Consider the following 98041-nt stretch of genomic DNA (forward strand, 5'->3'; position numbering starts at 1 on the left):
GCAGATATCGGCGCACTGACCTACCGCAAGAGCGTGTGTTCATTGGATCACTTGTTGCAAGCCAGCGTGTCGATGTTCCAGGAGCGTTTGAATACCCGGTACCTGCGCGTCGAATTGGACTTGCCATCTCAACCGCTGGAGCTGTTCGCCGACGCCAATCGCTTGCAGCAATTGTTTTCCAACCTGTTGGAGAACGCCGTGCGCTACACCGATCCGGGGGGGGTCATACACATCCGCGCCTCTCAGGATCGCGCCGAGGTGTGCCTCGAGCTCCTCGACTCCGGCCCTGGTGTTTCGGCCGAGCAACTGCCGCGCCTGTTCGAGCGCTTCTATCGTGGCGAATCGTCGCGCAACCGCAGCAGTGGCGGGGCCGGCCTGGGGCTGGCGATTTGTCACAGCATCGCCCTCGCCCACGGCGGTAGCCTTGACGCCGCGCACTCCCCGCTTGGGGGGCTTTGGCTGACCCTGCGCCTGCCAAGGAACATCTGACTCATGAACGACGAAAGCCCGATCCTGATTGTCGAAGACGAACCGAAGCTGGCCGCATTGATGCAGGATTATGTGGTTGCGGCAGGCTACCCGACCCTGTGCCTGGACAACGGCTTGCAGGTGGTGCCGACCGTGCGCGCCCACACGCCGCGCCTGATCTTGCTCGACCTGATGCTGCCCGGCCGTGACGGTATGCAAGTTTGCCAGGACCTGCGTGTGTTCAGTGCCGTGCCCATCATCATGATCACCGCCCGCGTCGAAGAGGTGGACCGCCTGCTGGGGCTGGACCTGGGCGCCGACGACTACATCTGCAAGCCTTTCAGCCCGCGCGAAGTGGTTGCCCGGATCAAGGCCATCCTGCGCCGCGGTCCCCAACTGCTGAGCAGCGCCCCACCGCGCCTGCTGATCGACGAAACGCAGTACCGCGCCTCCCTCGACGGTATCGCGCTGGACCTCACCCCCCTTGAGCTGCGACTGCTCAGCACCTTTGCACGCTCCGCCGGGCGGGTGTTTTCCCGCGACCAACTGCTGGACAAGATCTACTCCGACCACCGCGTGGTCACCGACCGTACGGTGGACAGCCATATCCGCAACCTGCGACGCAAGCTGGAGCAGGCGTGCCCTGGAGAAACGCCCATCGAGTCATTGTATGGCGTGGGCTATCGGTTTCAGCTTGCCGACGCCTGAGGTCCTGTCGAGGTGACGGCCTTGGCGTGAATGCGATGTCTGGGCAAGCCCCTCGGTGCGTCCATTTCGGATCGCGCGCCCACGATTTAATCTTCGACATTTTCAACGCATAGGGCTTCGAGCAATACCGGCTCCAAGACGTCAAAGAAGCATCTGATTTCCCCGGCTATCGCCGTTTACCTGGGTATTTATCTTTCTCGTCTTATGGCTGTGCGCGCAGGCGAGGCCGGGCGCCGCAGGCCCTCAGATACTCAGGAGTTCGGCCAGCGGAAAACGCTGCGTGGTCTTCATTTCTCGCAGCGACAGGTTCGAGCGGATACTCAAAACGCCCGGGAGCTTTCGCAGCACCTTTTCGACGAATCTGCTGTAACTGTCCAAATCCCTGGCGACGACTTGAAGTAAAAAATCCGCCTCGCCCGTTGTGTTGTGGCAACTGAGTACCTGAGGCGCCGAGGCGATGATTTTTTCAAACTTTTCCGTGGCCTCTTCACTGTGATCACTGCAGGAAATCTGAACAAAAGCCATCACCCCCAGGCCCAGCTTTCTGCGATTCAGGATGGCTTGATACCCCTCAATCACCCCGCATTCCTCAAGGCGCTTTTGTTTACGCCAACAGGATGCTTCGCTGAGGGAAAGTTGCTCCGCCAATTTGACATTCGACAGTCGCCCATCTCGCTGCAATCGCTCTGATATTGCAATGTCCACCTTATCCAAACGCTCGAGCATGGTTGATCCTTTCAATTATGTGCCAGCTCACGAAGATTAATTTCATTCGGCGCAAACTATCAATCGCAATCTGAAAAGCAATTTCACCCCATTTGCACATAATGGATCACCGCTGATTCGAGCAGCCCCGAATAAGAAAGCCATCGAATACAGCGCCGCGTTTATCCAGGCAGAGGTTACTTTCATGAAAGCAGTTGTCTACGAAGCCTTTTCCAAACCGCCGCGCTTGATGGACGTCGAAGACCCGACGCCGGAGCGTCACGGTGTGGTGATACAGGTGAGGGGCACGGGGGTTTGCCGCAGCGACTGGCACGGCTGGAAGGGCCATGATCCGGACATCCAGTTGCCGCATGTTCCCGGGCATGAGCTTGCCGGCATCGTGGCCGAGGTTGGCCGCGACATTACCCGGTGGAAGGTCGGCGACCGTGTGACGGTGCCCTTCGTAGGCGGGTGTGGCGCGTGTCCCGAGTGCAACAGCGGTAACCAGCAGGTCTGCAACACACAGTTTCAACCGGGCTTCACCCACTGGGGTTCGTTTGCTGAATACGTCGGTATCCATCAGGCCGACCTGAACGTCGTGGCACTCCCTGAGAGCATGGACTTTGCCACCGCTGCAAGCCTGGGTTGTCGCTTCGCCACTTCATTCCGCGCCGTCGTTGACCAAGGCAAAGTCAGCGCCGGACAGTGGGTTGCGGTGCACGGCTGCGGAGGCGTCGGCCTGTCCGCAGTGATGATCGCCAACGCCCTCGGCGCGAACGTCATCGCCATCGATATTTCCCAGGAAAAACTAGAGCTGGCGCGCTCGCTCGGTGCCGTTGCAACCGTGAACGCACAAGCCGTTGCGGACGTCACCGAAGCCGTGCTGGAAATCACCCAGGGTGGCGCCCACGTCTCACTGGATGCACTGGGCCATCCCACCACGTGCTTCAACTCCATCAACAACCTGCGCCGTCGAGGCAAACACGTCCAGGTAGGCCTGATGCTCGCCGACCACGCCACACCGGCGATCCCCATGAGCAAAGTCATCGCGCACGAGCTTGAGATCTACGGAAGCCACGGCATGCAAGCGCATCGTTATGACGCCATGGTCCAGATGATCACCGGCGGAAAACTCGCCCCGGAAAAACTCGTGGGTAAAACCATCAGCCTGGAGCAGTCCATCGACGCGCTGATGAACATGGATCGCTTCGAGACGGCCGGCGTAACGGTTGTGACCGAGTTCTAGCTCAGGCAGGACGCAACAGTACCCAGGCCACAATACCCATTAAGTATTGGTCACCACCTCCTGGGGTATTTGACCTCTCCCAAACAAAGCAACACCATCCAGTTCATCAGGACCCCATCGGCACGCAGCTCAAGGAATGACCGCCTCCATGCACCCCATCTCTATTGAACGGGTCGAAGCTCACCTCGTCGAGCTGCCGACCCTTAGGCCACACCGGCTGGCGATGCATACCATCGAAACCCAAACTACCGTGATCCTGCGGATACGCTGTAGCGACGGCATCGACGAAAACACCAGGGAGCGACGCTCAAACTGGGCAGCGCCGACTGGTTCGGCCTGGACGACCCAGCCCTGCATGCCGAAGTCGAGCAACGCCTGGGCGCTCATCCGGGGCGAGCGTTCTTCGAGCCATTGAGCCCCATGGACCTGAGCCTGCTTGAGCTGGGCGCCAGCGCTCGGGAAAACCTCGGACAGCAGGCGCGCCAATGCTGACACCGGAGCCGCCCGTAACCCAGACCGGGGCCAGACGCTGGGTATGCCTGGTGATCCTGCTGGTGGATCGTTCCTGCCGCCCCTGGATTACTTCATCGTCAATATCGCCCTGCCCTTTATCAAGGCCGACCTGAAAGCCAGCGATGGCCTGATGCAGGCGTCGGTGTCGATCTACGCCGCAGCCTTTGCGCTGTTCCTGATCCTCGGCGGGCGTTTAAGGGACAGGTACGGGCCACGGCGGATTTTCATGCTTGGCATGCTTGGCTTTGCCGCCGCCTCGGTGGCTTGCGGCATCGCCGGCAGCGATCTGGGACTACGGCCTGGGGTTGTCGGCGACCATCCCGGTGCTTATCTCCACTCCCGGGCATCCGATGCAGAAAAGCATGGGCCTGATAGGCCTGGGCGAAACGATTTTTTCCTGGCCGATCTTGCTCACAGCTCTGGTGGTGTTGGTGACGTTGCCTCTGCTCAATGCAGCCCTGCCCCCCCGGCAGGGGGAACAGGTGACCGAGATCGACGCCAGCCAGTACATCGCCAAGGATGAAAGCGGCCAGGGCGTGGACGGGCTGTTCGCCGACAACACCGTGGCCACTCGGCTCAACAACAGTAGGCTGCTGAGCCTGGCGGTGGGCCTGTTGGGTCTGGGCTACGTCGCCGTGAGTTTTTTGCGCGGAGCCAACCTCGATCTGAACAAGGTCAACTTTCTGATCCTGTTCCTCGGCATCCTGCTGCTGCGCACCCCGGCCCAGTACATAGCCAAGCTCAATGAGGGCATCAAGACCATTACCGGGATCATTCTCCAGTACCCCTTCTACGCCGGGATCATGGCGATCATGGCCGGTTCGGGCCTGGTGGACAGTGTCTCCAGGGTCTTTGTCGACGTGGCCAACCAGCAGACCTTGCCCTTCTGGGGCTTGATCAGCTCGTTCCTGATCAACTTCTTCGCCCCTTCCGGCGGCGGCCACTGGGCGATTCAGGGCCCTTTCATGATCGAAGCTGCCCGTGCCCTGAACAGCTCACTGGCCCAGACCTCCATGGCGGTGATGCTGGGCAACGCCTGGAACGACCTGGTGCAGCCGTTCTGGATCCTCCCGGCCCTCGCCCTGTCACGGCTGAAACTCAAGGATGTGATGGGCTACACCGTGATCTGCATGTTCTGGGTCGGTGCCATCTACATTTGCACCGTCCTGCTGTGGGGATACCTGGGCCACCCGTGAGTCCCGATTCATCATTTTCAGGAGTCTGCGTATGCCATTTGTAATCGAAACATGGGACAAGCCTGGCAGCCAGGCGGTCCGCAGCCGCCACCGGCCCAGCCACCTGGCGTACCTGGAGCGCCACGCGGCGCTGTTGATCGCGTGTGGAGCCAAGTTGCATGACGATGCCAGCGACCTGGGCGGTGGGTTCTACATCGTCGAACTGGATACCCGCGAACAGGCACAGGCGTTTATCGAGGGCGACCCGTTCTACCAGGCAGGGCTGTTTCTCAACGTACAGATCACTCGTTGGCGAAAAAGCTACGTGCTCGGCAAAAACCTGCTGACCGAGTGACCACGGCACCATCAGGTGCCCCTGGACAGTGCTTGGCCAGGCACGACAAATAGCGGGCCAAGCGCCGACGTATGCGTAAATCCCAGGCAAAAAAAAGCCACTCGTTAGAGTGGCTTTTTCTTTGTGTTTGGAGCGGGAAACGAGACTCGCATCTGGCGTCCGACCCATTGAAATCTAAGGGGTTTATTTTCTTGCCGAGGCAGGAAAAGACTCAATTCTGGACTTGTTTTTTGGGTATTTCAAGAGCAAATTTGGACGGTAACTGCGTAGGATCGTCAGTAGGTGAATCATCGAGACACACCTAAATCCCGCGCTACCGGCTTTGTGCATTAAACGTCAGTTCCCTACGTCAACGCTTACGCGGATACGTAAGGTGAACGCCCAGATCCGGCCATTAACGTTAGACATGCTGGCCACCGTTAACGTGAATCTCTGCGCCGTTTACATAAGAAGCGCCACTGGTGCAAAGGAAGTAGACGAGCGAAGCAACTTCCTCAGGTTTGCCCAGCCGGTTCATCGGCACTAACCGTTCAACGATTTCCGCAGTGCCTGCGGACAGTATTGAGGTTTCGATTTCTCCAGGTGCGATAGCGTTGACCCTTACGCCATGTCGGCCAAAATCAAAAGCCATTTCCCGAGTCAGGGCGGAGAGCGCAGCTTTGGATGTGGAATAAGCGACACCTGCGAACGGGTGCACCTTGGATCCTGCAATAGAGGTAACGTTGATGATGCTGCCTTTTGCAGCTTTCAATTCATCAAACAGCCCCCGCGCAAGGAGGGCCGTAGAAAACAGATTGACATTGAAGACCTTGATCCAGGTTGCTAGTAAGACTTAACGCCATTACGAGGCTAAAGAACTTGGTAGTTCGGGCTGATTTCCAGCAGTCATTCTAGTAAGGTGATTGGGGAACTTACATCTTCTTTGCGCGAGTACTTAGTTAGACGACCCACGTTTACGGTTGTTGAGGCGACGTTAAAAGTATGAGAGACAAAACCCTCATTTCAATCGCACTAGTGATCAGCTCGGCCTTGAACCGATGTATCTATCGATAAGCACATGATCAATGCATGAAGTAATAATTTAAAAGATGAGCTAATCCAATTTATGGTTTCCGTATAAAGAGGCTTGAATCAATGAGCGTTTTGTTGACTCGCCGTAAGGTGATTTCAGGTATGGGACTTCTAGGTATCGGCATCCTGGCAGGCTGCGATACCCGAGGTGAGCTATCGCCCACAGGCAGCGAGATGATCACCATTTCTTCTGATACGCGTCTTGGTACTGCTTTTACGGAAACTAAAGCCGGCAGGATCGCAGGTGGTTGATCCCGGTACCGGTTTCTGATCCAGCATACTGAGGTGCACTGAATACCATCCACCGCCCTACTGTAGTCCGTGAGAAATCGCTATTCGCGAGCGCTCACACACCCGGTGCGAATGGGGGCCCGATTAGTTTTTTAGGCTGAAACTACCGTCCTAGATCCCAGGAAAAATGTTTTTGCCCCCCCAAACGCGGAATTTTCTCAATACGCCGCTCTGAGTGACCTATTCTGGCGCCTTTTAAAATGTGCGCCGCCAAGCTGAGATTCCCCACATTGGCTCAGGGTACCTCTAGCGGCGCTAATCGCCCCAACCTAGCGGACTTAGCTACACGGTGGCGACGTAATCGACTTGATGCCGCGCAATCCGACAGTCCCCCAACTCCCGCTTCACCCGCAAATGCTCCGGGTGCGTTGCATAGGCTGCCAAGGCCTCCTGCGAGTCGAACTCGCTGTACAACACAACATCACAGGCATAGTCGATGCGACTGAAATCCACCCCCACCTCGATTTTCAACAACCCGGGTATCCGCCCTGCCAGCCCTTCGAATTGCTCCTTGAGAAACAGACACGCCTGTTGGTTGCGCTCCGGCGTGTCGCCGGCCAGGTTCCACATCACAATGTGCTTGATCATCGTTGTCCCCTGCCGTTGTCTTCCTTGGGCGACATATCAACCTCTGGTCTTTTGATAAACATCCACGAACACGGCCGCCAACAGCACCGCCCCCTTGATCATCTGCTGGTAGTCGATGCCGATCCCCATGATGGACATGCCGTTGTTCAGCACGCCCATGATGAATGCACCGATCACCACGCCCACCACTTTGCCGACGCCACCGGAGGCTGACGCTCCGCCGATGAACACCGCGGCGATCACGTCCAGCTCGAAACCGGTGCCGCCTCGCGGGGTGGCACTGTTCAGGCGGGCCACGAAGATCAGCCCGGCCACCGCCGCCAGCACACCCATGTTGACGAAGGCAAAGAAGGTCACTCGCGCCGTATTGATGCCCGACAGCCGCGCAGCCTTGAGGTTGCCGCCCACCGCGTATACCCAACGGCCGATCACCGTGCGGTTCATGATGAACGTGTATACCCCGATCAAAATGCTCATGATCACCAGCACTGTGGGGATGCCACGGTAGGTGGACAGCAGGTAGCAGAAGTACACGATCAGCGCGGTGACCACGCCGTTTTTCAGGGCGAACACCACCATGGGCACGACGCTGCCACCGCTTTTCAGGGTGCGCAGGCGGCTGCGGTATTCAATCACCCAGAAGGCTATAGCGACGGCGATGCCCAACAACAGCGATGTGATACGCAGGTGTTCGTTGCTGAACAGGTCAGGCACAAAACCGGAGCTGATGGCCGAGAACGCCGGCGGGAACGGTCCAATGGACTGCCCTTGGGAGATAGCAATGGTGGCGCCGCGGAAAATCAGCATGCCGGCCAGGGTCACGATGAACGACGGCATGCCCCACACCGCCACCCAATAGCCCTGGGCCGCGCCGATCAAGGCACCCGCCAGCAGGCAGATCAGGGTCACGGTGAAGAAGTCCAGACGGTACTGCACCATCAGCACCGCGGCGATCGAGCCGACCACGCCCACCACCGAACCGACCGACAGGTCGATATGGCCGCAGACAATGACCATCAACATGCCCAGGGCCATCACCACGATGTAACTGTTCTGCAGCAGCAGGTTGGTGAGGTTGAGCGGTTGCATCAGCGCCCCGCCGGTGGCCACCTGGAAAAACACCATGATGACGATCAGCGACACCAGCAGGCCGTATTCGCGCGCACCGCGCTTGAATAACGTCAGGTGGCCGGGTTTGGAAGAGAGAGGCAGGCTGGCTTCGCTCATTGGATCACCTCATTTTTCATGATTGCGTGCATGATTTTTTCCTGGGACGCCTCGGCGATAGCAAACTCGCCCACGAAGCGGCCTTCGTTCATCACATAGATGCGGTCACAGGTACCCAGCAGCTCGGGCATTTCCGAGGAGATCATGACCACCCCGCGCCCTTCGCTGACCACCTGGTTGACCACGCCGTAGATCTCGTACTTGGCGCCCACGTCGATACCGCGAGTGGGTTCGTCGAGGATCAGCACCTTGGGGTTGGAGAACAGCCATTTGCCCAGCACGACTTTCTGCTGGTTGCCACCCGAGAGCTTCTCCACCGACTGGGTCACGTCCGGGCTGCGAATGCGCAGCCGCGCGCGGAAGCCGTCGGCCACGGCGGTCTCGCCCAGCTCGTTCATCACCCAGCGTTTGGACACCGCGCCCAGGTTGGCCATGGAGGTGTTGTGGGTAATGCTGTCACCCAGCACCAGGCCGGCGCCCTTGCGGTCTTCGGTGGCATAGGCCAGGCCCTGCTTGATCGCCTTGCGCACGGTACCCAGGTCCACGACCTGGCCTTCCAGGTGCGCGGTGCCGCGCACATTGACGCCGTAGGAACGGCCAAACATGCTCATGGCGAACTCGGTACGGCCGGCGCCCATCAACCCGGCGATGCCCACCACTTCACCGCGGCGCACGTGAAAGTTGAGGTTGCGCACCCGGTCGCGGTCCGGCCGCTCGGGGTCACCCACCGACCAGTCGCGCACCTCGAACAAGGTCTCGCCAATGTTGGGCACCCGCGCGGGGTAACGGTCGGACAGCTCGCGGCCGACCATGGAACGCACAACCCGGCCCTCATCAATGCCGTCGGCGCGGCAGTCGATGACGTCAACCGTGCTGCCGTCGCGAATTACCGTGATCTCATCGGCCACCCGGCCAATTTCGTTGAGCTTATGGGAGATGATGATCGAGGTAATGCCCCGCCCCTTGAGCTCCAGCATCAGCTTGAGCAGGGTGTCGCTGTCCCTTTCGTTGAGGCTGGCGGTGGGCTCGTCGAGAATCAGCAGGCGCACGTCCTTGGCCAGCGCCTTGGCGATCTCGACCATCTGCTGCTGGCCAACACCCAGGTTGCCCACCAGCGTCTGCGGGCGGGCATCGAGGCCGACGCGGGCCAGCAGTTCACGGGCACGCAAGTGCGCCTGATCCCAGTCGATCACCCCGTGGCGGGCGATCTCGTTGCCCAGGAAAAGGTTTTCGGTGATCGACAGCATCGGCACGAGTGCCAGTTCCTGGTGAATGATGCAGATGCCCAGCGCCTCGCTGTCACGCAGGTTATGGAAGGTGCGCGGCGCGCCGTCGAACTGGATCTCGCCCTCGAAGCTGCCATGGGGGTAGACGCCGCTGAGGATCTTCATCAGCGTCGACTTGCCCGCACCGTTTTCCCCGCAGATGGCATGAATCTCACCATCGCCCACCTTGAGGTTGACGCCGCTCAGCGCCTTGACCGGGCCAAACGCCTTGCGGATGTCGCGCATGTCGAGAATCGTTTTTGTCATTTTTTCTCTCCCGTGCAAGGGGCCGCCACCGGGGCGGCGGCCACGCCGCGTCGGCTATTGTTGCAACTGCGCCTGGGTGTAGAACTTGGTGTCGTCGACCAGCACTTTCTGCCAGTTCTTGCCGTCGACCAGCTGCGGGGTGAGCAGTTGGGTAGGCACCACCATCGAACCGTTATCGTAGGACGTGGTGTCGTTGACGCTGACTGCCTTGCCGGTCAGTTCGGCGTCCATCATCTGGGCGGCCGCACCGGCCAGCGCACGGGTGTCCTTGAAGATGGTGGACGACTGGTCACCGCGGATAATCGACTTGACGCTGGAGACCTCGGCGTCCTGGCCGGTCACGATCGGCATCGCCGACTTGCCGCTGCCGTAACCCACGCCCTTGAGCGACGACACCGCGCCGTTGGCAATCTGGTCATTCATGGCCAACACAGCGTCCAGGTGGGTGGTGCTGTAGAACGCGCTGAGCAGGTTGTCCATGCGCGCCTGGGCCTGGGCACCGTCCCAGTTCGGGGTGGCAACCTTGTCCATGGCCACCTGGCCGCTGCGCACCACCAGCTTGCCGTTGTCAATGTAAGGCTTGATCTGCGACATCACGCCCGAGTACACCACGTGGGCATTGTTGTCATCGGTGGAGCCGGCGAAGATCTCCAGGTTGAACGGGCCCTTGCCATCCTTGAGGTCCAGCGCATCGACGATGGACTGGCCCTGCAGTACGCCGGTGCGATAGTTGTCGAAGGTGACGTAGTAATCGAAGTCCTTGGAATTGCGGATCAGTCGGTCATAGGAGATGACCTTGATGCCCTTCTCTTTCGCCTGTTTGAGCACATCGGCCATGGTGGTGCCGTCGATCGGCGCCACGATCAGGCCCTTGATGCCTTTGACCATCATGTTCTCGATCTGCGAGAGCTGGGTGGGTGCCTCGTACTGGGCATATTGCAGGTCGGTGTCGTAACCCATTTTCTTCAGCGAGTCGACGATATTGGCACCGTCCGAAACCCAGCGCGCCTCGGTCTTGGAGGGCATGGCGACGCCGATGGTGCCCTTGCTGCTGGTCTCGCTTTTGCCGCAGGCGCTCAGGGCGATGCCCAGTGCGAGTGCGGCGGCAATCTTGATGATCGTGTGCATAATGTCCTCTGCCTTGTTGTTTTTGTGTTTTAACAGGGACGCAAAGGCCCATCCGGCTCGACAACGGTCGAGCCGACGGGGTGTTTCGCGTACCGGGACTGTGGTGCGGGTTAGAACGCCAGGACTGTTTCCTGGCCGTTGGCATCAGCGGACTCGAACAGCGCTTCGAGGATCACGTTGATGTCGTGGGCCTGGGTGGCCGGCACGTTGGAAGGCGCGCCGGTGTATAGCGAGTGCGTGAATGCGGCGGCCTCGCGGTCGAAGTACACCGGGTTGCCGATTTCGGCGATTTCCGGGGAGTAGACGGTTTTGCGCACCGCCCAGATCTCTGGAAAGCTGTTCTCGTTCCAGTGCGTCCAGCCCTGCTGGTGGCCGTTGTTGCCATCGTGGTACAGCTTGTACGACGCTGGCATGGGCGTTGAATGCATTACGCCATGGGTACCGTAGGCGGTAATGTCCCAGCTCTCGGTCCAGGGCATCGGGTCCCAGGACATGAAGTCGATGGTCACCAGTTTGTCGTCGTAGTTGAGCACCGCGCCCACTGCGTCCTCGCGGGCCGAATCGCTCATCTGCCCGGCGAACTTGGTGATGCGCGCGTTCACCGACTTCGGCTTGCCGAAGTGCAGCAGAATGCGGTCGATGGTGTGGCAGCCAATCACGTAGAACGCGCCGCCACGGTCGCCCGGCTGTTTCATGTGGTTGGTGTCGGCCTCATCATGGGAGCAGCCGGCGTGGGCACGTACTTGCAGAACCTTGCCGATATCGCCGCTTTGCAGCACCTGCTGCATTTTTACCACCGATGGCGCGTAGCGCCAGCAGTAACCGACCTGGAACAGGCCACCGGTGCGCTCCACCGCGTCGACAATGCGCTGGGTGTCCTGGGTGCCACGCCCTGCCGGCTTCTCGCACAGCACGGCCTTGCCGGCTTCCAGCGCTTCGATGGCCCAGTCGGCCATCAGGTAGCTCTTGGGGTGCACCAGTACCACGTGCACGTTCGGGTCGGCGAGGATCTCTTCCTTGCTGCGCGGTTGCAACTCCATGGCGTCGCAGAACGGCTGAAGCAGCGGGCTGTCATCGAAGGCACCCTGAAACTGCACATTGGCCAGGCGTTTGAAGGCCTTGACCCGGCCCGAGGTATGCGGGTGGGTAATACCCAGGCAGGCGACGCCAATGGGGGTACCGCGCTCACGCTGATAAGACATGTGATTCTCCTTGGGGCGGCGACTCAGAGCTTGATGGTACGGCCGGTGGCTACCGATTCCACGGCGGCATCGGCCAGTTTCAGGGCCTTGAGGCCATCCTGCACGGTGGTCGGCAGCGGCTTTTTGTTTACCAGGGCGTCGATGTAGGCATCCAGTTCCGACTTGTAGGCTTGCTGGTAGCGTTCCAGGAAGAAGTTCAGCAGAGGCTCGCGGGCGTCGGTGACGTCCTGGCTCCAGCGGCGAATGGTGGTGGGACGCAGGTTGTCCATCTGCAGCATGCCTTTGGAGCCGAACACTTCAATGCGCTGGTCGTAGCCGTACACCGCGTTGCGGCAGTTGTTGATGTGGCACTGCTTGCCGGAAGCGGTCTGCATCTGCACCATCGCGGTGTCGTAGTCGTCGTACTTTTCCATCATCGCCGGGTCGATCAGGCGGCTGCCGATGGCGTTGATTTCCACCGGCTCCTCACCCAGCAGCCAGCGACCGATGTCCAGGTCGTGAATGGTCATGTCGCGGAAAATGCCGCCCGAGTGTTGGATGTAGTCCTCCGGGGCCAGGCCCGGGTCGCGGCTGGTGATGATCACCTGGCGCACGTCACCGATGTCGCCGGCTTCGATGGCCGCACGCATTTCGGCGAAAGTGCTTTCAAAGCGGCGGTTGAACGCCAGCATCACGCGGCCATTCAGGCGCTCCACTTCTTCCACCGCTGCCAGGCTCTTGGCCATGTCCAGGTCGATGGGTTTTTCACACAGCACCGCCTTGCCCTGGCGCACGGCGCGCAGCATCAGATTGATGTGGGTGTGGGTCGGGGTGCCGATGACGATGGCATCGACGTCGGGGCGGTCAATGGCCGCCTCGCAGTCGGTCATGGATTCGGCGCCCAGTTCGTCGGCCAGGCGCGAGGCGGCTTCGGCAAAGGGGTCGGCGACTACCACCAGGGTGGCGAACTTGCTGGCTGCCACGTTGGCGGCGTGAATTTTGCCGATGCGACCGGCGCCAAGCACTGCGATACCTACCATTTTTGTCTCTCCGCAAATGTTGTTGTTCGTTGTTGTGGCAAAGGTTGTCGCCATTTAGAAACGGATGTTTTCGAACTGGGCCATGGTGGTGTCGAAGGCGCGCTTGGCCGCCACGTCCAGGGGTAACTTGCGCAGCTCGGCGCTGATCAGTTCCACGCCCCACGGGCCGCGGTAGCCGACATTGACCACCTGCTGAATGAACTCCGGCACGTCCAGCTGCCCTTCGCCGCACAGCTTGCGATGGTGGGTGGAGTCGTTGAAGAACGACTCGACCACTGCATGGTTGGCGTCGTCCAGCTCGATGGACTTGATCAGCTCAAGCGGGATCTTGCTGATTTCATCAAAGCTCATGCCGCCGCGGGCCACGTGCCAGGTGTCCACCAGCAGACCACCATTGGGGCGCACGCCGTCGGTGACGGCGATGGCGCGGTCGATGGTGTTGACGCTGGAAAACGGCAGGAACTCAATCACCACGTTGGTGCCGTAGGGCGCGGCGCGGTCGCACAGGATGGCGAAGGCATCACGCATGCGCGCCACGTCCGGCGGACCTTCTTCAAACAGGCCGCCAGCCACCTTCAGGTTGCGGGCGCCCAGTTCACCGGCGATTTCCAGCAGCTCGTCGCGAATCACGTGGGACGCGGCCAGCAGGTCGCCCTCCAGGTGCCAGTCGGTGAGGAACTCGACTTCCACGTGCTTGATGCCATTGTCCTTGAGGATATTGCGCACGGTGGAAATACCCAGCTTGGCGACGTTGTGCACCAGGTCCGCGTGCACCAGGCCCATGCCGCGCCAGCCGGCCTTGGCCGCAGCCTCTGCCCGCGCCTGCAGGGAAAACGGACTGATCTCGCTGGCCGCGCCGGGGTAGGTGTCACCGGCCAGGGTCCAGTAGGCTGCAAGCAGTTCAACATTTTTATCGGGCATGTCGATCACTTTTGTTTGTCGTTGAAAATCGGGTCGGTCAGTCAGGCCGGGGTCAGGACAAAGTCCCAGTTCACGGCCAGGTAAGGCACTTGCAGGTCGTAGCGCCGGGCGGTGGCCGCATCGGTCTGCGTGGTGAATTCGGCAATCAGTTCTTTCTTCACCCCAAACACCGTGTCCTCGTGCAGGTACGGGCAGTCGGGCGTGAAGATGTGGGTAATGACCTGGTCATAGCCGGGGGCGGTGACGATGAAATGCAAGTGCGCGGCGCGGTTAGGGTGACGCCCCAACTGGCCCAGCAGCTTGCCCACCGGGCCGTCGGCCGGGATCGGGTAGTGGCGGGGCTTGACCGTGCGGAAGGCGTAGCAGCCGTCGGCATCGGTAGTGAACAGGCCGCGCAGGTTGTATTCGGGCTGCAGGCCTTTTTGCTGCACGTCGTAGAAGCCGTCGTCGTTGGTCTGCCAGATGTCCAGGGTGGCGCCGACAATGGGGTTTCCGTCGGTGTCCAGCACGCGGCCGCTGACCAGGGTGGGCTCGCCCTTGCCGTCCAGGCAAATGTTGGCGCCGTTCTTGTAGCGCGGGGCATCGGCCACATAGAACGGACCGAGGATAGTGTTGGGCGTGGCGCCGCTGGGGCGACGGTGGTTGATGGCATCCACCAGCATGGTCACGCCCAGCACGTCAGACAGCAGGATGTATTCCTGGCGCCAGTCGGTGCACATGTGCCCGGTCCTGGTCAGGAACTCGATGGCCGTGAACCACTCTTCGTGGGTAGGCTCGATCTCCTTGACAGCTGCGTGCAGGTGACGGGTCAGCACCGACATCACGTCGCGCAGGCGCGGGCTGGCGGCGTCGGTGATGCGGGCGTTGACGATCTCGGCGGAACGTTCTTCCTCGAACAGTCCCCCAACCGGGCTCTCGGTGTTCAGGTGCGCAGTCATGGATTGATGTCCTTGATCATTATTGTGGAAGGCCGGCGGCTGTCATCAGCAGGCATTGGCTTGGGCAGTACGCCATTTGCGGCCGCCCAGGCGCTGCTGCATGAATTGTTCGATCTCTTCCAGGGTCATGCCCTTGGTCTCTGGCAGCCACAGGGTGCAGAACACGATCGAACCGATGTTGATCACAGCGAACAGGAAGAACGTCATGCCACCCATCACGCTGAGCATCACCGGGAAGGCAAAGGCGACGATGGCGTTGAAAATCCAGAACACGCCGACGCTGATGCCATTCATCAGGCCCCGCACGTGAGTGGGAAACAGCTCGGACATCAGCAGCCAGTAGATGGGGCCGATGCACATCTGCATGAAGAACAGAAACACCAGCACGCCGCCCAGGGCCAGGTAGCTTTGCAGCGGCGAGTGGGGCATGAAGTTCATGACCACGCCGAGGAAAATCTGCGCCAGCACCACCACGGTCAGGCCCATGAGCAGAATCGTGCGCCGGCCCATGCGATTGATCAACCACATGCCGATCAGTGTCGCGACCACGGCCACCACGCCATTGCCAATGGTGGCAATCAGGGCTGCGCTGGTGCCCAGGCCGGTTTCCTTCAGGATCATGGGGGTGTAGTACATGAAGGCATTGACGCCGGTGAACTGGATGACGAAGCCCAGGGCGATGCCGATGCCCAGCAGCTTGAGCAACCAGGGTTCGTTGAGCTTGGACAGGGAGCTACCATGGCGGCGCTCCACTTCACATTGGGCGATGATTTCCTTGAGCTCGCGGTCCACCTCACGCTGAGTGTCACGGATGCCGAGCAGCGTGGCCTTGGCCTCGTCAATGCGGCCCTTGCTGACCAGCCAGCGCGGCGAGGACGGTACGAAGTGCATGCCTACATATAGCAGTGCCGCCGGAATCAGCGCGATGGCCAGCATATAGCGCCACACCAACGGGCTTTCGAACAGGTGCACCAGGCCGGCACTGGCTATGTAGGCCAGACACTGGCCGGACACGATCATCAATTCGCTCTGGCACACCAGCCGTCCGCGATGCTTGGGCGCTGCCAATTCGGCGATCAGAACCGGCACTGCCGATGAGGCGCCGCCCACGGCGATGCCCAGCACGAAACGGGTGGCGACCATGGTCCACAGGGTTGGCGACAGGGCGGTGCCCAGCGCGCCCAGGGCGAACAGCACGGCCAGGGCCTTGAGCACGCCGAGGCGGCCATAACGGTCGGACAGTTGGCCGGCGAACAGCGCGCCAAATGCGCCGCCGAAGATCAGGGCCGAGGCCACCAGGCCTTCAGACACGGGCGTCAGGCCCAGGCCGCCCTGGCTTGGGGCCAGTGACATGAATGGCAATGCGCCGGAGATGACCCCGGTGTCGTAACCGAACCCCAACGAGCCCATGGTAGTGATGGCGGCGATGCGCCAGAGGATTTTCGCGGACGCGCCAACAGCGGCGGTTTGGTTACTGGACATGAGGTCAACCTTTATTGAATTTATGTGTACGCTCAGTGGGGCAAAGAGTACTGCGATTGAATTGGAATAAACATGCCGGTATGGCAAATGTGTTTTCCAGCTAGTGGAAAACTGCGCCGCCCTCCTCCGACGGCGCGAATCGCATCGCAAGCGCTCTAGAACCGGGCTTGCACCTTAAGGCCGGCAATCAGTGCGGCGTCCACCTCACGCACGCCCCCCGGGTTTTTCACGTATTGCAGGTTCGGCCGCACGGTGAGCCAGTTGGTCACGTGCACGCCGTAGTAGATCTCGCTGCTGGTCTCGTTGTGCTGCAGCGGGATATAGCCCGGATCGTCGTAATCGCTGACGCCGTTGGCCTGGTTCTGCAGGCGTGCGCGCTCGCGGTAATCGGCGTTGGTGTGTACCTGTGCGATACCGATGCCCAGGTCATCCAGGGGGCGGCTGTCTAACAGCCCCTTGTAGACGATACCGGCCTGAATGAAGTGGTCGACCTGGCTGGTGGCCTTGTCGTGGTGGGTAAAGTTGGCGAACACCGACAGGCCGCGGCTGCTGTCGCCGTCACGCGCGGTCAACTGCTGCTGCACCACCAGCCAGTAGCCATGGCGGCTGCCGTGCTCCTGGAAGGCATCCCCGGTCAGCGGCTGTGGATTGCCATTGCGGTCATCCAGCACGTCGTTGGCGTTGGCGCTGCTCTTGTAATAACCCAGTCGGTATTCGCCCGGCAGGCCGTTGAATTTCGGGCTCCACACCAGCTCGACCGGAATCAGCGCGCCTTGGGTGCCGCTGCCACTGAGCTTGAAGCCATTGCCCACTTCCAGGTTGGACGGGTTCTGCTCAAACACACCGATTTGCGCATACCACTCAGGGGCAAACTGATAGCGGGTCCGAATGGCCCACTGGCTGACCGGCCAGTTGTACCAGATGTCGCCAATCCAGTTGGCCGCCTGCGCGCCGCAAAATGGCGTGCTCTGGAAGTCGCACGGGAAGCTGTTGAAGTCCGAACCTTCGTCGAAGCGACCGGCCTTGATGTCGAGCGCCCCGTCGAACCAGGCCTTGCTCATCCACATCTCGGTCAGGCGCCAGGTCTGGCCGCGTCCGTACACTTCCTGAGACGAGGAATACCCGCCGACGCGGGGGTCAGCCACGCGGTCATTGGTGAGATTGCGGCCGTCGCGTTCGGTGATGGTCAACTGAAAGCGGGTATTGTCCCAGCCCAGCAGCTTTTGCAGGTCGGTCTTGAGGCCCACGGCGTATTGCTCGGTCCAGCGTGCGGTGTGGTCCTTGTCGTAACCGCCGTGTGCGTTGGCGGCCATCTCCCCGGTGTAATTGAGCTGGACGTCCACCCCCTGTTCCAGCCAGTTGCTGCGTGCCCCGCCCCAGTCACCGGTCATCCAGTGGGAGTCGGCAGCGAATGGTTGATTATCGGCACAGGCCAGCCCGGGAATCAGCAGGCAAAGGCTGGCCGCAACCGTGCTCTTGGCAAAGTTTTTCATGCGTGACGTTTCCTTGTTGTTGGTTTTGTTGTTCAACGTGCAGGCGAAACAATGCCGGGCCCGGCAGCCAGGGCCTGCCCGGCCTTGGCGCCACGGATCATAGGGGGGTGACGTGCAGGTGAATACCCGGCGAAAACTCAAATCTGAATTCCGCCAAGCGGAAAACTGTCTATCTAGTCCAATAGCGCTCGTATTCGTGTTTATTAAAATCGGACAACAGGAATTCGATGAACACCCGCAACTTCGCCGGCATGTAACGCCGGCTCTGGAACGCCATGTTGATGGTAAGCCTTGGCAAATCCCAATCGTCCAGCACCGGGATCAACCGCCCCGCCACCAGGTCGGCGTTGATGATGTACTTGGGCTGCACCAATATGCCGCCCCCGGCCAGCGCCGCGGCGCGCACAATCTGGCCGTCGTTGGTTTCCAGAATCGGCTCGGTCTTGAACGCCGCCTCTTCCTTGCCACGGGTGAAGCGCATGGTGCGCGGCTGGTTCGCGTGGCTGTAGATCAGCAGGTCGTGGCCGGCCAGGTCTTCGATGCTCTTGGGTGTACCCATGCGCTGCAGATAGCCGGGTGACGCCGCCAGTACCCGACGGGTCTCGGCCAGGCGGCGAATGGTGATATTGGAGTCCGGCTCGTATTCCTTGGTACGGATGGCCAGGTCGATCTCGCTGTCGATGATGTCAAAGTAGCGGTTCTCTCCCAGCAGCTTCACCGTGATGTGCGGGTAAAGCTTGCGGAACGCCGGGATCAGCGGCGCGATGTGCAACATGCAAAAGGAGATGGATGAGGTGATCGTCAGTGTACCCACCGGCTGCACCAGCGATTCAGTGAGCGACGCTTCGGCTTCCTTCAACTCACCCAGCAGGCTTTTGCAACTGGCATAAAACTGGTGGCCGGAATTGGTCAGCGCCAGGCGTCGGGTGTTGCGGTCGATCAGGCGGGTATTCAGGCGCTGCTCAAGCGCCACCAGGTGACGGCTGGCCGCGGCGTTGGACAAGCCCAGTATTTCCGCCGCCTTGCTCAGGGTTCCCACTTCCGCGGTCAGTACGAACAGCTCCAGTTCGGTAAGACGATCCACTGTGTGCTTCCTTTTTATTTTTTCACAGGTGAAATAAAGAATTCCGCAAGCGGCCTTTTCTTACATCCTGCGGAACTATAACGTGCGGCGCAACAGGCTGAGAAGTGTGTCGCCCCTGAAGATGATGGTGGCGCCATCGCCACGACCGTTCTGGAGTGACCATGCGCAATTTGGACGAAATGACCATTACCCAGGCAGTGCTGGCCTATAACCGCGGTGCCAGCGATGCCCGACTGTACGATGTGATGACCAGTCTGGTGCAGCACCTGCACGCGTTCGCCCGGGACATCAAGCTTACCGAGGGTGAGTGGCGCCAGGGCATGGCCTTCCTCGGCGACGTGGGCCAGGTGGCACCGGCCAGTGAAGAATTCGCGCTACTGTCCAACGTGCTGGGCCTGTCTACCCTGGTGCTGGTACAGAACGAGCGCAAGCCGGCCGTCTGTACCCAGGCCACGGCCTTTTACACGGCCCCCGGGCCGAACGCCGAATTGCGCGACTTGGGCGCCGACATCAACCCACAGCTTGGCGGACCCAAGGGCTACGTACAGGGCGTGGTGCGCGACGAAAAGGGCGGGCCGGTGCCCAATGCCCAGCTGCACCTGCGTGTGGCCGGGGTCGAGGCCTTGTTGCAGGCCGATGACCAGGGCCGCTACCACTTCAGCACGTCGTTGCCGGGCAGCCACCAGGTGCGTCATGACGGCCCGGTGAAGCAGCTGCTGGCCGTGCTCAACCGTCATGCATGGCGCCCGGCCCACCTGGCGTTTTCGGTGAGCGCCGCGGGTCATCAGCCGCTGACCACCCATGTGTATCGAGAAGGCGACCCCTACCTCGACTCCGACGCCCTGTTTGCCGTGCGGCCATCCCTGATTACCCAGTGGCAATGCCAACCGGCAGGCGCCACGCCCGATGGCGGGCACAGTGACGAGGTGTTCTACACCCTGACGTTCGATTTTGTCCTGGCTAAACAACCGCTCGGTTGATCACCGCCGCCCTGCCCGTCGAGGATCCCATGCACGACGACCACACCGTTATCGCCGCTCTGGAAGACGAGCGCTACCAGGCCATGCGCTTGGGCGACCTGGAGGCATTTGCCCGCCTTGCCCATGGCGATCTTGTCTACGTCCATTCCAATGGCGTCAAGGACAGCCTGGCCAGTTACCTGGAAAAATGCCGCCAGGGCCTTTACCTCTATCACCGCATCGATCACCAGGTGCACGAGGTGCGTCGATCAGGCGACACCGCCCTGGCGTTTGGTGAAATGCGCGCCGACATCACCTCCCATGGTGTCGCCAAGACCCTGCACAACCGCACGCTGAGCGTCTGGCTCAAGACGGGCGAACGCTGGGGGCTGGTTGCCTATCAACCGACCCCTGTCGCTGCGCGCCCGGCCCCGGCACCTGTTGCCTCTACTCAAGGAGACCTGCCCCATGTCCACGCCCCCATTCGTCTATAACGGCCAGCCGTCGCGCGTCATTTTCGGCCAGGGTTCGCTGCAACAGCTGGAGGCGGAGATCGATCGCCTGGGCGCCAAGCGCGCGCTGGTGCTGTGCACCCCCGAACAGCGTGCCCAGGCCGAACACATTGCCCGGCTGCTAGGCGAGCGCGCCGCCGACATCTTCGACAAGGCGGTGATGCACGTGCCCATCGAGACCGCCCGTGAGGCGCGGGAAGTGGCGCGCAAGCTGGGTGCCGACTGCGCCGTGGCCATTGGCGGTGGCTCCACCACCGGCCTGGGCAAGGCCATCGCCATGGACTCGGGGCTGCCGATATTGGCCATTCCCACCACCTATGCCGGCTCGGAAATGACCCCGGTATACGGCATCACCGAAAACGGTCTCAAGCGCACCGGCAAGGACCCCCGCGTGCTGCCCAAAACCGTGATCTACGACCCGGAGCTGACGGTCAGCCTGCCCGTGGACATGTCCATCACCAGCGGCATGAACGCCATCGCCCACGCCGCCGAAGGGCTCTACGCCCAGGATGGCAATCCGGTGATGTCGCTGATGGCCGAGGAAGGCATCCGCGCCCTGGCCGAAGGGATGAAGAGCATTTACAAAGACCCGGCCGACCTGGCCGCGCGTGGCGATTGCCTGTATGGCGCCTGGCTGTGCGGCACCGTGCTGGGCAATGTCGGCATGGCGTTGCACCACAAGCTGTGCCATACCCTGGGCGGCAGCTTCAACCTGCCCCATGCACAGACCCACACCATCGTGCTGCCTCATGCCATCGCCTATAACCAGTCGGCGGCACCGGCGCTGTCGCGCATCAGCCGCGCACTGGGGGTGGACAGCAGCCCGGCGGCGGCGCTGTTCGACTTGGCCAGTTCGCTGGGCGCCCCTACCCGCCTCAAAGACCTGGGGCTGACCGAGTCCGACCTGGACCGCGCCACCGACATCGCCCTCTCCAACCCCTACTGGAACCCGCGCCCTATCGAGGCCACGGCCATTCGCCAACTACTGCAGGACGCCTATGACGGCGTGCGCCCGCAGTAAGTCGGCGCATCAGTAAGGCATATTGAACGGGGTCACGATCTGCACCTGCGAGGGTGCGATCGGCCCCGTTTTCCATACCCGGTGGTACTGCAAAATGTGCAGGAACACATGGCGCGCATCCACCTGCAAGTTGTGGTCGATGATCGCGGCCATTTTCTCCTCTTGCAGCAGTTGGCGGTTTTCCTCGTCCAGGTCATGGCCGATGAACACGTCCAGCGGCCGGCCGGATTCGGCAAACGCATCGACGATCGCCTGATTTCCCCCACCCACGCTGTACACCGCGCGCAGCGCGGGGTGTTGCTTGAGTGCTGCACTGACCTTCTCGCGCGTGCGCTCGTAGACCCCATAGCCACCGCTGACATCCACCACACGCACATGCGTGGCATGCCCGCGCAGCCACATGCGAAAGCCCATCTCGCGTTCCTCCTCGCCGCGGAACAGTTCGCTGCCGATGACCACCGCCACCTCCTGGGCCTGCCGTGGCAACCAGCGCGACAGCAGATAGGCCGCCGTCTGCCCCGCCATGCGGTTGTCCATGCCGACGTAGCCAAGGCGCTCGCTATGGGGCAGGTCCGTCACCAAGGTCACCACGGGAATACCGGCAGCCATGAGCTGATTGACCGCCTGGTTCACCGCAGGCTCGTCGGCCGCCTTGAGCACCACGCCCTGGCTGCCGGTGTGCAGGCAGCGCAGCAATTGGTCATGCATGGCTTGGGGTTCGATTTCCTCGAACAGGTGGAAGCGCGGCGCGATGCGAAATGGCGCCAGGCTGCCCAACTGCTGGGTGATGGCCGCCTGCACGGCGGCGCTGAAGCGCTGGGGAGTGTGCATGATCACGTCGACATGGAAGGTGCGGCCCACGGCCAGGCCGCTCTGCTCCTGTGCCTCCAGTTCGCCCAGCGCCTGCTCGATGCGCCGCTGGGTCTGGTAATGCACGCTGCCGCGCTGGTGCAGCACGCGGTCGACGGTGGCCTTGCTGACACCGGCCTGGGCGGACAGTTGCTTGATGGAGAAGTGTCTGGCGCGTTGGAGGAGGCTCATGGCGTGAGGTTTTCTTGAGGTCTTTTTGGGCATTGGAGAGGTTGTCGCAATGCTAGTCTCAGTTTCGCCGGGCGTCGAGCCACTGCACTCACAACAACAAAAACCAGGAGAACACCCCCATGCCAGAAGCTGACCTCAACCGCCCTTTCCAAGGCCAATATTTCGTGGTCACCGGCAGCACCCAAGGCCTGGGCGCTGCCGTGGCGCACACCCTGGCCAAGCGTGGCGCCGCCGGCTTGATCATCTGCGGCCGTCGCCAGGCCGAAGGCCAGGCCCAGGTGCAGGCGCTGGCCGCGCTCGATTGCCAGGCCCACTTCGTCCAGGCCGACCTGGAACGGGTGGAGGACTGCCGCGCCATCATCGAGGCGGCGCGCACCCACTTCGGCACGCTGCACGGGCTGGTCAACTGCGCCGGCATGTCCGACCGCGGCACCATCCTCGACACCTCCCCCGAACTGTTCGATCGCCTGTACGCGGTCAACGTGCGCGCGCCCTTCTTCCTCATCCAGGAGGCGATCACGCTGATGATCAGCCGGGGCGTGGCGGGCTCCATCGTCAATATCCAGAGCATCGTCGGCCACGGTGGCCCGGCCTACCTGTGCCCTTACTCCATTTCCAAGGGCGCGCTGGCGGTGCTGACCAAGAACGTGGCGTACAGCGCCTTGCGCAACCGCATCCGGGTCAATGGCCTGAACATCGGCTGGATGGACACGCCCCACGAGGACGAAATCCAGCGCCGCTACCACGGCGCCCAGGACGGCTGGCTGGAAAAGGCCGAACAGGCACTGCCCTTTGGCCGCCTGCTCAAGCCCGAGGAAGTGGCCCGCAGCGTGGCGTACCTGCTGTCTGCCGAGTCAGGGATGATGACCGGCACCGTGCTGGATCTGGAGCAGGGCGTGGTCGGCTGCGGTGACGATACCGCGCCGCGCCCCCAGGCTGCGCTGACCTTGCCGGGGGGTGCCTGATGAACAGTCCCTCTGCCTTTGTGCGCGCCGATGCCGTGCACCTGCCGGACTTCAGCCGCCTGTGCGAACAACAGGCACTGCCCGAGCACTACCCACTGTGCGCCGAGGTGCAGGCCAACGTGCCGATTTACCACGCGCAGACCCTGCGCGACGCCGATCGCGGTGCTGCGCTCAACGAGCTGCACCAGCTGTTCAGCGCAGGCCCCGGGGTGATGGTGGTGCGCCAGGGTTACACCGACCTGGACGTGGTGGATCGCCACAGCCAGGTGTTCGAGGCGATCTTCGCCCAGGAGGCAGCCCAAGGCGCGGGGGCCGATCACTTTGCCAAGGCCGGCAGCAATGGACGCATCTGGAACGCTTTGCAAAAGGCCGCCCTGCATACACCGGCTTCATTTATCGAGTATTACGCCAATCCGCTGCTGGGGCTGATCGCCGAGGCGTGGCTGGGCCCGGACTTCCAAGTCACGGCGCAGGTCAACGTGGTGCGCCCCGGCGGCCAGGCGCAGCAACCGCACCGCGACTATCACCTGGGCTTTCAGGTGGAGGAGATGGTGGAGCGCTTCCCGCTGCCATTGCATGTGCTGTCCCAGTACCTGACGCTGCAAGGCGCCGTTGCCCATTCGGACATGCCGCTGGAAAGCGGGCCGACCCAGTTGCTGCCCTTCTCTCACCAGTATCCGCTGGGCTACCTGGCGTGGCGTCGCCCCCAGTTCATCGAGTACTTCCAGGTGCACGCCGTGCAGTTGCCCCTGAACAAAGGCGATCTGCTGTTCTTCAACCCGGCGTTGTTCCACGCCGCCGGCACCAACCGCACCGCCGACCACCAACGCATGGCCAACCTGCTGCAGATTTCCTCAGCCTTCGGCAAACCCATGGAGAGCCTGGACCGCGAGCGCATGATGCTGGCGCTGTACCCGGGCCTGCTCGAGCGCGTCAACGACCAGGTACTGAACGCCGAACAGGTGGCTGCCGTGGTGGCCTGCACCGCCGACGGCTATTCCTTCCCCACCAACCTGGACACCGACCCACCGCTGCACGGCCTGGCACCGCAAACCGGGCAGCAGCTGATGCTGGCGGCGCTGGCCGAGCGTTGCAGCGTTGCTGCCTTTGCCGAACGGGTTGAACAGTTTCGCCGCAAACGTCAGGCCTGAAAGGCTGGCCAGATCACACCAACAATAATGACAAACGGATCGACACCATGAAAAAGCAACTGCTCACCTTGCTGTTCAGTGTTTTGTTGTCCCCCCTGGCCCTGGCCGATGTGCGCATCGGCGTCAGCATCGCCCAGGTGGACGATGTGTTCCTGGCGCAGATGCGCGATTACATGGCGGCCCATGCCAAGCAGTTGGAAGGGGTCACGCTGCAGTTCGAGGACGCCCAGGGCGACGTGGTGCGCCAGCTTAACCAGGTGCTCAACTTCACCTCCCAGGGCGTGGACGCGATCATCATCAACCCGGTGGACACCGCCGCCACCGCCAAGATCACCGATGACGCGCAAAACGCCCATATCCCGCTGGTATACGTCAACCGTCGGGGAAGCACAGCGCCTTTGGCAATCACAGTGAAAGTGACGTGCAACGTAGCCGCAGGCAGTGGGGTGACGTACGCCGCCAAAACCGTGGGATGCGTCGCCCTACCCTCACTAGACTCGGTACGCTGCTTAGCCATGGACAATGCCATGGATCTCATCCAGTGCGGCAGCAATCACCTGTTCAGGCGCCGATGCCAACAGGTCCTGGGGCCGTTTGCCGCCCAGAAAGCTGTTATCTGAACGGAACCAGTAAGCCATACCCCAGCCGTCCTTGTGGCCAGCGAAAGCCTCAATGACTTTGGCTAATGCCTTGAACGGCCGATAGCCCGCGTCCGGATCCAAGCCATAGCCAGGGAAATAGTCGACCCCACCGTGATTGATGGCAAAGATCTGCCCCTGCTTTTTCCATTTGTTGGGCTGGGCACTCGGGTTGCGGGTACTCAACTGGGCCACCTGTGCAATATCTGCGGCGGTCAGCCAGTCACCACTTTCCAAGATTGCTTTGCGGGCTTGGACCAGCATTGCCGCTTCCTTGAGCAGGCGAGGCGAAGGCGGCTTACGCGTCACAAACACCTCAGCCAGGCGCTCTAACGACTTCGGGTCCTGACGCTCCTGCAGCATCTCATACATCGAGGAGGCCACATTGGCGAAGTTTTCCGCCAATACTTCAAAAACACTGAGGTTGACCTGATCGAAAGACACGACCAGCACTCGGTCCGCATGCGAGCGGCTTAAGCTGGCCCTAGCTTCCTTAGGCGTACCGACCAAAGTGGAGACGCCCGATTGCTCTGTAACGCTCATGGAAAATCCCCCACCAGTTATCTACATTATCTAATCCTAACATAGTCTTGATAACCCTAGCTCTAGCCTAAACTCCATTCATCTGGATGCATAGGTAGGTTTGAGGGGAGCACGCCATGCCGTCGATCAGCGCGGTGACTCTGGGACGAAAAGTCTAAGGGTACGATCTTGGCTTTCAGGTGTGCGAGCGAGTTAAGGACCAGCGATGGTGGACCGAAAGAGTTGGCATAACCCCAGTTCAGCACTGCTTGAATTCCCTAGCAGTCCCTCCCTCCTAAGGGCCGAAGATCTGCATCACATCAACCTAAGAAGGTGTTCTCTCGGTCAACAGTTTGGCATTGTGCTCAAGCCGTCGCTGATCGCGGGGATCGATACCCGCGTATCAATGCCCCTGGCGGCCTGTGCCTGCGCGACATCACGCAACGTGCGAGCATTTCGCAAGCTAACTTCAGGATAGGTACCGAAAGAAATACGGGGTTGCTTTTCCGCCCTGGAAAAGCAGAAGTGCCAGCACTTGCCGCCTTTCGTATTCACGAAAAGAGCGAGGCCGTCGTAATCAGCTAGGGTGGAGTTGAGTGACGTAAAGCCATTCACACACCCTGTGACCATCCGAGCGGCACGATGTATCTACGAGGTAGATTTCCTACTCCAGACAGACGCTGAAAATTGAGCAAGATGTGTTGGGCAGCCCTTACATAGCGCCCCCGGTTCCACGAGCTCAAGCATTCGCAGGCCTATAAAAAAAAAAGAAAAGCAGCAGACCTGATATCGCCAGGCATGCCAAGCCGGCACAGATCATGACGAGACCAAAGCCACCCGCCATTGCTGACCTGTACAGATCGACAACCCAGGGCTGAGTCGACGGGAAAACATGGTCCACTATCGCTCGCCGAGCCAAATAAGCTGCATGACTTGGCCCACTGTCCTGTATTTCAACAGTGAGCCTATTGACCGCATAAACGCTCATGATGCTACCTAAAATAGCGATTCCCAAAGCCATTCCGGTCTGCCTCAAGGCGTTCATTGTCGCGGATGCAATGCCGGCACGTTCAGGCGGGACGCAGTCCATGACCATCATGCCGGTCGCGGGTACTGACAACCCTGTTCCAAAACCCAGTACGGCAAGGATCAACCCAATCCCTAGATAGGGAGTCCATGGATTGAAAACGACCATGGCGCATAAGGCCAGACCTATCAGCGCATAGCCTGCGACCATCAGGAACCTCATCGAGAACCGCGCCACGAATCGCCCGAAAAACAAGGAGGCTAGTGCCATCATGACGAACTGCGGCATTAGTTTCCAGCCTGCAATCTCTGGGCTGCTTCCCTGTACTTGCTGGAGAAAAATGGACAAAAAGAAGAGACTGCTGTAACTGGAGAAGCCGAGGATAAAGGAGGCTAGATTGGCGAGCACCAGGGGCCGGCTACGGAATAATTTAATCGGAAACAGAGGCCGTTCGACGCGCAACTCAACCCATACGAATGCGATGAATCCCACTCCGGCAGTAAGCAAAGGGATTAAAACCCTATCGGGCGAACTGCCATGTTCCCCGATTCCGATGAGGCCATAGCTGAGTGCCCCCAGCCATAGCATGCTAAGGGCCTGCCCTGCTGGATCGAATGCCGCATGATCGAGATGCTTGCGCTCGGGAATACCATACGCACCCAGCACAATTGCCAGAATGCCAAGCGGAACATTTACCAGGAAAATGCTCTGCCATCCGACACGCTCGACCAATATCCCACCCACTAACGGCCCGCAAATCAACGCAAGTGCGCTAAAAGCGGACCACCCGCCAATCGCCCGTGCCCGCTGGCCGGGATCAGGGAATGCGTGAGCCAGAATCGGCATTGCTCCCGGTATAAGCATCGCGCCGGCAACGCCTTGCACAGCGCGCCCCCACAAAAGCATCGGCAGTTGGCTAGCCAGCGAGCAGATGACCGATCCAATCACGAAGAGCAAAACGCTACCGAGCCAAACCCGTTTGTGCCCATAGCGATCACTAAGAGGCCCCGCAGATAACATCACCGCGGACAATGCGACTGCATAGATGTTGACGACCCATTGGAGACCCGCCAAGTCAGTGTGTAACGCTGCCTGAAGAGTAGGCAGTGCGACGTTGACGATGCTGATGTCCAGCGTCGCAAGAAATGTTCCGAGATAGGCTGCAGCGACCAAGGCGTGAATTCGATATTTGCGCATCGGAGTCCAATTTACGTTAAGGAACTTACCTTGATCCTATCCACTGACTGACAGTCAGTCAATAAGAAGGCTTCGCTTGATGGCGTCGCCAAGATACAATTGACCGACCGATAGTCAGGGCTGAAAGGCTCATACAGATGCCTCTTCCTCTCCTAACAAGTCAACTTTTACGCAGGGCCCCAAACAGCAATGAAATATAAGAAAAGCCAAGTCGAGCCACCCACCTCGAAAACCCCGCGAACCAAGCCTGCGCACGTACGCCTAGATGAATTGATGGCTGCCGCAGAAACGCTGTTTTTAGCGCAGGGCGTCGAAGCCACTACCATTGACGGGATCGCCGAACTGGCGAAGGTAGCGAAGGGTACTTTTTATATTTACTTTTCTTCCAAGAATGAGTTGCTTGAAGCGATGGGGCAACGCTACACCGCGCAGTTCCTGCGCCGTCTCGAGGAAGAGGTGGACAAGTGCGCTTCAGGAGATTGGCTGGCGCGCCTGCGCACCTGGATCCATACAAACGTTATTGCTTATGTCGAAACGTATAGGACGCACGACATCGTTTACACAAACCACCATCACCACAATCGTAGCAACCAAGAAAAAAACGCCATCCTGGAACAGTTGCAAGGCATTCTGCAGGGCGGGAATGAAGCCGGTACCTGGCGATTTGATCAGCCCCGAATCACGGCCTTGATAATCTATGCCGGCGTGCATGGGGTCACCGATGATGCGATCGCTAATGAGGGCACCGATTGTGAGCAATTTGCTCGTGATGTTACCTCCGTGTGCCTTCGCCTGATTAACGTGGCTGAGGAGCCCAACTGAAAGCCTGGCGGCTGATATTGAAAATCAGTGGCACGCGTTACCCCCAAAGCGGCACCCAACGACTCCTCTCTAACCAAGGTGGCCGCCTCCTCCCTGCCCTTGCGGAACGTTAATAGCCAAGCCTTCACCCTGCACCTTGAGTCTACGCCCACATCCGATGGCGTTGCAGCGACCCGCGTTAACTCCAATCCTCGCCGATTCGCTGTAATCGCGACCAACGTAAACGGTCGCCCCAGGCTCAAGGCGCGGCACTTGCCTGCTTACCACTTCACCTCCGTCAGTGGAACTCACCAAAGCAGCGGATCCTGTCTTTCCCCCTTCATTTCCTACGCCCCTTGAAAAATTCATAAACACGCTGATGACTGACCGGCAGTCATTAGTTAATAATTCTCATTAAGGATATGCATGGAGTTCAAGGGATGACGTCGACACGGGTAATTGTGCTGCTGAAAGAAATAGGGTTACCGCCCGATCTGCTCGCGTCCGCCGCCGCTGACTGGAGGCTGCGCACTGATCTGGGCCTGAGCTCGGCGGAAACACTGGAGCTGCAACTGATGCTGGAGCAGTTGGGATGTAGCGGATTTTCGCTTTGGGATACGCATGACCATACCTTGGGAGAGCTTGAGCGACTGATCGAATCAGCACATGCAACTGGCGGCTCTCGTGCCGGGGGTACGAGATGAGTCCTCATCCTGCATCACTGAACGAACAGTTGGCCGTGGTCCTGAACAAGGGGGGAGATGCACCTGCTTTAATTGCTGATGGCGAAGTTATTTCCTATGCGCAATTGAAGTCGCGAGTTGCCTCTACCGCCGCACGACTGCGAGCCCTAAGCATCTCGAAAGGCGATCATGTCGCGTTTCAGTTACCCAACTGCGCCGAAGCTGTCATCTTGATGCTTGCAACGCTGATAACCGGCGCGGCTCCAGCCCCCCTCCTTCCCGCCTATCGCGAACAAGAATTGCGACACATCCTGAAATTGGTTAGGCCTCGTGTCATAGCCATGACCAAAGGTAATCGTCGCTTCAGCGCAGCGGGTGTGGCTAGCACTGTAAGTCGTGAAGAAGGTTTGGACGTGGTGCTGGGGCTTATTGACGAGCCTGACAACGGCGACAATTCAGACTGGCTAGGTCTGAGGGAATTCTGCTCATCGTCATGTGACAACGCATCAGCACATGAGCTGCGCGCGACAGAGATGGGGCCAGAAGATACAGCGATGATGCTGCTGTCGAGCGGGACGACAGGCCTCCCGAAGCCCATCGCTAGAAAAAACGCTGGCTACAGCTACATGATCGGTGAAGCCAGCCGAGTATTCGAGCTCAGTCACTGCTCCTCCTATCTGGCGGTGCTCCCCATATCTCACGGTTTTGTCATCAACTGCCCAGGCATTCTCGGCACCCTTCTTTGCGGGGGAGCCGTGGTTCTGTCCCCGGACACGTCCGCGGAAACGGCTTTAAGACTTATCACAAACCATGAAGTAACACATTCGACGCTGGTTCCAGCATTACTGGCCCAGTGGCTTGATCGAGTGAGTCAGCAAGAGAGTGCACCGCAGACATTAAGGCACATTCAAGTCGGTGGGTCGCGCCTGCCTGCTGATCTCGCAGCCCTTGCTGAATCAAAGTTAGGGATGCGTATCCAGCAGTGCTACGGAATGAGCGAAGGGCTTCTTTGCTTCACCCGCGCGACTGATTCGGACAGCGTCCGATTCAACTCACAGGGCCGCCCGTTGTCCGAGCAAGATGAGGTCCTGATCGTGGACGAAGACGGCACGCCGGTCCCGCTTGGGCAATCGGGTGAATTAATCACCCGCGGCCCCTACACCATATCTTCGTACTTCAACAATCCGTTGGCGACTTCCCGCGCCTTCACGCAAGACGGGTATTACCGCACCGGCGACATGGCCCACCTTGATTCGGCGGGCAACGTCTATATCGATGGGCGACTGACCGACTCCATCAATCGCGGTGGAGAAAAATTCAGCCCGGAAGAGATTGAAGCGCTAACTAAACAGCACGCGAAGATCCAAGACGTCGCGGTGGTGGGTATATCCGACCAGCGTTTCGGCGAAGTGCCTTGCCTGTTCGCCGTGGTGCACGAAGGAGAACAGCTTTCGTTATCCGAAGTCCGACGGCACCTGGAGATTGTTGGCATAGCGCAATTCAAACTGCCGGAGAGGCTAGTCCTGATAGACGCGATTCCGCGCAAAGGCATCGGCAAAATTGACCGTGCGTCTCTACGCGCTCAACTCTACGGCGAGCGCAAAAGCGAAGCACAAGCATCCGGGTCGGGTGACCTATGAATCTCATACAAGCCCAGGCCGAAGGTGCCATCAGATTGAGCTTCGCGGCCTCAGTGCCTGTGCGACATCAACTGGTGGTGTTCCCTCACGCTGGCGGTAGTTCCGAATTCTATAGAGCGTGGCGAGACCATCTGCCTGCAGACGTGGACATCGTAATAATGCAATACCCTCAACCAGGCACGAGCCACGCGACAGTGAACTGGAGCGACCCACACATCGCTATCCAACGCTGCATGAGGGGGTTGGTCAGTCTTCTTGGCATCGCGCCCGCCACGCTCTTTGGGCACAGCATGGGCGCCTTGCTGGCACTGCATATAGCGTCCTCCCTGGCACCGTCGAGATTCAAGGTGGCTCAACTCATCTTGTCGTCTCAGATGGCACCAGCGTCGCTACAGACAACCCTTCAATCACAGCAGGATGTCGACCAGCTTGCAGAGCGTGCGATGGGGCTTGGTGAAGTGCCCGAGTTGAGCACCTCCGTTGACACCGCTCAGACGGTTGTTGCTTCAGCTGTTCGTCAAGACCTGACGCTTCTTCAAAAGCTTGCGAAGTTGCCGGTGGGTGACTTGCCCCCGACCCGTCTATTCGCAGGCGACAACGATCCGTTGATCGATAGAAAGCAGTTCTTCGAGTGGTCTCAATTGCTGCCCAAACATCCAGTGCTAGAGGTTTTTCCAGGCGGGCACTTTTACTTTCTCGGCAATGAGCCGTTGGTAGTGAAAACCATCCTGAGCCCCTCTCGTACGGCGTGACCTTTACGTTCATTCAACCCAAACGCGGAATGGGAAACTTGTCATGGATTTCGATCTTTTCAATACTCAATCAGCAGCTCCCAGCCCTGCCAAAGCGCTGGATATGTTTCCCCAACTCAGGGACTTCAGTGCGTCGCTGGGAAACACCCCGCTCGTGGAAGTGCCGGGGCCACAGAACGGAGGTCGAATCTTCGCCAAGCTGGAGTCGAAGAACCCCTCCGGGTCGATCAAGGATCGCGTGGCCTTCGGCTTGTTTTGTGATGCGATCAATGCTCACGACTTTAATCAGGGCCCGCTCAAGCTTCTTGATTCGTCGGGTGGCAACATGGCCAAGGCTTTAGCCCATTTGGGGCATCTGTGCGGCCTGCCCGTGCACGTGGTAATACCCGACTCAGCGCCAGAGGTATTGCTTCAATCCTTGAGCGATAGCAACGCGATTGTCACGAAGGTGGACAGCAGCCACTTTCTGCTTGGCATCATCGCCCGCAGCCAGCAGATCGCCCGCACGGAGCCAGGCTGGACCTTGCTATCCCAGCATCTGAACTTGGTAAACACATCGGTGCATCAGCATCACACCGGCGCCGAGATCAGCCGTCAGCTCGACGGCCGACGCCCCGATGCCTGGATAGCAGCCATCGGCACTGGAGGTACGCTTGCTGGCGTATACGCAGCGCTGGCGCAGCAAAACCAGGACCTGCGCGTCGTAGGGTGCACGCCTCGCGAGCTGCCATTTGGCACGATGGAACCTCCAAACGGAACTGCCAGGTTCGCAGGCGCAGGAGGATTTGGTTTCGGGTTCCGGCAACCGTTTGTCTCTTTGATTCCCTACGAAGTGCCGTTCCAGACCGTCTCACATGAGGAGTCTCTCAAAGCCATGTTCCGGTTCTTCGAGGAAACCGGCATCCCCATTGGCGGTTCGGCCGCGGCCAACTGGATCGTCGCGTGTAACGTCGCCTCTGAACTCGACAAAGAGGCCAGTGTAGTCACCATCTTCCCCGACGCCGGCAGCGACGCCGACCGCGAGCGGGGCCGGCAGTTGCTCGACAACGAGCGTCAAACGACAAGGAGCTAATGCTATGCCCATTAATGAACAGGACATGATGTCAAACCTGGTGAGCCTGGCCGATCTGGCCAGAGCTCAACTGGACCTTCCCGACGGGTTCAACAAAGCTCGGCAGATAGTCGCCGAGCGCGTAGGCACCGATCGCTTCGTCATGCTCCCACTGCTTGAACTCAGCGATATTCAGTTCAAGGCACAGGCTGACGACAGGCCCACTGTGGGCGATGTCAACTCGCATATTGATCGATGGATCGGGGATGACGGCGTCGAAATCGGCACCATCAGCGGCGAAGGCTGGAAGATCGCTAGCCTGGGCGAAGACGTCATCTCCTATTACCGGGAAACCGCAGATACGCGCTTGGGCAGAATCGAGACAGCGGGGGTCTGGAATTCATCCGCCATTTGGCAAGGTCGATGGCAATCATTGTTTGCCACCGGTGTCACCGGTGAGGTGACCGGGATGATTGGGGTACGGCAACTGTATCAAGAGGTCCCGCGCGAGCGCTATCGGGCCTTTGTACTGCTGATTCCGATCGAAGCGGCCGACGAAGCGATTCAGGGCCGGGTACGCCGCGGATACACGACTGATTGAATTCGGAGGTTGCATGTACGATCAGCACGTGGACCGCGACATTGCAGTCATTGGTATGGCTTGCAGGTTTCCTGGTGCCAACACCCTTGAGCAGTACTGGCACAACCTGGTGAACGGCGTCGAGTCGGTAATCGAACTCGGTGATACGCCTACCGATGCGCAGACCATGCCATTTGCCGCACCGTTGAATGACGACGTGCTGTCATTCGATGCCACGTTTTTTGGCGTGGGTCATCGTGATGCAGCCTTGATGGACCCTCAGCACCGACTATTCCTCGAGTGCGCATGGCATGCGCTCGAGCATAGCGGTATCAAACCCGGGCAAATGCCCGACACCGGCTTGTTTGCCGGCTGCAGTAGCTCAGCCTACCTTGGCCACTTGCAAGCGTCCGACCTCATGGAAAAATTCCAGCCGTCAGGGTTCGAGTTGCAAATTACCAATGATAAGGACTATTTGGTCACACGGGCAGCGTGGCACCTGGGCATAGAGGGGCCGGTACTCGGTGTGCAGGCAGCCTGCGCTACATCGCTCGTCGCCGTCGCAGAAGCCGTCGAGGCCTTGCGTGCCGGGCGATGTCGAGTGGCGCTGGCCGGTGGATGCACGTTGAGGTTTCCGCAACGTGCGCATTACCGGACTCAGCGAGGCATGATCTACGCGCAGAATGGTCACTGCATGCCTTTCTCCAGCAAAGCGACAGGGACGGTGTTTGGCAGCGGTGTCGCGCTAGTGGTTCTGAAACCGTTATCCCTGGCGCTCGCTGACGGGCAACGCGTGTTAGCCGTAATCAAAGGCTGCGCCGTCAACAACGATGGCGCCCGCAAGGTGGGTTTCACCACCACCAGCGTCGACGGACAACGACGCGTGATCAGCGCGGCCATGCGCGATGCCAATCTCACGCCCATGGACATGCGGGCGATGGAGGCACACGGGACCGGGACGATTGCCGGTGATCCGATTGAGTTCAACGCATTGAACGACCTGTTTGCAATGCCCGGGAAAGGACACAAGTCCTGCGCACTTGGCTCAGTGAAGGCCAACGTCGGGCACCTGGAAACCTGCGCGGGCATGGCAGGGCTGATCAAGGCAGTACTCCAGATCCAGCATGGTTTCATAGCGCCACAGATCCACATGGACGAGGTAAACCCTTCGATAGCATTGGATGCCAGCCCGTTTTATTTTCCCGCAATCGCCGAGCCGTGGGATACAACGGATAGCCGAAGCGCCATTGGGGTCAGTGCTTTTGGAATCGGCGGGACAAATGCGCACATAGTGCTGGCGCGTTCGCCACAAGCTCTCGATGAAACGATAACCGCCGCGACCGATTTTCCTTCAGTCATTCCCGTAACCGGGCAAAGCGAGGCTGCCTGCCACAGGTTGATACGCGCCTACCGTGCAGAACTCGTCGGCCTTCCCCCGGACCGCACGGCGTGGAGCGCCCAAACCACACGTCGAGCGCTCAGGTATCGCGCAACCTTGTTTGCGGACCAGGACGGCGCTCTACAGGTCGGTGACCCGGTACGCGATACCGGCCGCCGCAAGCCGGATATCGTTTTCCAGTTCCCGGGCCAGGGCAGTCAGTTCCTCGGCATGGCCACCGGCCTGGCCAAGTCGAACCGACATTTCGCAGGTGATCTTCATGCCTTGGTACGTCTGCTGCGAGAACAAGCGGATGTCGATGTCTCCTTCCTGCTGGATGAAAATGCTGACACCGACCTGACCGATACCGCGACGGCACAGCCCGCGCTCGTTGCAGTTCAAATCGCGATGGCCCGGTTTCTCATTCGGCACGGCGTCGTACCTGACGCAATCGTCGGTCACAGCGTGGGCGAAATCGCAGGCGCCTGCATCGCCGGGATGCTGACCGCCGAAGAAGCACTGCTGTTCGCTGCTCGACGGGGCAGGTTGATGTCTGAATTGCCAGCAGGCTCCATGCTCGCTGTCGCCATGAGTGAGCAAGCCTGCCGGGATTGGCTCGCGGACGACGTTTCGCTAGCCGCCGTCAACGCGACAGAGGCCTGCGTTCTCTCGGGCACCAAGGCCGCGATCGAACGCATACAACGCTCATTGACCAGCCTGGGCATACGTTGCCGTGGTTTGACGGTATCCCACGGGTTTCACTCGTCCATGATGGCCCCCATCCTGGACGAGCTGGCAGCCGCCGCGCCGACGGCCAAGGCGGTGCCTTCGGATATCCGCTTCCACTCGACCCTGCACGGCACAACATTCGACTCGTCAGACCGCCTCGACGGGGCTTATTGGGCGCGGCACGCGCGTGAGCCGGTGAGATATCTGGAGGCGCTTGAGTCCGTAGCGGTTCGTGAAGGGACGCTATTTGTCGAAGTGGGCCCCGGCACGACCTTGACGGCCTTGACAATGGCGCTGCGGCCGCGAGACACCGCGATTCGCACGATGCGTGGCGAGCGAGATAAATCGCCGGAGCATGAGGTGTGGCACACCGCGCTGCAGAAAATCTGGATGGCCGGTGTGGACATTGACTGGCGCCCGTCGTGGAACCTGCCAGCCAGAGCCATCCCGCTAACACCCTACCCCTTCGACCGCCAACGTCACGGCGTGGCACTTGAGACGCAGGGCAGCACTCCCCGCACCGCTGAACCCGCACGACAGCTTGAGTCGCGAAAGTACAACTCCGTTGCGCAGGCCGCTGCCGCACTTTGGGAGAAGGTCACCGGGACGCCTCCCTCCAGCCAGCATCAGTTGTTCAGTGACGATGGCGGGGATTCCTTGGCGACGTTCCAACTGATTGCATTTGCAGACTCCGAACTCGGGGTCGTGTTGAACGTATCTGACTTCCTGGCTGATCCCACACCGTCGGGCTTATGTACATGCCTGACGGATGCGGGCGCCGCTAATAGCATTCACATTCATCCTAAAGAAGGGAACGCGTAGTCATGGCAACCATCACTCATCCAACGTTCGGTGTCTATGAAGTCGAAACTGTAGTGGTAGACAGTCAGAGTTCATTCACTATCGCCTGCTCGCCCCACCGGCATGCGATGCCCAGCAATGGAGGTATCCGTTGGAGTCGATATAAAACACTGTCGCATCAAAAAGATGAAGCGATCATGTTGGCAAGTGCGATGGATCTGAAACACGGTTTTTATCGAACCGGCTTCAGTGGCGGGAAAATCGTCGTAAATAGCAGCGCGCTACCTGATGAGGCCCCACACGTATTCGATGCCATCGGAGAAACCCTGAACCGCTATGCCGGCTCGATGTACACAGGGTGTGACATCAATACAAGCAGTGCACATATGACGTACCTGAGAAAATCTACCCCGTGGATTCTGGATGCCATGGACAGCCCTCAGATCAGCACGTCAATTGCCACCGGATTTGGTGTCTGGAGTGCCTTGAAGGCGGTACTGAAGTGCTCTCCGAGAGTCAACGGGACGCCGCTTGTCGCCATTCACGGCATGGGCAAGGTGGGCTTTGAAGTTGCCAGGCAATGTCTCGCCCATGGGTACAACGTGATCGGCTTCGACGTAAAGCCCATTATCGATATTCCGGCCGGCCTGCGCGTGTTGAGCGAGGACGATTTCTGGTCAAGCGCCCCGGATGTACTGTGCATTGCGTCCCTTTCCAGAATCCTTGATCTGCCCACGGTTGAACGTATACGCGCGCGCTGGGTTATCAGTAGCTCCAACACACCGTTTGACAGTACTCAAGCAGAAGCGAGGCTTCTGGCGCGTGGGGTTGGTTATGTTCCTGATTACGTAAGCAACGCCGGAGCGGTTATCTGTGACAGCATCGAGCGGTCGTTCCCGGATGTTTTTCGTGGCATGACACAGGATCAGGCAAATCACTACACAGGGGCGTTGATCGGTACCAAGACAGGCGAATTGATCAAACGGGCAGAACTGCTTGGGTGCAATATTCCCACACTGTTATCGCGCACCTACTTTCATGCTGGACATGATGTAAACCTCGGCGCATCCCGACGGCACGATCCGTCTATCCACGCAACGATAGACGCGCGCAGCTTCGCAGTTTAGACATAACAGAACACTGAATGGGTAGCTGACGGCTTGTTATAACTTGCCGCACCGCTGGCCCTCCACAGGCTTTTAAACTTTAAAGGTTTCGCACACACCCAGCTTATCTGGAAGACCTGTTCGTCAAACGTATTTAACGTACTTGCCGCGTAACACCGCTCGATTACCTGATGAACCAAAAAAATAACTAATTGCAGTGAAGATCTTTTGTCGCCCACTCTAATTATCAGGAAGATACGATGCAACCCGACACTCCAGAAACACACTACGATGTATTAATCATCGGCGGAGGAATACTCGGTCTCGCCAGCGCTTACTATGCGACAGCCAGAGGCTTGAAAACGTTGATTGTCGATCAGTACGGAATAGGCAACGATACCAATAGTTCCAAGGGCCTGGAGCGCATGTTCCGCTTGATGCAAGATAACGAGTCCGAAGCCCGACTGGCCGAAACTTCACTTGCGCTATGGACAGAACTGCAGCGCGCGAGCGGAAAAAACCTGCTTGCTACGGACGACCTGATCTTCTTTGGCCATCGGGATGCACCGATGACTACCGAAGGTAACGTGCAACACATCAAAAAGTCCATGGACAGCATGGGTATGCCTTACGAATACCTGGACTCCCCCGCCGCTATCCATAAAAGATTTCCGATATTCAATCAGGCAGCCATGCCTGACGATTACGTAGGCTTGGTACAAGCGGCAAGCGCTTCCATCAACGTCCAGGAGGCGGCCAAGACTTTTCTATTCGCCGCTCGGCAGACGGACCGCCTTAACGTATTGGACAAGCACGCCGTGATCCAGGTCGCGCCCCTTAAGGACCAGGCAGGCTATACGCTGCTGACTGAGACTGAGGGTCGCTGCGTGACCGTCCACGGCAAACATCTGATCACGTGCCCAGGGGTGTGGGCAGATTCGGTGTTGAAGGGCTTCGGTCTCAAGCAAGCGCCCGGTTGGAAGATCTGGAAGATGAGTTACGCCTATTGGCCACTCAAGGAAAACCCACCGAAGATTCCAATCTGGTTTGAATTCGGGAACATCGATGCAAGCGACCAAGGTACGTTTTACGGCTTCCCACCCTTGGACTTCTCGTCAGAGCGGCACAACATGGTGAAAATGAGCGCCGACTACACCTACGACACTTACGATACGCCGTCAGCCATTCAACCGGGTGTGAACCCGAGATTGATGGAGGAACTCGTTGCGCACCTTGATCAACTGATTGCCCCCAATGCCGTTGACGCAACTCAATACCAGCATGCGGGGACCTGCCTCTACTCGATGAGCCCGGACGGCAAGTTGGTGATCGGGCGTATCCCGACGGCACCCGGCGAGCAGTCATTCCATGCCGGCGCCTCGATGTGCGTTATGGAGTCAGGCCGAGCCTTCAAATACGCGCCATTGTTTGGACGTATATTGGTGGAACTGGCCGTCGATGGGCACACCCGATACCAGTACGACTTGGATATATTCTCGTCGACGCGTGATGGGCTGTTCGAAGTTCCAACGTAACAGGGCCATTACGAACTGCAGTTTGCGCTCTTCCTTTCGCCTATCCGTACAGGTCTCACACTGAAGGCGAATAGTGACGTCAGCACGAGCGGGCGCCCTTGTTCCTAGCAAGGGCACCGTTCACCCAACATCCCAACAACCCCTGAAGTAGCGCCGAAAGAAAAGTCCGGCTACCGCTTGACCAGGCCAAGGTTTTCCCGGAAACAACGCCCTTCATAACGCTTTCTGAGTAGACCGCGCTTCTGCAAGAGTGGAACGACCTGTGCCACGAACTCGCTCACGCCTCCCGGTAGATGGGAGAACATGACGTTGAAGCCGTCGGCGGCTTCCTGCTGCAGCCACAGCGCCATCTGGTCAACGATCATTTCGGCGGTTCCAACCATTTCCAGCCCCTGGTAACCGCAGACCCGCCTCGCCAACGCAAGGATGCTCAAGTTTTCGCGCGCTGCAAGCCGCACCACACGATCACGGCCGCTCTTGCTCGCATTGCTCTCGGGTATTTCAGGCAGCGGGCCTGCCGGATCGTAGGCAGAAATGTCGTGCCCCAACGCAATGGAGAGCGTCGCGAGGCAACTTTGATCATCCACCAGCTCATCCAGCCTCGATCTTTTGCGTTGCGCCTGCTCAAGGGTGTCGCCTAATACGACAAGGACTGCGGGAACGATTTTCACCGCATCCGTGCGGCCTGCGGCCACAGCTCGTGAGCGCATGTCGGCATAACAAACCTGGGCCGATGCAAGATCGGTCTGATACGTAAAAATGACTTCGGCCGTCTCTGCCGCAATCTGCCGCCCCGCTTCGGATGCACCGGCTTGTACTATCACGGGACGCCCCTGAACCGGCCGCGCTACGTTGAGCGGGCCTTTCACTGCGAAGTGAGGGCCTTGGTGATTAGGCGTATGCAGCTTGGCGGGATCAAAGTAGACGCCACTGGCTGCATCCATGCAGAACGCATCCGCCTCCCAGCTTTCCCACAGCCCCTCCATCACCTGCGAGAACTCTCGGGCGCGGTCGTACCGTGCGCCATGCTCCAGGTGCGACTGCACGCCGAAGTTGGCGGCCTCGTTCGGATTACTCGACGTGACTAGATTCCACCCGGCCCGGCCGGCACTGATGACATCCAGTGAGGCCAGGCGGCGTGCGAGCATGTATGGTTCGTTATAGGTCGTACTGGCGGTTGCGATCAACCCGAGGTGCCGCGTCACTGCCGCCAACGCCGGAAGCAGCGTCAATGGATCAAGCGTAACCACGCTAGAACTGCGCATGAGCGTGTCGACGGAACCTGCGCGAACTGCAAGTGAGTCAGGCAGAAAAAGCCCATCAAACCGCCCCTTCTCAAGGGTTTTGGCGAACCACTTCATGTGCTCGAAGCGTCTGTGGAAGTCGGGTATGGCACCCGGATAGCGCCAAGCGCCGGCATGAATGCTGGGCATGGCCAACAGGATGAGTTGCTTGAGTGGTCTGGTCATTACAGGGTGCTCGTCATGGAGTTCCGTGCTCGCAAAGACCGATCCACAATCAGGAATGGAGCCCCTTGCGAGCAGTATTCGAGGCGCGCTCGTACGCCGTAGACTTTTTCCAGCAACGCCGGTGTCAGGACATCAAGGGGGCGGCCGGTGGCATGCACCCGCCCTTGATGAAGGACCACCACGTGGTCCGCGAAGCGCAATGCGTGATTGATGTCGTGAATGGCCATGACGACACACATCGAGCGCGCTCGCGCCAACCGACGCAATAAATCGAGCACATCGAACTGGTTTTGCAAATCCAATGCGCTTGTCGGCTCATCCAGCAACAAGACACTGGGTGCGCGGATCATTGCCTGGGCGATCGATACCAGTTGCCGTTGGCCGCCGCTCAACGCGGCTAGCTCGCGGTCAGCAAGCACGTTGATCTCCAGCGTCTGGAGCATACGGGTGACCGCATCCAACTCACTGCCCTCAACGCCCCAGCCGCTGCCCTGCTTGCTCGCAAGCAGCACTGCTTCAAACACTCTCAGCGAGGAGTTCATGGAAATATCCTGGGGGACGTGTGCGGGGCGGTTGCGATGATGAATGGACCAGGTCTCGACAGCCTGCCCTGCCACCGTCACGGTGCCTGCGCCACCCAACTCGCCCGCAATCCGGCGCAGCAGCGTGGATTTACCGGCAGCGTTCGAACCAAGCAGCGCCGTGATGCTACCCGCCGCCATCGGCCCGAAGCTGACGTTCTGCAATACCATATGGCCGTCGAAGGCTACCGACACGTCCGCGATGTTGAGCAAGGCAGTCATCGCGTCTTCGCTCGCAGAATCAACGCAAAAAACAAGGGCACGCCCACCAGGGAGGTCACTATTCCAATCGGCAGGGTTTGCCCCGCGACCAGCGATTTGCTCAGTACCGAGGCCGCCGACAGCATGCATGCCCCACATAGCGCAGAGGCCGGAAGGAGAAAGCGCTGGTCCTCGCCTACCAGCATTCGGGCAATATGCGGCCCCACCAAACCGACGAACCCGATGGTGCCCACAAAAGAGACGCAGATAGAGGCGAGCAGACTGCTGAGCAGAATGCCGCGTAAGCGCAGGCGCGCTACGGGAATCCCCAAAGCCGTCGCCCGGGCCTCTCCAAGTTGTAATGCCGTCAATGCCCAGGACTGGCGGGCGAACGTAAACGATACGATCACGAGAATGACGCTCATGATGCCGAGCTTGGGCCACGTAGCACGCGAAAGACTGCCCATTGTCCAGAACACGACAGCAGACAGTGCCTGGTCGGGGCCGATGTACTGCAGCGCCTCCAGCAGCGCCGAGAACGTAAAGACCAGGGTCGTGCCCAGCAATATGATCATTTCGGTGGTGATACCGCGTTTGCGACTCAGGCGATGAATGAACAACGCCGCTGCCATCGAAACGAGGAACGCATTGACGGGGATGGCGTAGGCGACAGCCGAAGCAGGCAGAACGCTTACACCCAATATCAGACCGAGTGCGGCGCCAAAGCTCGCCGCGGCCGACAAGCCCAAGGTGAACGGGCTCGCCAGCGGGTTACCGAGCACTGTCTGCATTTGCAAACCCGCAATCGACAGACTCGCACCGACGACCAGAGCCGATAGCGCCACGGGTAGTCGAATGTCCCAAAGTATCACGCTCACCTGGCTCGACGACGCGTCTTGCATCAAGACGGACAGCAGCTCCATCAACCTGTAATGCGCCGGGCCGATGGAAAGGTCGATCGTGAAAAACACAAGGATAAGCAGGCTAATGCCGACGATCATGCTCAAGCGGCGTTTCGCAAGGCGGCTGTATAGGCTCCGCCCACGGGTGAGTTCGGCCTGTGTGCCGATGGCTGGCTTCGTCATCATGATGCTCCATCCAGGCTCAGCCAATAACCGGGTTGATAAGGAACCGGAAGAAAACGCGCGTGGAACTCGCGAAACGTCGCGTCCGGATCCAGCGATGCGAAGAGTTCGGGATGAAGCCACTTTGCTATCCGCTGCAATGCGACAAAGTAGTACGGATTGTCATAGAAGGGATGCCAGATAGCGTGGACCCTTCCCGCCCTCACCGCCGACAGTGAGCGATAAGCCGGCCGACGCATCAACCGTCGCAAACGCGCGAGCCCTTGCGCGGGGTCGGCGCCGGGCCCGAGGTTGACCCAGTCTCCCGCAGGTGAATAAAGCGACCAATTTGCGCCGGTCACCAGGATGACATCCGGGTCGCTGGCGATAACCTGCTCGGGATGCAAGGTACCGAACGTACTGCGCAGGAAGTGAGAGCCGAGGTTGTCACCTCCGGCGACTGTGACAAGCTCACCGAAATTGCCTTCGCCGTACGTCAGGCAGCAGTCGTCATACAGACCTGCAGCGCGCTCGACCATGACACGAGGCCGTGCTTGAACGTTTTCCAATGGCAACGTGACACGTTCGATCTGCTCTTGGCGAAAACGCAGAAATTCGCTGGCACGCTCGGCTCGCCCAAGCAGTGCGCCGAGGATCTGCAGGCTTCGCAAGGTGTTATCAAACATCCGGGTGCGAAAATCCACGAACACGATCGGAATGCCCACCTGCGTCAACCTTGCCATCAGGCCCGACGACTCGGCGGCGGCCTTTGAACTGAGGTTCATGATCACCACGTCCGGCGCCAACGAAATCGCTAATTCGCTACCAATGGAGTCGAGCGTCGCGGCTGGAAACGATGGAATGCGGCCCATCTCGGGAAACTTCCGCAGATATGCCCGATAGCCATCCAGGTCCGCAGCCTTGAAGTTCTCGCCCCAACCCACAACGTCAGCAAATGGCCGGTCCGGAAGCAGCACCGCCAAGACGTAAGCCAGCGTGCCGTCCCCCAGCAGCACCCGCCTCACAGGTCGATCTATGTGTACATTACGGTCAGCAACATCCTTGAATGACACACGTGCGGGCGCAGCGGTGAGACTTCGAGAAAGGCTGATCAACATTCCAGCCGCCATCAGGCGCCCCAGAACACGGCGCCTTGAATACAGAACATCGCCCATTTGGCTCACCAACGGTAAGTGAGAGAAGTGGTGGCCGTACGATCCTGCCCGACAAAGCAATACATGGCCGAGGTACAACTTGCGACGTATTCCTTGTTAGTCAGGTTGCTGACATTGAGCGCCAGCGAAGCGCCTTCAAGCGAAGGCGCAATTGAACCAAGCTCATAGTTCAACGCCAGGTCAAAAAGCGTGACCGCCGGAACTTTGAACGTGTTAGCTGGATCGCCGTACGACGCGCCCAGGTAACGCGAGCCTGCTCCGATTTTCAGGCCGGACAAAGATCCGCGCCCTATGAGGTAATCAAGCCACAGGGCAGCGCTGTGTCGGGGGGTTTGTGTCAGGCTGTTGCCTTGGTAGGTCGTATCCTGGACCAAGGCGTTATCCAGGTAGCTGTAACTGGCAAGCAGATTAAGATTTTCGACCAGCTCGGCAGTGGCTGAAAGATCGACACCACGGCTGCGCACCTTGCCCGCCTGGGTATTGAACCCCAGATGGGCCGCATCGGCGGTTTTGACGTTGGTCTGTTCCAGATTGTAAATGGCGGCCGTCAGCAATGTTCTGGAGTCGGCGGGGTGAAACTTGATGCCTATCTCCGATTGTGTCGTTTCAGTCGGGACGAAAGCACTCCCGTTGTAACCGCTGCCTATCAACGGATTAAAAGACGTGGCATAGCTCACATAGGGAGAAATGCCGTTGTCAAACTGGAAACTCAGGCCTGTACGCCCCGACCACTTCCCGTTGTTCATCCTGGTGGAGACCGAAGTAGGGGAATAACTTCGCGTCACGTCGTCTGTTTCGGATTTATCGTAGCGTGTGCCCAACGTCAGACGCCATCGGTCATAAGAAATCTGATCCTGTACATAGAGGCCCAAGCGATCGAACTCCTGCTTCTCGGACCAAGGTGCTGCGCGGCTTGCCGTGAAGTCTGGTTTGACATGCGGGCGATAGTCCGAGCCGTAGGGGTCAACAAGATAAGGGCCACTGCTATAGAGGGCACTGCTTACAGTGCCCGAGGCAAAATCGGCACCCACGATAACGTCGTGCTTAGTAGGCCCTAGCTGGAGGCTGCCACTGACATAGTTGTCCATCGAGAACGTATTGGAACTGGAAGGGGAAATCTCATAAGTGTTTTTTAGCAGTGGCTTCCCGTTGACCACCGAATACCCGTAGACAACGCTTCTTTGCAAATCCGAGGCGATATGCATGTAGCGCATAGTGCTCGTCACCTTCCAGTCATTGTCGAACGAGTGGGTGAAGTTGGAGCTGATGTAATTTTGTTCGCGGGACGAGTCATCAAACGACATATCCCGGTAGTTCCTGTCCCGATCTATTGATGGATAGGGACTTTTATTCAGCCCAAGCAGGTTAGCCGGCAAAGAGTTGTAGTTCGGTATTTCGGGCTCCCGAGAGTGAACAAGCTGGACAGTCCAAGAGGTTTGCTCCGTCGGCTGCCACGTCAGCGAAGGCGCGAGATAGAGCCGCTTGTGGCGTACATCTTCGATCTGGTCATTCGCCTTCAACCCTGTCGCGGTAAAGCGATAGAGCAGCGTCCTGTCACTGTCGATTGGACCGGTTGAATCCACGCCAAGAAACGTACGATCGAAGCTGCCAAATTGTGTCGTGACCTCATGCGACTCCACCTCTTGGGGCTTGCGAGTTACCTGGTTGACTATGCCTCCGCCGGTTGATTGTCCATAAAGATAGGACGACGGTCCTCGCAATACTTCGACACGCTCCAGTGTGTAGGGATCGACCTGGGGCGACCAACTGCCAGGGTTACTGATTAAGCGCAACCCGTCCAAATAGTAATCGGCTTCGACGCCGCGGATTTTTGTGAAGTCGAGCTGATCTCCGAAGGCCCCGTATTTTTCGCTATTGGCGCCTGCCGTATAGCGCAACGCCTGACTGGTGGTTTTTATTTGCTGGGTATCCATCTGTTCGCGCGTGACTACCGACACGGATTGAGGAATTTCCAGGATCGAAGTGTCGGTCTTGGTGCCCAGCCCGGATTGCTCCGCAACATAGCCATGTACGAGACCAGACTCCCCTCCCTTCGTGCTCACCCCAGTGACACTGGTGGCCGGCAAGGTGAGCACACCTGCAACGGGTGGGATTGGATCATTCTCGGTCGTGCGCTGCGCAAGGTCATCAGCGTGAGCCATTTGATAAGCGCACAGGGTTAGCGCAGAGGCGATCACCGCGCACTGCTGAGCGGTGCGGCGAAAGTGGTTGGGTTTCGAGCTTGGAGAGGGATGAATCAGCGGCCAGTTGTTCATTTTTTACACGGCGTCAAGCGGACTGGGAGGCAAATTCTATTCACTGACTGACTGACAGTCAATTCAAATGAGAAGTAACATCATTTGTGCCTTGCGTGCCTATGTAATCACTTCAGCTCAATTACCGGGCGCCACTTGTATGAACCCGTGCAACGAGGGTGTTGCCGCGCCGTCGCAACGCTGCGAAAATTCCCCAAAAGCCACAATTTCCGCATAAGGAAAAAGGCATCATGTCGTATACGCGTTGGCCAAAAGCTCAACATCATGCAGTGATCCACGCCAAGCATGAACTGGTGATGCGTCCCCCCGCGTGGCGTGCCCGGGCCAACCTTTAATGAATGATCAACGACTGCTCCAGAAGGTATAACTGGCCATGAACGGCGAAGGTAAGCCCCCCCCACGAACTCTCAACCTGTGCGCCTCGCTGTCGGACGACGCACGCTTTTGTTGAAGTAGGAGCATCCGGATGCGGACGGACTATCGAGACCAATCACAAACAATACGCCGCTTAATTTCAAGTAATACTTTAATGCTGAATTTCTGCTTCGCGCGTGTTTTCCGTGACATGCGTACAAGGTTAAATTACAGCTTTCGAAAGACAAGCGACTTGATACTCGGGCCGTAAACGTTCGGAAAGATGCAGATGTCACATGCTTGATGGCACGTTTTCGAGGCTGAACCGACCCTAGTATAGGGGATGCCATTAAATGATCAGGTTGTAAGCCCATGCAGCTCTCCTCCTCCCAATCCCCCTTACCAATCTGACGTAGTCATAGCCCAGTAGTTTTGCTGCCTCATTGACATCTGGCTCACTACTGCTTACTTCTAGCGCAAAAACCATTTTTCCAAATATTCAATACCACTGCACCTCAATCGCAGCCGCATCAATTCTAAATATCTAGAGTCGCAGATCGTAAATCGTAAATCGATGGCGAAAACTTTTCGTCCCACCGAGTGATGGCACATTAAACAAGCATGCATGATTATCATGTTGAATTTCAGTCAAATGGAATGACCTCACCGAGTGACAAAGTTGAGTAAATCAGCCGCTGCTGTAAGTTGGGTTGATGAACAGATATTCCACGGGAGGCCTATCCAGTTTAAATGGAGGTGCGTCCGAACATGTCCGCTTATGTTTTCAACCCACAAGCTAAGGTCTTTTATCGCCCCATAGATGCGGCGTTGCGCTGGTGCAATTTAATCCATTATGAAACACAGATTATGCAAGCTGCTTGGTCACGCCCAGAAGAACTCGCGGCTCTGTTTCCTCAATGGCCTGGCCTTTGCGCAACTACCGAAAAAATTTATGACGCGGTGCGGAACGGGGATCTGCCTTATGGCTGCCTCGGTATTTCTGTTCCTTTGGGAAGCTATGTAGAGCCCTTCCAGCTAACCATCCGCCATTCAGACTTACGTCGTTGGATGGAGACTCATTACCCGGACCATAAGCCTGTATTTTTATTCGAGTCCGGTGAGGACGCACCTGCTAAGGTCAGTCTCGGAACTTTTCTATCATTGAAAGCAGATCGAGATGAGTTATCGAGGGAGTTGACAGTACAGCAGCGTCACCTTCAAGAAGTCTTGGCAGATCTCGAGTCAATTGGATTTGAAAGAGATGGGCTCAAAGCTTTGGCCGAAACAAACGGGCAACTCAGCGAGCGTAGCGAGTTGACCTATCACAACATCATCGGAGCGTTGGTGAGCCTTTTCTTAGATCATTCGCCCGCCGGAAAGCCCCTCTCCTTATTCAAAAATCAAGCAGCGATCGTCGATGCCATTATCGCACGCTATAAGGATAAGCCAGGCCTCAGCAAACGAACGTTGGATGAAAAATTCGCCGCTGCCAATCGCAGCCTTAACCGGAATAGATAGACTGAAATATTGCACTGCAATCCCAACGATTGCAGTGGAATGACTTTCCCCTATTTCTGCTATTCAATTCAGGTCACTTGCCACCACGCATCAATCTGCGCCAGGAGTGACCAGCATGTCCAGCCAATCCTCATCCACAGTTGAAACACCTCAACCACAGATCGAACGCCACATCATGCGGCGCGAAGAAGTCGAACGAAAAACCGGTTTCAAACGGGCGCACATCTACAACTTGATGAAAGAAGGGAAGTTCCCTCAGGCTAAGCGTATTGGGTTGCGCGCTGTTGGCTGGGACTCAGTGGAGATCGAGCGGTGGGTCGTTGAGCGTTTAGGTCATAGGGCCTGATGCCATGCGTGTGGTATCGGTGATTTCCACCAACGGTGGTGTAGGCAAAACCACGGTGGCGGCCAATCTCGGCGGTTTGCTGGCGGATGCTGGCCTACGCGTCCTGCTGCTCGATCTGGATAGCCAACCCACCCTCTCCAGCTATTACGCTTTGAGCCAGAAAGCTGTTGCTGGTGCGTACGAGCTCATTGCATTCAACCTGACAACTCCTGCACAGATTATTTCCAAGACGGTGATTACAGGGCTCGACATGATCGTCTCCAACGACGCTCAGGGCCAGTTGAATACATTACTACTGCACGCCCCTGACGGGCGATTACGGCTGCGCAATTTGCTCGATGATTTCCGCCCCCGTTACGACCTGCTTTTGATCGACACTCAAGGCGCGCGTAGCGTGCTGCTGGAGATGGCCATCCTCGCCTGCGATATCGCCCTCTCCCCCATTACACCGGAAATGCTCGCCGCCCGCGAACTGCGCCGCGGCACCTTGAAACTGTTCAGTGAGCTCGAACCATTCCGTCACCTGGGCATTACACCCCCACCGCTGCGACTGCTGCTGAATCAGGTAAATAGCATCCGGGTGGACACACGGATGATCATCCGTGGTCTGCGTGAGACTTTCGCTGGGGCGACCAACATATTAGTTCTAGAAACCGTAGTTCCAGACCGCGTGGCATACCTCAATGCCGCCTCCCTCGGCCTACCGGCCCATCGAATCGAGACGCGCCAGTCACGCGAACGACGCTCGCCATCAGCGCTGGAAACTATGCAAGCGCTGGCCATCGAGTTGTTTCCGGAATGGCGCGAGGCGATCTCTACGGTGAGCAGGTGCGCGGAGGTTCGATGAGGCGAAACACCAAGCCGGAACTTCTCGCCACGTCATTTTTATCGACCTAGATGCCAACAGCGTTTGGCAAGGAGTCTTTTGATGTTGGATCAGCTTCCTATCATCGTTCAACCATCCATTCGACCACATCAGCCACCTTGCGAGGAGTACTGCACCGTGGTCTTTCGCCTGCAGGGTGGGCGCTCGGCCATGGGTTGGTTCCTCGCAGAACTCTCCCAACATTTCGAAGGTTCCGGCACCGCCGAGATCGTCAAGTTCGAGGTCGGTGATCATTTGCGCAATCGGCGTTAACAGAGGTTGTTCAGATGAAGAAACTTAGTCAGGAGGAGATCACCGACAAGCTGCACCAGGACCACTTCCCTCGGGGCCCAGAACTGAAGCGGCTGTCCGATCCACTCATCGACACGCCCATGCTGGTCACTCTGGAGCAGTTGCGACCCTACGAACACAACCCGCGCTTCATCCGTAATCCGCTGTATAACGATATCAAGGCCTCAATCCGTGAACGCGGGCTGGATCAACCACCGCCAATTACCCGCCGTCCGGGAGAAACCTATTTCATCATCCGCAACGGCGGTAATACGCGCTTGGCAATTCTCGGCGAACTCTGGCACGAAACCCGTGACGAGCGCTTCTATCGGATTCATTGCCTGTTCCGACCCTGGACCAATGAAATGACCGCCTTACTCGGCCACCTGGCCGAAAGCGATTTGCACGGCCAACTCACTTTCATTGAACGTGCTTTGGCCGTGATCAAACTCAAGTCGATGCTCGAAGCAGATGGAGATGTGCTCTCGCAACGTGAACTGGCACGACGTCTTGCAGCTGGAGGCTACCCAATTTCTCAGTCGCACATCAGTCGAATGTTCGACACCCTCGAACACTTACTGCCCGCCATTCCGCAAACTCTGTATGCCGGATTGGGTAAGCCCCAGATCGAACGCCTGATCGGTCTGCGGAGCCAGGCACAACGAACCTGGAACCGTTATCCAACCGCCGCCATCGCGTTCGCCGAGTTTTGGCTCGACACTCTGGGCTACTTTGATGCCGACCCCGAGTCATTCAATCTTGAGCAGATCCAGGATGAACTGCTCGAACGCATGAGCCGCTTGCTCGGACAGTCCTACCGCATGTTGGCCCTAGAGCTGAGCGATACCCAACGAGTCATCCCGACGCCTGAAGTTGTCGTCACCACGCCTCGAGAAAACAACCATCTGCTGAGCGATGATGAAGCCGCGGCAGGACCTCTCTCCTCCGAGTCCCCCCCCCAATCAGCCGAGACCAGAACCCAGACCGAAACCGCTCGAGAGGAGCTGCTCACACCGCCTGAGATGAATGCCGTATCAGCGCTCAGCCCTCCCTCACGTGTTCAACAGATTCGCGAACAGATCGATCGTGAGACATCCGCCGAAGCAGCATCGATCGACGACATCTGGACCATCGCACCAGCACTGGATAGCCCCGAAGAACTGCGTTCGGCTATAGCCACACTCGCGCGGGAAATGGCGACCTATGCCGGACATCCTGAGAGCATCATCGATCAGCAGCTTGGCTTGGGCTTCGCCCTGAGCATCGAGCAAGTTGATCTAACGACACCTCGCGCGACCGGCGTTCACCTACTGCTCCTGGCCCTATTGCGCGCTCAAGACGACGTGAACTGGGAGGATCGCAAACAACTACCCTCGGCTTTGTTCGGCCAATTGTTACTGGGGGTCTACCAAATCCCGCTGCCAGATCGTCCGGCCGTGGATATGGGACTGGAGCGACTGCCCGACGGTTTGATAATCAAGCTGTATCGTCTGATCCGCTTGGCTCGTCGCCTGATCGACTTAACGCTTCCCTCTGAAAACGACCCACCGAAGGAGTTGCCATGAACCTGTCCTTCAATGTGCTCAACCAGGCCATGCTGACCCAGGTGCTGCATGAGCTGCGCCTGGGTAATCTGCAACGCTGCAAGGCACTCGGACTGGATGAGGACGACATCTACCTGTTGCAATCCTTACCACCCACCACCCTGTCGCGTCTGGCCCATGCCACCGTCCCCTGGGTTGAGGTCAAGATTGACTCGCCGGTGCTGCATCGGTTGATCGAGCAAGCAGAACGCGACGAGCAGAACGAGCGCTTGATCAACCGAGCGCTCAAGCTCGGCGCCAGCAGCACCATCATGTATCAGTACTTCGGCTTGGGGCATTCGGAAACCGCCCTGCGCCGACGCCTGCTCAAGATAGAAACCCGTAAGGGCCGCCCTCAACATCTGAGCGAAGCGCAGGAACATGCACTCTGGCAGCGTTGGTGTCAGCTACGCGCTCAGCACGGCGTCGCGGATCAGCTCGACGCCATGATGATGCTGGCGGAGGAGCAACAGATCAGCTTGACCATCGTATGGCAACAGATAGATCAGTACAGCAACGGCACATGAACACTGCCCCTTCCAGCCGCTGGCAGCGTGTCCTGCAGCAATGCACCCAGCAGCTGAGTGAACGCTGGCCCGCACGCCCTATCACCGAACAACCCTCCAACCAAGCCTTGCAAGCTGGCTTTCTGTTCAGTGGCCAATCACACGAAGTCGTTCCGCGTCGACTGTTGTTGGATAATCGGCTGACGCCATTGGAACGTAATGCCTGGCAGGTGTTTCGACTGATGCTGCAGGGCCAGCGCGTGGTCACGCCGCGCTATGAAGATTTGCAGCCTTACCTATCGAGCGTGCCTTACGGTGGGTCAGCCTCCCGTGAAACCATCGCTCGCGTCTTAACGATGCTCAGACTAACCCGCTGGCTCAGCTTAGTGAGTCGCGGACGCGATCAAGTCAGCGGACGTCTGCAAGGCTCTCTGTACGTTCTGCACGATGAGCCGTTAACCCCCACCGAAGCCATGGAGCTGGATCAGGATTACCTGGAGCTGGTCGGACATTGCCTCAGTCATAACACCAAGGCGGTGCGTATTGTCGCCCAGCACATTCTGGAAGAAATCCGCCAAGACACGGATTTCGATCAGGGTCGACTACCGACGCGGTTCGACAGTTGGAGTAACCACTGGACGCAGCAAGTCTTGGATCAAGCAACCGATGACGCTCTACACGATTCCGAACTGGGGGAAGATCACCTCGTTCGGAATCGTGCAGGCTCTCGTTCGGAATCCGAACCGGGCTTGAACGCCAGTGTTCCCGGCACCGTTCGGAATCCGAACGCCGCCTGTACTGTATTAAAAGAAAGTATTTGTACTGTACCGCGCGCGACCCCGGTGGTGGATAACCTGCACTGGCCCGATCCGCTGCACTTGAGTCCAAGCGAGCGTCAGGCCGTCGCCGTGGCGCTGAACAAACTCAAACCAGCGGATCGTCAGGCGGTGCTCAACGAAGCGGGTGCACGCTGTACGGCAGGAGGCATCCGCAAGCCAGCGGCGTATCTGATGGGCCTGATCCAGCGCGCACTGAGAGGCGATTTTCGTCCCTGGGCAGGTCAGACAGAGCCCTCACCCATTGCAGAATCGCCCCCAACGGCACGCCCCTCCCGAAAACAGGGAGAACCCGCATCCGCCCTCGCCCAAGCGTGCCTGAATGAGCTACGCCAATTGCGCGGCAAACGCTCTGGACGTCAGTAGATTTGATGCCAGTGGCATCAAATCTACTGAGTTCTACTGTGAGACCGCAAAGAGCCGAACCTGCGCAGTCCGACCGATACGGCCATCGCCATCCCTGGAAATAATTCCACCGGCGTCACTCGCGAACGTCTACGAAATTAACCCTCTCAAACCAAACCGAACAGACCTCATTCAGCTTTTTGGCTGCCCTTGACCATCATCCGTCGCAATGATCTTGCCCAAGCTTATGCGAGGACAACACCGTGGCCGATCACTATCAACTCAACCTAGGCTCATTGCGCAGCAGCATCACCCTGACCCTACACACTCACCACGCCGCCCGTATCTGGCAAGGTCGAACCGCACGCGAAGGTGTCCACTCGATCATGGGCATGGCCGGCTACATCAGTGTCACCAACCTGATCAAGCAAACCGCGGCCCAGGACGATCCCTATGCCGACTGGGCCATCGTGCAACTAGAAGAAAAACTGATGCAGGCCAAAACTGGGATGCTGGAACTGACCCTTCAGCTGGATCGGATCAGGCAGGACCTGCCGACACAGATCGACATGGGCGACAACCTCAACATCCACCCCGTCACCTTGCCGTTGTACATTGGCAGCCAGCTGGGTTTTCTGGCCGTCTACCTGCTGACCGACTACGACACCCTGGTGCGCCGTACCCTATTGGCCCATCACACCGCCCTAATCGGCCGCATCGACATGGAAGCCTGGATCGACGACGGCGCCCATTTGCTGCGCAGCCTGTTCGGCCAAGCCCAGCGCTATCGGCATGCTGGCGTCACGCGTGATGACATGGCGGCGAACAACGCCCGTGCTCTGGCGGCCATCGAGAAATTGGGTTTGCCCCCGATGGACATCCTGGAGGGGCATCGCCGCTCCCAGTTCGCGCCGACAATCATTCATCGTGGTGCTGTGGCGGTGGATGACGCTGACGCGTTGGCAGAGGAAGCGAGAGAGCCCTCTGCGACAGCGGATGAGCCGGAGGACGAAGCATGAATCCCATGATCCTGGTCCAACCAATGCCCTTCGAAGCGTTGACACCGGATGCCTATCGACAGCTCGAACACGCTGCCTCCCTAAAAGGCCTTTTAAAACCCTTTAAGGGTAAGGGGGAGTTGGAGCACCTGGCGCAGGTGGCGAGGGAAATCGAGGCGCAGTTATGTCACCTGATGGAGGCTGTTGTGCAGCAAGCCGGACAGCCCCCTTACTCACTGCTGGATATTCGATTGGTGCTGCAGAACACCAGCGCTGGCAGCACCTTTTTGCGTTGGCGCACCCGTGATTTTGCCCGTATGGGGGTTGCGGTCTGGGAACGCCAGGTCCGCAACCAAACCCTACAGCAGGCCGTACGCCAAGGATTGCACCGTTTCGAATGCGATCGCATTGCACTGAACCTACAGATGAGTGTGGTGCATTCGCTTTACCGCCAGGCCTCAACCTGCGCGATCAAAATGGCCAGTGCCGAACGGTTACTGCGCCAACTCACAACCGCAGTGGAGGTATCAGGATGAGTACTTTTTTTGTCGGCGAAGGCAACATCGGCAGTGCGCCAGAGTTTCAGGAGTTCCCATCAGGCAATGACGAGCCACGGCGTTTGCTACGGCTGAATGTGTACTTCGACAACCCCGTGCCACGCGAGGGCAGCTATGAAGATCGAGGTGGCTATTGGGCGCCAGTTGAGCTCTGGCACCGCGAGGCTGAACACTGGAACACGCTGTACCAGAAAGGCATGCGTGTATTGGTCGAAGGCCGTACCGTGCGCGATGAGTGGGAGGACAGCGAAGACAATGCGCGGGTGACCTTCAAGATCGAGGCCCGTCGAGTCGGCATCCTGCCTCACCGGGTGCACAGCGTGGTCATGCGGGAACGGTCCAGTGAACCGGCGGCATCTGCGATACACGCCGGGCAAAATACAGAGCAGGCCAGCTCACCGGCGTCGAAACCCAAGAAACGCAGAGGGCAACCACCTACGCCCTGACAGACTTCAGGCATAAAAATTGCGCCTCTGCGCGAAATTGCTGGCGTGTTATTACTCGCTGCTCGTGAAGACCCATCCCTGTTATCCAGACTAGAATCAGACAGCAACCTCGGACCATACAAGCCTGCCCTCACCGACTAAATATGAGGAACCTGCCATTCAGGTTTCTCATATCTCGCAACTGCTGTTTCCAACAACGCTGCTCCGAACCAAATCCGGAGCAGTTCTATGCGTCTCTTCCTCTGCGAAAAACCTTCCCAGGGCCGGGACATCGCCAAGGTACTCGGGGCCACTCGGCGTGGTGATGGCTGTCTGATCGGACCCGAGACCACCGTCACATGGTGTATCGGCCACCTGCTGGAGACGGCCCCGCCTGAAGCCTATGGCATTCAATACAAGAACTGGTCGTTGGATCATCTACCGATCCTTCCCGCGCAGTGGCAGGTCGAGGTCAAACCTAAGACTGCCGCGCAGTTCAAAATCATCAAACACCTGCTGAGTGAAGCCTCCAGTGTTGTCATCGCCACCGACGCCGATCGCGAAGGTGAGATGATTGCCCGGGAGTTATTGGAGCTCTGCAAGTATCGAGGTCCCGTTAAGCGCCTCTGGTTGTCCGCACTCAACGAGGCTTCGATTCGCAAAGCATTGTCCTCGCTGAAGTCTGGTCAGGAGACCTTCCCGCTCTATCATTCAGCCCTAGCCCGCAGCCGCGCCGATTGGTTGATCGGCATGAACCTCAGTCGTTTGTTTACCCTTCTTGGTCGGAGAGCGGGCTATGGCGGTGTATTGTCGGTTGGACGCGTCCAGACACCCACTTTGCGCTTGGTGGTCGATCGGGATCGTGCGATTGCCGGCTTCCTCTCGGTGCCCTACTGGGACGTGGATGTGCATCTGTCCTCAACGGGGCAACAATTCATTGCATCGTGGTTACCACCGAGCTCAGGACGAGATGAGGCCGGTCGTTGCCTGAATCAGACGCTTGCCCGTCACGCGGTCGAAGCGATCTCTAGCGGTAAGACCGCCACAGTACTCTCGCTGCAGACTGAGCATTCCCGCGAACCGCCCCCCCTGCCCTTCGACCTGAGCACACTGCAAGAAGTCTGCTCGCGCAAGTTGGGGCTCGGAGTCCAGGAAGTCCTGAACATCGCCCAGGTTCTGTATGAAACCCACAAAGCCACCACCTACCCGCGCAGCGATTGCCGCTATTTGCCAGAGAGTATGTTCGACGAGGTACCCGCGGTATTCGATGCTCTGCTCAAAACGGATCCCACACTGCGGCCCGCACTCGCAAGCCTCGATCGATCGTTGCGCTCACGGGCATGGAACGATGCCAAGGTCACCGCCCACCACGGCATCATCCCCACCAACGAGCCGGCGAACCTTGCGCGGATGTCCGAACAAGAGCGCAATGTCTACGAACTGATCCGTAGCCACTACCTCGCGCAATTTCTTCCGCATCATGAGTTTGATCGAACCCAGGTAGAACTGGAGTGTGGCGAAGAGCGATTGACCACTGTTGGCAAACAGATCCTGGTCCAGGGCTGGAAAGGCTTGCTCTACGAAAACACCGAGGAGGATGAGCCCAGTCACAAGTCCCAAGTCTTACCCGTCTTGCAACAGGGTACTCAGTGCGCAGTGGACAACGTCGAACTCAAGTCCATGCGCACTGCCGCTCCCAAACCGCTCACCGAGGGCGATCTGATCAAGGCGATGAAAAATGTGGCTAAGCTGGTCAACGACCCACGCCTGAGACAGAAGCTCCGGGACACCACCGGTATCGGCACCGAAGCCACGCGAGCCGGTATCATCAAGGGGTTGATTGATCGCGGTTATTTGCTGAAGAAAAAACGCGCCTTGATGGCCTCCGCAGCGGCCCATACCCTGATCGAGGCAGTACCCGCTGCAATCGCAGATCCAGGTATGACCGCGATCTGGGAACAGGCCCTGGACGAAATCGAAGCGGGACGCCTGTCGCTGGATGCATTCGTCACCAAGCAGGCGAACTGGATTGCGCAGTTGGTCGCACGCTGCGGTTCACTTACTTTAGCCATGCCTATCGAAGCCGGTCCGACCTGCCCCATTTGCAACGCATCAATGCTCAGGCGAAAGGGCAAATCAGGGTTGTTCTGGTCATGCTCCCGATACCCCGACTGCAAGGGTACTGTGTCGATCGTTAAGGATACGCGTCGCACATGATGTTCCATGGGATGATCATCATGAGAACGGTGTACGCGCTGCCTTGACGTCGTCCAGTCCTCTCTGCTTTAGTGCCTCAGGATCATCGCCAATGGCGACCCAAGACCGACTCGCTCCGGGTAGCTCGGTCGGACTCATTGAGTTCGGAGCCTTCTCTTCTGTGGGATTTCGCTCCCGTTTTGTGCTCGACCTGATCGTGGTGGCGGATGACCAGTGTTGCCTCTAGGGCAACAGCGGTCATCCGCTTCGGCGATCGTATTCAGTCCCGGAGCCCGCCGGGGAAATACGGGGCACCCTTTGTGCGCGGATGCGTGCCAGCATGTTCCGACCCAGGCCACGACAAGGGTCGGTTGGCGAATCATGGCGCAGTTAAACCAAGTTTTGCGAGGAGCTTGTCGACTGCGTAAGACCGTCAAAGGTGGCTTTTCTCTTCCTCGCCTGGCGACACGTCAGGCCCACTCATCATTTCTCCACTCCAGTGATTGCCACTGTATTCCAGGCGTAAAAAACCGGGTTGCAGCGTCTTGACGCTCCCCTCTGACAGGCTTATACAAAGGGCGTGGTTCGCTGTCGTTGACAGCCCAGCCCAGGTAGCTTGAACCTTCAAGGCTACGCCACGTTCGTGGTGGTTTACCCAAGTGCGATCAGCGTTCGGAAGCTCGCGCGGTTACCGCTTCAGCGGTGATGAATGCCCACTACCTCATGCCTGCGGATCACCACCGCAGACGTTTCTCTGCTGCACCGCTGTTCCCCCAGACGCATCGTTCTGATCGTCATCGGCTTGCCGGTGGCGAGTAGTTCATGACTCGACTTCACCTTACCCACCCTGACGGAGACTCACTTCCCCGTCAGGGCTTGTGCGTCGCCGTTTTCCCTTGAAACAGGAGAACCATCATGGCCCACGCCAACCACTCCCAAGTAGCGACCACTTACTTCAATCTGCACACCGCCGGTATCGGTTATCTCAACCGTGTTCGTGAAGTACAAGTCCGCCGCGGCCAGCCATTCATGGCTTGCGATATCGCAGCCCTGCACGGTGCCACCGATGCGGTGGAGTACACCCGTTTCGACTGCAAAGTCGCTGGGGGTGAAGCTGAACGCTTGATTCGTCTCTATATGGACGCCGTCAAAGCCGAGAAAAAGGTCTTGCTGTCGTTCCGTATCGGCGACCTGTGGATCGATCCGTTTCTCTACGAGAAAGGCGATAAACAAGGTCAACCGGGCGCCAGCCTGAAAGGTCGTTTGCTGTTCATTGACTGGATCAAGGTCAACGGCACGTTCGAATACAAAGCGCCCGCCAGGCAGGAAGTAACAGCACCTGCTGAGCAAGCGCCAAACAGTGAGCCATCCCCATCATCGGCTGATACCGAAGCTGAGGAGACCGCAAACCCAACAGAGGCTCGGGTCGAACCTGAGTCTCCACCCACTCCCCGCACTGCCCGCCGTGATGCCACCCGTACCGTTCAGTCCGCCTGAACAGTCCACGATGTTCCTCATCAAGGCGCTCCGTCGAGCGCCTTTTCTTCAATCCGCACAGGAGAACCAACATGGAATCCTTCTGGCTTTGCGACGACTGCCTGTTCGCTACGGCTTACGAGGACTACAGCACGTTATCGCTCTACTACACGACGGATGAAATTGAGAAACGCATCGCCGGCATCCATCGAGGACTGGTTCGGTTAATGCCCATCAGTGCCGACTTCGATCCCGAAACTGGCTGGGGAATAAAAGTTTTTTCCCCATTGCCCTGCGACGGTTGTGGTTCACACCTACACGGTCAACGCCACCGATTCACGCGGCTGTAAACAGCGCGCCATCTGCTAACGCCCGCGACTCCACACCCACCTCGGGGACACCACTCCCCTCGGGCGTGTACCCCTGATTTTTTCCCTTCGGAGGTACCACCATGAGCACCCAACTCACACTGATTGAGACCTCGGATTTCGAGGCGGATCGTATCGTCCAAGAAAACCAGGTGATCGACGAAGCACTGCATATTCTGGATCGTCGGCTGTTCAACCGCGGCCCTAACCTGACGTCGCCTGACGCCGTGGCCTCATACCTAAAACTGCATCTTGTGCAACAAGAGCATGAAGTCTTCGGTGTGATATTTCTCGATGCCAAGCACCGGGTGTTGGCGTTCGAAGTCCTCTTTCACGGCAGCATTGATGGCGCCAGCGTTTACCCCCGCCAAGTCGTTAAGCGTTCCCTAGCGCATAACGCCGCGGCCGCCATTTTTGTTCATAACCACCCCTCAGGTTGTACAGAACCCAGCCAGGCGGATCACGTCTTGACTGCACGGTTGAAAGAGGCCTTGGCCTTGATTGAAGTGCGCGTACTGGATCACTTCATCGTGGGTGAAGGTCGTCCTCTCTCTCTTGCCGAACATGGCTGGCTTTAACCCTCACAGACGTCTTCGGGCGCCTTGTTCATTTTCATTCTGGAGAACCTTCATGAACCCCACACACCAAGCTGCAGCCCTGCTGACGGCCTCAAATCCATTTGCTCGCGGTTACGACAACCTTCATATCGAACGGCTGCTACTGATCACCTACGAAAACGACTGCCCTCCCTGCTTTCGACCCGTGCACGACTCACAAGCACATCTGCCCGACAATGAGCTGCAACTGTTCGCCTGCCTGTTCAATGACGATTTCGCCTTGATCAGCGAAGGCCAATCCATTTCGGATGGATTTGGATGAACGCTGCCAGTCCACCGGGCTAGTGCGCCAAGTAATCTACGCTGTGATGGGCGAAATGCTCAACGAGCGGCATCACCTCGGTGATCTGTACTCCCTGGAAGAGGCACAAGCCATGGTCCATCGCTTGAGCTTCGAAACGGGACACTACAGTCGAGCCTGGGAAATCAGTACCGCGCACCGTCCCGAAGAATCGATGCTTTATCTGGAGGAGTGGGTCAGTCACTTCGCTCTGCGGCAAACCGGCCTCTTGTTCGAGCTTTTTACGCTGCCAGATTGCTGCGGTATCGGTTGCAAACTGATCGGCACGCCATGGACGGACGAAAACTTGCTGAACATTGAGGGCAATCGTTATTCGAGCTTGAGACAAGAACAACTCGACGCAGGCACACCGGAAGCCTTGGTCAACGTACTGTATTTGGCGGCATTGGCGGATGTGCGATTGTTGATCTTCGACCCCGACGCTGCCGTCTTGGATGGGCTCGCCATTTTCGATGAATAGCAACGTGTTCAGCGTTAACACGACCCACCTTGAATCAACTTTCTCACTGAATCGCTCCTTCACCTCATGTCAGGTTCTGCACTGAATCTGACATGAGGTTTCTTCCATGGAGCGTTTTTTCACGCCTGTCTGCCTGCTGGGTTTGTTGAGCGCCTGCACCGCGCAAATCCCCAACCCTTTGCCGACCAATCCAGAGATCGACAGTGGCTCCAATCGGGCCCAGCACTCGAGGGGCATAGCCGAAGAAAGCCATCCGGCAGAGCTTCGTTATGGCCGCTACACGCTGGTCAGCACCGAGCCCACCACGGAACAACGCGATCTTCTTGCCCAAATCATTGAAGTGAACATCCCGTCCAGCCTGAACCCCTCAGTGCAGGATGCGTTGCAGTACGTATTGCAGCGCTCGGGCTATTCGCTCTGCCCCGTTACCGCGTCCGTGAGGGTGCTGTTTACTCGGCCCCTGCCCGCGGCCCATTACCGGCTCGGCCCGATCTCTTTGCGCCGCGCGTTGCAAGTGCTGGCTGGCCCCGCCTGGCAACTCACGACCGACGAAGTCAGCCGCTCGGTCTGCTTCGAACAACTGAAAATGGAGGCCGGCGTCGCGCTGATCACACCCGACGTGCCTCATCAGTCGGAGGCACGCCCATGAAAGCCTCGACGTTTCAAACCTTCATTGTCGGACTTCTTTGCCTGGCAATTGCCGGCCTGGGTGGTGGTTTGTATAACCAGTATCAGCGCGTGGCCGAGCTACAGAGCACGAACACGCAATACCAACAAACCCTGGGCACCCTGCAACGTGATGCAAACGCCCTCAAGGATGCACAGGAAAAACTGCAGTACGCGCTGAAAGACCTGAAACAGATGGTCGATTCCGGCGAGCAACAGGCCAATACCCTCGATCCGATGCTGGATCAATGGGCACAAGAAATACAGGAACTGCGCGACGGTCTGGCAGACCGCGCCACCGTGGCAGACCTGACAGCGCTGCGCGCACGCCTTGAACAGGTCGAGCAGCAGTTCCAGGAGCACAAGACCCAGCCATCCCCCCCACCGCCGTCGCCTTCCGCGACCAAACCGAAAAAGACCGCTCGCCCCAAGCCCGTCCCGCTCTCGCCACCGTTCTCGGTGTTGGGGGTCGAATCACGCGGTGGTGAGCGCTTTCTGGCGGTCGCACCTCATGACAGTCGCTCTCTCACGGATGTCCGGCTGCTACATAGCGGTGAGCAGCTCGGGGCCTGGCACCTAAAAGTACTGGAGCCGAACTCAGCCATCTTCGCGGTGGCCGCTCAGCCAGACCAGACCGTGCACCTCCGTTGAGAAGCGATCATGAACAGAGCGCTACTGCCCGCCGTCGTCTGCCTCGTTTCACTACTGACCACGGTAGCTGCGATTGGCAACCCCGTCGCGACACAGTCACGGAACCAGGGCACGCAGTCCGCTGCCCTGGGGCGCTCTGACTCTGAACAGGCTGGGAGCTGGGGTCTGACGGAGCAGGAATGGACGCGCTTCGAACAGATCCAAGCCGGCCCACGCGGTTTCTGGAGCCCGAACCTCGATCCGTTGACCGCACTCGGGGTCGAGGCGCAGACCGACCAAGAGCGCCAGCGCTATGCCGAATTACAGGTAGCGCTGGAAGCCAAACGCGCCGAGCGCGAGTTGGCCTACCAAAACGCTTACACCGCTGCCTGGGCCAAGCTGTTTCCTGGGCTGCTGCCGATCCAGGGCATGGCGTCCCCGGCCCTTACCAGCTCAGCGGTCGCGCCGCGCCAAGCTCTGTTTGTCGAGGACCACTGTCCAGCGTGTACCGACGAAGCGCAGCGTCTGCAAAGCAGTGACACAGCATTCGATATCTACCTGGTGGGCAGCCAAGGCGAGGATGAACGCGTCCGTCGCTGGGCTCGGCAAGCGGATATCGATCCGGTCATGGTTCAACGCCGGAAGATCACGCTGAACCATGACCGTGGCCGCTGGTTCAGTTTTGGTGCCCCGGCACCACTGCCCGCCACGTTCCAGCAGGTGAATGGACAATGGCAGCGCCTCGACTGAGCGGTATTGCGCTCCTGCTGACGGTGCTCGCCGTCCAGGCTGACGAACTTCCGCCACCGGCCTACCAACTGGCGGCGCATGACGCCGACATCCCGTCTACGGTGCTGTTCGCGATAGCCCTGCAGGAGAGTGGTATCCGCGTCCGTGGTCGATTGCGGCCCTGGCCGTGGACCCTGAACATCGCCGGAACACCTTACCGCTTCGCCACTCGCCAGGCCGCCTGTCACGCCTTACTTCAGGCACTCGCCCGACATGACGCCAAGCGGGTCGATGCTGGACTCGGCCAAACCAACCTGGGTTATCACGGACAACGTTTTTCCAGCCCCTGCGAAGCCCTCGACCCCTACCGAAATCTCGCCGTCACTGCCGCACTGCTGCGTGAGCATCACGCCACCACTGGTGATTGGGTGTCAGCGGCCGGACGCTATCACCGCCCGGCGGGAGGAGCGCAGGCCGCACGTTACCGCGCAGGTTTTTCCCGGCAACTTGAACGACTGATGGTTTCTTTCGAACAAGGCACACCGCCATGAAGCGAATCCCCCTTACCTGTTATTTCATCCTGCTCTTGGCACCTCTCGTCCAGCCGGAACTGACCGTAGCCGGGGATCAGCCTAGCGACTTCACCCGCCCCCATTTTCAGGTTGAAAGGTCGCCCATAAACAACAAGACCCAGCCTGATCGGGCCATGCATGCGGACCTGTCCACGTTTGCCGATGAAGCCTGGATACTGCCCGTCCGCAGCTCTCACTTGAGCCCCGGCCAGATCACGTCTCGCGCCCTGAGCATGCCGGGTTTGCGGCCATTTTTCCTGGTGGGTGAGGATCCCCGCTCACTGGCTTGGTTGCGTCAACGCGCGACTGAACTGCAGGAAATGGGCGCGACCGGTCTAGCGGTTGAAGTAACCGATACCGAAGCTTTGGCCCGAATTCGAGCAGCCGCTCCGGACATCACCATCCTGCCGGTCAACGGCAACGACATCGCCACCCGCCTGCAGATTGAGCACTACCCCGTCTTGATCACTCCCACCTCACTGGAACAGTGAGTCCAGGTCATGGCCGAGCATGCGATGGAGTCCAAGCTCCGGCCAGCGGTCGAGTTGTATACCGTAGCAATCTGTATCGCTGCCGCGGTCTTGTGCGTGTACTCACCCTGGGCTGTCGCCCTGTCACCCGAGATCGGGCTGGTTGCGGCGCTGGCCTATACCCTGTTCGGCCTTATCCGGCTGCGACAAGCCTGGGAGGTGCTGCGCTATCGGCGCAATATCCGCCGGCTGCCCCGCTACGAGCTGACCAGTCGGCAGATTCCGGTCAGCCGCAAGCGTTTGTTCATGGGACGAGGTTTTCGCTGGACCCGCCTGCACACTCAACGCTTGGTCGAGGCTCAGGATCCGGCTGTCGCTCACTATGTCGACCAACCGCCCCATTACCGCCTGGCGCGTGGACTCGAACGGCGCTTGGAGCATGCACCGTTTCCGCTTTCGATACTGGCCCGTCTCACGGCCTGGGACAGAGCCTTCAATCCGTTGCGCCCTTTGCCCCCGGTCGGTGGTTCGCCGCTGTTGCATGGGGTCGAGCCCGACGAAACGGAAGTCAGTCTGCCGTTGAGCGAACGGGTCGGACACACATTGGTTCTCGGCACTACCCGTGTCGGCAAGACGCGACTGGCCGAGGTGTACATCACTCAGGATATTCATCGCATCGAACACGAGGTAGTGATTGTCTTCGATCCGAAAGGCGATGCCGACCTGCTCAAGCGCATGTACGTCGAAGCCAAACGCGCCGGTCGGGAGAAAGAGTTTTATGTCTTCCATCTGGGCTGGCCAGAAATTTCGGCCCGCTACAACGCCGTGGGGCGTTTCGGGCGTATCTCGGAAGTGGCATCACGCATCGCCGGGCAGCTCAGCGGTGAAGGCAACTCGGCGGCCTTCCGTGAGTTCGCCTGGCGCTTCGTCAACATCATCGCCCGCGCCCTGATCGAGCTAGGCCGACGCCCGGACTACCTGCAGATCCAACAGCATGTGGTCAACATCGACGCCCTGTTCATCGAATACGCCCAGCAGTTTTTCGCCAAAACCGATCCGAAAGCATGGGAAGTGATCGTCCAACTTGAAGGCAAACTCACCGAGAAGAACATTCCCCGGCATATGGTGGGACGCGAAAAGCGCGTGGTGGCCATCGAGCAGTACCTGGCAGTGAAGCGGGTATTTGATCCGGTACTGGACGGACTGCGTTCGGCGGTACGCTACGACCGTACTTACTTCGACAAAATCGTTGCCTCGCTACTGCCACTGCTGGAGAAACTCACCACCGGCAAGACCGCCCAGTTACTGGCCCCCAACTACACCGATTTAGATGACCCGCGGCCAATCTTCGACTGGATGCAGATCATCCGAAAACGCGGCATCGTCTACGTCGGTCTGGATGCGCTGACCGACGCCGAGGTGGCGGCTGCTGTGGGCAACTCCATGTTCGCCGATTTGGTCTCGGTCGCGGGGCACATCTACAAACATGGCATTGACCATGGCCTACCCCCATCGGGCAGTAGCAGTGACAAGTTGCCGATCAACCTGCACGCCGATGAGTTCAACGAGTTGATGGGTGATGAATTCATCCCACTGATCAATAAGGGCGGCGGTGCCGGGATCCAAGTAACCGCCTACACCCAGACCCTCAGCGATATCGAAGCGCGTATCGGCAACCGCGCCAAAGCTGGCCAGGTGATTGGCAACTTCAACACCCTGCAGATGCTCCGCGTGCGCGAAACCGCCACCGCTGAACTACTCACCCAGCAGTTGCCCAAGGTTAACGTGCTGACCAAGACTCTGGTGTCGGGTGCCACCGATACCTCCGATCCTGAGGCCAACACGGACTTCACCTCGTCCTCACAGGACCGTGTCAGCAGCACCAGTGTGCCGCTGATCGAGCCTGCTCATATCGTCAGTTTGCCCAAAGGGCAAATGTTCTCCTTCCAAGCCGGTGGGCAGCTCTGGAAAGTCCGCATGCCTTTGCCAAAAACCTCCAACGACGACGCCATGCCCAAAGACCTGCAGGAACTCACTCAACGGATGCGGGCGGCCTACAACGCGCAGGCGGGGCAGTGGTGGCGCGCCAGTGGTGGCGGCCCAACAACAAACTTCGATCTGGATCAGGTGGGGTAGGCCGGCCCCGCCACAGGTTTCGATTCAGCAGAAAACGATCCAAAAGGCGTCGTGACGACACCAACACTGCAACGCGCATGGAGTGAACGATGGCGAGTTCCGTCCGGCACACGCCGCCACAACCGATCCAGCGCCCGGGATTAATCGTCTCGACGATTGGCTTGGTTTTACGCATCATCGGTTTGCTGATCGCCTCGTTGCTGTTTTCGATCCTCATCGAGTTCGCCGGTTTGCTCCTGTTCTGGGGGGATCAGGGTTGGCGACACAGCCAAGCCATGTTGAGTAGCGAGCTGGGTTGGCTGAGTGAGCACTTCAAAGCTTCACTCATCATCCAACAACCCGGACAGACAATTGGCCAGTGGCTGAATTTTCTTAATCAGTGGTTGTTGCTCAAGACAGGCTTTGCGGATTTTGCCCAGCAGGCGCGGGTGTCTAGCCAAGGCAACGGCTTCTGGGGCTGGACCAATCAGCTCTACGTGAGCATTGAGGATTTCGTGCTGGCGGCGGTTTATGTGACCTTTACCTTCTTGGTGCGCCTAACCATTCTGGTCCTGTCCACACCGCTATTTTTGTTGGCTTCGTTCACCGGTTTTGTCGATGGCTTAATGCGCCGTGACCTACGCAAGTTTGGCGCTGGACGGGAAAGCAGCTTTGTTTATCACCGCGTCAAGCGAGCAGTGGTACCACTGTTAGTCGTGCCCTGGATCATTTACTTGTCTCTCCCCTTTTCGCTGAACCCTATGGCTGTGTTTTTGCCCTGCGCCGTGCTACTTGGAGTAACAATGGCGATCACCGCAGCAACATTCAAAAAATATCTTTGACGGTTACCAATCTGCGTTCCAAAGTATCGGTAATGCTACACAGTTTTTACAAGCGATCCGGGATTTGCTTGACCATGTCTGCACTCGAATAAAAGCTATGCCGATCACGAATCGTTGAGCTTAATCAGAGGAAGATTTTCGATGGCTAATGGATGGCAAAAAAAACCGGAACCCTTATCAGATTCCGGCTTTTCCCGATGCGCAGGGATTAGTCAAACTTTCTAGCTAGACAACATAGCGGACATTCATCGGGATTGACTTTTCAACTGGACAACTTATCGCTCCAGAAAATTTCCGCGCAACAACTCGCCAAGCTCAAGGCAAGGGATCGAACTTTAAGCTGCTGAGGCTCTGCACCTTGTCTTCACGGACCATTTTGTAATCGGTGTTCGGGCCGATCCAGCGGTCCCAGATCGCATCGATTTCCCCAGCCTTCTCCATCGCCATCAGCGATTCATTGACCTTGGCCAGAAACGCCGGCTCATCGCGGCGCATGCCAGCACCAATCGGCTCAAGCGCCATCGGTTCCTTGGCCAAGGCCAATTCGACGCCGCTCTCCTTGGCTTGCTTGACCAGTTTCAGCGCGGTCATGGTGTTGGTCACCAGGCCCACCACCTTGTTCTGCTGCAAGGCCATGTAGGCCGAACCGGTGTCCTGGAACGTCACCGGCGTGGCCCCGGCGATGCGGATCGACTGCTCGGACGTCGAGCCTTTGGTGGAGCTGATGCGCTTGTCCTTGAAGAAGCTTTTCGGCTGATCCGCATTGGCTGCACGCACCACCAGGGTTTCCTTGGCGATGTAGTACGGGTCGCTGAACTGGATCTGCTCGGCGCGGGTCTTGGTGTAGGCCAGGTTGGCGAAGATCACATCGACGCGGCCCATTTTCACTTCCGGGATGCGCGCTTCGACCGACAGCGGCTTGAGTTCCAGCTCCACGCCCATGGTCTTGGCCAGGGCCTTGCACAAGTCGACGTCCATGCCGACCAGTTCACGGGTTTTCGGGTCCGGGGCGGAGAACGGAGGCACGTCGGCGTAGACGCCGCAACTCAACGACTTCTTGGCCATGATGTCGCTCAATTGATCGGCCTGGGCGACCGCAACAGCCAAAGGACCTAACGCCAGCGTGACAAACAGATGCTTCATACGCATGGAAAAACTCCGGGGATGGGAAAGTCGAATGGCAGAGTGAGCAAAACCGCTGCGGCTCAATGGGCCCGCAGGTCGGCGATAAAGCGTTGTGCTCGCGGGTGCGTCGGCTGGCTGAAGAAGCTGTCGGGCGTGCTCTTTTCCAGAATCTGCCCCGCGTCCATGAACCAGATGGTGTCGGCGACCTCACGGGCGAAATTCATCTCGTGGGTCACGCACATCATGGTCATGCCGTCCTTGGCCAGGCCTTTCATCACACTCAGCACTTCGCCGACCATTTCCGGGTCGAGCGCGCTGGTGGGTTCGTCGAACAGCATCACTGGGGGTTCCATCGCCAGCGCCCGGGCAATCGCCACGCGCTGCTGCTGGCCGCCGGACAACTGCGCCGGGTAAGCGCCGGCCTTGTGCGCCAGGCCAACCCGATCGAGCAATTGCATGGCTTGCTGCTTGGCCACCGAACCTTTCAGGTTGCGGATTTTGCTTGGCGCCAGGGTGATATTTTCCAGTACCGAGAGGTGCGGGAACAGGTTGAAGCTCTGGAACACAAAACCGACGCGGCTGCGCAGCCGATTGATGTGCGCGTCGGTGCCGTGCACGTCCTGACCGTCGAACAGGATCTGGCCTTTCTGGATTTCTTCCAGGCGATTGACCGTGCGGATCAAGGTCGATTTGCCGGAGCCGGACGGGCCGCACAACACCACCACTTCACCGGGTTTCACTTCGGCGGTGATGTCGGTCAGGGCGTGGTACTCGCCGTACCATTTGTTGATGTTGGAAAACATGATCATTGGATGCATGGCGCAACCCTCTTCAATTATCGATGACCAGCAACGGGTCGGCAGCCGCGGCCGGACCGCCGTTGCCCAGACGCTTGCGAGCGATACGGCGTTCCACCCAGCCAGCCAGATGGGTCAGGCCGAAACAGAGCAGGTAGTAGATGATCGCCAGGATGAAAAACACCTGGAACGGTTTGGTCAGCAACTGGTTGTTGACCTGGTTGGCAGCGAAGGTCACTTCCTGGACGTTGATCACGTAGCCCAGGGAGGTTTCCTTGATGATCGAGATGAACTGGCTGATCAGGCTGGGCAGCGCGTTGTAGAGCGCTTGCGGCAAGATCACCCAGATCGTCGTGCGCAAATAACCGAGGCCCAAGGCACGGGAGGCTTCGTACTGTCCCGGCGGCAACGCCTGGATGCCGCCGCGAATGATTTCGCACAGGTAGGCGCTCTGGTAGATCACCAGCGTGCACAGCATCGTCATGAAACCGGTGATGTTGTGGCCGATCAGCAACGGCACCAGGAAGTAGGTCCAGAAGATCACCATCAGCAGCGGAATACCGCGCAGCACATAGACCCAGACCGTGGCCGCCCAGCGCAGGCCTTTCCACGGCGAAACCCGAGCCAGCGCCAGCAGCAAGCCGAACGGAAACGCGAGGACCAGCGCCAGGGCTGCCAGGATCAAGGTGCTGGCCAAACCACCCAGCGGTCCGTGCGGGTACTGACCGATCAGGAACAGGGTCCAGTTGTTTTGCACAATCGAGAACAGATCGAACATTGGGTCTACCTCGCCAACGCTTTGTTGAAGCGGCGAGCCAGCAGCGCGCCGAGCCCCATCAACAGCAGTGAAAACACCAGGTAGAACACCGTGGCCACCAGGTACGACTCAAAGGTGCGGAAGGTGTAGTTCTCGACTTCGCGGGTGGCGTAGGTCAACTCGACCACGCCGATGGCCATCGCCAGGCTGGTGTTCTTGAACAACAACACGGTGTGGTTGATCAGCGAGGGCAGGCAGTTGCGCACGCCTTGGGGCAGGATCACGTAGCGCATCGAGCGCACATAACCGAGGCCGAGCGCCCGGGATGCTTCGGTCTGCCCGGCCGGAATGGCGCGCAGACCGCTGCGGATGTCTTCACAGAAATACGCCGCCTGACACAAGCCCAGCGCAATCACCGAGAACAGGTATTCGGTGCTGTAGTTGGCCAGCCACAGTTGTGTCGATTCGCTCAACAAGGTCGGCACGCCAAAGTACCAGAGCATCAGTTGCACCAGCGTCGGCACGTTGCGGTGGTAAGACACGTAACCGGCCACCAGCCGATCAGCGAGTTTGTTGCCGGTCAGGCGTACGGTCACCAGCAACAGCGCCAGAGCCATCGCCAGCAACCAGGCGAACAGCGCCAGTTGCAGCGTCGTTTCGATGCCCTTGACGATCAGCTCGGCATATTCGCCTTGCAGAACCGCGGCCAAATCGAAGTCATGCTTCATGGTCAATCCCTACGGGCATTGGGCTAGGGGCAGAAACAAGACGCCAGGCAAGCCGTGGCGTGGGTGACGCGATGACGGATTGATCCGTTCTTCTGGAGTGCGAACTGCGCAGCCAACTCAGCCTTGATAATCCTGCGGCCGCGCCGTCGATAGACCGCCGGGCACTTGCAGGGTCGGGGTGATTTCCATGTGCCCGACGTTGACCGCGATCGGTGCGGCGATGGCAAACGCGATGGCGTCGGCAATGTCCTTGGCCTGGGGCAATTCGAAGCCTTCGACAAAGCGCTTGTAGGTCTCTTCGGAGTCGCCGTGGACGTGGGCAAAAATGTCGGTGGCGACGCGGCCCGGACAGATCTCGGTGACCCGCACTCGCTTGCCGAAGGCGTCGATACGCAGTTGCCGCGAGAGCATGCTCACCGCGGCTTTGGTCGCGTGATAGGTGGAGTTGCCGCCAAAGTTGTAGGCCGCCGCAATCGAACTGATGTTGATGATGTGCCCGCAATCACGCTCGACCATCCCCGGCAACGCCAGCCGCGCCAGGTGCAGGACCGCGCGCAGGTTGACGTCGATCAGCAAGTCGATGCCCTCGGCGTCCGCCTTGAGGATCGAACCCGGTTTATCGACCCCGGCGTTGTTCACCAGAATGTCGAACTGCTGGGTTGCGAACAGGCGGGTCAGCCCGGCCAGGTCGGTGACGTCGATGGCGTGGGCAATACAGCCCGTTTTCGCGGCCAGCTCTGCCAGCTTGTCGGCGCTGCGGGCCAGGGCGTGCACTTGCACGCCTTCCTGGCACAGACGCTCGACGACGGCGGCGCCAATCCCGGAAGAGGCGCCGGTTACCAGCGCGGTTTTGTAATCTGAAAATGGCATGCACGTATCCTCGTATTTCGTGTGCGGATCACTCGGGTGATCGCGATGACTTTGACTCTATCCAGCCCGGAAGGCGGGGACCAAGACGGAATGACTGTGTGGCAATAAGCCCTGCTTATGACCGTGCAACCGTTACGCCAACAACTGCGAAATCGGCGTGATGCAACCGCCCGCCTGCTCGATTTCACGACGGATGGTGCGCGCCAGGTCAACGGCGCCGGGGGTATCGCCGTGTAGCAGGATCGAATGCGCCGGCACCGCGATGCGTTTGCCATTGAGGCTGATGGCGGTGCCCTCCTCCAGCAACTGCCGAACCCTTTGCAGCACCGCCGCCGGTTCCTTGATCACCGAGCCCGGCACTTTGCGGGGCACCAGCAGGCAGTCATCGTCGTAGGCGCGGTCGGCGAGAAACGTGGTGGCGACCCGCAGCCCGCATTTGTCCGCAGCGTTTTCGATGGCGCGGCTGCTCGACGAGCTGATAATCAGCGTCGGATCGAACGCCGCCACCGCACACACCAGCGGTTCGGCCAGCGCCGCGTCGGCGGCGACCATGTTGCCCAGCGCGCCGTGAAAGCTCATGTGCGTCACCCGATGGCCATTGACCGCCGCCATCCCGGCCAGCGCGCCGAGCTGATACACCACGTAAGTCGCCAGCTCCTTGAGCTCGATGTGCATCTGCCGCCGCCCGAACCCCATCAGGTCGGGGAAGCCGACATGGGCGCCCAGATCGATGCCACCGGCCTTGGCCAGGCGCACGGTGTTGTCCATGATCAGCGGGTCACCGGCATGGAAACCGCAGGCGACGTTGGCCGAGGAAATTAGGCTCATCAACGCTTCGTCTTCGCCCATGCGCCACGGCCCGAAACCTTCGCCCAGATCAGCGTTCAAATCGATTTTCATCACCTGCCCTCGCCCTTTATGCCGCGTCCAGGCGCATAAACGCCTCGCCATAACCGACGGTCGTGCCACACGCCGTCAACACTGCCGCTAACCGCCCGGATTGCTGGCTGCGAACCGGCAACAGCAAGTCGCCGACCTGCAGCAACGCAACCAATTGCCCCGGCACTACAAGACTGCCGACCGCAGCGAGCAATTCGCTCTGTTGCGGGTGCGTGAGCAGCAACCGGCCCAGGCCCGGCGTTTTCAACAGCTGTGCATCCGCAGGCTTGGCGGCTACTGGCGCCGCAACAGATGCAGATGCGGCGACCTCGCCGGCACAACGCTTGAGCAGCAGATGCAACCCCGGACGACGGATTTCCGCGCCCGCCAGGTGAGTCTCCTTGAGCCACACCGCCAACTGGCGGATTTCCTGATTTGTCATGGTTCAACGTCCTTAACGCGAGGCCAGCCCGTGGAGGTCGACCAGGCGGCTGACCTCCGCGAGATAGCGCTGATTGTCTTCCAGGGCCGTGATGGCTTCGGTGTAGCTGCATTCGATAAACCGCACCTTGCTGCCAATCGCCGCCTGCCCCAGGCGCCACAGATCGGCCTCGATCACCGTGCCGAATTTCGGATAGCCGCCACTCGGTTGCGCGTCGCGCATCTGGATGATCGGCTGGCCACCGTGGGGCACCTGAATCACGCCGGGGACGATGCCGTGGGAGCGCACTTCCATCGGCGCCTTGGGCAAGATCGGGGCGCCTTCGAGGCGGTAGCCATAACGGTTGCTCTGGGTCGTGACCTTCCATTCGCCGGCCCAGAACGCAGCACGGGACTCGTCCAGAAAACACTCGTACTCGGCCGCCGGCAAGACACGCATGGCCAGTACTCCATCGCGCTCCAGCGGCAGCGCCTGGGTCGGCGACACGACGCCAAAATCGGTCGGCAACCCACTGACGCCCGGACGCAGCGCCGAAATCCGGTCGCCCTGCTGCAAGGCCCGGCCCTGCAATCCGCCGAACTCACCGCGCAATTGAGTGCTGCGCGAACCGAGTACCGACGGCACGTCGACCCCACCGGCCAGGCACAGATAAGCGCGACTGCCGGAGGTCGGGTAACCGAGGTTCAGCACTTGGCCTTCCCGGGCCTGCGCCACCCAGAACGGCGGCAATGGCTGACCGTCGAGGGTCGCCTCGCTGGCCGCACCGGTCACAGCGAACGCGCAGTCCTGGGTAAAGCGGACTTCGAACGGGAACAACGGAATCTCGATCGCCGCCGCGTCCTCGGGATTGCCCAGCAACAGGTTGCCCAACGCCAGCGCCAGATGGTCCATCGCGCCGGAGGTGCCGACGCCGTAACCGAGGCTGCCGAAGCGACCGAAGTCCTGCACGGTGGCCAGGGCGGTGGCCGATAAAATCTCGATCATCGAATGATCCTCTCGATGCGCAAACGCAACATATCGCCCGGCCGGAGCATCGCCGGAGGGTTTTGGATCGGGTCAAAAAAAGACATTTCGGTACGGCCGATGGTGTTCCAGCCGCTGGGGCCGGCCGAGGCGGACACACCGGTCTGCACCCCGCCAATCGACACCGAACCGGCGCCAATGCTGATCACCGGCACCTGCCGACGCGGTGTGGCCAGCCGCGAATCCATGCCGCCGAGGTAGCAATAACCGGGGTGGCTGCCCAGGGCGTACACCGGGTACAGCGGCTCGCAATGCAGGTTGGCAATGGTCTCGATGTCCAGCCCGGTGTGCGCCGCCACATCCTTCATGTGCGGACCGAACTCGCCGCCGTAGACCACCGGCAATTCGACGATACGGCCCTCCAGCGGCAGCGGCTCACTGGTGTCCCACGCCTCCAGCAAGCGCTCGCACAAACCGCTGAGGTCGCGCGGCGGTTTGATGAACGTCAGCATCAGGTTGTTCATGCCGGGGACCGCTTCGTGGATCTCGGCCCAGTCGCCAGCCTGCAAGGCCAGGCGCCAGATGCGTTGTTGCGGTGCCAGATCGAGCTCGCCCGGGGCTTCGAACAACAGAGCGGTGGAGCCGAGCAGGCTGATGTGCGGGCGTAGCGGTGCAGAAGCAATACTCATGTCGGACTCCTTTGTTGCAGCCAACGCTCCAGGTGATGAATGTCCACGCCACCGGCGCAAAACGCCGGGTCGTCGAGAATCTCGCGGTGCAGCGGGACATTGGTCGAGATGCCTTCCACAATCAGTTCACTCAGGGCCAGGCGCATGCGGGCCATGGCCTCATCGCGGGTGGCGCCGTGGGTGATGACCTTGGCCACCATCGAATCGTAATACGGCGGCACGCGATAGCCGGTGGTGACGTGGGAATCGACCCGTACCCCAAAGCCGCCGGGGACTTCCCAGCGCTGGATCAGGCCCGGCGTCGGCATGAAGGTGATCGGGTCTTCGGCGTTGATCCGGCATTCCAGCGAGTGGCCGTTGAGCTGCACGTCCTGCTGACGCAGTTCCAGCACTTCGCCACGGGCCATGCGCAATTGCTGCTGGACGATGTCGATGCCGGTGGTCATCTCGGTGACCGGATGTTCGACCTGCAACCGGGTGTTCATCTCGATAAAGAAGAACTCGCCGTCCTCATACAGGAACTCGAACGTGCCGACGCCGCGATAGCCGATCTGCCGGCACGCGGCGGCGCAGCGTTCACCGACCTTGGCGATCAGTTCGGGATCAATGCCTGGCGCCGGCGCTTCTTCGAGGACTTTCTGGTGTCGGCGTTGCAAGGAACAATCGCGGCAACCGAGCCAGATCGCGTGGCCGTGGGCATCGCACAACACCTGGATTTCCACATGCCGTGGATGGCCAAGAAACTTCTCGATGTACAGCTCGGGATTGCCGAACGCCAGCCGCGCTTCTTCGCGGGTCAGGGCGATGGCGTCAAGCAAATCGGCCGCGGCGTTGACCACACGCATGCCGCGTCCGCCACCACCACCGGCTGCCTTGACGATCACCGGGTAACCGATGTCCTCGGCAATCGCCTGGATGCTGGCATCGTCGGTGGGCATGACCGTGTCCGGCCCCGGCACGCACGGCACGCCGGCTTCGCGCATCGCCCGTTTCGCCGCGACCTTGTCGCCCATGGTGCGAATGCACGCGGCGCTCGGCCCGATAAAGGTCAGCCCGGCGTTTTCGATGCGCTCGGCGAACCCGGCGTTTTCCGAGAGAAAACCGTAACCCGGATGGATCGCCTGGGCGCCGCTGACCTTGGCTGCAAACAGTAGCGCGGTCTGGTTCAGATAACTCTGGCTCGGGGATGCCGGGCCGATGCACAAGGCCTGGTCGGCGTTCTGCACATACTGTGCGTGACGATCAGCCTCGGAGTGCACGACCACGGTCTGAATCCCCAGGCCATGGCAGGCACGCTGAATGCGCAGGGCGATTTCGCCACGGTTGGCGATCAGCACTTTGTCGAACATTGTATTCACCTGAAAGAGAAAATGCTGGGGATCAGCCGAGTCGGAACAGCGGCTGACCGGCTTCGACTTCGGTGCCGCCCTGGGCCAGGATCGCGCTGATGCGGCCGGCGGTTTTGGCCTTGACCGGGTGGAACATCTTCATCGCTTCGAGGACCGCCAGGGTCTGCCCCGCTTCAACCTGATCGCCGACCGCAACAAAGGGCGCTTCCCCCGCCGCGGGTGTCAGGTGCAGCACGCCGTAAAGGCTGGCCTTGACCTCGGTGGCTGTTGCCGATGAGGGCTTTGGTGATTCCACAGTCGGTACCGGCGCCGGATCAGCCTGCGCCTCGGTCGTCACAACCTTCCCGGCCTGCTTGAAAAGACGAATCGTGCTGTCGCCTTCGGTCAGACTCAGTTCGAGCAGATCCGATTCGGCGAGCAAATCGATCAACCCCTTGATGCGTTCTGAATCCATGCGTGGGCCCCTGCCTATCGAGCGTGTCTGAGTGGATGGGGTCAATGTAGCGAGCCTGTTCCCGGTCGACCAAGACGCTTTGGCTTTGGGGTGATAAGCCGTCCTTATGACCACTCAGATCAGGCTGCCGCGCATCTCCGCGACCAGTTCCAGCAGGATCGCCTTGACCGCCTGCGCCGGCACCGACAGCGGCAAATGACCGGACAGGCACAACGCCAGCGGCGCCTCGATTTCCGGTTCGACGATGCGGCACATGTGCACCGAGGTCGCTGCCACCATCACCCGCGCCGAGGACTCGGGTAGGATGGTCGAGCCGAAATGCTCGGCGACGGCGGCGGTCAGGGTGATCGAAGATTCTACTTCCGCGACCACACGAGCGCTCAGGCCGACGCGCTGGAAGGCTTCATCCACCAGCCGGCGCATGACGTTGTAGGGCCGCGGCAGGAGCATTTCCATGTCCGCCAGTTCGGCCAGCGGAATCTGCTCGAGGCTGCTGACCGCCGGGTCGGCACTGACCAGGTAAAGGTGTTCGCGCAGCAGTGAGACAAAGCTCAGGCCATGGACTTCGCGCCCGCCGTAGAGCACGGCCATGTCCATGCGGCCGTTCATGATCAGCTCGCTCAGGGTGGTGCCGAAGTTTTCATTGAGGTACAGCAGAATGCCCGGATGCCGTTCGCGCACCCGGCGCAACAACGGCAGGGACAGCGCCGACGCGGCGGTGCCCGGCGCCAGGCCCACCGACACCTGCCCGGACAAGGCCTGGCCCGTGGCATTGATGTCGCTTTGCGCCTGCTCGCACTGGCGCAAGATGATTTGCGCATGAGCGTAAAGCACCTTGCCCGCCTCGGTCGGGGTCACGCCGCGTTTGGTGCGGATCAGCAGTTGCTGTTGCAGCTCGGCTTCCAGGGTTGCCAGTTGCTGACTCAGGGCCGGTTGCGCGACATGCAGCACATCGGCGGCCTGGGTCATGCTGCCGATATCGACGAGTTTCACGAAGTACTTCAAACGGCGCAGGTTCACGGTGGCGGTGCTCTTGTTCGAAAGAGGGGGACGACCCACAGCCGTTAGCAAGAGCCAGGCCAGCCATCCCCGACCCCGTAGGAGCGAGGCTTGCCCGCGAAGAATGCACTGCGGTTTTTCAGGTATTGCGCGTCATCGTTCTTCGCGGGCAAGCCTTGCTCCTACGGGTTAAGCGGGTTTAGTCATAAGGCTTTGCTATGGCTGGGTCGCGACTTGAACACTTGACACCGGTTTCGCGCCTACAGGCTTGAGCGCACCAGACTGGTGCGGGCGTGGTTCAGTTTCAGCCATAAGCGATTCCTATCCGACCAGAACGATCTCGTCTTATGGCGGCCTGTGCAGCGACTCGTACTGTAGGGCCTCGTCAACGCCATCAACGAGGAACTGCACGTGACTGCCTCCCGCATCGCCGCCCGTGTTCAACGTATCAAGCCGTCCCCCAGCAGCGCCGCTTCCGACCGTGCGAATGAGCTGCGTCGGCAAGGACAGTCGATCATCAACCTGGTGGTCGGCGAGCCGGACTTCGACACCCCGGAACACATTCGCAAAGCGGCCAGCGCCGCCATCGAACGTGGCGAAACCCGCTACACGCAAAACGCCGGCACCCCGGAGTTGCGTCAGGCAATCGTCGACAAACTGGCCCGGGAAAACGGCCTGACGTATGCCGCGAACCAGATCCTGGTCACCAGCGGCGCCAAGAGTGCGATCTTCAACGCCTTCGCCGCGACCCTGGGCGCTGGCGATGAAGTGTTGATCCCGGCGCCGTACTGGGTGTCGTACCCGGACATGGTGCTGGCCTGCGAAGGCGAACCGGTGACCCTCGCCTGCCCGGAAGAAAACGCGTTCAAGCTGACCCCGGAGCAATTGCGCGGCGCGATCACCGAGCGCACGCGCTGGCTGTTGCTCAACTCGCCGAGCAACCCGACCGGCGCCAGCTACAGCGCCGCCGAACTGCGCGGCCTGGCCGATGTGTTGCTCGACTATCCGCAGGTGTTGCTGATGACCGACGACATCTACGAACACATCCGCTACGAAGGCCTGGGCAACCCGCACATCCTCGCCATCGAACCGGCGCTGAGCGCACGTACCGTGGTGGTCAACGGCGTGTCCAAGACCTACGCCATGACCGGCTGGCGCATCGGCTACGCGGCGGGCCCGGCGGACCTGATCGGCGCAATGGCGACCCTGCAATCGCAATCCACCAGCAACGCCTGCTCGGTCAGCCAGGCCGCCGCCGTCGAGGCGCTCAACGGCGACCAGACCTTCGTCACGGACAGCGTGGCGGTTTATCAGCAACGCCGTGACCGCTGCCTGGACCTGCTCAACGCCATCGACGGCCTCAGTTGCCGCAAACCCGACGGCGCGTTTTATCTCTACGTGAACTGCTCGGGTTTGCAGGGTAAATCCACGGCTCAAGGCAAGCGCCTGAACAGCGATTACGACGTGGTCATGTACTTGCTGGAAAGCCAGGGTGTCGCCGTGGTGGCCGGGTCCGCTTATGGATTGGCGCCGTTCTTCCGGATGTCGATTGCAACCGACATCAACACCCTCGATGAGGGTTGCTCGCGGATCGCCGCGGCCGTTGCGGCGTTGAGCTGAGGACCGATGATGACCGTGGCGACCCACCCTCCCCTGAGCTTCCGGCAAGCGTTGCTGGCGATGCTCGGCATCTCGCTGGTGCTGATGCTTTCGGCGCTCGACCAGACAGTGATCGGCAACGCCTTGCCGAGCATCGTCGCCGAGCTCAAGGGTTTTGAGCTGTACGCCTGGGTGGCCACCGGTTACATGCTGGCCTCGATTGTGACGATTCCGATCTTCGGTCGATTGGGCGACTACTACGGGCGCAAGCCGTTCGTGATCGCCGCCACGCTGATCTTCACCGTGGCATCGCTGGCCTGCGCCCTTGCCTCTGACATGCTGTGGCTGGTGATTGGCCGCGCCTTGCAAGGGGTCGGCGGCGGCATGTTGATCGGCACCGCGTTCGCCTGCATTCCGGAACTGTTTCCCGACACCCGCCAACGCCTGCGCTGGCAGATGCTGCTCAGTGCACTGTTCAGCGTGGTCAACGCCATCGGGCCGGGGTTGGGCGGGTATCTGACCGGGGCCTTCGGTTGGCGCTCGGTGTTCTACATCAACCTGCCGTTGGGCTGTCTGGCGCTGTTTTTCGCCTGGCGCTATTTGCCTTATAACCGTCCGCTGCAACATACGAAAATCAGCCTGGATTGGCCGGGTGCGCTGCTGATCGCCCTGGCGTTGGGCAGCCTGCAATTGTTTGTCGAATGGCTCGGGCATTCGAGCCTGCTGCTGAGTGCGGCGCTGGGCTTGAGCTGCGTGGCGGCGAACGTTGCGCTGTGGCGCTGGGAGCGACGCTGCGAGCACGCCTTGCTGCCGGCGGCGTTACTCGGATTGCCGAGCATGCGCCTGCTGTTCCTGCTGTCGATGGCGGCCGGGGCGATCATGTTTTCGCTGTTGTTCTATCTGCCATTGCTGTTGCAAGGCAGCTACGGCTACTCGCCGCAGGACGCCGGTTTGTTGATCACGCCACTGGCCCTGAGCATCACCTTGGGCGCCATCGTCAACAGCCGCATCGTCACCCGTTTGCGTAACCCGAACCTGTTGCCGCTGGGTGGATTTGTCGCGCTGTTGCTGGCCTGCCTCGGTCTGGCCATCGCCGGGCGCAGTGCTTCGTTCAACGGGTTGCTCGGCTTGATCCTGCTGGCCGGGGTTGGCCTCGGCTTCATTCTGCTGAACCTGACGGTGTTCACCCAGACACTCGCCGAGCGCCAGTTTCTCGGGATTGCCACCGCGCTGACCCAGTCCCTGCGCCTGGTCGGCGGCTTGTTGGGCACCGCGGGAATGGGCGTGCTGGTCAACCTGCTGTACAGCGCCAACCTGCAACGGCTGTTTCTCGCCCAAGGGTACGCCGACGGTTTGGCGTTGTACGCCGACCCGCAAATCCTGCTGCGCCCCGACGCCGCCCTGCTCGAACACCCGCAATGGCTGAACCTGGCCCGCAATGCCCTGGCGCAGTCGGTGGGCGTTGGTCTGCTGCTGTGCGCCGGGCTCGGGGTTTTGGCGCTATTCATCCTGTACCGCTTGCCGCCCGTGAGACTGAACGTCTTACCGGCCACCGTAGCTCCTGAAAAACAATAAAAACTGACTGCCGCTTTTGACTGCCTCTCACAACACTCGACCACTCATGGGGATGACTCCGATGGAGCTTTTCAATCGCGCACCTAAAGTAATGGCCGGCATTTGCGGTCTGATCATCGCTCAACAGGGTTACGCCGCCGGCCTGGTGGAAGACAGCAAGCTCAGCGTGCTGTCGCGTAACTTCTTCAGTAATGCCGACAACCGCAGCGGCGCGGCCGATCCCAATTACACCCAGGAATGGGGTCAGGGGTTCATCGCCAACTTCCAGTCCGGTTTTACCCAGGGCACGGTCGGTTTCGGCGTCGACGCTATCGGCATGTTCGGGGTGCGGCTGGATTCTGGCAAAGGTCGGCACTACAACCCTGAAAGCAAGAACTTCAACGGCAACATCTTCCCGACCGACAGCGACGGGCGTGCCGTGGATGAGTTCGGCAGCCTGGGCCTGACCGCCAAGGCGAAGTTCGCCAACACTGAATTGAAATACGGCACGCTGGTGCCGATGTTGCCGGTGGTGATGTCCACCGATCGAATGCTCCAACAGACGTTCAACGGCGGGCAGATTCAATCCAAAGACCTGGAGAAGTTCACCTTCACCCTCGGCCAGTTGGAGCACGTCAAGGGTCGCGGGTCGAGCAACCAGATGGGCATGTCGATTCCTGGCGCGAACAATGCGCAAACCGGCGAGTTCGTGAACAAGTTCTACTACGGCGGCGTGGATTACAAAGCCACCAAAGACCTGACGTTGCAGTACTACTACGGCAACCTGCAGGACTTCTACAAACAGAACTTCCTCGGCCTCAAATACGACATGCAGGTTGGCCCCGGCACCCTGCGCACCGATTTGCGCCACTTCGACAACCGCTCCGATGGCGCCAACGGCCACGATCCTGCCTTCTACACCTTCGGCTACTACGGCGACGGCGTGACCAAGGGCAAGGTCGACAGCCGCCTGGACAGCGCGCAATTCACTTACCTGGTCAACGGCCACACCTTCGCCGCCGGCCTGCAACAAGTCAGCGGCGACAGCGATGCGGTCTGGTTGAACCAGGGGGATGGCTCGACCGCTTACTTCATGACGGAATCGATGATCGGCAAGTTCCAGCGCGCCGGGGAAACCACCTGGCAGGTTCGCTACGGATTCGATTTCGCCAGGGTCGGAGTGCCGGGCCTGAGTTTCCTCGGCATGTACGAAAGTGGCTCGAACATCCGCACGCCGACGGGCGACAAAAGCGAGTGGGAACGCAACCTGACGGTCAGCTATGTCATTCAACAAGGACCGCTCAAAGATCTGAGCATTGCCCTGCGTCATGCCTCGCTGCGTACTGAAGTTTCCACACAACGGGACAGCGACGAGCATAGAGTGATCATCAGCTATCCGCTGAACATTCTGTAAGGCATCGAAACCCGGCGTAACGCCGGGTTTCGGCTCCTTAATGACGCACATTTTTCCAACAGACACTCATATAAAGATGACCCGAACGTCATCGCCAACCCATATTTACCTGATTCAAAGCCGCCGAAAACGTATTGGAGTTACCCCCAAAACCTAAAGCCCAGATTAAATGGATCTACGCCTCAATTTCCGCTGCGAATCTACTAAGGAAAAGCGATTCCTTATATCTCGCTTTTCTTACTGCCCCACCCACCCTTTTTACTTGATTCTGGTTCCATATGAATATGGGCCAGCATCATGTCGACTACTGCTTTTCGCCACCTGTCACTACTGTCGCTGGTACTTGTCCATGGCGGTAGCTATGCCGCATCTGCTCATGAACAGAGTCAGCTCAGTCTGGTCTTACAGCAGCTCGACACTATCGAACGCATAGCGGCACGAGCTGAGACAGCCAATAGGCCTGAACCCGACGATCGCTATAGCTTCGACTATCCCCGGCTGACTCAGGACATCCGGCGCATCCGTCACGGTATACAGGACTATCTGTCTCCCTCCCGTGCTCAACCTCGCGATCCTGGTGAGCTGGTCGGTAACTACCGCCTCAACACTCCGCCCGCGGAGTCGTCGCCATGAGCATGACTGACGCTCAGAGCTCCGCGTTCCAAAACGCCTCCGGCTTCTCGGCACAGAGCAGTTCGACGCTCTGGCTGTCCCTAGTTCTCGTCCTGACTTTGCTTTGGTGTGCCTGGGTGATGTGGACGGCCTACCGGGGTTGGGCCACCGGCAGTGTGCGCTCTGGGGCCTTCGGCGGCAGCGCTGCGCGCGTCTTGCTCACACTGCTCGTACCGATGCTCTTCACCCTGTCCTAACCCCGGAGATCGCCGTCATGCTCAAGTGCCTTGCCCCCCTGAAAAACAACCTGCGTGATCGTGCCAGTCAGCGCCTGATCGGTCTGTTGCTGGTGCTCGGTCCAAGCCTAGCATTTGCCGAGCTCCCCACCATGGAAGCCCCTTCGCGTGGCGAAGGTTCCGGATTGATCGAGACGATTAAAAACTACGCCTACGACGGCGGGATCCTGCTCGGTCTGCTAATCGCCCTACTCGCTTTTCTTGGTGTGGCTTGGCATTCCCTGACCGTGTATGCCGACGTGCAGAACCAGCGCAAAACCTGGAAAGACTTGGGTGCGGTGGTCGGCATCGGTGCCTTGTTGGTGGTGATCATCATCTGGTTCCTGACCAAGGCTGCCGCGATTCTGTGAGGTAGACATGAACGACACTGTCGAACGCCTTGCAGACGGCACCTTGGTCTTTCTGCCCGAGCGACTCAATCGCGATCCTGCCGTACTGCGCGGTTTGACCAATGATGAGATGTGGGTAGCGCTCGGTTCCGGCGCAATCATTGGCCTGCTGCTGGGTGTTCCTCTGGCGATCGCCACCGCCTCCATTGCCGTGGCGCCGACCAGCATGATCGCAAGCATGGCGCTGGTGTTATTTGCCGGTGGCACGCTACTGCGTCGAGCCAAACGGGCTCGCCCCGAGACCTGGTTGTACCGCAAACTCGAATGGAAACTCGCCAGCCGTTGGCGCCTGGGTCGAGGGACTTTAATCCTGCACTCCGGCGCCTGGACGGTTCGCCGTTCGTGTCGACTGCGCCCTGCCCTGTCCCGGTGACAACCATGAGTCGCTTTCGGAACAAGGTAGACGCCCAACAAGCCCATATATTCAGCCTGCGTCTGGCAGTAATGGTCCTCGCCCTGCTCTGTGCCGGACTCTGGTACGGCTGGCGCTCGGCACCGACCGATCTGACCGTGCATGTCCCCCCGGATCTGCGCTCGGGCAGCACGCGTAAGTGGTGGGATGTCCCCCCAGAGAATGTGTATGCCTTTGCCCTGTACATCTTTGGCCAACTCAACCGCTGGCCCTCGGATGGCGAGCAGGATTATCGCCGTGCCATCTATGGCTTGCAGTCCTACCTGACGCCCGCCTGCAAGGCCTTCCTCGACGGCGACTACGAGTACCGCAAGGCCGCCGGCGAACTGCGCCAGCGGGTACGTGGGGTCTACGAAATTCTGGGCCGAGGTTACAGCGAAGATCCGGAACTCAGGGTCAAGCAACTAGATCGCGATAGCTGGCTGGTCAAACTCGACCTCAACGCCGATGAGTATTACGCCGCGGAACCGGTGAAGCGGGTGGTGGTGCGTTATCCATTGCGCGTGGTGCGTTTTGATCTGGACCCCGAACGCAATAAGTGGGGGCTGGCACTGGATTGTTATCAGGGCACTCCGCAAAAAATCTCCCAGCCTGGAGGTGAGCCATGAAGCGGATTTTTACCCTGGGACTCACCGTCGCACTGATGCTATGGGGAGCTGCAGCGCAGGCCGTCGAGCTGATGCACTGGGAGCGCCTCCCCCTCGCGGTCCCGCTGGTGATCAATCAGGAACGGGTGGTCTTTGTCGATGAGGATGTCCGAGTTGGGGTGCCCTCAAACCTGACGGGCAAGCTGCGCGTGCAATCAACCGGCGGCACGCTGTACCTGCGCGCGTCGGAAGCCATTGCACCGACCCGACTACAACTGCAATCGGTCACGACGGGGGAGATCATCCTCCTGGATATCGCGGCCACGCCTGGTGATCAACCGCTGGAGCCCGTGCGTATTCTCAAGAATGCTCAGATACAGGCTACCGAGGAAGCATCTAGCAACTTCCCTGTTCCAGAACGTACGCCGATCCCGGTCGCTTTGACGCGCTATGCCGCACAGAGCCTGTATGCGCCGCTGCGCACCGTGGAGTCCCTACCCGGCGTACGCCGCGTCCCGCTCAAGCTGCGCACCGAATTGCCAACCCTGCTGCCCACCGAAAACGTGTCCAGCACGCCCATCGCCGCCTGGCGACTCGGTGACTACTGGGTGACGGCGGTGAAGTTGCGCAATCGTGGTCCAGAGACGGTACAACTCGATCCGCGTCGGCTTCAGGCCAAGCTGTTCGCCGCGACCTTCCAGCATGCTTTCCTCGGGCCTGTCGGCAGCGCTGAAGACACCACGATTGCCTATCTCGTCACCCGCAGTGCCAGCCTCGAACACGCCGTGCTGCTTCCGCCCGTTGCGCGAGGTGCTGGCGATGAAGGCTAACGCGTTGCTCAAATGGCTGGTACCGGCTGCGCTGCTGGCCGTGGTGTTGATCATTCTAAAAAGCTGGGTCGCGGGTGGCAACACGCCCTCTCCAGAGAACCCAGTTGATCAGGGCAACATTCAGTTATCCGCCGAGCAAGCCAAGTCGCTCGGCATTGCTGGCGATACCCCACGCGACACCGTCGCCACCCTGGTCGGCCAGGTGAAGGCCATGCGCAGCGACATGCTCGGCTTGAAGAAACACAATGACTCATTGCAGACGGAAAACAACCGCCTGCGCGAGCGGGAAAACAGTGTCGACTCGCGCATCCAGACAGCGCTTGGCAGTGTGACCCAGCAGGTCGACGAAGGCCGCCGACAAGCCAACGAGGCCCGATTCAAAGCGGAACAAGACAGTCGTCAGGCTCGCGGTCTGCTGACGCAATTGCAGGAGCAGTTGTCGGGGCTGACCGGCAAAGGCAAGGACACTCCAATCGGATTGGGGCTTGAGCCGGGCGATGGGGCCCAGTTCGAAGCGCGGCATTCTACCGATGATGCGCTGCAGTGGATTGAACCCTCGGATGCTCCGCCCACCGACGCCCGAGGCAAAACCAAGACCTCCTCCGCACTGAGTCTACCTACCGCGTTCAACTCGCTGGAAGGCTTGAACGATAACGTTATTGATCGCAGCCAGAAACAGCTACGTGCCGTCACCAAGGGTGAGCGCGACCTGACGCGATCCGTTGATCGTACCGAAGGTGCGAAGCCGGTCTACACCATTCCTGAAAACGCGACATTGATGGGCTCGGTCGCCATGACCGCACTGATCGGCCGAGTCCCGGTGGACGGTACAGTGAATGATCCCTATCCCTTCAAGGTGCTGGTCGGTCCCGAGAATCTGACGGCCAACGGCATCGACCTGCCGGACGTCGCGGGCGCCGTGATGAGCGGCACAGCGTCCGGTGACTGGACCCTGTCTTGCGTGCGCGGACAGGTCGAGTCAATCACCTTTGTGTTTATCGATGGCACCATCCGCACGGTGCCTCAGCCGAAGGCAGTAGCCAGCCGCACTGCCTCCACCACCCAGAGCTCGAGCACCGACAAGATCCGTGGTGGACTCGGTTACCTGTCCGATCCGTATGGCATTCCTTGCATCGCCGGCGAGCGCCGCTCGAATGCCCAGCAATACCTCGGCAGCCAGAGCCTGATCACGGCGGCCGGCGCCGGTGTCGCCGCCTTGCTCGGGGATGAGCAGAACAACAGCAGCGTGATCAGTTCGGGCGGCAGTACGCTCGGGGTTACCAACAGCACGGGCAACAGCGCGCTGAATTCAATCCTCAGTGGTGGGGTCAGCGACATCCGCGAGTGGGTCAACAAGCTGTATGGCGAGGCCTTTGCTGCCGTGTACGTGCCACCGGCCGCCCAAGTCGCGCTGCACCTCGACCATGAGATCACCATCGACTACGAGCCCAAGGGCCGGAGCGTTCGCCATGAAAAAAGCCATACCTCTCTGCCTGACCTGGATTAGCGTGTTCTGCTTGGTCCTGGCGGGGTGCTCCACCGACAAGGAGACGCTGCTGCCCCATGGCGAGCAAACCATGCTGGACATCTGGAACGGTGCTGGTTCGCAAGCCACTCAGCAGCAGCTGCTGGATGCTCGGCAACAGCTACGCCGCCCGCTGGCTCAGGCGGATTTCTCCACCTTTCACCAGGAACCGTACACGCGCACAGCGGCGAACGAGATCCGCAACCGGTTCCCTCGCCTGCCCAATCCCGATCTGGTGCTGTACGTGTATCCGCATTTGAGTGGTACCGAACAGGCGCCGGTCCCGGGTTACTCGACTGTCTTTCCGTTCTACCAACGGGTGCAGTACGCGTTGACGGGTGAACGTCAGGAAGACTTGTAGTGCGTACCGGCCATTCGGGCAACCGCACTGCCGCGTGGAAAGCCTGGCGCAACCCATTATGCGCTCGCGCCACGTTGGCCGATGACGCCGCACTCTATGCGCACAACCCTAGCTTCACCGATCACCTGCCGTGGGTCGAGTACCTCAACACCGAGCAGTGTTTTCTGCTCGATGACAATCGTTCGGTGGGTGCGGTATTCGAGTTGCTGCCCATCGGCACTGAAGGGCGCGAACCCGATTGGTTGATGGCGGCCCGCGATGCCCTTGAGGATGCCCTGCAGGATAGCTTTGACGAGCTGGATCAAGCGCCGTGGGTGGCGCAGTTTTTCTGCCAGGACGACAACGACTTCACCCCCTACCTGACCCGGCTCACCGATTACATTCAGGACAGCGCGCGAGGCACGGTCTTCACCGAAGCGTATTTGGAACTAAGCCGCCGTCATCTGAAGGCCATCGCCAAGCCCGGTGGTCTGTTTGAGGATAAGGTGGTGACGCGCCTTCCCTGGCGTGGCAACAACCGCCGGGTGCGCCTGGTGGTCTATCGCTGGCTTGAGTCTGACGCTGAAGAAACAGGACTCTCCCCGGCGCAATCCCTGCAACAAGCTTGCGAACGAATCGGTGCCTCGCTGCAAGCATGCGGGGTGCCATCGACGCGAGTCGATGGCCGAGGTCTGTATGCCTGGTTAGTGCCCTGGTTCAATCCGGCACCCACGCTCACCGATGAGGCGCCCGAGGCGTTCTACCGTCGCGTGGCCTATCCGGAGTCGGGCGACGGTGAGTCGCTGGAACTGCCCTTCGATCACGACTTTGCCGAACGGCTATTTTTCAATGAGCCGCGTTCGGATGTGCAGCGCGGACTTTGGTATTTCGACGATCAGCCCCACCGGGTGATGGTAGTGGACAAGCTGCGCCGAGCGCCCTTGATTGGTCAACTCACTGGCGAAACCCGCAAGGGCGACGCGGTGAATGACCTGTTCGACCAGTTACCTGAAGGCACGGTGATGAGCCTGACCCTGGTGGTCAAGCCTCAGGACGTGCTTGAGGATCAGTTGAACCGCCTGGCGCGCAAAGCCATCGGTGAAAACCTGGCCTCGACTCAGACCCGCCAAGATGTTGAAGAGGCTCGTACGATCATCGGCCGCCAGCACAAGCTGTACCGCGGCACGCTGGCGTTCTACCTGCGCGGTCACGATGAACAACAATTGCACCTGCGCTCGGTCAGCCTTGCCAACGCACTGTTGGGTGCGGGGCTGCAACCGGTACGCGAAGGCGATGAAGTCGCCGCCTGCAACAGCTACCTGCGTTGGTTACCGATGGCTTACAACCCGGCCCGCGACACGCGCAACTGGTACACCCGCCTGATGTTTGCCCAGCACCTGGCGAATCTGGTTCCAGTCTGGGGCCGCAGCACAGGCACCGGCCACCCGGGCATCACCCTGTTCAACCGCGGCGGTTCGCCGCTGAGCTTCGATCCGTTGTCACGCCTGGACCGGGCCATGAACGGCCATCTGCTGTTGTTCGGTCCCACCGGCGCCGGCAAGTCGGCGACCCTGGTTACCCTACTGATGCAGGTCATGGCCGTATACCGACCTCGCCTGTTTATCGTCGAGGCCGGCAACTCATTCGGCTTGCAGGGCGACTACTTCGCGACACAGGGCCTGTCGGTCAATAAGGTCCAATTGAAACCTGGCGCTTCGGTCAGTCTCGCCCCCTTTGCCGACGCTTGGCGCCTGATCGAACAGGCGGATCAGGTGGCGAGTCTGTCGATCGATGAGCTGGACGATGAGGTGGTAACCAGTCGCGAAGACCACCGCGACATTCTCGGTGAATTGGAAATCACCGCCCGGCTGATGATCACCGGCGGCGAGGCCAAGGAAGAGGCGCGCCTGAGTCGAGCCGATCGCAGCTTGATCCGCGAGTGCATTCTCGATGCGGCGCAGACTTGCGTCACCACGGCCCGCCAGGTACTGACCCGCGACCTGCGCGACGCCTTGCTGCGCGTCGCCTCTGATCCGCACTTGCCAGAGAAGCGTCGCGAGCGTGCCCAAGAAATGGGCGAGTCCATCGACCTGTTTTGCCAGGGTTTCGAGGGCGAATTATTCGATCGCGAGGGCACACCTTGGCCCGAGAGCGATGTGACCATTGTCGATCTGGCCACTTACGCTCGCGAAGGCTACGAAGCCCAGATGTCCATCAGCTACATCAGCCTGATGAATACTGTGAACAACCTTGCCGAGCGCGACCAGTACCTGGGTCGGCCGATCATCATGGTCACCGACGAAGGCCATATCATCACCAAAAACCCGCTGCTGGCACCATTCGTGGTCAAGGGCACTAAGATGTGGCGCAAGCTGGGTGCCTGGTTCTGGCTCGCCACACAGAACCTTGCCGACTTCCCCACAGCCGCGCAGACCATGCTCAACATGATCGAATGGTGGATTTGTTTGAACATGCCGCCCGCGGAAATCGAAGAAATCTCCCGTTTCAAGAAGCTCACGCCGGCACAGAAAGCCTTGTTGCTCTCCGCCAGCAAAGAACCAGGTAAATACACCGAAGGGGTCGTGCTATCGAAGAAGCTCGAAACGCTGTTTCGCGCCGTACCGCCCAGCCTCTATCTCGCCCTAGCCATGACGGAGCCCGAGGAAAAAGCCGAGCGCTGGGCGCTGATGCAGGAAAACGGCCTCTCGGAGTTGGAAGCGGCTTACCAAGTAGCAGAGCGCATTGACCAAGCCCGTGGAATCGGGACGTAAGTATCGATTTGAAGCCCAAATAGCGTTACATCTGCAAAGGGCTGGAGAGCGGTTTTGTGCTGGATATGCCCGATCTATCTGAGTAGATTACTCGTCAACACTCAGCCAGCGGAAGGAGTCACACATGAATAAAAACGATCTGATCGAGGCCATAGCGAGCTCCGCCGACCTCCCGAAGGCCACTGCCGGACGCGCGCTGGAAGCCCTCACAACCATCATATCCACTGCGTTGCAAAGCGGTGAGAACGTCACCTTGGTTGGCTTTGGTACCTTTGCGGTGAAAGCGCGTGCAGCGCGCGACGGCCGCAACCCTCAAACTGGGGCCACCATCAAGATCGCAGCCGCGAAGACGCCTAGTTTCAAAGCCGGTAAGTCGCTGAAAGACGCGGTTAACTAGACGCTGGCGGCGATTACCCAATACCAACTCTGTGAGAGCGCTGGTATTGGGGCTTCAGCAGCCGAACACGCTTGCCGGACACCGGGAACTGTCCACGTCATCCATACGAAGCCTGCTTAAACGTCGTTTTCCTCATCGTTCATTTGGCACGATTTAATCGCTGCTGAATCCTCAACAGAAATCCGGCCGCAAACGCATCTTGGCAGTCACCGACAGGGAAGGTCTTGCGGGTTTGAGCCAGCGCCCACCACAGTGGAATCTCACCGGGCGTATCAAGCCAAGCCTGAGCACATTGCACGCCACGTTCGATCATCGGGGCAAATTCGCTGCCCCAAGGCGTCAGAAGACTTGGGCAACCATCCGCCGCCGGAATTGAAATGTAGTTTTCGTCCATACGCACCCTAGATTTCTGATTTTATTGTTGGACACTGGACCCAGCCTCGAAATCTTAACGACACCAAATGAACGCTCGATAATAGGCATGGGCACCAAATGGCCTAATTCAATGCCAATGTAGACTATATCCCGTGGATTGAGAGTCCCTCAAGGCGCAATTTGCGCGCATGACTCAAGACTACGAACAACTTCGTCTGCAACTGGCGGAGAACATCCGCTGGATGCGGCGCGTAAAGAACCTTACCCAGGAGCAGCTGGCGCTCATGGCCGAGGTGGATCGCACCTACGTCAGTCAAATCGAACGATGCACGGGCAATCCATCGCTGTTGGTCCTGTGCAAACTCGCCAATATTCTCGAAATCACCACAGATCAACTGCTTGCAGAACCCGACACCCTGCGCAGCGCCCTTCACGTCAAATAATAGTCTCACAGCTCACAAATCCGATAGATCCGCCTTCATAATTTCCACTGACAGTCTTCAGTCCGTCACCGAACCTGCCCAGGCCATATACCGAGAGCCTGGATCATGCCTGTTGCCTGCTCGTCAATCTCGCCCACAAAGCTACGGCCCCTGGCGCTGAGCATCCTGCTGGCGTGCGGCCCAAGCATGGCGCTGGATACCGGTAGCATCACCGCCTCTGTGCTTTCGCCAAGTTGCCTCGCATACAAGGTCGTCGGCATTTGTTTCTGGCTGCTCTGCACGCCCTTCGGCTGCAAGGTCAAAACCTCGACCAAGGTTCGTCATTTCATTCCTGAACTGGTGGTTTCGAGCTATACCACCACCGGCAACAACCCCTGGGCCGAGATGGCTGCCCTCTCATCTCCCATCAGCGGCGCGCAGGGCGGCGGCAACCTGATCACGCCGAACACCCACCGCGACAACCTGCCCCGCTTCAAGAACGTCGACGGGATCGGCCACCCCGGTGGCTGGGCCGCGACGCAACTGGCTTCGCAGTCCGGCTACGCCTGCGCCAGCGGTGCAACGGCGTTCCTGCCCTACTACCTGAGTACCCTGGACTCACTGGCCTGGCGCCATGGCATCCCGGAAAGTTTCTACCCCGAGTCGCTCGTGCCGGGGATCCGTGAAATCGAACGTCAGGCCTCGGGAAACATGTGGGGTAACGTTTATCCCCGGCAGGGTTTTCTGGTACAGCCCGACGACTTCAAGGCTGCCGCGGTCATGGCGCAACGGGCCGGCGACGTGGTTACCCGCAACTGGCAGCCGCATGTGTACTTACCCCTCACGCCCGCCAAACGCGACGGCTACTGGCCGCCTGGCCCGATCGTGGAAAACGATGCTTCGACCCACACATGGCAATTGCTCTACCCTCAGGTTCAGCCCACGTGCGCCATCTTCCCCAGCGATCCGTTACAGAGCGCGGATGGCGGCTACGCCTGGTCGCTGTGGCGCCCCTATAGCTGCTGCAAACGTGAGGGACAGACATTCCTGTTCAGCATCGACTTCGAAGGCGGTGCTTCATGAGCCGGCTTCACGCGCGACCCTGGTTGGGCACAATGAGTCTGGTGCTCTATGGACTACTCGCCATGGCCACGTATGCCCACGCCGCCGAAGGCGATTACCGCCTGGGTACTCAGGGCGAAGTACTCGACGACCGAGTGATGTACACCATTGGTGGCGGCTCGGCAGTGGGCTCACCGAGCTCGCTCTATCGACCCAGCGGTCTCGGCGTCGGCGGCTCCTGGCGAGCGAACATGATGTGCGGAAACATGAGCCTCACCAACACCCTGCAAAACCAGCTGAACGGCGTCACCGAAGGTTTCCAGCAGATCATGGGCAGCATCGTGCAGAACGCGACCCAAGCGGTGATGTCGCTGCCGGCGTTGATCATCCAGCGCGCCAACCCCGGTCTCTATGAGTTGCTCAGTAACGGGGTGATGCAAGGTCGGATCGACTTCGACCGCTCCAAGCTAACCTGCCAGGCCATGGCCGAAAAGATGGCGGATAAGGTCGGTCAAGCCGGTTGGGGTGCGCTGGCCAAAAACCAGGAGATGCAGGGCAATCTGGAGCAAACCGGCGGTGATGCGGTGGCAGCGGTGAAAAACACCGAGGCCCATAACGGCAACAATGGGGTGTCCTGGGTCGGCGGTTCGAAAGCCGGAGGTAACGGACAGACACCCATTCGGGTGACCGCCGACGTGGTCCGCGCAGGCTATAACCTGCTGCATAACCGTACGGTGGATGACAGTGCCTCGATCAGTAGCAGTGATTGCCTGGGAGGGGCTATTTGTCAGACATGGGCTTCGCCCCAGGAGGAGTCCGACTGGGCCGTTCGGGTGTTGGGCGAGAACGAAGTCGCGACCTGCGACAGCTGCGAAACTCTGCGTGCGACCGCTGGCAGCGGACTGACGCCGCTGATCCAGGAGGCCTACAGCGAACGCCTCAAGGCCCTGCAAGGGTTGCTGTCGGGTTCCCTGTCGCCTACCCCTGACAACCTGGCTAAAGCCTCGAGCTCGATGCTGCCGGTGACCCGTGGCGTGATCGAAGCCCTGCGTGACGACCCTGACCAGGATTTGTTGGCACGGCGCCTGGCCAGTGAAACGGCCTTGTCCAGTGTGCTCGACAAAGCACTGCTGCTACTGCGCACGCTGCTGGCAGGCAGTCACGAACCGAACATCGCCTCCGCCGAGCCAGCCCAAACCGCCTTGACGAAAAATATCGACACCCTGGAGCGCGAAATTCGCCTGCTGCAGACCGAGCTGCAGGTCAGGCAGATGCTGACGACCAATACCGCCAGCCTGGTGCTCGATCGGCATGCCGGTGGTGCCGATGCTTCGCGCACCGTCGAGCAAGGCGACCCCGAGCCCGGTCGACTCAATGATGCTGACGCCAGGCGCAAGTGAGCCATGAAACGCTCACCGCTATTCACTTTGCTTTCGAGTCTGGGGATTGCCGCGGCGATGATCCTGACCGCCGCACTGGTCGCCTGGATTGGCCGCACTGCGCTGGGTAGTTTCGAGGTCTGGCAGCAGGCATTCGAATCCGCACGACCTTATCTGCGGTGGTGGCGCGCCCTTCTCTACGCCGCCCTCTTTGCGCTCTGGTGGGACCTGCTTCGACGCTACCGACATCGACCACTGGATCGATTGCGCGTGAAACGCATCGGGACAATAGGGCTCGTGCTCTTTACCTGCGTCGAACTCACCCGACTGTGAGGTCACCACCATGCTCATGAGCACCAACAGCTACCTTGAGTTTTACCTCTCTCTGCTGGCCTGGATCATCAACAACGGCCTCTGGAGTGTCCTGTCCGACACCGGGTTGTTTGCCGCGCCCTTCGGCGCGATCATCCTGCAGGAATGGTTGTCGGCCCGTCAGCAAGGCGCGGATGAAGGCAACAAGGGATTGCTCTCGGTGCCGCGGATCGAGAACCGGTTGTGGCTGGCCTACATCGTCGTGTTGTTCGGCTGCGCGTCGGTCTTTCCGTTGAGCCTCTCGTCAATGGCGTTCGATGATGCGGCGAGTCAGCGCTGCGGTGTGAGTGTGGCTAAGCCAGCAGAAACCGCCTGGGGGACCACCTTCAATACCATCGGCGAGCGCTCCGCCAACGTACCGATCTGGTGGTTTCTGGTGCATGCCTTGAGCAAAGGGGTAACTGCGGCGGCCACCGCCTCCATTCCCTGCGCACCGGATATCCGGCAGATGCGCATGGAGATCGACAGTTCGCGCATCGACAGCCAGGTACTGCTGCAGGAAGTCGCCGATTTCACTCGCGACTGCTATGGCTATTCCCGTTCTCGGCTGTTCACCAACCGTCCGCAGTTGGACAAAGCACAAAGTCACGACGCAGCGTGGATCGGTTCAAGCTATTTTCTCGATACGCCCGGCTACTACGATACGGATCGTTCACGCACGCCGCGCGTCAACTGGCCCTATAATGAAAACCGCGATGTTTCCTTGCCGCGGCTAGAGAATGGCGCGGGCTACCCGACCTGCAAGCAGTGGTGGAATGATAGCGGTGTTGGGTTACGCGAGCGCTTAATCGAGCAGGTCGATCCTTCGCTGCTGACTCAGCTGAAAGGTTGGTTGACTGGCCGTTCCAGCAACGAGATCGAGGATGCCACCCTGCGCGAACTGGTCAGTCCGCGCCAGCAATCGATGTCCATGTCGCCCGGACAGGTGTACCAGGACTATGGCTCCAGCGCTCGTGGCAGCTCGATCAATCAGGGGCTTAATAACCTGGCCACCAATACCGGGCTGGCCCTCGGTTCCTTCAGCAACTTCCCGGCAATGAATGCACTACGCGCCGCCCTGCCGATGGTGCAGGCTTTTCTGATCATGGGCGTTATCATCAGCTTGCCGTTAATTCTGTTGGTCAGTACCTACCAGTTGAAGACCGTCATGACGGTGACGTTCGCGCTGTTCACGCTGCACATGCTGAGTTTCTGGTGGGAGTTAGCACGCTGGGTCGACTCCAGCATGCTCGATACCTTGTACAACCAAGTTTCGGCTTCCAATCAGGTGCTGTTGTCGCTGCCCACATCCGGGCTTATGGATGGGACTGTCACCGCACAGGTGATCGAGTACGTGATGGGGGCGATGTTCATGGTGCTGCCTGGACTATTTTTGGTCGCCATGAGCTGGGCTGGCTACTCAATCGGCAACAGCCTTGAGGGGATGTTAGGAGGTGCAAGCAAAGCCGCACATGGAGCAGCGGGAAAAGGAACAGATCAGTTGATGGGGGCTACGAAGAAAATTATCTGACGTCATCAGATGATTTGAAATGACCTACGTAGTGGCCATTGTCATCGTAGTTGCCAAGATAGGAGTTAGCCCCAAGATAGTCTGGACCTGGATTATCCCCTTCAAGATCCGTGTCAATGACAGCCTTGGACTGCAGAAAAGCAATCACAGCGATCATCACAAAAACAGAAGCGACCAGCCAGAAACCGATAAAGAGCAGCCCCCCAACCAACGCCAACTTGGCAGTCAGAAAGCTCCCACGAACAAGTAATTTACCTGCGGGCATTCCTGCCGTCACCGCACGCTCAGCCACGCGGGACTCAAACGTTTTCAACTTGCGATACCCGCGTTTTATCGACATGCCACAGGTATATGCCCAGCGGTGGGCACGTGAATTCTGAACAGGGTTCTGAGTCGGCATGGTCTCGCCCTCTTCTGAGCGTTTTCATGGTTGAGACAGGTGTAACAGCCTACTACTGAAAACTGTCCGTGCCTGACCGTTTATCAGTTTACCCAGCCGAAAATTATTCACTTGAAGACAAACCCCGTGGCATACCCTCTATGCCGAGGTTGCCACCTATAAAACACCCCGCTAAATACATGGCAAGGATCGCTGCCTATGACAATCCGTTGCTCAGGCAGATCAGGATTTTCAAGACTACGTTGGCTCGGTGAAGGCTCTCTCTCAAGTGTGATTAGGTCGAGCTGACTAACCGTCAGTATTCGAGTGAATCAGCACGTGCCGGTACTGGTTAGCGGCAAAACTCGCGCTTGCCAGCGTAGAACTAATAATTGTCATAAACGTCAGTATATTGGGCCCCGTCACATTCCATAGAGAGCAACATGCGTTGCCCCCTATAAAGCCATTCGCAAGGAATCAAAGAACTCTCAGCACTGCCCCTCCACCGGCCCTTATGCTAGTGAACGATCGTGGAAGCGATAAGTACGACCGCGTTCGTTGATGATCGACAGCCGCTCCAGCGCCTCCGAGTCGCTGATGCCCTCGTTCCTCAACGCGGCATAAAGCTGGTGGAATTCCGACTCCAGGTCGCCCGCAAAGATGCCAGGATCGTCGGACCCCAAACAGATCATAATCTCCGGATCCCCCTCTTCTAAATGTCCGGGCAGCCGCATCCAGCGAAGCGAGTGATGCTCACGAAACGCGTGGTACTGACTGATCCGAACATTACTCGACGGTAACGTCTCAATGAGAACGCCCCTCTCGGCGACATGCCACATCAACGACTGTTGAAGTCGCACATAAGTCGGTCCATCCAAGAAGTCGGCCTCCTTATCGATGAGTTCATATGAGCGTTTCAGCAAATCAGGATCGCTTAACCACCGCCATAAAAGCTTCAACTCCGTGGGCTGAGTACGAGCCGCCTCCTTCACTAGTAATGCTTCTGCTCGCCAGTAATCATTCAGAGAATAATCTATCCCATCCTCTTGCCGCTCGTTGAACTTACGTACTTCCGCTGAACTGAGCCCTCTAAGCAACATTACGCGTTCTAGCTGTGTCGCACTTATCCACTCGCCGAATACGTCGCATGCCACAGCCTCCAACTCTCGGTGAATACGTCCAATCTGCATATGCATTCCGGGGGCATCTCGGAGCAACTGCCAAGCGGCCAAAACGCTCAGCATCCAATCCCCCCGGCTGATGTTAAGCATTTTGGGCATGCGCTCCAGCCATAATGTTGGCCGTATCCCCATGGCTGTCCCGTGACCGATACGGTCTCCATCACGCAGATCAAGTAAGACGAGGGCGTCCCACATGTAGCGCATTCCAGACAACAGATGCGGGAAATCCTCCCCCGCATGAAAGGTTCTATGCGTAAGACCAGCTCGCCGGCAGACTCGAAATATCGGCGCAAAAGGATCAGGGGGGGCGTGAAGCTCGTTGGCGGCACCATCGATACCGCGAAGCCAGGTTCTGAGCCGCGGCCACCGGGTTACTGCTGTCAGCAATACCCCAGTAGCCTGACGGAGCTGAGCTTCTAGTGCAAAATAGCGGTAGGGCCCTGCCTTACTCTCCGGTTGCGGCGACCACGGCAACTTAATGAAATGGACAACGAGAGCAAGACGATGGATGGCGCGATGTCGGATCTCGGGGGTGCGAAAAAATCCTTCCAGTTCCTCCAACATCCATCCCAATGGGGAGCCTGCCGGTTGCGAGGAAGGCTTCCATCCTGTGACTTCGCGCAGATAACGAAAATATCCACCCAAAATCGCATGCACAAGTGTGTACGTCTTAATTAAGGAGTCTTTGGGGGCAAACCGCCCTTCTAGGTATCCTGTTCGGCTCATGGTGGGGCTGCTGCCGTGCATGGCGAGAAAGCGATGAAGGTAGTCCTTCTCGGCCGGCTCACGAAGGTCAGTCAGAGTGAGTTTTTGGAACTGGTCAAAGCCATATTGAGTCTCGCTCTGGACCAATAGTTGGTAATACTGGTTCTGAAGCAGCAGGTAACAATGAAACATACGCTCGAGCTGCACGCTCGGCGATTGTCGTAACTGCTCCAAAAGCATCGTCTGCCAACGAATCTCATCCGAGACCGTGGTATTAGCTGTCAGCGCAAGCGACATATCGTGAAGTGCAGGTGGCAGGACATCCAAGCGACCAGAGCACAGCGCTTCACAGTTAAGAGGAAGACGGGTGGTGCGATCCACCCGCTCTGTTGCAGCAGCCACCAACCAAGCCCGCAGTTCTGCAGCTGCTCGAAGTTGGCGCGAGAAATCGGTGGGGCTCAGGTTCGGGTTTACCTGACCTACCAGCTCTCGCACGCGCGCAGCATTCTTGCCCTTGGTCCAGGCGTGAAGGAAATCATTCGTCTCTGTCTTGGGCGCACTTAACGCCCTTAACCAACACACTTCTGCATGGGTACTACCGTTGAGATGGAGGTGAGACTCGTGTAGGCCTTCGCGCGCGACGTAATCCTCTACCATGGCGTCATAGGGTGTGAGCAACAGGAGAGAAGCGTCCGTCCATGTCACTTTACGTACATGCCTTTCACCCGATATCGACCTAGCTGGGTCTGCAGAGAGATACTCCTGCCTGCCGAACGAAACACGCGCCATCGCTTGGAGAGGAATAGACGTGATGCGGCTCATTACACTCTGTTGCCAAGCCCCAAACAAACTCTGCTTAACATGGATAACACCATGACGAGTCTCGAGGTACTCATTGGCGAGGCACTGCAATACCTCCGGCATCCATGATTCACCATCACGTTGTCGGGCATGGAGAGAGCGCCAAGCGGCATCGAACACGTGATCGGGATATCGCGCCGCCCAAGGCTGATAGGATAGATAGGCTGCCTCACGCCACTGAGGCCATCGCAAAGGACGAATGAAGGGTTCGCGCCAAGCTAGGCCCAAGATGCCTGCATCCGAGAGCAACAAGGTCGATAGCAAAGCGGCGATAGAGCCCGTCTGCTCACTCATTCCGTCACTCCGTTACTGGTGACATCCTGAGTCTCTTGTTTATTCGTGCCAGATCCTCTTACGGCTTTCACGCTCTGTTTCGCACGGCCAGCGACCGCAATTTGGTTGAACAATTTCCAATGCTCCGCCGTGCACAGGAGCGGATTTATATCCTCCAGATTGCGTTGATTGGTAGGAAATAATCCCTTCAGGCTCTCTGCATAATTTTCATGTGCATTGAGCAAACCCAGCAAAAGAGGACATGTCGCCACAATCGCGGTCATTGGCAAGGTCTCGCGCGACAGTGGAAAGCTCTTCAGTTTCTTGACGAATGCGCTTGCAGATTTCACCGGATTGGTACGGTCTGCGGAACTGTCTTGTTTAAGCTGAGCAGTATCTCCCGGAACATGATGGCCGGCCTCTTCGACCAAAAGGGCATTGATTACGCAAAGTGCGAATATCTCCATCATTTCTGCCACGCTGGCCTTGCTTCTCAACTCATCAGAAGCCTTTTCAAGGCTGAAGAACAGGCGCGTCCAGACTTTCCCCACAAAGACACCTGACGGAGAGATTTTCGACCCAAGCAGTTTCACCTCAGCTAGCCACGCGCCAATAGCCTCCGCTAACGTAGTCAGCAAATCGGTTACTGTGCTTTCGGTGTTCGGATCAAGGGCATC

General features: G+C 59.1%; 94 protein-coding genes and 7 pseudogenes (1 of these 101 running past the window's edge). 63 read left to right on the forward strand and 38 right to left on the reverse strand.

The annotated features are described in order from the left end of the window. Together baeS and L8K08_RS23180 are read left to right on the forward strand one after the other, a co-directional pair. A protein-coding gene (gene baeS, locus L8K08_RS23175; protein ID WP_145163474.1) for a sensor histidine kinase efflux regulator BaeS crosses the window boundary here: on the forward strand, positions 1 to 489 show its 3' end. The gene continues 897 nt to the left of window position 1, outside the view; only the last 489 of its 1386 coding nucleotides appear in the window; its start codon lies off the left edge, out of view; the stop codon is at positions 487 to 489. Positions 490 to 492: 3 nt separating this feature from the next. After that, positions 493 to 1176: a response regulator gene (locus L8K08_RS23180; RefSeq protein WP_242200168.1), complete on the forward strand. Its 684-nt coding sequence runs from the start codon at positions 493 to 495 to the stop codon at positions 1174 to 1176. 243 nt (positions 1177 to 1419) lie between these two features. Here L8K08_RS23180 and L8K08_RS23185 read toward each other — a convergent pair whose 3' ends face one another. Further along, positions 1420 to 1902, reverse strand: a complete 483-nt coding sequence (locus tag L8K08_RS23185; RefSeq protein ID WP_242200169.1) for an Lrp/AsnC family transcriptional regulator — start codon at positions 1900 to 1902, stop codon at positions 1420 to 1422. A gap of 184 nt (positions 1903 to 2086) precedes the next feature. Between L8K08_RS23185 and L8K08_RS23190 the strand changes: the two genes are divergently transcribed. The 5 genes and pseudogenes from L8K08_RS23190 to L8K08_RS23210 all read left to right on the forward strand — a co-directional run bounded on the left by L8K08_RS23190 (position 2087) and on the right by L8K08_RS23210 (position 5170). After that, entirely contained in the window at positions 2087 to 3127 is a 1041-nt protein-coding gene (locus L8K08_RS23190; protein ID WP_242200170.1) for a zinc-dependent alcohol dehydrogenase family protein, read from the forward strand. Between the two features lie 148 nt (positions 3128 to 3275). Next, positions 3276 to 3410: pseudogene (locus tag L8K08_RS23195) on the forward strand (muconate cycloisomerase); the annotation flags it as partial. Between the two features lie 252 nt (positions 3411 to 3662). Continuing rightward, positions 3663 to 3854 (forward strand): annotated as a pseudogene (locus L8K08_RS23200) (MFS transporter); the annotation flags it as partial. 109 nt (positions 3855 to 3963) lie between these two features. Next, on the forward strand, positions 3964 to 4836 hold the full coding sequence (locus L8K08_RS23205) for a TIGR00366 family protein (protein WP_242200171.1): 873 nt from the start codon (positions 3964 to 3966) through the stop codon (positions 4834 to 4836). Positions 4837 to 4867: 31 nt separating this feature from the next. Then, a complete protein-coding gene (locus tag L8K08_RS23210) occupies positions 4868 to 5170 on the forward strand; it encodes a YciI family protein (RefSeq protein WP_242200172.1) in 303 nt (100 codons plus the stop codon). 400 nt (positions 5171 to 5570) lie between these two features. Here the strand turns inward: L8K08_RS23210 and L8K08_RS23215 are convergent. Continuing rightward, a pseudogene (locus L8K08_RS23215) lies at positions 5571 to 5993 on the reverse strand (SDR family oxidoreductase); the annotation flags it as partial. Between the two features lie 311 nt (positions 5994 to 6304). Here L8K08_RS23215 and L8K08_RS30365 point away from each other — a divergent pair. Beyond that, a pseudogene (locus L8K08_RS30365) lies at positions 6305 to 6400 on the forward strand (SCO family protein); the annotation flags it as partial. A 414-nt stretch (positions 6401 to 6814) separates the two neighbouring features. Here L8K08_RS30365 and L8K08_RS23225 read toward each other — a convergent pair. The 11 genes from L8K08_RS23225 to L8K08_RS23275 form a co-directional block, all read right to left on the reverse strand. After that, complete coding sequence (locus L8K08_RS23225; protein WP_103695839.1) at positions 6815 to 7120, reverse strand: Dabb family protein; 306 nt, start codon at positions 7118 to 7120, stop codon at positions 6815 to 6817. A gap of 36 nt (positions 7121 to 7156) precedes the next feature. Continuing rightward, positions 7157 to 8347, reverse strand: a complete 1191-nt coding sequence (mmsB, locus tag L8K08_RS23230) for a multiple monosaccharide ABC transporter permease (RefSeq protein WP_177130861.1) — start codon at positions 8345 to 8347, stop codon at positions 7157 to 7159. Then, positions 8344 to 9879, reverse strand: coding sequence for a multiple monosaccharide ABC transporter ATP-binding protein (gene mmsA / locus L8K08_RS23235; RefSeq protein WP_177130862.1), 1536 nt, complete (start codon positions 9877 to 9879; stop codon positions 8344 to 8346). The genes mmsB and mmsA overlap by 4 nt, the downstream gene beginning before the upstream one ends. A gap of 54 nt (positions 9880 to 9933) precedes the next feature. Continuing rightward, positions 9934 to 11007 (reverse strand): multiple monosaccharide ABC transporter substrate-binding protein, encoded by a 1074-nt coding sequence (gene chvE, locus L8K08_RS23240; RefSeq protein WP_242200175.1) that lies wholly within the window; start codon positions 11005 to 11007, stop codon positions 9934 to 9936. Between the two features lie 110 nt (positions 11008 to 11117). Then, the gene (locus tag L8K08_RS23245; protein WP_242200177.1) at positions 11118 to 12209 is read right to left on the reverse strand and encodes a Gfo/Idh/MocA family oxidoreductase; all 1092 of its coding nucleotides are present in this window, start codon (positions 12207 to 12209) and stop codon (positions 11118 to 11120) included. Positions 12210 to 12232: 23 nt separating this feature from the next. Then, positions 12233 to 13228 carry an inositol 2-dehydrogenase gene (gene iolG / locus L8K08_RS23250; protein WP_126589304.1) on the reverse strand — a complete coding sequence of 332 codons (996 nt, stop codon included), beginning with the start codon at positions 13226 to 13228 and terminating at the stop codon, positions 12233 to 12235. Positions 13229 to 13282: 54 nt separating this feature from the next. Next, the gene (locus L8K08_RS23255; protein WP_242200178.1) at positions 13283 to 14149 is read right to left on the reverse strand and encodes a sugar phosphate isomerase/epimerase; all 867 of its coding nucleotides are present in this window, start codon (positions 14147 to 14149) and stop codon (positions 13283 to 13285) included. Between the two features lie 41 nt (positions 14150 to 14190). Further along, the gene (locus L8K08_RS23260) at positions 14191 to 15087 is read right to left on the reverse strand and encodes an intradiol ring-cleavage dioxygenase (protein WP_242200179.1); all 897 of its coding nucleotides are present in this window, start codon (positions 15085 to 15087) and stop codon (positions 14191 to 14193) included. A gap of 45 nt (positions 15088 to 15132) precedes the next feature. Further along, a complete protein-coding gene (locus tag L8K08_RS23265) occupies positions 15133 to 16569 on the reverse strand; it encodes a sugar porter family MFS transporter (RefSeq protein WP_242200180.1) in 1437 nt (478 codons plus the stop codon). Positions 16570 to 16724: 155 nt separating this feature from the next. Continuing rightward, complete coding sequence (locus tag L8K08_RS23270) at positions 16725 to 18062, reverse strand: carbohydrate porin (protein WP_242200181.1); 1338 nt, start codon at positions 18060 to 18062, stop codon at positions 16725 to 16727. Between the two features lie 169 nt (positions 18063 to 18231). Continuing rightward, the gene (locus L8K08_RS23275; protein ID WP_242200182.1) at positions 18232 to 19146 is read right to left on the reverse strand and encodes a LysR family transcriptional regulator; all 915 of its coding nucleotides are present in this window, start codon (positions 19144 to 19146) and stop codon (positions 18232 to 18234) included. A gap of 161 nt (positions 19147 to 19307) precedes the next feature. Here L8K08_RS23275 and L8K08_RS23280 point away from each other — a divergent pair, with 161 nt between their 5' ends. From L8K08_RS23280 to L8K08_RS23290, 3 genes are read left to right on the forward strand one after another with little or no spacing between them, the layout of a single operon-like run. Further along, a complete protein-coding gene (locus L8K08_RS23280; RefSeq protein ID WP_242200183.1) occupies positions 19308 to 20126 on the forward strand; it encodes a dioxygenase in 819 nt (272 codons plus the stop codon). 29 nt (positions 20127 to 20155) lie between these two features. Continuing rightward, positions 20156 to 20599 carry a nuclear transport factor 2 family protein gene (locus L8K08_RS23285; protein WP_242200185.1) on the forward strand — a complete coding sequence of 148 codons (444 nt, stop codon included), beginning with the start codon at positions 20156 to 20158 and terminating at the stop codon, positions 20597 to 20599. Then, positions 20574 to 21638, forward strand: coding sequence for a maleylacetate reductase (locus L8K08_RS23290; protein ID WP_242200188.1), 1065 nt, complete (start codon positions 20574 to 20576; stop codon positions 21636 to 21638). Before L8K08_RS23285 ends, L8K08_RS23290 begins: the two co-directional genes overlap by 26 nt. Positions 21639 to 21647: 9 nt before the next feature. Here the strand turns inward: L8K08_RS23290 and L8K08_RS23295 are convergent, their stop codons facing one another. Beyond that, a complete protein-coding gene (locus L8K08_RS23295; protein ID WP_242200190.1) occupies positions 21648 to 22679 on the reverse strand; it encodes a LacI family DNA-binding transcriptional regulator in 1032 nt (343 codons plus the stop codon). A 119-nt stretch (positions 22680 to 22798) separates the two neighbouring features. On the opposite strand from L8K08_RS23295, the gene L8K08_RS23300 reads away from it, so the two are divergent. The 3 genes and pseudogenes from L8K08_RS23300 to L8K08_RS23310 form a co-directional block, all read left to right on the forward strand. Next, a complete protein-coding gene (locus tag L8K08_RS23300) occupies positions 22799 to 23644 on the forward strand; it encodes an SDR family oxidoreductase (protein WP_242200192.1) in 846 nt (281 codons plus the stop codon). Further along, positions 23644 to 24795, forward strand: a complete 1152-nt coding sequence (locus L8K08_RS23305) for a phytanoyl-CoA dioxygenase family protein (protein ID WP_242200193.1) — start codon at positions 23644 to 23646, stop codon at positions 24793 to 24795. Before L8K08_RS23300 ends, L8K08_RS23305 begins: the two co-directional genes overlap by 1 nt. A 47-nt stretch (positions 24796 to 24842) precedes the next feature. Continuing rightward, positions 24843 to 25178 (forward strand): annotated as a pseudogene (locus L8K08_RS23310) (substrate-binding domain-containing protein); the annotation flags it as partial. Between the two features lie 126 nt (positions 25179 to 25304). Here L8K08_RS23310 and L8K08_RS23315 read toward each other — a convergent pair. The 3 genes and pseudogenes from L8K08_RS23315 to L8K08_RS23325 all read right to left on the reverse strand — a co-directional run bounded on the left by L8K08_RS23315 (position 25305) and on the right by L8K08_RS23325 (position 28179). Further along, a complete protein-coding gene (locus L8K08_RS23315; protein ID WP_242200194.1) occupies positions 25305 to 25976 on the reverse strand; it encodes a hypothetical protein in 672 nt (223 codons plus the stop codon). Between the two features lie 375 nt (positions 25977 to 26351). Continuing rightward, positions 26352 to 26585: pseudogene (locus tag L8K08_RS23320) on the reverse strand (Arm DNA-binding domain-containing protein); the annotation flags it as partial. Positions 26586 to 26694: 109 nt separating this feature from the next. Beyond that, positions 26695 to 28179 (reverse strand): DHA2 family efflux MFS transporter permease subunit, encoded by a 1485-nt coding sequence (locus L8K08_RS23325; RefSeq protein WP_242200195.1) that lies wholly within the window; start codon positions 28177 to 28179, stop codon positions 26695 to 26697. A gap of 273 nt (positions 28180 to 28452) precedes the next feature. Here L8K08_RS23325 and L8K08_RS23330 point away from each other — a divergent pair, with 273 nt between their 5' ends. The 9 genes from L8K08_RS23330 to L8K08_RS23370 all read left to right on the forward strand — a co-directional run bounded on the left by L8K08_RS23330 (position 28453) and on the right by L8K08_RS23370 (position 39235). Next, on the forward strand, positions 28453 to 29001 hold the full coding sequence (locus L8K08_RS23330; protein WP_242200196.1) for a TetR/AcrR family transcriptional regulator: 549 nt from the start codon (positions 28453 to 28455) through the stop codon (positions 28999 to 29001). A 419-nt stretch (positions 29002 to 29420) separates the two neighbouring features. Then, positions 29421 to 29684 (forward strand): hypothetical protein, encoded by a 264-nt coding sequence (locus L8K08_RS23335; RefSeq protein WP_242200197.1) that lies wholly within the window; start codon positions 29421 to 29423, stop codon positions 29682 to 29684. Then, complete coding sequence (locus tag L8K08_RS23340) at positions 29681 to 31303, forward strand: AMP-binding protein (protein WP_242200198.1); 1623 nt, start codon at positions 29681 to 29683, stop codon at positions 31301 to 31303. Before L8K08_RS23335 ends, L8K08_RS23340 begins: the two co-directional genes overlap by 4 nt. Next, complete coding sequence (locus L8K08_RS23345; RefSeq protein WP_242200201.1) at positions 31300 to 32055, forward strand: alpha/beta fold hydrolase; 756 nt, start codon at positions 31300 to 31302, stop codon at positions 32053 to 32055. Before L8K08_RS23340 ends, L8K08_RS23345 begins: the two co-directional genes overlap by 4 nt. Before the next feature lie 43 nt (positions 32056 to 32098). After that, positions 32099 to 33127, forward strand: coding sequence for a pyridoxal-phosphate dependent enzyme (locus L8K08_RS23350; protein ID WP_242200202.1), 1029 nt, complete (start codon positions 32099 to 32101; stop codon positions 33125 to 33127). A 4-nt stretch (positions 33128 to 33131) separates the two neighbouring features. Continuing rightward, positions 33132 to 33707, forward strand: a complete 576-nt coding sequence (locus L8K08_RS23355) for a hypothetical protein (protein WP_242200204.1) — start codon at positions 33132 to 33134, stop codon at positions 33705 to 33707. 13 nt (positions 33708 to 33720) lie between these two features. After that, complete coding sequence (locus L8K08_RS23360; RefSeq protein ID WP_242200206.1) at positions 33721 to 36615, forward strand: type I polyketide synthase; 2895 nt, start codon at positions 33721 to 33723, stop codon at positions 36613 to 36615. Positions 36616 to 36617: 2 nt separating this feature from the next. Beyond that, a complete protein-coding gene (locus L8K08_RS23365) occupies positions 36618 to 37721 on the forward strand; it encodes a hypothetical protein (protein WP_242200208.1) in 1104 nt (367 codons plus the stop codon). Positions 37722 to 37960: 239 nt separating this feature from the next. Next, complete coding sequence (locus tag L8K08_RS23370) at positions 37961 to 39235, forward strand: FAD-dependent oxidoreductase (RefSeq protein WP_242200211.1); 1275 nt, start codon at positions 37961 to 37963, stop codon at positions 39233 to 39235. A 170-nt stretch (positions 39236 to 39405) separates the two neighbouring features. Here L8K08_RS23370 and L8K08_RS23375 read toward each other — a convergent pair whose 3' ends face one another. The 5 genes from L8K08_RS23375 to L8K08_RS23395 are packed head-to-tail and all read right to left on the reverse strand — an operon-like array spanning position 39406 to position 46001. Further along, on the reverse strand, positions 39406 to 40704 hold the full coding sequence (locus L8K08_RS23375) for an LLM class flavin-dependent oxidoreductase (RefSeq protein ID WP_242200214.1): 1299 nt from the start codon (positions 40702 to 40704) through the stop codon (positions 39406 to 39408). Beyond that, positions 40704 to 41507: an ABC transporter ATP-binding protein gene (locus tag L8K08_RS23380; protein ID WP_242200217.1), complete on the reverse strand. Its 804-nt coding sequence runs from the start codon at positions 41505 to 41507 to the stop codon at positions 40704 to 40706. Before L8K08_RS23380 ends, L8K08_RS23375 begins: the two co-directional genes overlap by 1 nt. Further along, entirely contained in the window at positions 41504 to 42571 is a 1068-nt protein-coding gene (locus L8K08_RS23385) for an iron ABC transporter permease (protein ID WP_242200218.1), read from the reverse strand. The genes L8K08_RS23380 and L8K08_RS23385 overlap by 4 nt, the downstream gene beginning before the upstream one ends. Next, positions 42571 to 43725 carry an ABC transporter substrate-binding protein gene (locus L8K08_RS23390; protein WP_242200219.1) on the reverse strand — a complete coding sequence of 385 codons (1155 nt, stop codon included), beginning with the start codon at positions 43723 to 43725 and terminating at the stop codon, positions 42571 to 42573. The genes L8K08_RS23385 and L8K08_RS23390 overlap by 1 nt, the downstream gene beginning before the upstream one ends. Before the next feature lie 5 nt (positions 43726 to 43730). Continuing rightward, positions 43731 to 46001: a TonB-dependent siderophore receptor gene (locus tag L8K08_RS23395; protein WP_242200220.1), complete on the reverse strand. Its 2271-nt coding sequence runs from the start codon at positions 45999 to 46001 to the stop codon at positions 43731 to 43733. Between the two features lie 1122 nt (positions 46002 to 47123). Here L8K08_RS23395 and L8K08_RS23400 point away from each other — a divergent pair. From L8K08_RS23400 to L8K08_RS23500, 22 genes and pseudogenes are all read left to right on the forward strand, one after another. Further along, positions 47124 to 47873 carry a hypothetical protein gene (locus L8K08_RS23400; RefSeq protein WP_242200221.1) on the forward strand — a complete coding sequence of 250 codons (750 nt, stop codon included), beginning with the start codon at positions 47124 to 47126 and terminating at the stop codon, positions 47871 to 47873. 115 nt (positions 47874 to 47988) lie between these two features. Next, positions 47989 to 48219, forward strand: a complete 231-nt coding sequence (locus tag L8K08_RS23405) for an AlpA family phage regulatory protein (RefSeq protein WP_161904306.1) — start codon at positions 47989 to 47991, stop codon at positions 48217 to 48219. Positions 48220 to 48223: 4 nt separating this feature from the next. Beyond that, complete coding sequence (locus L8K08_RS23410; RefSeq protein ID WP_242200222.1) at positions 48224 to 49066, forward strand: ParA family protein; 843 nt, start codon at positions 48224 to 48226, stop codon at positions 49064 to 49066. A gap of 81 nt (positions 49067 to 49147) precedes the next feature. Beyond that, positions 49148 to 49357: a hypothetical protein gene (locus tag L8K08_RS30370; RefSeq protein ID WP_347341016.1), complete on the forward strand. Its 210-nt coding sequence runs from the start codon at positions 49148 to 49150 to the stop codon at positions 49355 to 49357. Between the two features lie 14 nt (positions 49358 to 49371). After that, positions 49372 to 50940 carry a ParB family protein gene (locus L8K08_RS23415; RefSeq protein WP_242200223.1) on the forward strand — a complete coding sequence of 523 codons (1569 nt, stop codon included), beginning with the start codon at positions 49372 to 49374 and terminating at the stop codon, positions 50938 to 50940. Further along, entirely contained in the window at positions 50937 to 51485 is a 549-nt protein-coding gene (locus L8K08_RS23420; protein ID WP_242200224.1) for a DUF2857 domain-containing protein, read from the forward strand. The genes L8K08_RS23415 and L8K08_RS23420 overlap by 4 nt, the downstream gene beginning before the upstream one ends. Continuing rightward, positions 51482 to 52666, forward strand: coding sequence for an STY4528 family pathogenicity island replication protein (locus L8K08_RS23425; protein ID WP_242200226.1), 1185 nt, complete (start codon positions 51482 to 51484; stop codon positions 52664 to 52666). The genes L8K08_RS23420 and L8K08_RS23425 overlap by 4 nt, the downstream gene beginning before the upstream one ends. Before the next feature lie 242 nt (positions 52667 to 52908). After that, entirely contained in the window at positions 52909 to 53664 is a 756-nt protein-coding gene (locus L8K08_RS23430) for a PFL_4669 family integrating conjugative element protein (RefSeq protein ID WP_242200228.1), read from the forward strand. Further along, positions 53661 to 54179, forward strand: a complete 519-nt coding sequence (locus tag L8K08_RS23435) for a DUF3158 family protein (protein WP_242200230.1) — start codon at positions 53661 to 53663, stop codon at positions 54177 to 54179. Before L8K08_RS23430 ends, L8K08_RS23435 begins: the two co-directional genes overlap by 4 nt. Next, positions 54176 to 54646: a single-stranded DNA-binding protein gene (locus tag L8K08_RS23440; RefSeq protein ID WP_242200232.1), complete on the forward strand. Its 471-nt coding sequence runs from the start codon at positions 54176 to 54178 to the stop codon at positions 54644 to 54646. The genes L8K08_RS23435 and L8K08_RS23440 overlap by 4 nt, the downstream gene beginning before the upstream one ends. 228 nt (positions 54647 to 54874) lie before the next feature. Continuing rightward, a complete protein-coding gene (locus L8K08_RS23445) occupies positions 54875 to 56842 on the forward strand; it encodes a DNA topoisomerase III (RefSeq protein ID WP_242200234.1) in 1968 nt (655 codons plus the stop codon). A gap of 894 nt (positions 56843 to 57736) precedes the next feature. Further along, positions 57737 to 58318, forward strand: a complete 582-nt coding sequence (locus tag L8K08_RS23450) for an STY4534 family ICE replication protein (protein WP_242200235.1) — start codon at positions 57737 to 57739, stop codon at positions 58316 to 58318. Positions 58319 to 58389: 71 nt separating this feature from the next. Next, positions 58390 to 58647, forward strand: a complete 258-nt coding sequence (locus L8K08_RS23455) for a hypothetical protein (RefSeq protein ID WP_242200236.1) — start codon at positions 58390 to 58392, stop codon at positions 58645 to 58647. 101 nt (positions 58648 to 58748) lie between these two features. Further along, positions 58749 to 59243, forward strand: coding sequence for a DNA repair protein RadC (gene radC / locus L8K08_RS23460; RefSeq protein ID WP_242200237.1), 495 nt, complete (start codon positions 58749 to 58751; stop codon positions 59241 to 59243). Between the two features lie 52 nt (positions 59244 to 59295). Beyond that, a pseudogene (locus L8K08_RS23465) lies at positions 59296 to 60043 on the forward strand (ABC transporter substrate-binding protein). 106 nt (positions 60044 to 60149) lie between these two features. Then, entirely contained in the window at positions 60150 to 60692 is a 543-nt protein-coding gene (locus tag L8K08_RS23470; protein ID WP_242200239.1) for a PilL N-terminal domain-containing protein, read from the forward strand. Continuing rightward, the gene (locus L8K08_RS23475; RefSeq protein WP_242200240.1) at positions 60689 to 61360 is read left to right on the forward strand and encodes a chemotaxis protein; all 672 of its coding nucleotides are present in this window, start codon (positions 60689 to 60691) and stop codon (positions 61358 to 61360) included. The genes L8K08_RS23470 and L8K08_RS23475 overlap by 4 nt, the downstream gene beginning before the upstream one ends. Before the next feature lie 9 nt (positions 61361 to 61369). Next, positions 61370 to 62089, forward strand: coding sequence for a TIGR03759 family integrating conjugative element protein (locus L8K08_RS23480; protein WP_242200241.1), 720 nt, complete (start codon positions 61370 to 61372; stop codon positions 62087 to 62089). Next, complete coding sequence (locus tag L8K08_RS23485; RefSeq protein WP_242200242.1) at positions 62071 to 62619, forward strand: lytic transglycosylase; 549 nt, start codon at positions 62071 to 62073, stop codon at positions 62617 to 62619. The genes L8K08_RS23480 and L8K08_RS23485 overlap by 19 nt, the downstream gene beginning before the upstream one ends. After that, positions 62616 to 63131 carry an integrating conjugative element protein gene (locus tag L8K08_RS23490; RefSeq protein ID WP_242200243.1) on the forward strand — a complete coding sequence of 172 codons (516 nt, stop codon included), beginning with the start codon at positions 62616 to 62618 and terminating at the stop codon, positions 63129 to 63131. The genes L8K08_RS23485 and L8K08_RS23490 overlap by 4 nt, the downstream gene beginning before the upstream one ends. A gap of 9 nt (positions 63132 to 63140) precedes the next feature. Beyond that, positions 63141 to 65246 (forward strand): type IV conjugative transfer system coupling protein TraD, encoded by a 2106-nt coding sequence (gene traD / locus L8K08_RS23495; protein ID WP_242200245.1) that lies wholly within the window; start codon positions 63141 to 63143, stop codon positions 65244 to 65246. An 89-nt stretch (positions 65247 to 65335) separates the two neighbouring features. Beyond that, positions 65336 to 66067, forward strand: coding sequence for a TIGR03747 family integrating conjugative element membrane protein (locus L8K08_RS23500; protein ID WP_242200246.1), 732 nt, complete (start codon positions 65336 to 65338; stop codon positions 66065 to 66067). A 315-nt stretch (positions 66068 to 66382) separates the two neighbouring features. Here L8K08_RS23500 and L8K08_RS23505 read toward each other — a convergent pair whose 3' ends face one another. From L8K08_RS23505 to nac, 12 genes are all read right to left on the reverse strand, one after another. Next, a complete protein-coding gene (locus L8K08_RS23505) occupies positions 66383 to 67216 on the reverse strand; it encodes an ABC transporter substrate-binding protein (protein ID WP_242200247.1) in 834 nt (277 codons plus the stop codon). A gap of 56 nt (positions 67217 to 67272) precedes the next feature. Further along, complete coding sequence (locus tag L8K08_RS23510; protein ID WP_242200301.1) at positions 67273 to 68001, reverse strand: amino acid ABC transporter ATP-binding protein; 729 nt, start codon at positions 67999 to 68001, stop codon at positions 67273 to 67275. A 22-nt stretch (positions 68002 to 68023) separates the two neighbouring features. Continuing rightward, positions 68024 to 68767, reverse strand: coding sequence for an amino acid ABC transporter permease (locus L8K08_RS23515; RefSeq protein WP_242200248.1), 744 nt, complete (start codon positions 68765 to 68767; stop codon positions 68024 to 68026). A gap of 5 nt (positions 68768 to 68772) precedes the next feature. Beyond that, entirely contained in the window at positions 68773 to 69474 is a 702-nt protein-coding gene (locus tag L8K08_RS23520; RefSeq protein WP_018609115.1) for an amino acid ABC transporter permease, read from the reverse strand. A gap of 117 nt (positions 69475 to 69591) precedes the next feature. Then, complete coding sequence (locus tag L8K08_RS23525) at positions 69592 to 70344, reverse strand: SDR family oxidoreductase (RefSeq protein ID WP_242200250.1); 753 nt, start codon at positions 70342 to 70344, stop codon at positions 69592 to 69594. 132 nt (positions 70345 to 70476) lie between these two features. Beyond that, positions 70477 to 71244 carry a 5-oxoprolinase subunit PxpA gene (locus tag L8K08_RS23530; RefSeq protein WP_242200251.1) on the reverse strand — a complete coding sequence of 256 codons (768 nt, stop codon included), beginning with the start codon at positions 71242 to 71244 and terminating at the stop codon, positions 70477 to 70479. Between the two features lie 16 nt (positions 71245 to 71260). Continuing rightward, positions 71261 to 71665: a hypothetical protein gene (locus L8K08_RS23535; RefSeq protein ID WP_242200252.1), complete on the reverse strand. Its 405-nt coding sequence runs from the start codon at positions 71663 to 71665 to the stop codon at positions 71261 to 71263. A 12-nt stretch (positions 71666 to 71677) separates the two neighbouring features. After that, positions 71678 to 72649 (reverse strand): biotin-dependent carboxyltransferase family protein, encoded by a 972-nt coding sequence (locus L8K08_RS23540; RefSeq protein WP_242200253.1) that lies wholly within the window; start codon positions 72647 to 72649, stop codon positions 71678 to 71680. After that, positions 72646 to 73317 (reverse strand): 5-oxoprolinase subunit PxpB, encoded by a 672-nt coding sequence (gene pxpB, locus L8K08_RS23545; protein WP_242200254.1) that lies wholly within the window; start codon positions 73315 to 73317, stop codon positions 72646 to 72648. Before pxpB ends, L8K08_RS23540 begins: the two co-directional genes overlap by 4 nt. Then, positions 73314 to 74666, reverse strand: coding sequence for an acetyl-CoA carboxylase biotin carboxylase subunit (gene accC / locus L8K08_RS23550; RefSeq protein ID WP_242200255.1), 1353 nt, complete (start codon positions 74664 to 74666; stop codon positions 73314 to 73316). Before accC ends, pxpB begins: the two co-directional genes overlap by 4 nt. 31 nt (positions 74667 to 74697) lie before the next feature. After that, positions 74698 to 75120: an acetyl-CoA carboxylase biotin carboxyl carrier protein subunit gene (locus tag L8K08_RS23555; RefSeq protein WP_242200258.1), complete on the reverse strand. Its 423-nt coding sequence runs from the start codon at positions 75118 to 75120 to the stop codon at positions 74698 to 74700. A gap of 114 nt (positions 75121 to 75234) precedes the next feature. After that, entirely contained in the window at positions 75235 to 76140 is a 906-nt protein-coding gene (gene nac / locus L8K08_RS23560) for a nitrogen assimilation transcriptional regulator NAC (RefSeq protein ID WP_242200261.1), read from the reverse strand. Between the two features lie 390 nt (positions 76141 to 76530). Between nac and L8K08_RS23565 the strand changes: the two genes are divergently transcribed. From L8K08_RS23565 to L8K08_RS23625, 13 genes are all read left to right on the forward strand, one after another. Next, positions 76531 to 77739 carry an aspartate transaminase gene (locus tag L8K08_RS23565; RefSeq protein WP_242200263.1) on the forward strand — a complete coding sequence of 403 codons (1209 nt, stop codon included), beginning with the start codon at positions 76531 to 76533 and terminating at the stop codon, positions 77737 to 77739. A gap of 9 nt (positions 77740 to 77748) precedes the next feature. Next, positions 77749 to 79293 carry an MFS transporter gene (locus L8K08_RS23570; protein WP_242200265.1) on the forward strand — a complete coding sequence of 515 codons (1545 nt, stop codon included), beginning with the start codon at positions 77749 to 77751 and terminating at the stop codon, positions 79291 to 79293. A 61-nt stretch (positions 79294 to 79354) separates the two neighbouring features. Next, a complete protein-coding gene (locus tag L8K08_RS23575) occupies positions 79355 to 80686 on the forward strand; it encodes an OprD family porin (RefSeq protein ID WP_242200267.1) in 1332 nt (443 codons plus the stop codon). A gap of 297 nt (positions 80687 to 80983) precedes the next feature. Then, positions 80984 to 81319: an RAQPRD family integrative conjugative element protein gene (locus L8K08_RS23580; RefSeq protein WP_242200269.1), complete on the forward strand. Its 336-nt coding sequence runs from the start codon at positions 80984 to 80986 to the stop codon at positions 81317 to 81319. Next, positions 81316 to 81555, forward strand: coding sequence for a TIGR03758 family integrating conjugative element protein (locus L8K08_RS23585; protein WP_242200270.1), 240 nt, complete (start codon positions 81316 to 81318; stop codon positions 81553 to 81555). The genes L8K08_RS23580 and L8K08_RS23585 overlap by 4 nt, the downstream gene beginning before the upstream one ends. Before the next feature lie 17 nt (positions 81556 to 81572). Next, positions 81573 to 81944: a TIGR03745 family integrating conjugative element membrane protein gene (locus L8K08_RS23590; protein WP_060738069.1), complete on the forward strand. Its 372-nt coding sequence runs from the start codon at positions 81573 to 81575 to the stop codon at positions 81942 to 81944. 7 nt (positions 81945 to 81951) lie between these two features. Beyond that, positions 81952 to 82356 (forward strand): TIGR03750 family conjugal transfer protein, encoded by a 405-nt coding sequence (locus tag L8K08_RS23595; RefSeq protein WP_242200271.1) that lies wholly within the window; start codon positions 81952 to 81954, stop codon positions 82354 to 82356. 5 nt (positions 82357 to 82361) lie between these two features. Continuing rightward, positions 82362 to 83003: a PFL_4703 family integrating conjugative element protein gene (locus L8K08_RS23600; RefSeq protein ID WP_242200272.1), complete on the forward strand. Its 642-nt coding sequence runs from the start codon at positions 82362 to 82364 to the stop codon at positions 83001 to 83003. Further along, a complete protein-coding gene (locus tag L8K08_RS23605; RefSeq protein ID WP_242200273.1) occupies positions 83000 to 83812 on the forward strand; it encodes a TIGR03749 family integrating conjugative element protein in 813 nt (270 codons plus the stop codon). Before L8K08_RS23600 ends, L8K08_RS23605 begins: the two co-directional genes overlap by 4 nt. Further along, entirely contained in the window at positions 83802 to 85319 is a 1518-nt protein-coding gene (locus L8K08_RS23610) for a TIGR03752 family integrating conjugative element protein (RefSeq protein WP_242200274.1), read from the forward strand. The genes L8K08_RS23605 and L8K08_RS23610 overlap by 11 nt, the downstream gene beginning before the upstream one ends. Next, on the forward strand, positions 85282 to 85698 hold the full coding sequence (locus L8K08_RS23615; RefSeq protein ID WP_242200275.1) for a TIGR03751 family conjugal transfer lipoprotein: 417 nt from the start codon (positions 85282 to 85284) through the stop codon (positions 85696 to 85698). Before L8K08_RS23610 ends, L8K08_RS23615 begins: the two co-directional genes overlap by 38 nt. After that, positions 85698 to 88448, forward strand: coding sequence for a conjugative transfer ATPase (locus tag L8K08_RS23620; RefSeq protein WP_242200276.1), 2751 nt, complete (start codon positions 85698 to 85700; stop codon positions 88446 to 88448). The genes L8K08_RS23615 and L8K08_RS23620 overlap by 1 nt, the downstream gene beginning before the upstream one ends. A gap of 124 nt (positions 88449 to 88572) precedes the next feature. Then, on the forward strand, positions 88573 to 88845 hold the full coding sequence (locus tag L8K08_RS23625) for an HU family DNA-binding protein (protein WP_242200278.1): 273 nt from the start codon (positions 88573 to 88575) through the stop codon (positions 88843 to 88845). Between the two features lie 139 nt (positions 88846 to 88984). Here L8K08_RS23625 and L8K08_RS23630 read toward each other — a convergent pair whose 3' ends face one another. Continuing rightward, positions 88985 to 89239 (reverse strand): LasR-specific antiactivator QslA, encoded by a 255-nt coding sequence (locus tag L8K08_RS23630; RefSeq protein ID WP_242200280.1) that lies wholly within the window; start codon positions 89237 to 89239, stop codon positions 88985 to 88987. Positions 89240 to 89408: 169 nt separating this feature from the next. Here L8K08_RS23630 and L8K08_RS23635 point away from each other — a divergent pair, with 169 nt between their 5' ends. The 5 genes from L8K08_RS23635 (at position 89409) to L8K08_RS23655 (ending at position 93965) form a co-directional block, all read left to right on the forward strand. Further along, positions 89409 to 89663, forward strand: a complete 255-nt coding sequence (locus L8K08_RS23635; protein WP_242200282.1) for a helix-turn-helix transcriptional regulator — start codon at positions 89409 to 89411, stop codon at positions 89661 to 89663. 105 nt (positions 89664 to 89768) lie between these two features. Beyond that, complete coding sequence (locus L8K08_RS23640; protein WP_242200283.1) at positions 89769 to 90725, forward strand: TIGR03756 family integrating conjugative element protein; 957 nt, start codon at positions 89769 to 89771, stop codon at positions 90723 to 90725. Further along, positions 90722 to 92104 (forward strand): integrating conjugative element protein, encoded by a 1383-nt coding sequence (locus L8K08_RS23645; protein ID WP_242200285.1) that lies wholly within the window; start codon positions 90722 to 90724, stop codon positions 92102 to 92104. The genes L8K08_RS23640 and L8K08_RS23645 overlap by 4 nt, the downstream gene beginning before the upstream one ends. Positions 92105 to 92107: 3 nt before the next feature. Next, positions 92108 to 92416: a hypothetical protein gene (locus L8K08_RS23650; RefSeq protein ID WP_242200287.1), complete on the forward strand. Its 309-nt coding sequence runs from the start codon at positions 92108 to 92110 to the stop codon at positions 92414 to 92416. Positions 92417 to 92426: 10 nt separating this feature from the next. Continuing rightward, positions 92427 to 93965 (forward strand): conjugal transfer protein TraG N-terminal domain-containing protein, encoded by a 1539-nt coding sequence (locus L8K08_RS23655; RefSeq protein WP_242200290.1) that lies wholly within the window; start codon positions 92427 to 92429, stop codon positions 93963 to 93965. On the opposite strand, the gene L8K08_RS23660 is transcribed toward L8K08_RS23655, so the two are convergent. The 3 genes from L8K08_RS23660 to L8K08_RS23670 all read right to left on the reverse strand — a co-directional run. Next, the gene (locus L8K08_RS23660; RefSeq protein ID WP_242200292.1) at positions 93958 to 94365 is read right to left on the reverse strand and encodes a DUF3742 family protein; all 408 of its coding nucleotides are present in this window, start codon (positions 94363 to 94365) and stop codon (positions 93958 to 93960) included. The two genes, L8K08_RS23655 and L8K08_RS23660, sit on opposite strands and share 8 nt — an antisense overlap. Before the next feature lie 491 nt (positions 94366 to 94856). Then, on the reverse strand, positions 94857 to 97385 hold the full coding sequence (locus L8K08_RS23665; protein WP_242200294.1) for a hypothetical protein: 2529 nt from the start codon (positions 97383 to 97385) through the stop codon (positions 94857 to 94859). Beyond that, the coding region (locus L8K08_RS23670) for a hypothetical protein (protein ID WP_242200297.1) at positions 97382 to 98041 on the reverse strand (660 nt) is incomplete at its 5' end. The genes L8K08_RS23670 and L8K08_RS23665, both read right to left, overlap by 4 nt.

It is taken from the genome of Pseudomonas sp. TREG-RG-20F-10-E-6-01 (assembly GCF_022662455.1).
Taxonomy (GTDB): domain Bacteria; phylum Pseudomonadota; class Gammaproteobacteria; order Pseudomonadales; family Pseudomonadaceae; genus Aquipseudomonas.

Coding starts and splice junctions, on each gene's coding strand:
- L8K08_RS23435 (WP_242200230.1), top strand. CDS start 53,661: ATGAATCCCATGATCCTGGTCCAACCAATGCCCTTCGAAGCGTTGACA.
- L8K08_RS23370 (WP_242200211.1), top strand. CDS start 37,961: ATGCAACCCGACACTCCAGAAACACACTACGATGTATTAATCATCGGC.
- L8K08_RS23375 (WP_242200214.1), bottom strand. CDS start 40,704: ATGACCAGACCACTCAAGCAACTCATCCTGTTGGCCATGCCCAGCATT.
- L8K08_RS23360 (WP_242200206.1), top strand. CDS start 33,721: ATGTACGATCAGCACGTGGACCGCGACATTGCAGTCATTGGTATGGCT.
- L8K08_RS23350 (WP_242200202.1), top strand. CDS start 32,099: ATGGATTTCGATCTTTTCAATACTCAATCAGCAGCTCCCAGCCCTGCC.
- L8K08_RS23610 (WP_242200274.1), top strand. CDS start 83,802: ATGAAGGCTAACGCGTTGCTCAAATGGCTGGTACCGGCTGCGCTGCTG.
- L8K08_RS23600 (WP_242200272.1), top strand. CDS start 82,362: ATGAGTCGCTTTCGGAACAAGGTAGACGCCCAACAAGCCCATATATTC.
- L8K08_RS23365 (WP_242200208.1), top strand. CDS start 36,618: ATGGCAACCATCACTCATCCAACGTTCGGTGTCTATGAAGTCGAAACT.
- L8K08_RS23335 (WP_242200197.1), top strand. CDS start 29,421: ATGACGTCGACACGGGTAATTGTGCTGCTGAAAGAAATAGGGTTACCG.
- L8K08_RS23605 (WP_242200273.1), top strand. CDS start 83,000: ATGAAGCGGATTTTTACCCTGGGACTCACCGTCGCACTGATGCTATGG.
- L8K08_RS23640 (WP_242200283.1), top strand. CDS start 89,769: ATGCCTGTTGCCTGCTCGTCAATCTCGCCCACAAAGCTACGGCCCCTG.
- L8K08_RS23540 (WP_242200253.1), bottom strand. CDS start 72,649: ATGATCGAGATTTTATCGGCCACCGCCCTGGCCACCGTGCAGGACTTC.
- L8K08_RS23265 (WP_242200180.1), bottom strand. CDS start 16,569: ATGTCCAGTAACCAAACCGCCGCTGTTGGCGCGTCCGCGAAAATCCTC.
- L8K08_RS23480 (WP_242200241.1), top strand. CDS start 61,370: ATGAACAGAGCGCTACTGCCCGCCGTCGTCTGCCTCGTTTCACTACTG.
- L8K08_RS23415 (WP_242200223.1), top strand. CDS start 49,372: ATGAAGAAACTTAGTCAGGAGGAGATCACCGACAAGCTGCACCAGGAC.
- L8K08_RS23660 (WP_242200292.1), bottom strand. CDS start 94,365: ATGCCGACTCAGAACCCTGTTCAGAATTCACGTGCCCACCGCTGGGCA.
- L8K08_RS23330 (WP_242200196.1), top strand. CDS start 28,453: ATGGCTGCCGCAGAAACGCTGTTTTTAGCGCAGGGCGTCGAAGCCACT.
- L8K08_RS23580 (WP_242200269.1), top strand. CDS start 80,984: ATGTCGACTACTGCTTTTCGCCACCTGTCACTACTGTCGCTGGTACTT.
- L8K08_RS23515 (WP_242200248.1), bottom strand. CDS start 68,767: ATGTTCGATCTGTTCTCGATTGTGCAAAACAACTGGACCCTGTTCCTG.
- pxpB (WP_242200254.1), bottom strand. CDS start 73,317: ATGAGTATTGCTTCTGCACCGCTACGCCCGCACATCAGCCTGCTCGGC.
- L8K08_RS23245 (WP_242200177.1), bottom strand. CDS start 12,209: ATGTCTTATCAGCGTGAGCGCGGTACCCCCATTGGCGTCGCCTGCCTG.
- L8K08_RS23420 (WP_242200224.1), top strand. CDS start 50,937: ATGAACCTGTCCTTCAATGTGCTCAACCAGGCCATGCTGACCCAGGTG.
- L8K08_RS23615 (WP_242200275.1), top strand. CDS start 85,282: ATGAAAAAAGCCATACCTCTCTGCCTGACCTGGATTAGCGTGTTCTGC.
- L8K08_RS23665 (WP_242200294.1), bottom strand. CDS start 97,385: ATGAGTGAGCAGACGGGCTCTATCGCCGCTTTGCTATCGACCTTGTTG.
- L8K08_RS23280 (WP_242200183.1), top strand. CDS start 19,308: ATGCGCAATTTGGACGAAATGACCATTACCCAGGCAGTGCTGGCCTAT.
- L8K08_RS23630 (WP_242200280.1), bottom strand. CDS start 89,239: ATGGACGAAAACTACATTTCAATTCCGGCGGCGGATGGTTGCCCAAGT.
- L8K08_RS23385 (WP_242200218.1), bottom strand. CDS start 42,571: ATGACGAAGCCAGCCATCGGCACACAGGCCGAACTCACCCGTGGGCGG.
- L8K08_RS23380 (WP_242200217.1), bottom strand. CDS start 41,507: ATGACTGCCTTGCTCAACATCGCGGACGTGTCGGTAGCCTTCGACGGC.
- L8K08_RS23530 (WP_242200251.1), bottom strand. CDS start 71,244: ATGAAAATCGATTTGAACGCTGATCTGGGCGAAGGTTTCGGGCCGTGG.
- L8K08_RS23645 (WP_242200285.1), top strand. CDS start 90,722: ATGAGCCGGCTTCACGCGCGACCCTGGTTGGGCACAATGAGTCTGGTG.
- L8K08_RS23455 (WP_242200236.1), top strand. CDS start 58,390: ATGGAATCCTTCTGGCTTTGCGACGACTGCCTGTTCGCTACGGCTTAC.
- L8K08_RS23520 (WP_018609115.1), bottom strand. CDS start 69,474: ATGAAGCATGACTTCGATTTGGCCGCGGTTCTGCAAGGCGAATATGCC.
- L8K08_RS23400 (WP_242200221.1), top strand. CDS start 47,124: ATGTCCGCTTATGTTTTCAACCCACAAGCTAAGGTCTTTTATCGCCCC.
- L8K08_RS23525 (WP_242200250.1), bottom strand. CDS start 70,344: ATGCCATTTTCAGATTACAAAACCGCGCTGGTAACCGGCGCCTCTTCC.
- L8K08_RS23570 (WP_242200265.1), top strand. CDS start 77,749: ATGACCGTGGCGACCCACCCTCCCCTGAGCTTCCGGCAAGCGTTGCTG.
- L8K08_RS23185 (WP_242200169.1), bottom strand. CDS start 1,902: ATGCTCGAGCGTTTGGATAAGGTGGACATTGCAATATCAGAGCGATTG.
- accC (WP_242200255.1), bottom strand. CDS start 74,666: ATGTTCGACAAAGTGCTGATCGCCAACCGTGGCGAAATCGCCCTGCGC.
- L8K08_RS23255 (WP_242200178.1), bottom strand. CDS start 14,149: ATGCCCGATAAAAATGTTGAACTGCTTGCAGCCTACTGGACCCTGGCC.
- L8K08_RS23295 (WP_242200190.1), bottom strand. CDS start 22,679: ATGAGCCTCCTCCAACGCGCCAGACACTTCTCCATCAAGCAACTGTCC.
- L8K08_RS23440 (WP_242200232.1), top strand. CDS start 54,176: ATGAGTACTTTTTTTGTCGGCGAAGGCAACATCGGCAGTGCGCCAGAG.
- L8K08_RS23475 (WP_242200240.1), top strand. CDS start 60,689: ATGAAAGCCTCGACGTTTCAAACCTTCATTGTCGGACTTCTTTGCCTG.
- L8K08_RS23595 (WP_242200271.1), top strand. CDS start 81,952: ATGAACGACACTGTCGAACGCCTTGCAGACGGCACCTTGGTCTTTCTG.
- L8K08_RS23510 (WP_242200301.1), bottom strand. CDS start 68,001: ATGATCATGTTTTCCAACATCAACAAATGGTACGGCGAGTACCACGCC.
- L8K08_RS23490 (WP_242200243.1), top strand. CDS start 62,616: ATGAAGCGAATCCCCCTTACCTGTTATTTCATCCTGCTCTTGGCACCT.
- L8K08_RS23500 (WP_242200246.1), top strand. CDS start 65,336: ATGGCGAGTTCCGTCCGGCACACGCCGCCACAACCGATCCAGCGCCCG.
- L8K08_RS23505 (WP_242200247.1), bottom strand. CDS start 67,216: ATGCGTATGAAGCATCTGTTTGTCACGCTGGCGTTAGGTCCTTTGGCT.
- L8K08_RS23285 (WP_242200185.1), top strand. CDS start 20,156: ATGCACGACGACCACACCGTTATCGCCGCTCTGGAAGACGAGCGCTAC.
- L8K08_RS23405 (WP_161904306.1), top strand. CDS start 47,989: ATGTCCAGCCAATCCTCATCCACAGTTGAAACACCTCAACCACAGATC.
- L8K08_RS23210 (WP_242200172.1), top strand. CDS start 4,868: ATGCCATTTGTAATCGAAACATGGGACAAGCCTGGCAGCCAGGCGGTC.
- L8K08_RS23225 (WP_103695839.1), bottom strand. CDS start 7,120: ATGATCAAGCACATTGTGATGTGGAACCTGGCCGGCGACACGCCGGAG.
- mmsA (WP_177130862.1), bottom strand. CDS start 9,879: ATGACAAAAACGATTCTCGACATGCGCGACATCCGCAAGGCGTTTGGC.
- L8K08_RS23290 (WP_242200188.1), top strand. CDS start 20,574: ATGTCCACGCCCCCATTCGTCTATAACGGCCAGCCGTCGCGCGTCATT.
- L8K08_RS23410 (WP_242200222.1), top strand. CDS start 48,224: ATGCGTGTGGTATCGGTGATTTCCACCAACGGTGGTGTAGGCAAAACC.
- L8K08_RS23395 (WP_242200220.1), bottom strand. CDS start 46,001: ATGAACAACTGGCCGCTGATTCATCCCTCTCCAAGCTCGAAACCCAAC.
- L8K08_RS23300 (WP_242200192.1), top strand. CDS start 22,799: ATGCCAGAAGCTGACCTCAACCGCCCTTTCCAAGGCCAATATTTCGTG.
- L8K08_RS23180 (WP_242200168.1), top strand. CDS start 493: ATGAACGACGAAAGCCCGATCCTGATTGTCGAAGACGAACCGAAGCTG.
- traD (WP_242200245.1), top strand. CDS start 63,141: ATGGCCGAGCATGCGATGGAGTCCAAGCTCCGGCCAGCGGTCGAGTTG.
- L8K08_RS23390 (WP_242200219.1), bottom strand. CDS start 43,725: ATGGGCGATGTTCTGTATTCAAGGCGCCGTGTTCTGGGGCGCCTGATG.
- L8K08_RS23575 (WP_242200267.1), top strand. CDS start 79,355: ATGGAGCTTTTCAATCGCGCACCTAAAGTAATGGCCGGCATTTGCGGT.
- L8K08_RS23270 (WP_242200181.1), bottom strand. CDS start 18,062: ATGAAAAACTTTGCCAAGAGCACGGTTGCGGCCAGCCTTTGCCTGCTG.
- L8K08_RS23585 (WP_242200270.1), top strand. CDS start 81,316: ATGAGCATGACTGACGCTCAGAGCTCCGCGTTCCAAAACGCCTCCGGC.
- chvE (WP_242200175.1), bottom strand. CDS start 11,007: ATGCACACGATCATCAAGATTGCCGCCGCACTCGCACTGGGCATCGCC.
- L8K08_RS23305 (WP_242200193.1), top strand. CDS start 23,644: ATGAACAGTCCCTCTGCCTTTGTGCGCGCCGATGCCGTGCACCTGCCG.
- L8K08_RS23655 (WP_242200290.1), top strand. CDS start 92,427: ATGCTCATGAGCACCAACAGCTACCTTGAGTTTTACCTCTCTCTGCTG.
- L8K08_RS23355 (WP_242200204.1), top strand. CDS start 33,132: ATGCCCATTAATGAACAGGACATGATGTCAAACCTGGTGAGCCTGGCC.
- L8K08_RS23590 (WP_060738069.1), top strand. CDS start 81,573: ATGCTCAAGTGCCTTGCCCCCCTGAAAAACAACCTGCGTGATCGTGCC.
- L8K08_RS30370 (WP_347341016.1), top strand. CDS start 49,148: ATGTTGGATCAGCTTCCTATCATCGTTCAACCATCCATTCGACCACAT.
- L8K08_RS23345 (WP_242200201.1), top strand. CDS start 31,300: ATGAATCTCATACAAGCCCAGGCCGAAGGTGCCATCAGATTGAGCTTC.
- L8K08_RS23325 (WP_242200195.1), bottom strand. CDS start 28,179: ATGCGCAAATATCGAATTCACGCCTTGGTCGCTGCAGCCTATCTCGGA.
- L8K08_RS23425 (WP_242200226.1), top strand. CDS start 51,482: ATGAACACTGCCCCTTCCAGCCGCTGGCAGCGTGTCCTGCAGCAATGC.
- L8K08_RS23650 (WP_242200287.1), top strand. CDS start 92,108: ATGAAACGCTCACCGCTATTCACTTTGCTTTCGAGTCTGGGGATTGCC.
- L8K08_RS23555 (WP_242200258.1), bottom strand. CDS start 75,120: ATGGATTCAGAACGCATCAAGGGGTTGATCGATTTGCTCGCCGAATCG.
- L8K08_RS23260 (WP_242200179.1), bottom strand. CDS start 15,087: ATGACTGCGCACCTGAACACCGAGAGCCCGGTTGGGGGACTGTTCGAG.
- L8K08_RS23445 (WP_242200234.1), top strand. CDS start 54,875: ATGCGTCTCTTCCTCTGCGAAAAACCTTCCCAGGGCCGGGACATCGCC.
- L8K08_RS23485 (WP_242200242.1), top strand. CDS start 62,071: ATGGCAGCGCCTCGACTGAGCGGTATTGCGCTCCTGCTGACGGTGCTC.
- radC (WP_242200237.1), top strand. CDS start 58,749: ATGAGCACCCAACTCACACTGATTGAGACCTCGGATTTCGAGGCGGAT.
- L8K08_RS23190 (WP_242200170.1), top strand. CDS start 2,087: ATGAAAGCAGTTGTCTACGAAGCCTTTTCCAAACCGCCGCGCTTGATG.
- L8K08_RS23535 (WP_242200252.1), bottom strand. CDS start 71,665: ATGACAAATCAGGAAATCCGCCAGTTGGCGGTGTGGCTCAAGGAGACT.
- L8K08_RS23315 (WP_242200194.1), bottom strand. CDS start 25,976: ATGAGCGTTACAGAGCAATCGGGCGTCTCCACTTTGGTCGGTACGCCT.
- L8K08_RS23340 (WP_242200198.1), top strand. CDS start 29,681: ATGAGTCCTCATCCTGCATCACTGAACGAACAGTTGGCCGTGGTCCTG.
- L8K08_RS23470 (WP_242200239.1), top strand. CDS start 60,150: ATGGAGCGTTTTTTCACGCCTGTCTGCCTGCTGGGTTTGTTGAGCGCC.
- L8K08_RS23635 (WP_242200282.1), top strand. CDS start 89,409: ATGACTCAAGACTACGAACAACTTCGTCTGCAACTGGCGGAGAACATC.
- L8K08_RS23625 (WP_242200278.1), top strand. CDS start 88,573: ATGAATAAAAACGATCTGATCGAGGCCATAGCGAGCTCCGCCGACCTC.
- iolG (WP_126589304.1), bottom strand. CDS start 13,228: ATGGTAGGTATCGCAGTGCTTGGCGCCGGTCGCATCGGCAAAATTCAC.
- mmsB (WP_177130861.1), bottom strand. CDS start 8,347: ATGAGCGAAGCCAGCCTGCCTCTCTCTTCCAAACCCGGCCACCTGACG.
- L8K08_RS23450 (WP_242200235.1), top strand. CDS start 57,737: ATGGCCCACGCCAACCACTCCCAAGTAGCGACCACTTACTTCAATCTG.